The sequence below is a fragment of the Rhizobium anhuiense bv. trifolii genome (assembly GCF_024346605.1).
GTDB classification, from domain to species: domain Bacteria; phylum Pseudomonadota; class Alphaproteobacteria; order Rhizobiales; family Rhizobiaceae; genus Rhizobium; species Rhizobium anhuiense.
In genome coordinates this window covers 55576-170918 of sequence record NZ_CP098801.1, presented here as the reverse complement: position 1 = coordinate 170918, position 115343 = coordinate 55576, and the positions used below count along the sequence as shown (strand labels likewise).

Below are 115343 nucleotides of genomic sequence, written 5' to 3'. Positions count from 1 at the left end.
ACGGTCGTCTTCACACCTTTTTCTTCGAAGCCATACCTCTTAAAGATTTTTATCAGGCCAGGATGCGTATCGAATACCGTGACGTACACTTCCTCTGCCCCGTCCCGCACTGCATGGTCGAGTATCCGCTTTATTATGCGCTCGCCCAACTTTGTTCCCTTTGCCTCGACTTTGAGAGTTCCAACCTTAAGGCGCCGCTTCGCCGGTAGATTGGGTGTCACGTCAACGATCGGACCATTTTCCATTTTTAGGTACACAAAGCCTCGGAGGCTTCCGTCATTGTCGTCTACAACGTAAACTGGCTCGTTCGCCTTTTTCGCGAACCAGTCGGAGAACTCAGCGTACTGGGCCTTTAGGCTGTCGAAAAAGTCGTCATTGAGATCGACATCCTTGAATTTTGTTGGTCGTAGCGTCTGTCCCATGGTCCGTTCCCGACTCACTTGCGGTTGCACCAAGAGCGTCTGCAATTTTGCGCGTAATGCAATGTCCTCAGGGCGTGCCCAACAGCTTTGTTTTTCAGAAAACTGTGCCGGTGTGTCGGTCTTGAATGCGACTTCGTAAAGTTGGACACCGCCTCGTCTCACCTCACCTCACCTCGCACCACCACCTTGAACTCCGTCAGCGCTTCGGCTGCTGACGGTCGGCGGCGCTCTCCTAAAACAAGCCTAATGGATCACCTCGCGTCGTTCCCCCGCTGGGCGACTGGAGGACTTGTTTTACAGTATCCCCCATGCCCGAAACCTCCCCCTCCCCGTCATCTCGCGCAGGCCGAGTTCCAAAACGATTCGCCGCGCCGCCTGCGGCGTCACCTCGAGCGCCTTGGCGACCATCCCGGCCGAAACGAGCGGTTTTGCCATCACCAGCTCGACGAGCTCCGGCAAGTTTTGACGACGTCCGCCGACCTTCCAGTTTTCGCTCGAGAAGGGTTCGCGCCAGTGCCAGTCGGTCATGCTCTTTCAAGCCCATCTCGGCGGCACACTCTCGAGGTTATCCGATCCATTTCGCCGAAGGACCGGGGGAAACGCCGACGGATGGTGCTGAGCTCACGTTCTTTGTCTGGCGAGAGTTTTGCGAGCGCGCGGAGCCGCCGTCGATCCAGAGACCCTCGGTGAGCGAGTTCATTGAACTCCTGCGGAAGCTCATGCGGCGGTCTGGAAGGCAAAAAATATGACAATAACCGGCGAAAACAAGCCAAGAATTGCGATGTTGGGCTGGGGCTCTCTGATCTGGGATGTTCGACCCGAATTCGACAACCAGCACGGCCCATGGCATGACGATGGCCCGGTACTGCCGCTCGAATTCTCACGCGTTTCGGGTGCCACACGCGGTCGTGCCCTTACTCTCGTCATAGATACTGCCAACGGGTCGGACTGCACTGTCAAATACGCACTTAGCAAACGCCGCGATCCTGAAGATGCTATCGCTGATCTGAGGGGGCGAGAAGGTACCATCCTGAAACGGATCGGATTCTGGTTCGCAGATGGACGGCGTAAATACGAGTTCGGCGTTCCGGGAGCGGTCGCTACCTGGGCGCAAGACCGAAAGTTTGATGCGGTGATATGGACCGCCCTCGAATCCAACTTCAAGGAAGATACCGGCGAAAGTTTCTCGATCGATGCTGCCATCACACATCTAAAATCTCTGCCGGCTGAAGGAAAAGCAATGGCGGCCGAATATGTTTGGCGGGCGCCATCACTTGTGAAGACACCATTGCGCCGGAAGCTTCAGAGTGAGCCTTGGTTTACAGAAGAAAAGAACGGCTCGGGGCAGTGACATGGCGACGTTGGTAGAAATCGTCCCCTATGATCTCAACTGGCCAAGGCATTTCTCAACGATTTCATCCGAACTCCGCCAGCTTTTGGGAAACAAGGTTGTCGCCATTGATCATATTGGAAGTACATCAGTGCCTGGTCTGTCGGCAAAGCCTCTCATCGACATCGATATCACCTTGAATGGCCTTGCCGATATTCCCGCTGCGAGCGCGGCTCTGATCGAGGCGGGATACGATCCTCGCGGCAACCGCTATGGCGACGATGTCTGGGCCTTCCTGCACAGCGGCAGCACACGAAAGCAGCGTGTCTATCTTTGCCCGCCTGACAATGAAACGCACCGTCGTCGCCTTGCGTTTCGGGACTACCTGCGAAACCATAAGGATGTCGCCGATGCCTATGCTCATCTTAAAGAGCGGCTCGCCAAGCAGTTTCCTTATGATGGAGATCGGTATACGGCGGAAAAGAGTAGCTTCATCAGCAACGTGGTCGAGCGTGCTCGTTCAGTCGCTAATGGTGCCATCGACTCGGAACAGGTTGGCGAAGGCTGATGATGGCACACGATATCGATATAGAGTTGTTTCGTCAGCTTGAACAGGAGTTGCACAGGCCAGATGTTCGCTCATCCCGAGAAGCCGTCTCCGCGCGGCTTGCTGACGATTTTCTGGAGTTTGGTACTTCCGGAGGGTCTACGACAAGCATCTAACTATCGATTCACTGGCGAAGGAAGGTCTTTCAGATCGTGTCACGTTGCCGGAGGTCCGTGATTTTACCGCAAGGATGATCGCAATAGATGCGGTATTGGTCCTGTATCGCAGCGTGAGGCAGGCAGATGGGGGCCTTCCCGAGCGAACAACGCTGCGAAGTTCTATCTGGAGGCTGATCGATGGCAGATGGAGAATGGCGTTTCATCAGGGAACGATCGTGCCAACCGCTGTGTTGTGCTCGGCTCCCGCTATTCCCGGACGCAACGTTCTCCTTCGAACCGCCACCTCTGATGACATCGAAGCGTCCTCAGCATCTCTGGATTGATGTGATGGAAGAGAGCGGTGAACTTCTCCTTCTTCCTTTGCCTTGCAGCATTCCGTATGCGGTCCAGCGCATGGGACACACTTTCCCGGTCCTGCGCCCGGCGCGTGCTTTGCTGGTCCGCATTCCCCTTGGTTCCTGCCCTTGGCTCCCCTTGCTCCGCCACCGATACTCCGGCGTTGTTCGCAAGCTTCGTTGCTACTATGGCAGGATCTGACTCCTCAAGATCGTTCTTCACCGGATTCAGCTCCTCGCCTTCCCGATGCGGACCAGCAGTGGCATCCCACTCTGGCCAATCCCGAGGTCTCCCGGTTCCCGCGCAAGGAGCGTCCATGCATGCCAGGGTCTCAGACCACGCCGGGTTGAATCGACACTCGCGCTGTCGCACCGATTCATATTGCCTTCCGCACACAAGACGAACGTCGGCACCCGAGAAGCGTCAATTTCGCGGTTCAATGGCTGGCCTACATGCTCCCCTGTCAACGCTTCACGCACCTCACGGCTGCCCGCGCATGACTCGGGGTCAATGTGGATCGCTACTCCTTCATTGCAATGGACTTTCACCATCTACTCCTTGCCGGTTTCTACCGGCGCACCTTGTTCTGACCCCAGCTAAGGAAGCTGAAACCACCGAAGCGGCTGCAGAAGCACGAGAGATCCCACCAACCCCCTTGGTGCTCAGCGCAACAAGGTGCTGCTCGGCACCGAAGCCGAGACGGGCGTCCTCATTCAGCAGCTTTCGGATGACCGGTGCGGCGCCCTTTGCAAGGACTTTTGGCGCTACTGCCAGCAGCCGCGACGCCAATCGATCATCTTGGCGGCGGAGCGCACGTTGCCTCGTCCCCGTCAGCCAGCAAGGCCAACGCACGCGGCACGCGAAGGAGTTACACCTCCCGGCCTTTTGACAGGGGCGTCGTGTAGGCTAGGGATTGTGAAACACGTTGAAGGGCGTGTTCACCGCGTCATTTGCACCATACAATTCGGCCAGCTTCTCGAAGGTTATCGTAATTTTTCTTCCGCCGTTCGGGTCGATCAGCTTCACGTTGGTTCGCTTGGGAGTCTCGTCCCCTGAAATGCCGTAGATCGTGACAAGATGGGCCATATAATTGTCTGGAGCGTCGGCATCCACTCCAACACCGAGAGGGCCGTGTGCCTTCAAAAGTGCTTCCCAGGCTCTGGCAGGCCGCGATTGCCCGGCAACACTGATCAGTCTGGACCGCTGCAAAAATAGCGGGATGTCTCGGGCTAATAGGGGATCACCGCTAGTAAGATAGTCCTTGAACGGAGATCCGAGGTGGTTGGCGGTCTCTCGTAGGCTCATTGGTCTCAGGAGCGACCAGGACAGGAGCGTCGCTGTTGTGGCAAGCCAACATAGCGCGCCATCATTCTGATCGACGGGGTTGATCGTCCCAGCAACTTCATAGTTCACGCTCATGGACTTCCTCTTCCAATCCTGGTTTCCTCTGGCCGGATCACACGACCAAGGACTGCGACAGATACATCGACCCGCTCGCACCGATCTTCTGCAAGCGGTAGGATGCTTGGTTGCTCGGCGCAAACAGCCGCCAGACATAGCTTGACCGGTAGCGAGCCATCCCATCCAAGAGATCATGGGGATCGATCAGCTCGACCAGATCAGGCCGGCTCATCGATGAAAACAGTGGAACCCGGTCGGCTGCGTCAAGCCCCTGAAGCACTGCCAGGGACGCCGGGTTCTTCGCGAAAGGCTCTTCCTCGGTGATCTCTATCGCTATCGGGGCTGCTCCAGCGAGCATGACCAGCAGCGCCCCGCGCGGCTTCGGCTTCGGTCGTGCCGTCGTCGGACCCGCGGCGGCGAGCCTGCGGCAGTCGATAAGCCAACATTTGTCGCCAAACGGTGAAGGCGGTGCGAGCGGGATTGGCGTCGGCAATGGAATTCCTTCTTCGTCGAAGCTCTTCAGTGCCAGGCCAGGCGTCCAGTCGGCCGGAACGTCCTGCCCGGCAACGATGACCACGGTTCCGTCGGGTCGAACCTTGTCGCGGTCGACGACGACCGTCATGCCGTCTTGGCGTTTCACCGCAAAACGTCTTTCGATCAGATCGTTATATTCTGGGTCCTCGAAGCGAAAATGGCGCGGTTGCTCGATGCGCGAAGCCGAGCGTGCCGAGACCGGCAGATCGAGCACCGCGAGCCGCCCGATCTGTCGCTTGTCTTCGCTGCCGGCATTCGGTTTGACCAGGAAGCCGATTTCGAAGCGCGCGCGGGTCGACAGGACGAGGCCTCCCAACAGCCCGCCGAGCGTTTCTCCTGGGGCGTCGACGTCCGTGATCGAAAAACAGCTGATGGGCTTCATATCATGGCCGGGAAGGAGATTGCCGTGGAAGTGGCGACCATTGATGTCGACACTCACCCAGATCGCCTCGATTTTCCGGGCAGCATTGGCGGGCAGTGCGAACTCGAGGTGACCGTCCCAGCTACGATCGATCGCGCCGCGTTCAGGGTTGGTCAGCGTTACGAGGACGGCGTCGCGCGCGAGCGGCTTTCGATCGAGGCCGGGACGACCGGCGATGCGCGGGGGCGGTTCCGCGCAGGGGCCAAAGAGCAGGAAGTTGGGTTGCAGCCCGATTGCGGCGGCCACATCGGTCATGAACTCGTCGCTGCGCAAGCGATCGTTGACGCCGATCAGTGGAGGGCGCGGCGTGAACGCGTGGACCGGCACTTCGGGTGCTTGAGCCCCCGCGCTCTTGTCTTCGGGGCTTCGGGCCGAGGCGACGTTTCGCCCGCTCAATCCGAGACGCGCGACCTGCGCGATCCCGGGCCGTGGCGCGATCTCGCGCGTGACGCTATATTCCGGAATGACGAATTGCGTCAGCAGGGGCGGTGCTGCAACCCGTTCGGCGGCATCGGCTGCGACAGGGTAGAGCGCGCCCGATCCCGCCATTTCGGGGACGTCAACGGAACTCTGAGCGGCCAGCCGGCCGGCCGATGCGCTGGCGGCGTTGCGAAAACTCGTATCGGTGCGGTCCTGCAGCCAATACTCGGCATTCTCGCCATAGGCGCTCGCCCCGACATCCCCCGCACGATCGAGGCGCCACGCTCGCTCCATGGAACGGACCGAGAGCAGATCCTCGTTCACGCCGTCCTTGCGATGGGTGAAGGTCAGTGCTGCGGCGTGGACCGGGCGGAAACCGCCGACCAGATTGGCCGCACCGCTCGGCACGGCAATTCGTCGAGGATCGGCCACAACCGGCGCGTCGGCGCGCGCGGTGAAGACCGAGGGCTGCGGGCGCGAGCGAACGCCGAGCTTGTGGCTCCCACCTTCGTTCTCCGTTGCGCCCATGTCGCGATCGACCACCAGGCTGCGCGGCAATGCATCGGCCCGAAGGATCTCCAGCAGCGCACTGTTTGCCCACGGCGCACGGTCGGCAAGGATTGCAAGCGCCCATTGGCGCAGGGCGAAATCTCCGGTCGAAGCCGGCACGATATCGGATGCGAAGCGACCGACATTGACGAATTTTCTGCGGTTGCTGTCTGGCGCCAGCAGCCGATAGCCGGACTGGTCGGCAGCCTGCGGCGGGCTGCGCGGCGCCGACATGAGCGCCCCCGCCTGTGCTTTTGCAAAAATTGCCAGGACATCGGAATAGTGCGGTGCCCGCTCGAGTGCGCCGGCGAGTGCAGGCGAAAGCCCATAGGCTTCGCCTGGTGTCCAGTCCTGCGCGAGTGCGGGCAGACCGAGATCGCGCAGGATCGGCGACCCGTTGGTCGGTAAAAAGTCGCTCACCCATCCGCTGCCTGCCGCAAGGGCCTCGCTCAGGCGCGCGAGCGCCCGTGTCCGTTGACCGGCGGTGAGCGGTGCCAGTTCGGCGCCCGTCAGATTGCCGGCGCGCACCTGGATCAACCAGTTCGTCGAGGGAGCTGTGCTGGAGACAGCGACAGTGTCGCAATGAACGCTGAGCCCCGCCGCGCTCTGCGCGAGGACGACATATTGCGGAAGGACAATCACTCTGCCCGCTTCGCCCTCGTCCAGGCGGTGAACGGCGTGCGTTGCCACCGTCACGGAAGGATCGGCAAGCCTTTTCAGGATTTCTCCGCGCCATGTCAGTTCAATGCCATGCCCCTCAACGACCGTGGCACTTCCCGACAGGCACAGGCCTGCCGAGGTTCCGGTCAGGACGAGCCGCCTCGGCCTGCCGTTCACAGGGGTTTGAAATTGGATCTCGAATTCGAGGTTGAACCCGAGCGCGGGCACGCCAAGGTTCCCGTCGAGCGCTGCGACCAGATGACCGCCATAGGCGATCACCTCTGCGCCATCAAAAAGACCGCCGCTTACCGACAAGGCCTCAGGGGTGACATCGTGCCAGGTCAGGAGCAGACTGTCCGCTGTAAGGCGCAGGACAGGCGAGGGCGAGATGGTGAGGCCCGGCAGGGTGAAGGTCGCCTGCTTTGCCTCCACGGTTCCCGTGATCGCGTCGACGTCAAATTCGCCCGTCAGCACCGCCTCGCCGACCTCGAAATTGAACGCGTAGGTCAAGATGACCTGTGGGCCTGCCGGGTCCGAGAGGCGTACCTTGATTGCGGCAAGCGCCAGGGGTGCGTCTGATTGCCCCGCGTCCAGCGCAAAGTCCAGGGGCAGCACGCCCGCAAGGTGGGCTGGCGTTGTTGGAAGCGGCGTGGACTGCCTGAGCGCGAACTCGAAGTTGCGGCCAAGCAGTTCGACATGGAGTACCGCCCTATCCGGAGGAAGGATCTTGAGCACGACCGGGGCCGCGCCGGTGACGCCCGGATCGGTCAACCGAAGGACGAGGTCGGGTCCGACGTCGAGAACAGGCATGGTGTTGGTTGCGAGCGCCAGCGAGGCGGCGGCGTCATCGGCGCGCTGCGGGACGCCGCCTGACCCGCTCCTGATCTCCAGAAAACCCTTGATCTTCAGTCCGGCAACCGCTGCACCGCCGCTCGCCTCGATGAGTGACAGCGGCACGAAGTCAAGGCATCCGCCAAGTCCGATGGAATTGTCCGGTCTGCCGCTCTGCGATACGGCCCAGCGATAGCCCTGCAGGTGATTGTGCTCGAAATCGTTGCGCGCCAGCGTCGCAACGTCGTCCTCCATTGGCGTCGGCACATCGGCAAACCAGAAATCGATCGGCAGGATGCCGGCCGGGGTCGATGCCCTCAGCGGGGAGACGCAGGAGACGAGCGTCGCACGGCCGAACAGACGGCTGAGGGTCATGCCGTCGCGCCGGACGCCGGAGGTCGTGAGCCCGCGCTGGTCGGTGAAGCTCCGATTGCCGCCCTCCAGCGCCCGTCTGGCGGTTCCATGTTGGAGTGTTACGCCGTCGATGACACCCGTCACGCCCTCGAGGTCCCCTGCGGCGGGAAGGCCTGGCATGTCGGCGATCACCGTGCCAGCGGCATCCCTGATCTCGACCGCCCCGATATTGTCCCCCACGCGCTCCAGCCTGAGTTTCAGATCGACGCGCTTGGCGTTTTGCGGCAGGAGGTTTGCCAGCAGTCGCCGCGGCCCGCTGCGGGTGATGAGTGCGCGCGGTTGGGCGGCTGCGAGTGCGGCCTGTCGGTTGCGGAAAGCCCAGAGGCGTTTCCAGCTATGAAGTTCGCCGGCTGTCCCGCCCCAGGCCTGCGGGCCGTTGGTATCGAGCGGCTCGAAACGGTCTTGCGGTGGAATGGCGGCGGGCGTGCCGGCTGCAGGGTCGGCCTTTTCCGGCGCCACGGCCGCCTGCGCGTAGAATTCGTCGCGTAGCGCGATATCCTGGCGCATCTCAACGAGGAACGGGAGCGTCTGGTTGCCGATCGGCCACAGCCAGTGGGGCGGCTGGACGGTGCCCGGTTCGGGTAGACGATCGGGTATCACCGCCTCACCGGCGTCGCGATGGCCGGGAAAAAACGTCACGCTTGGCATGGTGAGCGCTGCCATGCCGATCTCACCGGCATAGTGGGGGTCGATCTCGGGGGCTGCATAGACCCCTTCCCCGTCGCCGACCTGTTCATCAAGCCGCAGGAGCGGCGCAAGCCGGGTCGGATCCAGCGCATTTTCAAAGACGTAGGTCAGGTTGCGGTTGCCGCGAAGGCGGCGGAAGGGCGCCAGCTGGCGCAGACCCGAGGGCTGCGACAACGCGGTACCCGCCTCTGCAAGCGCATGCGCCTGGACGGTCGGGATCTTGTCGTGCCATGGCCAGATCCAGGGCCGGATCGCCGCAACCTCGTCTTCACTCGGCAAAAGGGCCGCGGGCGTGCGACAGGGCAGAGTGACGTTGAACAGGACACGGCCCGAAGAAATCCCCGTCACCGGAGAAAGGCGCAGATCCTCGATCTCGATGACGGCGCCGACCTGGTCGCGCAGGCGCTGCTGCGTGGCCTGCTCGAGGCCTTGCAGCAATCCGGGCGACACCGCGCGTAGCGACGTCGAGCGCATGGCGCGCTCGTCGTGATCGGGGAGAAGACGTTCGCGTGTCTGGCGGAAGGGTATGACCTGCAGGGCGCCTTCGATCACCATCTCGTGCTCGCCGATCAGAATGTCGGCCTTGTCGAGCACGAAGCCACCGCCGTCGTTCACCAGCTTGATGTAAACTGCAAGATCGCGGCATTCGGTGACGGCGACCGACCAAGGCCGCTGGTCGTCGCGAAAGCCCTCCCGGTCCGGTCGGTTTCCCAGCAGAATGGCCCCCGCCGGATCGTCGGGTCTGGTAACCCCGGCCCCGGTCGTTGGGGCTTCAGGTGCATGTTCAAGCAATGCGCTCAGCGCCTCGGCCGTCGCGTCTGAAAAGGGCCAGTGGAGGAGGCCGTTATCGAGCTGGGTGAAGGTCCAGAGCGGTCGCAGAACGTCAAGCCCCTCCTCGCCGCCCTCGGGCATGCCTGACTCGCGGCGCAGTTTCTGCGCGGTTTCGATGAGCGGGACGGTCAGCTTCACCGCCTGCGGATTGTTCGCGCAAGGCTTGGACCGGTCGGCGCGATTGCCTGCTACGACAATCCCTTCATCGTCCGGCTGGCTGCGCAGATAGCCGTAGCGGAGCGACGGGCAATCCTGCGCATGGCTGTTTGGGACCGCAACCGATCTGAAGCGAAGCTCCCTGGCATCCCCGTCGACCTCGAGACGATCGGGTTGGACGCTCAGCCCGTCAGGGCAGAGCCGCAGACGAGCGATACCCCCGTCGATGTGCAGCGGCCAATCTGCCCCGCGTCGAAAATAATCGGGTTGACCTGCCTGATTGACGCCCGGCCAGAAGAGAGCCTCGGGACCGGCGGTGCCGACGTCTTCGGCAGATAGCCATTTCGTACCTTTAAAGGCGGTATTCGAAAACGCCGATCGCAACGTCCCGAAGGCGCCTTGCCAACGGGCGATATGGCCGTTCAACCCGGCATTGCCGGGCAGCGTCTCGTCGAGGCAGAGGCTGAGCCCTCGTCCGACCTCGCTGACGGCGGCGGCCGGAACCGCCATGGCCCGCGTGCCGATCTTGAACCAACCGTCGAGCCTGGTCGGCTGGCCGGGAACCGCGATGCGGCCGAACAGGCAGATGCCGTCGGGATAGAGGAAAATCGAGCGCTGCGGCGTGCCCTCGGTCGCCCTGATGCCGCACTCACGCCGCAGAGCCGTCAACAGTCTCTGGCGCCCGATCCGGGCTGCCTGCGAATTCTCCTGCGGGACCTCGATACGACCCTGCAGCAGCTCGTAGAGCGGCCGGCCCGGACCATTGGAAAGGAAACGGGCAACAAGCGGCGTGCTCATGGCGCCAGCGGGCGTGCCGTTGTCGACAGGGTTATAGGTATAGAAGTGGTCATCTGGCTGGCCCTCTGTATGAGGCCTGAAACGCTCCTGATCGTAATTGAGCGCAAGGACGTTGCGTCGGTGCCATTGATGGTTCGTGCTCGTGCGGTTTGGGGTCGCAAACCGGACAACCCTGAAGACGATATCGGCCCCGCCATAGGGACTGGTTGGCAGGGGGGCGGGCACGACGCAGAAGGCCCAGCCGTCGCCGAAGAGGCGGATCGCTCCTGTCGGCAAGGACCAGCTGCTTGTATATCTTTGCGGATACAGCGCCGTCAGCCAGGGTAGTTCAGCCATGCTTTTCCCCCCAAAGTTCACGCATCCTGTTCTCGCGCTGCACCCAGGCGGTTATTTCGGGCTCGTCGAGCGGTTCGAGAGCGGCACCCGCCAGACGCTCGGCGATCACGGTCAGCGCCTCCAGTTCGCCAACATTGCGGATCCGCTCCGGATCGCCGTCGTCACCGGTAAGCGCGAGAAAGGCGGTCAGCACAGGCCGCCAGTCCGCCGCGCCGGTCCTTGCCGCGACGATGAGCGCGTCGCCCGTTGCGGGAGGAGGAGCGTCAGGCCCACAAGGCGTCCAGATCGCATCCGCAGCGTCACTAAGGCTCCAGATGGCGAGACTGTTCTTCATCGCGTCCCATAGCGCTGCGTCGATGTCCGGGCTATGGCGGCGAAGCACTGCTGCCGAGGCGGTTTCGATCGCTTCGGCAAGGTCGGGCGGCGCCGCGTCCTGCGAGGCCAGGCCGTAAGCCACGGCCGCTGCCAGCCGTTCGGGATCGAGCAGCAGACGGATCCCGAAGGCCAGATCCTCCTTGCCGGCGATAACCCCGGGATCGAGCGCGCCTCCGACCTCGGTCAGGGGGCGCACCATGGCGAGCGCGATCGGGAAGGGATTTGCCAGGCGTGCCGTCGCATCGCCCGGCGTCGCAAGCCGCAGTGCGATCGGCGCTGCGCGTGCAAGCGGCCCCTCGCCCGGCAGACAGCCCGGTTTCCAGGCATCGGCCGGGCACGGTTCGCGCGGTGCTATCGGGCGCCCCTCAGCGGCCGGCGCGCGGACTTCTTCCGCATCTAGGCCAGCCCTGAACGTGACCTGCAGGCCGTCCCACCAGTCGCCCGGATGACTATGGCCCAGTTCGTAGACCTCAACGTCCGGGCCGGTCTGGATAAGCACAAACGGCTCGGGTCCGCCCTGAGCGCCGCGGTTGGTCCGGACCGCGGCAAAGGTCTCCTCCATGCCGATCCGCTTGAGGGAGAATTGAAGCATCGCCCCGCCGTCAGGCAGCATGGCGACCGTGCCGGCGACAGTCTCCCGACGTCGCTCGTCGCCTTTGAGGCTTTCGAAGTAGCGTGGAAAGCGGATCGAGATGCGGTGATCTCTTGGGGTCAGGAACGGCAAACCGGGATCGTCGGGCGCAAGCGCCTCCTTCCAGAGCCGGTAGATCGCCTGCAGAGGGGCAGACCAGGTGCCGCCATGCGCGCGAAGGGCCATCAGTCCGGGGTCGGTCTCAGCTTTCGTAGCAGACGACTCTTTGCGGCTCATGGGTACACGGACGATCGCCGACTTGCAGGCGATCGCACGCGCACGCACGTCGAGCTGCGTGTCGTAGAGAAACGCTTCGGCCGGTGTCAGGAAGGCGAGCGCACCAAAGCGAGCCGTGGGCACGGTCCCGAGAAACTCCGCGTCCTTCGCAAAGGCCGGGCTCCAGGCTTCGTCGATCTCGTCGACAGGCGGCGTGGAAAGGCGCGGCCTGGGGCTGAGCTCGAGTTTCGTCGCCCAGGATGCGTCATAGAAGCTGCGCTGATAGCGCCGCTCTGTACCGACATATTGCAGCTGCCGAAAAGAGGGCAGGTTGGAGGCACTCAGAGCAGCTTCCGCGTGACGGGCGAAGACGACCTCGTGGAAGAACGGACCATCGCCCTGCTGCTGGACCAGTCGTTCTGCAATGAGCTGCGGCGGCTCGAGACGCCGGACGCGATCGCCGACATAGCCGCCGACGCTTTCGAATGTCCAGTCGTCGCTCGCCCCAGTCGTATCGCCGGTCATTGCGGTCAGCAGCCGATCGTAGCGCTGTTCGACGGCGACGCGCACCAGCCGGCTCATTGCCCACTGCTGAGTGATCTCGCGGGTGAAACGGTACTCGCCGCCCGCGTCGGCGCAAAGTGTCTCGACCATGACGGCGAGCGGCGCGATGGTCGTCGTGTTGTCGGCGTCGAATATCGGACCGTCGCCTCGCTCGCCAAGGGGTGAGGCTGCAACAAAACGGCGCGCCCAATTGGCATAGCGATCGTTCGCCTTGACCTTCTCCGCCTCCGGCAGAGCCTCGCTTGTCGTGTCACCCCATTTGTGCCACGGCCAGTCGACGGCCTTGATACGGGCCTCCAGAGGTGCAGGCACGGTCTGGCTCGGCTCACCTGCTGCGATCGGGCGAAGACTGACCTGCAGTCGGTCAAGCGCGATCTCCGTCAGGCTGCGCTTTCCGGATTTGGCGAGCAACGCATCGGCCGCCCTGATCGGCAGATCGAGCGCGAGATGGTTGCGGATAAGCGTCCAGGCCGGATGAGACGGCCCGTTGCGCAGCGACAGGAAGATCGTCTTGACCAGATCGAGGAGGCTCGCCTGGTCGACAGCCTTGCCGGTCGTGGCATGACGTGCGGAAAGCTCGACGCCAAGGCCGAGCTGCCAGAGCGCGGCCCAGCCCTGGGGATCGTCGACCTCGGTGTTGCCGTCCATCCAGTCGGCAATCGAAGCGCCGCCGCTCAACGGCTTTCCTGTGGCCGCAGTCAGCGCCCAGCCCTTTTCTGAGGCCGCCACGTCCAGTTCCCCGAGGAACCAGTCGAGCGCGGCGTGCAGACGCCGCCCGGCGATTTGCGCCCCGTTGGCGAGCGGGAGCTGAGGGGGCGATGGAGGCGGACGGACCGGAAAGGCCGAGCGCTCGAGTTCGGGGGGCCAGACCAGTGCCGGTGGTAGCGGTGGCTTGAGGATCTCAGATGGGGGATCGTCCTTGGCAGGCCCGCTCCTGAGCGTGCGGGCGAGCGCCGGCGGCCAGGCCTGCCAGTTCTTGGTATCGATCAGGCTTGCCGGCGACTGTCCGCCGAGTTCAGGATCGGTCGCATCGAACCGGGTGATTTCGGTCCAGACGGGTTGGAAGTCCGGCGAGGTGCGCGCGACGTCGGCGTTGAGCAAGGTCTCATCGGGCGCCTCGAGGATGCGAAACCCCGCCAGCCGAGCGAGCGGCGCCGTCGCATCCGAAAAACCCGACCAGCTTACCGTCACCGCCCGGCGGGCGTCGCCGGCGTTGACGTAGTCGACGACTGGCTCCTCGCTACCGGGCACCGGCAGCGGCACGTGCAGGGAGCCCATGACCGCCGTCGGCCGCCGGAGACCGGCCGCGACCGGGGATAGCTCGGGCGGCACCAAGGGCCATTCGAGATGCCCGAGGACGATCCGATCTTCGCCGCTCTTCTGCGTGTCCTGGGTGCCGGCAGCCCGTTGTGATCGCGGCGAACTCTTGCCGAGGCGAGCATAGAGCCGCACGGCACTCACCGAGGAATAGGTCGCATCCGGATCGTCGTCGCGTGGCCTGGCGGCACGAGTACGGATGAACAGTTGCCAGCCAATTTCGGATTTTCGATTTTGAAACGCGTTGCGCACCGACGCCAGGTCGTGATTGTCGTCGACCGGTTTGCCGCCATGATCGAACCATCTTGCGCCTTCTGCCGGCAAAGACAGCGCAAACAGCTCCCGGCCATCCGGCCCGTGCTTACCCCCCTCATCCAAGCTCCTCTGAGCCGTTTCACGGCTCACCCGCATGATGAGATCGCCCGGCCGGCAGGTGCGGTCCGTCAGCATCCGGCCCTCGCCCTCACCCACCGCGGCCGTTGCCTTGGGGTAGTGACCGATCGGGATCTCCGGCAACTTTCGAACAATGATCTCCCAATCCCGCGGATTGGCGATTCCGGGCTTGCTCGGTACCGGCGGCTGCGACCACTTCATCTGGCCGACGAGATGACCGTCCTCGAAGCAGAGCATGATTTCAGCGTCTTCGGGAGGAAGCGGCGTGAGGCTCGGGCGCAACTGCGCGGTCACCCTCAAGGCCTCGCCTTTGTCTCCCGCCTGACTGACGGGCGTGATGAGCACGAGAAGCTGACGGATTGCGCCGGCATCGCTGAGTTGAGGCGGAAACAGGTCCGCCGTCGGCACGGTCAGGCTATAGGGCGGCGGCAGGGAACGGTTGGCGGTCAGGCGCGATACCGGCAGCACGTCGCATGTGAAAAGAGGTTTCTCGACGATACTGCCGAGGTCGAAAATCTCGACATGGTAATGCTGAAGATAGTCGCGCACGGCGATGCCTATGCCGGGCGCGACGTCCCATTCAGTGAAAGGCTTCTCCCAGACGATGTCCCAGGCAAGCGCAAGCAGATCGTCGTCGAAATGGGCGACCGGATCAAAGGCAGGCTTGACGCCATTGTTGAAACGGATGCGGTCGGGCTCGACAAGCGGATGGAGCGGACAACGGTGGATCGTATGCTCGAATGCAAAGCCCTCCGTATAGGCGAAGCTGATTTCGGGCCGCGCGATCGAAGGGTCGCGTTTCGTCGCCCAGTCCGGCAGCCCCCCTTCGGCGACCACCACCATGCCGAAATGGGCAAGGGATGCCTCGTCGACGGGCGCGCGTGACGTCCCGCTGCTCGCAAGATCGCCGGCGAGCCGTCTGACGCCATCCTGCAGCCACTGCATCAGGAACGCCTGGTTGCCAAGCGCCTGCGCCCGCGGGCTCAAGTCGTCGGTCGGTCGGTCGTCGTTCAGCGCCTTGTCATAGGGGTGAGCGACATTGAAGTCCGGGTCGGCGTGGCGAGGCCCAAGGGCGACGCGATCGTCGACGAGGGGCGCGCCGACTTCAGGCAGTTCGACGCTGCGAAGACGCGGAAGACCTGCTCCGATATTGAAGGGGAATCCCGGAGGGGCGTTCTCCGCGGTGTAGCTTCCCGCCAAAAGGGTGCGAAGGCTGAGCGTCACCCCGTCAGGAGCATCGTTCGCGACGAACCTCCTGTCGGCGTCAACGACGATTGTCGCCGTCTCGTTCTGGACAGCAACAAGACGTCCCTGTCGATCGAAGACCCTGAGTGTCGCACCCTGCCCCGCAAGGCCGGTGATCGTCGCATAGTCGGCCAGGCCCGGTGCCGGTACCGGATAGAATACGCCGTCCTGCGGCGTCGGCATGATCCAGATCACCCAGCGCGGCACGCCGCCGGCAGAGCCTGCCTCGATCACCGAGAAGGCGAAAGGCTCACCATTTGACGCGACGCCGGGCGCATTGGTCCCGATCGCGGCCGAAAGAGCGGCAGGCGCGGATGCCAGGATGGGGGCCGAAATCTCGCCAGGGATCGGCGGAACTTTGCCGGGTTCCAGGATCGAGGACAGGAACGGCGCCATGAGCCCGCGGGCGTTGCCGACGGCGCCCTCGTTCAGCCCGACGGCGATGCGCGCGCTCAGCGTTCGTCCGAAAATCGAAATACCGACCTGTGCGTGGCCCTTGAAGCCGAGATCGGTCGAGCCCGTCAAACCCAATTCGAGGGTCAACAGCAGCTGGATCGTCAATGGAAATTCGAGCTCGATGTCGATCGAAAAGAACTTGGCGTCGATATGGAGCCATGCCTGGATCTTGAGCACGACATTGATGCTGATGCCGACCTGGCCGTAGATGCCAGCCGGTAAAGGCAGCAACATATGCTGGCCGACGAGGAGGCGCGTGGCGAACTTGACGTCGGCCTCGGCGACAAGGCGCAGGCCGAGGCTTCCACCGCCGGCACCGCCGCGCAGGCCGAGCTTGCCGCGGGCCGAGAAATAGAGGCCGTGGACGATCATGCGCTTTTCGATGGCAAAGAGGATGCCGCCGCGGCACTCGACCGTCAAAAGGCCGAGGTCCAGCGAGAAAACCAGCCGGTCGACCCAGCCGATCTCGCCACGCACCCGGTTGGGCTCGATCAGCGCGACGAATTCGAACGGCATCGGGTCGAGAATGAGCTTGAAAAGCGCGGCCAGCTTGTCGCCCTTCTTGCCATAATAGACGTTCTTGCCTTTGGTCGCATAGGCCAGCAGGCGCTGTTGGCGCGGCGAATAGAGAATGAAGCCCTTGACCAGGGGGCGCTGATGCATGTTCTCGACATCGTTGAAGTAGTCGTCGACGCTGATCGGAAGCCAGGCCCTCATGGCGGTGACCATCGTCAGATCGGACCGCATGGCGCCGAGCAGCTGCACGACGATTGTTCTCAGTCCGGCCTCGCTTTTCGCATCATAGGCGGCGCCCTGACCCTGCGTGGTGCCGAGCGTCAGCGCGGCCTCCAGCGCCACGACCCATTGCGCGGGCTCTCCCGGTTCCTCGACTTTGTCGAACCAGCTCTCCTGGCGCGCAAGCGTTATATGCGCGTCGATGTTGGCGTTCATCCGCTCGATCGTCTTGGTGAGCGGCTGGTCCTCGTCGATACCCTGCATGATGACGGGGAACATGCGCACGCCCAGCCCTCCGCCGATCTGGCGCAGATAGATCGGCAAAGGCGGGATCTGGTAGCTGATCTTCGACGCCTCGATCGCAATGAACCAAGCGCGGACCCAGACGTCGTCGGCGCGTCGCAGTTCCATGAAGCCGACCGCCGCTCCGAGTTCGGGCAGGCCCGGGATCGTGATGACGCCATCGCCCTTGAAGCCCTTGCGGGTCGTCTCGTCGATTGAGACGACCGAACCGCCGAGGCGAAAGCCGTCGGCGGCCTGGACCTCGACGCGCAGGTCCTTGAACTCGATCTGCGGTATCACCGCCCCGTCAGCGGGCATGCCGATATAGAGTTTATGGAAGTCGATCTCCGCCGAGATCACGTCGCCGGTATCTGCAAACAGGCACTGCCCGCCGATGATCAGCGCCGGACGCATCCGTTTTTCGTCGCGGATGCCTGAGAAATCGTATTTCGGATGGAAACCCAGCGAGCGGATTTCCATGCGGAAGACGTTGAAAGCGTCGAACACGACGGGCTCGCGCAACTCGACCGACAGTTCGACATGCTCGATGAGTTCGTCGCTCAGCGGCGCGCGGTTGAATTCGATGGTCGCGGCCTCGAGGTTTTCCAGCATCTTTCCATCGAACTCGCCCCATTCGGGTTGAAACTGCGCCTTGCCCGAGACCTCAAAAAAGAACAGCTTTTCCTGCTTGGCTGTTTTCCGGTAGCGCAGCTCGAGCTGCGAGATCTCGAAGCGAAAGCGAACGCCGCCCGTGACGATCGGCTTGTCCTTGTCGGCGAGTTCGCAGACAAGCTCGTCAAGGACGATTTTCGAGCCTTCCTGCTTGAGGCCGATGGCGAGCCGGATCGGCGCCGACGACAACAGCTCGGGCAATTTGCCCGTGGCCCCGATCGAGAGGTGGCGCATGCGATTGCCCTCGATCTCGAGCGAGGCATCGTTGAGCAGGAACGGCTCGTTGAGCGCGCCGACCTTGATCTGAGTCGCCAGAAGCCTGGCGGAAAGATCAAGGCCGCCCGACCCGATACCGAACTTGCCGACCTCGAAGGCAAGAATTCCGATCTCCTCGCTGACGACGAAGGCGCGATAGGTTTCGCCAGGCAGCGTGCCCTTGTTGAGTTCGACGAGAAACCGGCCGCCGTCGAGTGTCAGCTGCAGAAACGGAAGCTCCGTGGGAACGGGCAGCGTCTCGTTGCCCTTTATCGGAATTGTTCGAACGAGGTAGATCTTGGTGCCCAAAAGCTCGAAAGGCTCACTGATGTCGGCGCGCAGCTCCTTTTCGAGCTTGAATGCCGCAAGATGATCGGGCGGCGGGGCCGCTATCTTGCGCTTGATCGGAAATTCGGCCTTGTCGCGCAGCCGTACGGACATGTCGGCGAGGTCGAGCCGCAGGACGGTCGTGCCCTCGACCTTGTTGCCGAGCACGTCAAACTTCAACGTCGCGTGAAGATCGAAGGCGTTGACGTCTGCCGGTCGGCAGATCCGATCGATGGCGATCTTGACCGGTCCGATCGTGCCGCCCTTGTCGCTGAACAGGTCATTGGCCGCCTGTACCGCCATGTCGAACCGCCAACCCCGCTCCGCGTCAAGGCCGGGGCTGGAAAAGCGCGCGGGCGACAAAGGCAGCGGAACCGGCTGCGGCTTGGCGGGCTCGACCGGGCATCCGGAGCAGTCACCGACGCCAGCACCGGCATTGTCGGGATAAAGGGGCGCAAAAGCGGCGCTGTCGCCTTCGAATGCCTGGAGGACGCGGGGCATCTCGCCATCCGTCCAGCTGAGCATGGCGAGCGCCTGCCACCGGCTCCCGTCGCTGGCAAGATGGGCCGCAGCGAAGGGCTTTCCGCCGGTACGCGGCATGGCGGGCAGCGAATCCTGCTCGGTCTCGGACGATCCTTTCGTCAGGAAACGCATGGCGTTGAAGCTCGCGCTTGCAACGGTTCGGGCGGTTTCATCATAGCCGTGAAGCAGGGAAGCGGTCCATTTGCCGGCGCGCTCATAAAACAGAAGCGAGCGCAGCTGGGGTTTGGCGAGCGCGACCGAGACGCCAGGCAGCGTCAAAGAGAAGTCAGGATCGGCGATCGGTGCCGCCGGTGCTCCGCCGGACGCGGCAGGCGGGATCAAAAGGACGATCTCCTCCCCGTTCACCACGGCGCAGACCTCGCTGCCGGCAGGAGGCGGCGCGGGTTCAGTTCCCGTGACCGGCGCCGGGCCTTCCGGACGCCATTCGAGGCGCAGCTGCCGGTCCGCGTCGAAGCGGGCGAACTGCAGCGCGACGAGCGTCATTGCGCCAGGCGCCGGTTCGGCCGCCTGCTTGTCGATCCAGGGAATGGATTTCAGGATTGCTTGAAGCAGACGATCATTGTCCTGCTTCCACAAAATGGTGAGCAGCCCGCTGCGGTCGAAACTGCCATCGACGAACGCGATCCTCGGATCTTCAGCCGGCAGCACGTCGTCGGATGACCATACCTCGGTCAGGCCATGGCCTGAAAGCGGCAAGCGATAGGGATCGAAAGCCGTACCGGCGACATTCGCAAACAGGTGGCCTGAGTTCGCCTCGCAAGTATGGACACTGGTTCCACGCAGATGCAGCCTGATCGCCTTGGCCTGCCAGAGCGGTTTCTTCGCCCAACGGCTGGTAAGGGAGAGCCCGCCGATCTCGACGATGAATTCGGGGCAGAGGTGGGTCAGCCCGTCCGCACCCGTCTCCGCAAACAGGCCGAAGCGAAACCGCCAGCAGGCGCAGTCGACACCGAGCGCGCCGAAGGGCAGCGACAGCGTGTCCGGATCGGTGCTGACGCCGTTGGCGGGATAGTGGTCTTCGATCAGCTGGACGACGAGGACGTAACGGTTGCCGTCGAAGCTGAGGCTTGCCTGGAAGCTTGCATATGTGAGGACGGTTTGACCTTTCCAGCGCAGCTGCAGGGTCCGAGCAGTCGCAGTCAATCGGTGGCCGGCAGCGGTATTTTGAAGGGTCAGACCGGCGGTCTCGAAGCCGACGCCGAGTGGCATGGTTGGAATGAGGGGAAGTGCTACATTCCAGGCCGGTAGGGCAACGGAAAGATCGATGCCGGCGAGCCAGCCGAACCAGGCGCCGATCTGCGGAAGCGTGATGGCGAGGTTCGGAAAACCGGACGGCAGCCAGCCGGTGGTGACGACGATGCCGTCGAGGTCGAGCCGAAAATTTAGATCGTCAATGCCGATATTCGGCAGGGTCGGCGGACAAACGCAGGCAAAGCCTGTCGTGAGCGGCAGTCTGAGTTGAGCCCCGCCGACTGCGCTGACGTTTGACCATTGCGTGCCGTCCGCAGCAACTGCAGTGACTACCCAATCGAGATAGAGTGCAAAGAACGGGTGCTCCGGCGTATAACTGCTCGGCCGATCGGCGCTGCGCACAGCGATGCGAATGCCACTGAGTTCCACCCCCGCCGCGAACTTGAGGCCAATCAGGCCATGATGCTCGAACCGCTCGCGGGTTTCTGCGACACTGAGGTCGAGATTGAATTGAACGAGGCCAGCGTCCAGATCATCATCATGGACAGCATCGACAAGTGTAAAGTCTACGCTGTCGGCAGAGCCTGAGCTGATCTTCAGCTGTCGGTAAGTGTTGCCGGTACGACCAACCAGTTCACATGACACTTCGCCATTCGACATGCCTGGTATCGATAAACGGAAGATCTCGGGATCGATCTTTCCCATAGTGCATCGTCCCCCACGTGCAACACATCAGGAAGATTGTATTCTATTCAATAGTGAAATTGCTAATTAGACCGGCCGTTTCCTTACAGCCAGGAATGCGCTGCGGCGGAAGGAATCACGCGAGGAAACTTTCCGAGAATTCTAGAAATTGGATTGGACTGGATAGATTACCGTTGAGCCGACTTGATACTACTCAAACCGACCAAAACATACTTCCACGGAACCTGAACACAGTCAATGGTTGCATCAGCAAGTGTGATATTTTTCCTTTTAACGGAGCCCGAGTAAAACTAGGGCTGTGCCGCGCTTATCCTATTTTTCATTGAACGCGATTTTTTCCCTCCTCCCCAACATGACCGGACACTGATCTTAGGCTGTTGATAGCGACCTTCAGCCGGGAGGATCCTGCGGAATCTGTATCGAGACTCCAGCGGCGCTTAATGCAGTCAGGAAGGGTCGGGAACTGGTCCCTCCCGCCTTTTTTGGCGGCCGAAAAGGACGAAACGCTGTGCGCAATCACACCAATCGCGAGATCAACGCCTTCCCCAATCAAACCACCTGCCGTTAGTCTTCAGCTGATTTGGAGTTCCGCGTGATCCGTGTGTCTTCCCGTCAATGGTGCATGGCATCGGTCAGGTCAACGGATTTGGCCGTCGATCCACCCCAAGAGGCGCTGAGGTCACGGCATCTGGCTGGCGCCCCGCGCCTGTCGGGAAGCCTAAACAATACCCCATGCCCGAAACCTCCCCCTTCCCGTCATCTCGCGCAGGCCGAGTTCCTCGACAATCCGTAGCGCCGCTCGAGGCGTCACGGCAAGTTCTTTCGCGATCATGCCTGCCGACACCAGCGGCCGCGAGATCGCCAGTTCTATCAGCTCTGGCAGCTTTGACGAGGCGCGCTTCCCGACCAGCCGGCGTTCCATCGCATGCCGGGCAAGGGTCAACCGATCGTGTTCCTTCAGGCCAAGCTCGGCGACGGCGATGATGCCGGCGAGCAGCGCCAGCAAACGCGTTTCGCGATCGCGATGCCGGCGGCGATCGACGGGAATGGTTTTGAGGCCGACATTGATTGCCGCCAGATGCACTGCGGTGGTCATGCCGGCCTGACGCAGAATGGAAGCGGCAAACAGCCGGCCAAGCCAGGGCGCATGCTGCAGAACTTGCAAATCATTCCAGGCATCAAGAGCAACGATCGCCTGCAGCACCGCCGGCATATCGTTCGTCTGGCGCACCACACCGCGCCATTCCTCCAGCCGCTCGTCCTCGTCCCAGTCGAGATCATAGACCAGCGGATCCTTTTCGCGGCCGCCAACGCGGCTGGGTGCCTTGGCCCGCTCGATCGCAGCATTGGAGCGGGCGAGCAGTGCATCGATGGCGGCAAACTCAGCGTCGAGTGTGCTGGCGCCATCACCGCCGTCCTCCCCCTCCCCTCCTTCGGCTTCATCGACACCCGGCTCGGCACCGTTCGCCGTGGCGCCATCGGTGTCTTGCACCGCAGCCGACACGCCGACAGCGAAGCCGTGCCCACAGAGACTGCGGAGGCCATCGGAGCTGAGGGCCCAGCCCGATGGCTGCGATGCGATCCGCCGCCGGGTGCGCAAAACATCGCGGGCGATGGTCAGTTCGTGGGTCGGCGTGCGAATATCCTTCGTAACGTCATGCAGGACGAGGTCTTCTAGGTGGACGAACTCACCGTCGATCCACAACGAGGCGCAGGCGTCGGTGAAGTGGGAACGTTCGACAAAACCCTCGCCGACCGGCGAACGGGCAATTCGCTCGTCGAGACGGGTCAAGGCGGAGCCGGCATCCGAAATCGGCCGCAGCAGGTTTAAGACGGGCAATCTGGCGAGATCATAAGACATTGAAAACATGGTAAATGATTCTCTAAACAGACACCAGTGGATACTTTGTGTCCGTCACTACATGGTTTCGTGGGTTGGCGCTATAACCATCGATAAGTATCAAGTATCGATAGTGATGGATTTGGCGGCGCAGAACCGCTAAAGTCGGGGCAAGTCACAGCGCCAGAGACCGCCATGCTAGAGCCAAAAGCCCTCCCCTCCCCTGTCGATCCGGTGCATCGCCGCGCCGAGGAACTTGATGCACTCGACGCCATCCTGCCGTTTGCCCGTCGTGATCAGCTAGCCGCATTGCTGACGGACGATGATGTCGCCACCTTAAAACATCTGGCGCAACAGGGCATGGGCGGCAACACGCTCAGGGCGCTCGCTTCCGATCTCGGCTATCTTGAGGCTTGGTGCGCGCTTGCCATCGGCTCTCCCCTGCCCTGGCCGGCGCCGGAGAGCCTGCTGTTGAAATTCGTCGCTCATCATCTCTGGGACCCTGTTGAACGTGCCGAGGATCCGAACCATGGCATGCCGGTCGAGGTCGAGACAGGATTGCGCGCCGAAGGGTTTTTACGGGTCAACGGCCCGCATGCGCCCGACACGGTGCGCCGGCGCCTGACCTCGTGGTCGATCCTGACACGCTGGCGCGGACTAACCGGAGCGTTTTCGGCGCCATCATTGAAGACCGCGCTCCGGCTTGCTGTGCGCGCCGCGCCGCGGCAAAGCCGCCGCAAGAGCAAAAAAGCGGTTACCGGCGATGTCCTGGCAAAGCTCATGGTCACCTGCGCCGGCGATCGTCTGGTCGATGTTCGCGATCGCGCCCTGCTGCTGACCGCCTTCGCTTCCGGCGGCCGCCGACGCTCCGAAATTGCAAGCCTTCGCATCGAGGATCTGATTGACGAGGGGCCGGTGCATGCCGACCCGCAGAATTCCGCCTCCCCTCTCCTGCCCTGCCTGACACTCAACCTCGGCCGCACCAAGACGCCGAATGTAGAAGATAAGGCCCATGCCGTCCTGATCGGCCGTCCGGTCGGGGCTTTGAAGCGATGGATCCAGGAGGCAAAAATTGAGGCAGGGCCAGTCTTCCGTCGTATCGACCAGTGGGGCAACGTCGATCGCCGCGCCTTGACGCCGCAGTCCGTCAATTTCATCCTCAAGGCCCGCTGCAGGAAGGCTGGTCTCGATCCAGAGATATTTTCAGCCCACGGGCTGCGATCTGGTTATCTCACCGAAGCGGCCAACCGCGGCATCCCGCTTCAGGAAGCCATGCAGCAGTCATTTCATAAATCGGTGGCGCAGGCTGCAAGCTACTACAACAATGCAGAACGGAAGAACGGGCGGGCCGCAAGGCTGGTCATTTGACGGATTGACCCTCAAATCGCACCGTTGGCGCAAAAGTTCTACGAGGCAATTCAGGTCGCCGTCATGGAAAGCTGGAAATGTACTTGGTCTGCATCAACGCCAGCCACTGTCATAACGATAGCCTGTGCCGTCAAAATCGCGATAGCCGGAGTTGTCCTCATGACGCGGACCAACTCTGTAACGGTAGCCCGAGTCACCATAGTCGCGATAACCGACATTACCTTCATAGCGCGGGCCGCGGCTGTAGCGATAATCTGCGCCTTCATCATACCGCGGACGGTCCCTGTCCTCGATGAGAGCACCGGCAACCAGTCCGCCGATGAGCCCCGCCGCCAGCCCACCAACGATGGCAGCACTCCTGTCGCCGTGCCGGTGCTCGCGATAATCATGTGCGCTCGCGGAGCCATAGGAAGTGAAGATGCTGCCGGTCGCGACCAATGTAGCAAGTGTCGAGAGAATGATCTTTTTCATCGGCTACTCCATCAGAGCCTGTGTTGGGAGGTAAGGCTCTTTCTGGTTACTTGATGACATTGGCGCGCTGAACAGGCTGTGAATGTTGCGTTTCGCTGCCGTTCATCGACCGTTGGAGTTAAGGCCCCACGCCATCGGCCGCGGTAGAAATCAATCCAGTCATCGACCTTGGGTTAAAGATGGCGTTCCGAACAACCGACGCGGCGAGCCTTTAGGCACACGGCAATGTGAACGCCGCGCGACGCGCCAGCGGACACAGCCGAGCTACCAACATATCGTCCTTGCAATTACGGAATTATACTCCATAAATGCAAGGATGATTGAACGTCGAATATCTACAAAACTGACTGAGTTGATCGATTCGAGCCCCGCCGTTGCGCTCATTGGCCCGCGTCAGGTCGGCAAGACTACGCTGGCTCTCGCCATAGCCGAACAACGCCCATCAATCTATCTCGACCTGGAATCGGATGCCGACCGCGCCAAACTCACCGAGCCGGAGCTATATCTCAGCCAGCATAGCGACAAGCTCGTTATCCTGGATGAGGTTCACCGGCTACCAAATCTTTTTCAGAATTTGCGTGGGCTTATCGATCGGGGCCGGCGAAATGGGAGGAAGGCTGGCCATTTCCTGCTGCTCGGGTCCGCATCCATCGATCTATTGAAACAGTCGGGTGAGACTCTGGCCGGTCGCATCGCCTACCTTGAAATGGGTCCGATCGACGGCCTGGAAGTACCAGTTGATGATCTGAATAAGCTATGGGTGCGAGGCGGCTTCCCTGATAGTTTCCTTGCGGTAAATGATCGTGCAAGCCAGCGCTGGCGGCAGGACTTCATACGAACCTATCTGGAACGAGATATTCCCGTGCTTGGTCCTCGTATTCCTGCCGAGACATTGCGGCGCTTCTGCATAATGCTCGCACATCATCAATCCGGACTTCTGAATGCCGCAGAATTTGCGCGTTCGCTCGGCGTCGATGGCAAGACGGTCGCCTCCTATCTCGATCTCCTGGTTGATCTACTCCTCGTACGACGCCTTGAGCCTTGGCATGCGAATGTTGGCAAGCGCCTTGTCAAATCACCGCGGGTCTATGTTCGCGATAGCGGCATCACCCACACCCTTTTGGGACTGACCACTCAGGAGGACCTGCTTGGACACCCAGTCGCCGGGGCAAGCTGGGAAGGTCTCGTGATCGAGACGTTGATTGCAGCAGCCCCCCCCGGAACTCAGAGCAATTTTTACCGAACATTGGCTGGTGCGGAGATTGACCTCCTTCTGACGCCCCCGGGTGAACGACCTTGGGCTATCGAAATCAAGCGGAGCCTGACGCCGAAACTCGAGAAAGGCTTCTATCTTGCATGCGAAGATCTCGACCCAGCACGACGCATCGTCGTTTACCCTGGGCAGGAAACTTTCCGCCTAAAGCACGATGTGGAAGCAATGCCCCTAGCCTCGATAGGCAAAGCTCTGGTTGACCTTACCTAGCGGGCGTATCGCCTATAGAAGCCCGCTCCAGCATCTCTCTGGGAGGAAGCGCCTCCTCTCTTTGATCATAAAACATACTCGCAAAGGGTCATTTCTTCGCGCATTCCTTATTTGTACAAAGCACCTGAAAAGCAGCCGCAAATACCCATGGCAAGACGACCAGCTTCAAATCAGCCGCCATTACCGAAACGGCTCGTCGGCTACGCCCGCGTCTCGACGGACGATCAGGTCCATGACGCGCAGATGGATGAGTTGCGCGCCGCCCACCTTCTGCGTTCTATCGACCGCTTCGTCGACCTGTCCGGCCTTGCGGTCCCACTTGCGGCCTTTCTATAGCGAGATCGGGCGGCCCTCGATTGATCCAGAACTGATGATCCGCATGCTGATCGTAGGCTACTGCTTCGGCATCCGTTCCGAGCGTCGGCTGTGTGAGGAGGTGCATCTGAACCTCGCCTATCGGTGGTTCTGCCGGCTCGGCCTGGAAGGCGATGTGCCGGATCATTCGACTTTCTCCAAGAACCGGCATGGCCGCTTCCGGGATAGTGATCTGCTGGGCGAGCTATTCGAGACGACAGTAAGGCGTTGCATCGACGAGGGTCTTGTCGGCGGCGAAGGCTTCGCCGTCGATGCGAGCCTGATCAAGGCGGATGCGAACAAGCAACGCTCGGCGGAAGGGTCGGAAACGGTCGACTGGAGTGCGATGGCCGAGACCCGTCGCTCGGTCCAGGAATATCTCGACACGCTCGATGACGCGGCGTGGGGTGCGGCCAGTGAGGTGAAGCCGAAGTTCGAAACGAGGTCTGATCCGGCGGCGCAGTGGACCGGAGCGCAGAAGGGCCATGCCTTCTTCGCTTACGCCACCAACTATCTGATCGATATGAACAATGCCATCATTGTTGACGTCGAAGCGAGCCGGGCGATCCGACAGGCCGAAGTCGGCGCGGCACGCACCATGATCGAACGCACCCAGGATCGCTTCGACCTTTATCCAGAACGGCTGGCCGCCGATAGCGCCTATGGTTCTGCCGAGATGCTGGGCTGGCTGGTGCACGAGCGGGGATAGAGCCGCATATCCCGGTCTTCGACAAGTCCGAGCGGCGCGACGGCACTTTCGAAAAAGCCGACTTTGTCTACGACCAGAAACGCGATCTCTATACCTGCCCTGGCGGCAAGGAGTTACGCTCGCAACAGATCACCCACAAAAATGAGCGTCCGCTTGTCGACGAGGATGGCATGGTATGCTACCGAGTCAGCGAGCACGACTGCGATCCCTGCGCCCTGAAACCCAAATGCTGCCCGAACACCCCGGCGCGCAAAATACCACGCTCCATCCATGAGGGCGCTCGCGACATGGCTCGCGATATCGCCAAAACGGAAGCCTATGTCACTTCGAGGCGGGAGAGGAAAAAGGTCGAGATGCTCTTTGCTCACCTCAAACGCATCCTCAGATTGGATCGCTTGCGACTACGAGGGCCGAATGGAGCTAGAGATGAGTTCCACCTCGCAGCCGCAGCCCAAAACCTCCGGAAACTCGCAAAGCTAATCCCGACGCCGATGCCGAAACCAGCACAAAGGGAGCTACACCTTGGCGCGCCAGCCGCAATCCAGATGCTGCCGCACGATCTCGACGCGACTTTATCAAAGGTATCTGCCCAAAGCGGCCGTTGCTCAAACGGGGGCAGCAACCTTACGGCTCGGTAGGAGATACCAAAAGACAGAAGTCAAAACGACTGCACCGCCCAGAAGCACTGGTAGCGTGATCTCCTCGCTGTAGAAAATCCAGACCCATATTGGGCCAAGGATGACATCAAGCATGGATAATAGTCCGGCTTCACCTGAACCAACCCGGCGAGAGCCAAGCAACAAAAGCACATAACCAATGCCGGTCGTGAAAATCCCATAGAAAGCGCATGCGAGGAGTTGTGTCGATGTCGGTATCGAATACTGCATGAGCGGAAGGGCGATGCAAAAGCAGGCCAACGCGGCCAAGACCGTCATCATCGTCGAATCCATGCTTGGAAACCGTTTGGCAATGACAATCTGCGTGGCGCATCCAGCCGTCATGATAAAAGCAGCCAGGATGCCAAGAAGGTCGTTTGCCGACATAGCTGCTCCGACCGAAATAACTACTCCCAGGAAAGCTAGACAGCCAGCGATCACGAAGCGGTATGTCACGGGGTCGTGCAGCCATAAGAAAGCGATCCCGGTCGCTACAAACGGAAGCGTGGCGTACACCGTCATGACATTCGCGACGGTCGTCCACTGTAAAGACGCAATATAGGTGATCGCCGCTACTGTAGAAACGACACATGCAACCACACCAGGCATGCCGAAAGTCCCTTTAACACCTTTCTTCGTCCATCTTCGGCGGATCAATACAAATGCGCCAAGCGTGACGAATGAGAAGGCCGACCGCCAAGCGACCATTGACCAGACATCCATGTCGGCGATGCGCACAAAAAGCCCGGCCGTGCTCCACAAAACAGCAGAAGAAATCACGAGATGGATGCCGACAAGCCTACTGCGTGCTATGCTCATATGAGGTAACTCCGTGGAGAGAGATGTGCATAAACAACCTAGTAGACGATTGGTCTAGTTATGGATGGTCAATCTGCGACGCGTGAACGCCTCATTTCCGAAGGTATGCGGCAATTGCTGGCGCATGGCTATGACGGTGTGGGGATCGGCCCGATCCTGAAGGCCGTCGATGTCCCGAAAGGGTCCTTCTATTATTTCTTTCAGAGCAAGGATGACTTCGTCGTAGCGGTCGTCGAAGCGTATGAGGAGAAGTACCGGCAGGTGCGGGAGAAATTCTTCACTGACATGTCGCTCCGTCCGCTGGCCCGCCTCGATGCCTATTTCGCAGCTCTTGAACAAGAGTATAAGGCGGCCGCCCCATATGCAGGGTGCATTTACGGTATGATTGCCCAAAGCGCTGCAGGCCGGAGCGCAGTCGTTCTCGATGCGCTCGCCGCTTCATTCGAACGCTGGGAGAAAAGTATTCAAGGGGTGCTGGCCGCTGCGCAGCAGGATGGCGATATCGACAGTGACGAGAACATCAATGATCTAACAGCGAGTATCGTGGACGCTTACGAGGGGGCGCTCATTCGAGCTAAAGCCAAGGATGGTGTGTTGGCATTCACCCGCTTCCGTGAAATCGGGCTGAAACGTTTGATTTCGCCCACGAAGCTAAATGTCCGCTAGTCGCATTCAGCCAATCCGGAAGATTCCAATGATCCTGGCAGGTAATAAAGTGGTATCATTTCAACGAAATTGATTCCGCGTAATCAAGCTGATCGACATCCCCATTCAGAGGCGAAAGGGCATCTGCCTTTTCGGTGGCCAACGCGCCGGTGACGCAGCGTGTGCTCCCCGTTCCTGGAGTGCAGGACCTTCTTGGGAAGCCACATTCACGGTCGTCTTCGATTAACGCGGTTCCTCGAGAGAACGTGATCTCCGAGGCGATTAGTTCCCACAGATTCCCTCTCAAAACTGCGAGTAGACGATATTGGATCTTTCGCCTATCGATTGCTTATGAAATCGTCGCTCGATCATATGCCGCTTCGCAAGCAACGAGAACTCGGCCGGGTCCTTGAAATCCTCCACGAGGAATTCGAGGACGCGCTGAAAGAAGGCACGGCCGATTTCAAGAAGCGCGGCAGGATCTTGAAGATCATCCTATTCGGCTCCTATGCCAAGGGCGGCTGGGTCGATGAACCCTTCACCATGAAAGGGTATCGCTCCGATTTCGATCTCTTGATCATCGTCAACAACCGCAAGCTCTGCGAGTTTACCGAGTACTGGCACAAGGCAGCCGACCGGCTGATCCACGAAGCCTCGATCGAAACGCCGGTGAGCTTCATCGTCCATTCCAGGCGCGAGGTGAATACCTACCTCAAGGAAGGGCAGTATTTCTTCTCAGACATTCGCAAGGAGGGCATCGTTCTCTACGAACTGGACGATGAAGCGCTGGCGGAGCCCAAGCCGCTTTCGATGGAAGATCGGCTCCGCCTCGCAAAGGAGCATTTTGACCAAAGGTTTGCCGAAGCCACGACCATTCTCGAGACAGCTAGATTTCAACTCGGAAAGTCAGAGAGGGTCGCGGACGCCTGGACAAATTGGTCGGCATTCAGCCTGCATCAATCACTCGAACAGGCCTACTCCTGCGTCTTGCTCACTCTGACCAATTACGGCCCACCATCGCACAACATCAAGTTCCTGCGCTCGCTCGCCGAGGAGCAAGACCGTCGCCTAGCCGAAGCCTTTCCGCGTGACCAGCATAGGGAGCGCGCCTGGTTTAACACACTAAATGAGGCGTATGTTAAGGCGCGCTATTCGAAACATTATGAGATCAGTGAGGAGGCTCTCACCTGGCTCGGCGAGCGGACGACCGTGCTGCTCGAATTGGTGAAGGTCATTTGCTCCGAACATCTCGAAAAGCTGAAACGGGACAGCCGCTAAGGATCCGGGCTGCATGGCTCACGCTACTCAATCGGTGCCGCCGCTGGCTTTAAGGCACCGGATTGTGATGGGGTAATGCCAGGCTCGTTCGACAAACTTTAATGCTTCAATCGGCCGCCCGAGGGTACCCGCCCGAAGAACTCGCAAAGCTCGGCCAGCGGGCCGGCTTTGCGAGGTATTCAAGTCAGTTGCCTTACGGATAGGACAGCACCGAACTAAAGCCGGATACCGCCTATTGTGAAACCACCGTCGACAGTGATTTCCTGTCCGGTGACGAAACTGGCGTCCTCGGAAAGCAACCACGCCACGGTGCCCGCGACGTCTTCTGATCTGCCGTTACGGCGAAGAGGCGTGTGACTGGCGAGGCGAGCCGCGAAGACAGGGTCGATGACGTCATCGGCCATCGGCGTCAGGATGATGCCAGGGTTTATGGCGTTGACGCGGATGTTCCGTGGGCCTTGTTCCACCGCAAGGGTGCGCATCATCGCCTGCAGGGCACCCTTCGTGCCGGCATAGGCTCCGGCGCCGGGCATCACGCCACCAGCCGTCCAGGAGGCGTTGATGAGGATCGCACCATCGGCCAGAAACGGCAGGCATTGCTTGATGGTGAAAAAGGTGCCGCGCAGATTGGTGGCGATAAGCGCGTCGAATTCGTCCGCTTCGGTGACAGCCAATGGCTTGAACTCCCCAAGCACGCCGGCGTTGGCGAAGAGGGCATCCAGTTTGCCGAAGCGAGTTATCGTCGTCTGGACGGCCGCGGCAACCGCATCGTTGTCGGCGATATCGCAGGCAATCGCAATGACTGTGCCGCCAGCGGCCTCGATCTCCGACTGCAATTGGCCGATAGGCTCGGGCCGGCGTCCAATGAGAGCGACCTGGCCACCCTCTTCGACCAATCGAAGCGCGGCAGCCCGCCCCATGCCCGTTCCCGCCCCGGTAATGAGGACCGTTTTGCCCGTGAATCTGTTCTGCGCCATGTCGTGCTCCTTGTTTGCAGCGTCACGGGGAGTTGTATTTCGCCCATACAAATGGATAATCGCGAAAATAATATCATCATTTAAAAGCAGAGCTATCGAATGGGCCTATTCCGATCCATGCAGGTATTCGTGACAACGGTGCAAGAGGGCTCGATGAGTGCCGCCTCCGGCAAGCTCGGGATGTCACCGGCAATGGTTGGGCAGCATGTGGCAGCACTTGAGGAGCGCCTCGGAACGCGTCTTCTGAACAGGACGACCCGCCGTCAGAGCCTGACGGATTTCGGCGCCAGCTATGTCGAACAGTGCCGAGATATTCTGGAGCGCGTGGCGATTGCCGATCAGGATGCCGAGGCTTTGCAAGCAGAGCCTCGTGGCAAGCTGAAGATGACGGCTCCGACGACGTTCGGCGCAGAGATGCTGATGCCGAGACTGCAGCGCTACCGCGCGCTTGCCCCGGATGTCACGCTGGATATCACCTTGACGGATCGCAATGTCGATATTGTCGACGAAGGATTCGATATTGCCTTCCGTATCGGCGAGTTGCCCGATAGCCGCTTGATCGCGCGCCGTCTTGCCCCTTACCAGATGATGATCTGCGCTGCACCAGACTACCTTGCTCGAAGGGGCATACCAGGTCATCCAAGTGACCTGGCCAACCATGATGCCATCGGCTTTGCCCCGGCAGCGCGGTCACCATGGAAGCTGGCGAACGGCGACGTTAAGGTCGAAGTCATTCCGCGGATGTCGATCACCGTCAATAGCGGTCAGGCCGTCCGCATGGCCGCGCGCGCGGGCCTGGGAGTGATCATGCAGCCATCCATTCTGCTGCGTTCAGATGTCGAGGCAGGCCTGCTGGTTCAACTCTTTCCAGACTGGCATCTCCGCGAGCGACCGATGTCGCTTATCTATCATCGCGATCGCCGCATGACGCCGCGCCTGCGCAGCGTCATCTCGTTTGCCATTTCAGAATTCGGCGCGACATCCGAATGGCGGGAAGATCCCCATTCCTAATGACCCGTCGTGGCGGGCTGGTCAGCCGACGGCTATCGGACTGGCGCTGCTTTCTCGGACGAACCGATCGACCACCGTTTTCGGCACTGACCAAGCGGCTGTTGTGATAAGCGGAATTCCTCTCGCTCGGCGGGGCGCCTTTACGTCCGAACAAGAGCCATCGATTGCCCAACGCGACGATCGCCATACAGCGGGAACAGCAGCACCACTTGGAACGTTTAGAGAACGAATTCAGGAGGCCGCTATGAGTGACAATCCGAAAACGAAGACATCATCCAACACAGAGAAAGACCCCGACGATTGGGTCAGCGGCGACGAGCCGATGACCGGCGCGCAACGGTCCTATCTGAAGACCTTGTCGGAACAGGCGCACCGGCCTGAAGCCTATGCCGAGGATCTGACCAAGGCCGAAGCGTCCAAGCGGATCGACGAACTCAAGCAGTCGCTCGATTTGGAATGAGCGGCCGCCTTGTCGTAGCCGATTGATTGAGGCCGAACGCCGAGGGCAGACTTTTGCGCCCCACTGTATTCCGATTGCGCAACGGCAAAAGGGCTGCTGCAACGCGAACCAGTCCGCGTGATTTTTGGTGCACAAAGGATTTACGCCGTTGGCCAGCGTGGTGGTCGCTGCGAGCACGCTCGCCGATCTTGGTTCCGGCGGCGGCCCGATAGTAGATCTCAGTTACCCGAAAGCGGCCACCGCCGCATTCGCATTGGCGATGACGTGATCGCGATCTTCAACATCTCACGAACCTCGCATCCCCAGGCCCGGCCGCGTATTCCTTCACCAGCACTGTCAAAGAAGACAAGCCTGGCATTTCATTGCGCGCACTGGGATGGTGTAGGTGACCCCATCGCGACCGGACTTTGCCTGCTGCGGTCGAACATGCCCGCGAACTGGTTATACTCGAAACCTCGACAAGCCCCATAATCGCATCATCTCAGCTGGAGCCGAGATATCAGCCGGGATCACATAGGGGTCTGCAGATCGTAGTGTTGTGACGCTCTTGCGTTTCTTGATCGGAAGCCCGTGGCCCATGTTGCTGACCGAATAGAGGGCCACTTTCCTCTCGCCGGTCACTTTCCACGACTGCAAGCTGCCCCATGGTTTTTTCTCCAAGCGGCCGCTGCTTTCTACAATGCCCTGAACTTCGAGCCACTGAGCAACACAAGCGAGCGCATTGGCGGGCTTGACCACCCGGTCTTCCATGCCCTGCCAGATGGTTATCGGAGGCCATGCCCTGACTTCTGGCGAAATCTCGGCGATCGGCCGTCCCCATCCGCCCGGTGGCGGCGTCGCACCTGACTTCATCGCGCGCAGGGCCGACATCGCGTCGCGGACAGATCCGAACGGCATGCCGGCGATGATTGCGGCGCCGGCAAACAGTGAGGGATAGATCGCGACAAGTGCGCCCGTCATCGCCCCGCCGGCGGACAGCCCCGCGATGAAGATCCTCGACCGGTCGATGCGATGTCGCTCGCATAGGTGCTCGATCATCTGCTTGATCGAACGGACCTCGCCGCGGTCTCGCGCGACGGCACTTGGTCGAAACCAGTTGAAGCAATCTTGCGAATTGTTTGCTCTCTTCTGCTGTGGATAGAGAAGAACGAAACCGCGCTCTTTCGCGAGCTTGGAAAAGCCCGCCGCGGCATCCAGGCTTTCAGGAGTCTGATGGCATCCGTGAAGCAAGACGACAAGCGCAGGGTTCTTCGGCAGCCGCGACGTCGGAACGAAGGATTTCATCACCAGGCGGCCCGGGTTGCTTCCAAACGCGGTTGTCTCGACCAAAATCGGTTTCGCGGGACGGGGCGTTGAACGTTTCGTTTTGCGTCGGGTCTTTGCGACAGCTTTCTCGATCCGTTTGCTGATTTTCTTTTGGGCTCTGAGGACCCTCAATAGCGATCTGCCGAAACTGAGCTTCATGGGTCGATGTTCTCAACCCGACAAAGGAGCGCTCGCAGACCTGGCCGGGCTGCCTCGCGCATGGCATCCTTCAGTGGGAACCAATGTGTTTTACGGATGCTTTTCTCCGGAAACTCGTCCGCGATGCGCGACACCTGGAGAAGATGGACGGACACATGGTAGTGGTTGGGACCCGTGTCCTTTCGATACGAAAAGGAACCGAACCCGGTCGTGTCGACGAGGCCCACCACTCCGGCTTCCTCGAAGGCCTCTCTGAGCGCCGCAGCGCTGGTGATTTCACCATACTCGACGCGCCCTTTCGGAATGCCCCAGCGACCGTTCCGTCGGCTGCCTACAAAAAGAATTTCAAGTCCACCGCCTTCGGTCCGACGATAGCAAAGAGCACCAGCCTGCGCGACATCGCGACCAGACAGGGTGTTCGTAAGTTCCGTCTGGTCGTTTTCGTTGAGCATTGTCCGCCTCCGGTTTCGAAGCCCGCGCACGCTAGCGGGGCTGCCTTCAAGAGTCCAGTTTGCTTGATGACCTCTGGTGGCACTCTCGAGTTGCGCCTTTTTGGGCTTTTCTGCCAGCGGCATGCACGCGACTTAAATCAATGTTCACGCATGTATTCCATGGTGATTGTGCTTGGCCGGCAGTTTCCCCAACCGGATAATTTCGAAACCAGGCCCGGCACGATGCACGAGGCACGCATGACACCCAAGTCGTCTTCAATGAGCAGCTCGGAGCGGCGCATGCCGTTCACGGTGGTGAAATTTGCCGAGGCGACGAAATTATCCCTGATCTCGATCGACAGCCACGGAGATATCGAGTTCGTCAATCCCTCCGCCTGCGCGCTGTTCGGCTACACCAAAGGCGAGATGATCGGAAAGCCCATCACTATCATCATCCCGGAGCGGATGCGGGGCGCCCACATGGCAGGGCTGCAAAAAGTGTCGGCGGGGCAAAAGCCAAATCTCGGTGGCAGGCCGGTCGAGGTGTCGGCGGTCAGGAAGGACGGCACGGAGTTTCCGATCGAAATCACCCTGTCGACCTGGCGTGGCAAACGCGGCTTCTGTGCCGGCGCCGTCATCACCGATATTTCAGAGCGACGGGAGAAGGAAGGGCGACTGTTGCGCCTGGCAAGCCAGGATACCCTGACGGGACTGCTTAATCGTCATCGCTTTTCCGCGCTGCTTGCCGATACGCTTGCTGCGGGAAACGCTGCCGCCATCATGCTCTTGGACCTGGATGGCTTCAAGGAAGTCAACGACACGCACGGACATTTGGTCGGCGATTGCCTTTTGCAGGCCGTCGGTGTCAGGCTCCCATACACGCTGCGTCCTGACGCTCATATTGCACGTGTCGGCGGCGACGAATTTGCGGTGCTGTTGCAGGATGTAAGCGACCCGCGTGCGGTTTATGCCCAAGCCGATGCTATCCTCCAGGCATTTGCAAAGCCGTTTGAACTCGGCGGACATGTCCTGGAACTCGGCACCAGCATCGGCTTTGCTCTTTCACCGGCCCACGGGGTGGAAGCCGAAGAGCTGATTGCCAGTGCCGACTACGCCCTGTATCGAGCGAAAGCCGCAGGCGGACACTCGATCCGGATGTATGACGCCACCATGCGGAGCGAGACGTCGGCGCGGCGCGAACTGCGCGATGAGCTTCTTGCCGGGATGCGTCAAGGTGAGCTGGAGCTCTTCTATCAGCCCCAGGTCAGACTCTCCGACGGTAAAATCATCGGGCTTGAAGCATTGATCCGTTGGCATCATCCCACCCGGGGCCTGCTGACGCCCGGAGCCTTTCTTCCTGCTCTCGATCAGAGCGCATTGGCTCTGGATATTGGCTGGTGGACGCTTGACGAAGCAGCAAAGCGCGCCAGCGAACTGCAGGCGTCAGGCTACAAAATCAAGATCGGCGTCAACCTCTTCCCGGGGCAACTCCGCGGCCCCAATCTCATCCACAAAGTGGCCAACGCACTTCAAAGGCACTCCCTTGCACCCGAGGGACTGGAGCTCGAAGTCACCGAAACGATCGCACTTGCCGATGACGATCGTTCTCTGGAGGCGATGACGGCCCTGCGGGAGCTTGGCGTTGGCATCGCCTTCGACGACTTCGGAACGGGATATGCTTCGCTCAGTTCCTTGCAGCGCTATCCACTGACGACGCTGAAGATCGATCGCGGTTTCATCCAGCAGATTCGCAGCAGGCCGAACGATGCTGCGATCACACGCGCACTGATCGGGCTCAGCCGAGACATGGGACTGGACACCGTCGCAGAAGGCATTGAAACCCGCGAACAGGAGGAGGCTCTCTTGGCCTTGGGTTGCCCATATGGCCAAGGCTACCTCTTCGGTCGGCCTATGCCGTTCAGCGCGGCCGTCGGTGTCATCGAGCAGAATGCAGCATCCACCCCGCCCAAAGCTGACTGCATTTGATGCTGTCCCGCGATGCATCCGACGCTTCGCCTTGACAGCTATGGCGTGCCGGGAAACCCCGGCGTCAGCAGTTTTGACCATCGCCGCGAGCGATTTTAGTTGCCGCGGCGGCGCGATAGTAGATTTCAGTCACCCGAAACCGACCCTCGAGGCGTTTGCACTGGACGATGACGTCGATCGCGATCTTCAGCATCGCGCGTATGTCGTTTCGCTCCAGGTCTCTCCCACCTTCGGATTCCTTCACCAGCAGAGTCAGCTGTTCGAATGCAAGGTCGGCGGAGTCGGCATGCACCGTTGTGATCGAACCCGGATGGCCTGAGTTCACATTGCGAATGTAGTAGAACGCGGTGCCGTCGCGCAGCTCCTGCAGAAGAATGCGATCCGGCCGCATGCGCAGGCAGGATTCGAGCAGATCCTTCGCCCCGACTTTTGCCAGCCCTTGGCCGCCCTTGGAGTAGAAGAGACGGACGTGGTTCGGCTGCGGGATGACGAGCTCCGGCGTGTCTTCAATCGAGATGATGCGTTCGCTCGACGGGATATGGCGAACCAAGGCTTTCGAGAGCGTCGTCTTGCCGGATCCTGTCGCCCCGGAGATGATGATGTTCTTGCGTGCGTAGACGGCCTCTCGCAGAAATGCCTGGTAGGACCCCGTTCTATAGAATTCCAGAAGCCTCCGGTCGGCCGAGGAGATGTCCGCCTCTTGCCTCGCAACCTCGGCGAACAAGCCGCCCTGGTCAAGATCGTTGAGGCTGAGCGACACGGAAGACGGTTTTCTGATCGTGATGCTGACGGTTCCCTTCGTCGTAGCGGGCGGGATGACGATCTGGATCCGCTCGTCGCCGGGCAGCGTTGCCGAGAGGATGGGCCGGGTTTCGTCGATCGACTGGTTGGAAAAGCTTGCGACAGCGCGCGCCAGACGCATCAGCTTGTCGAACGACAGCTCCGGCAGATCATGGGCCTGCCACCCGGCCGTGCCCTCGGTGACCACCTGGGTCGGCCAGTTGACGATGATCTCATAGAGGGATTTGTCGCGCAGGAAGGGCGACAGGGGTGCCAACAGCTCTCGCACGACGCCTGAATCGGCTCCCTCTGTCATGGCGGGCTATTTCGTGACCAGGGTCGAGGCTGGCGCGAAGTCCCCGAGAACCGCCCGATCGTAGACTCGGTTGCGCGGTTCCGTCACGCGGAGGCGATAGACGCTCGAGAAATCGAGATCACGCGCAACGAAGATCGAGACGAGCTCCCCTTGATGCTTCAATAGCGTCGGCGCAATGTTGATCGACTGCTCGACGGCGATGGTCGCGGCCTGCTTGCCGGCGCTCGTCGTGTTGTCTGCATCGACATCGCTGTCCTGCAGCTGGCTGTTGACGTAGGAGGTGGCGTCGCCGACGATCGACAACAGGATCGCGCTGCCGAAACGCTCCCACCAATGGGTATCGACGTAACCGTCGACTCCGGCACGCCCAAGGGCGTCGGTTGCCGGCGACGCCAGGGTGATGATCACCCCCTTGGGCGTCTTTGCCCGGTTCCAGAGCACAAACACGCGCTTCTGGCCGCGGCGAAGGCCGCCGCGATATTCGCCGACCACCTGCGTGCCCTTCTCCATCAGCACGACCCGGCCGTTATCCGACAGGACGTCGCGGCTGATGACACAGCTCGTGAACCCGGGTTGGTCCGACGACAGTGCCGTCTCCAGAACGCATGGAATGGAGGTTCCCATGGCGACGATGAAGTCGCGATTCCCAAGCGTGCCGGCGCGCGAGCCCTGCAGCTGGGTCGGCGTCAACAGCCGATTGAAGCGCTGGTCCTCGTTTTCGGCCTGGGCACCAGGACCGCCCGAGTTGCTCCCGAGCGGAACGTAATTTGACGCGGTATCGGCGCTGGCGTCCTGGTCTCGAGAATGAGACGGAGAGGATTGCTTCCCACCATAGGCGATGACCGGCGCGCGTCGGGCAGCGTCGAGAAGCTTCTCGTCCTCGCCCGCCTGTTCGGGCATCCCGGGTGTTGGCAGCAGCGTTTCCGGCGGCGTGGCGACCGGTTGGACCGGTTCCTTCGCCGGCTCGAAATCCGACGTCTGCCGGATGACGACGCGTTCGGGCTGGATGCCATCTACGGGCTTATCCTGGCCGCGCATCGACCAGAGGGCAAAGCCAACGAAGGCGACGATGGCGAGCGCCACCGCACCGCGTCTCACCGTCGGATTGCTGTCGAGACCGCGGCCCGTCGTCGTTTCGGCGCGCTCACCGGGAATGTGGGTGCTGTCTTCCTCGGCCATGGCGTCCTCCTATTGTCCTGCCACAGCCTGCGTCTTCACGACGCGCTCGACAGAGGGTGAGGTCGTATTCGTATCGGGATCGATGCCGATACGGTCATAGGCCTCGTTGAAGACGCAGAGGACGTCGCCTCCCCTGCGCAGGATGAACTTGCGGCTGATCGCGTGCACCAGCACCAGGTTGTTCTCGACGGACTTCGGCACGAGGCTCTCGCTGCCGTCGGAATTTTCCATGTAGATCGCCGGCATTTCCTGGTTGCCGGCAAAGGAAAAGGTCGTGACCTTGCCATTGTCGTAGACGGCCTGCGGTTCAAGTGCCGAGGTCCCTTGAGCCGAATAGCGCCAGTTGCGTGGCCCATAGGCCTCGTGGAGAGCCAGAACCTTGTCAGCTTCTCCGGCCTGAGCTGCTTGCGCGCGGGCAGCGGTCTCCAGCTTCCGGCGTTCGGCCTCGTCGGCGGGATAGCGATACTTCACATAGAAGTAGGTGTTCTGCCCGGCCTCGACGCTGCCATCGCGCACCGTCAGCTCCATCTGGTAGCTGCGGGTCGAGCCATCCCGCCTGGTCGTGACGACCGAGATGTTCGTCACCGGCTGGTTTTCGCGGGGTTTTAAAAACAGGATGTTGCCGGCCGGCGCCACTTCCCACGCGACGCTGTTGCCGAGTGCCACATGGGCGATCTCCTCATCGGCGGCGAACTCTATCTGCACCGAAGACCGCAACGTGCCGACGATCTTGGTGATGTTATAGGGCTGGTAGTCGATGAAACGGACGCGGCTATCCTGCGATGCGCCTCGCGGGATATCGAGCGCCAGCGCGGTCGTGGTGAGTCCTGCGGTCACCGTCAGGGCGATGAGGAAACTCTGCTTCAATTGATGGCCTCCGGATCGGCGCGATATTCGCTGACGGCAAAACCAAGCGGATTGGTCAGCCGGTCGGTCGAGGACATCGGCGCGTTGACATAAGAAAAGGTGAGCGTCGCCACCCAGTGGGTGGTCCGGACGTCGTCACCACGCGTGACGGTCCTGGTATAGCGCACCGATACGACATTGGCGTTGATCAGCGAGATCGAGACGATGTCGACGCGTGCCGTCGCGCCGCGGCCATAGATATTCTGCGGAGAGTCCGGATTGCCGCCTCGGTAGATCGCCGCAAAACGCGTCTGCTCCGGCTGGGTCGAGAGCAGAGCGACGGTGCGAAAATTCTCCTCGGCCTCGCTCCAGACATAGGCTTCCCGCGCACGCACATATTTGGCGGCGAAATACTTGGTCACCGCCTCGTCGTAGCTGCCGGCAGTCGACGTCAGCGCCGAGACGACGTCGACGATGCCGGTCGAATTGTCGACCCGAACGACGAAAGGCTCGACGGTCTTCAAAGGCGTCAGCCCGGCAACGGCGACGATCGAGGTGGCGGCAAGCACGCTTGCGGCAATCGCGATAGACCAGGCGATGCGCGCCGACCGCTCCACCTGGACCAGCCGATCCTGATCGAAGCGGCGTGCCCTTTCGAAATAGCTCTTCAGACTGTCGGTACTCACGATCTCACCCCTCCTCGCATGGCCGATAGGAACCCGCGGCATCGAAATGCGCGAAGTCGGCTGGCCCCTCCGTCAGCGGCTCTTTTCCATAGGAAGACACCTGGCCGGCCGCCGTCGCCGGGACTGCGTCATTGCCGCTTTGCTTAGCGGGCTTGTTGTCCTCCCACTGCCACATGGCGCGGTTAAGCGGCCGGCGCGAATAGCCATCGCATTTGGGCAAAGGATGGGACCTCGATGCGCAGCCGGTGAACTCCAAGGCAAGGAGGAGCGAGACGATAATGCGGATCATTGAAATGCAAACCTCTGAAACATTTGTCGTGGAGAAGTCGTCTTGCGGCCCCTCAAGATCTGAGACGGCGGCCGGCGGAACGGGCGCCGCGACCAACAGCTCTGGCACCATGCGAGGCGGCCCAGGCGAGCGTGCCCTCATGGGCGTCTCGGGCAGCACCATAGCCGTAGGTCAGCGACGCCCCGCCCGCTGCAAGCGCTGAGGCAATGCCGGGCAGTTGGTAGAAGACGTAAAGGGCAGCAAGGCAGATGGCGCAAAGGGCGACCGGGCGCATCATGACATCGGTATAGCTTTCGACCGCCGTGAAGGTCGTGTCGATACAGCTGATCAGCAGTGAACCGATCGCGACGACCAGGACCTGGAGAATGACGAAATTGGCGAGCTGACCGATCCAGGATTCGGTAAAACGACGGGTGGACTGGAACATCGCCAGCGCCACGAAGATCGGCCCGATGGCCAGCACGATGGCGAGCGCCAGCCGGGCATAGAGCGAGACGATATAGCCGATCGCCGCCACGGTGAAGCTCGCGCCGATCGCCATCATCCCGCCGATGCCGTTGACGATGTCGGCAGGCCAGGTGGCACGCGCCCAGATGTCCTTGGCGCATTTCTGGCCCTTGTCGAGCAGGCTGTCGAAGGTGGAGGCACTCGGTGCGCTACCCGAGTTCAGCGCCTGGGAAATCTCGCGCGGCAGCGTCTCGAAGAAAATCTGGGTGACATAGGTCTGATATTCGCTGGCGTTGCGCACCAGCATGACGATGATCGCAAGTTTCATCGCCCGGAAGGCGAATTCGACAATGGGCTCCTGGACTGAGCCCCGAAGGACGAGGTAACCATAGAGCACGACGTAGAGCGTCAGCGCCGCGGTGAGTGGGCCGCTGATCCAGCTGGCGATGTTCGACGTGCCCGACGAGATGAAACTCTCGAGCGGCGACTTGAACTGACCATCGACGAAGCTGAAGACCTGGTACATGGCTCAGCCTCCAAGCGCCCTGTTCATGCGTTCAAGCCGGAGCTTCCAGTCCGCCGCCTCGGCGTTTTGGCAATTCGGCGTCTGACGCAAGGCGCCAGGGTTGTTGCGGCATTTGCCTGTGATCTTCGCGAGCAGGGCCTGATCAGCCATCAGTTCGTCGACGGTATAGATCCTGTCGACCTCGCCGAAGCAGCCGGAAAGCGCAAGCGCGGCGATACCAGGAACGAGATTTTTCATTTGAGCGCCTCTGCCATGGCATCCAGGCGCTTGCGCCAATCCTCGGCCTTGCGCTGGTCGTCGACCTGAACCTGTGCCTGCTGGACCATCTGCAGAGCCTGCATGCGCAGCACGTCGGTTTGCAGAAAGGCGGTTTCGGCCTGCAGGCGTGCCTGAAGGTCGGCGATATCCTTGGCGTCGGCTGCACCCGAGATCTGCTGGCGTAGCTGATCGATGCCGTCGATGCGCTTGGTGGCGGCATCGTAGATCTGCTGGCCGAGGCTCATCTGCCCGGCATTCTGGTTCTGAGCGCGGGCCAATTCTTGCGCATAGAAATCATTGGCATCGGTGCGATAGGTCGAATTTTCTTCGAGGAATTTTGAGGCGGAGGTGGCGAAGACACCGCTGCCCGAGCCTTTGAGCAAGCCTTCGATGGCATTGAAATCCTGCGGCAATGCCTTGCGGATCGAAGGGTCGTTCAGCAGACCGGCGACATCGGCCATGTTGGTAAGCTTGTTCAGCGATGCGTAAAGCTGCTGCGCCTGCTGGAGCTGCTGATTGAGCGTGTCGAGCTGGGATTTCAGCTGAGTGATGCTCTCGATCTGCTTGGCGATCGCCGTCTCGTCGATGACCGGAATGCCCTGCGCAAATGCCGTTCCAGCCGGCAACAGTGCAACCATCATCGCCAGAGCAAACTCTATTCTGATCCTTTCCATCAATCCGTCCTCCTTCTTTGCCGAAACACGGGTAGCCAGTCTTCCAGCCGGTCGCCGATCTCCGCCCGGATCGTCTCGGCGAGTTCGACGTTGGCGGTGCGGCCGGACAAGATGGCGAGCTCGTCGTCAAAGCCCCTGAGGTTCAATTCGGCGACGACGCTGTTATGGCCCTGCTTGACGATGAAGCGCCGGCTTTCGACCGAAAGCTCGCGCGAGAGCAGTTCGAATTCGCGCTCCGTCAGTTTGAACCCGTCGACGTAATCGCCATGGTCGCCGCGCGGATTGGGAAGGAAGATCTGCGTCGGGCACTGCTCGATGATCGTATGGGCAATCGGCGAGACGATCGCGTCGCGCGGGCTTTGGGTCGCAAACAGCATCAGGCCGTTCTGTTTGCGGATCGTCTTCAGCTTGTTCTGCGCGAGGTCGCGAAAGCCTTCGTCCTGCAGCGCCTTCCAGAACTCGTCGATGACGATGATGATGCGCCGCCCGTCGATCAGTTGCTCGATGCGGAAGAACAGGTAGGCCATCAACGGGGTGCGGATTTCCTCATTGTCGAGGAAATCAGTCATGTCGTAACCGATGAACTTGGCCCCGATGCCGATGTCGTCGGTCTCGTTGTCGAACACCCAGCCGAGCGGCCCACCCCTTTCCCACCGCCTGAGCCGCGCCGCGATGCCTTCGGGGTCGGTATTGTTGAGGAAGGTGCGCAAGGCGCCGATCGAGCGTCCTTCGACCGGCAGGTCCGCCAGCCCGTCGATCGCCGAGGCGATGTCGCGCAGCTCCAGGACCGTCAGTTGACGCTTTGCCGACCCGACCAGCTGGCCGACCCAGCGGGCGAGGAACACCTTGTTTTCCGGGGTGAGTTCAAATGCCTTCAACGGCGCGCAGCCGGTGGCGACACCGTTTCGAAGCGGCAGGTAGGTGCCACCCGCGGCCCGGACGAACAGGTCGGCTCCGCGATCCTTGTCGAAGAAGACCATGTGCGGATCATGCTTTTCGAGCTGGGACAGCATGAAGTTCAAGAGCACCGTCTTGCCCGTGCCGGACGGGCCGCAGACGAAGGTGTTGCCGAGATCGCTATGGTGGAAATTGAAATAGAAGGGCGAACCGGAGGCGGTCTTCAGCATGGCGACGGCCGGTCCCCATTCATTGCCGTCTTTCCTGCCGGCGGGATAGGAATGGAAAGGGGAAAGTGCTGCAAAATTTCGCGAGGTGATGGCGCCCGATCTTGCCCGGTAGCGGAAATTGCCCGGCCCCTGCCCCCACCAGGCCGCCTCAAGGCCAAGATCCTCGCGGGCGACGACCGCACCCCCATTGGTGAGATAGGCGCGTGCCTTGGCCATATTGTCGGTGAGTTCCTTCACCGAGGGCGCAAAGACCGACAGGGCCAGATGATGTTCTCCAAGCACGAAGCGGTTCGATTCCAGATCGTCCATGGCATCGCCGAGCTCTTCGATCTGCGACGCCGCCTTGTCGCCGGCGCTGACCATCTGGTTCTGCTTGCGCCCCATGATCGTGCGCGCATCGGCTTTCGCGACGAAGGCGAAAGATTGCGTCAGGATAAGCTCGAAGGGCGCCGTCAGGATGCCGTCGAGCATGCCGCTGCGGGTGGTCGCCGGATATTCCTTGAACCCGAATATGCCGGCGTAACGGCTTGCGGCCTCATAACGGATCTCGACGGTCTCCCGCCCGAAGATCACCCGATGCGAATAGATCGCCGAGGATATGCGGCCTTCCGTCAGCGGGACCCGCTCCCGCCGGCCGCCGACGATCTGATGCAGAACCTCGCTCGGCTCGGAAAAGACGATGTCGTCCTGTTCGTAGAGGCAAAGCACACGAGGCTCGAAGCGTTTCAGCCCGGCAGTCACGTCGGAGACCTTGTCCCTCAGATGCTTCAGGGCATCCTCATCAAGCTCGACACGGTCGCGGCGCGCCTTGCGCAGGCGGGAGAGAAGATGGGCGGCTTTTTCTGCGGGATCCCGGCCCGGATGCCAGACAAGCGAGAGGTAAAGATCATTGCGAAACAGATCCTCTTCGATCATGCGGTCGCGATATCGAGCGTTCAGACCTTGCGAGAAGGGGTTGGCGAAGGCTCCGTCCGGGTAGGCGTTGTCGCGGCCGCGGATGACATGACTCCAGAGCGCCAGATGGTCGTCGGCGATATTGCGGTAAAGCGTATTGAGATCGCGGTGCAGGCTGTTGAGGTCCATGACATCGGCAGTTTCGAAGGATATGCCTTCAAGCGCGACCATCACCATCAACGCCCTGGATTCGAGCGCGATCGTCGTCTCGTCGACATGACGGACGTATGGAATGAAAGTTTCGGGCCCGAGTTCGCGCGAGCGAAGCGTTGCGGTGCTAGGCAAAGCTCAAATCCTTTTCGTCATAGCGCCGGATGAGCCTCAGGGGCGACAAGCTGGCGCCGCCCCAATAGGCGGCGTTGCGCGACCGGCCGCGGGTCTCGATCCAGGAGATCAGGATGCGGAACATGTTGTGGTCATGCTTGACGAGCGTGCGGAATATGAAATGGAAGACGACGCCGACAAGTGCGTAGGCGATCGATCCCGCGGTGATATAGAGGATGGTCGTCAGCATGACGTTGACGCCCATCGCCTCCATCGTCACGCCGGCAATCATCGCCGGGCGCGTGCAGGCAAGAAACAAGATATCTTCCTCGATAGCGGCGGCTGTTTGCATGATGATCAGCTTCCGACGATCGTATTGACGAGTTCCGTCGCACCAAAGATTCCGCCGATGCCGATAATCCAGAAACCGGCGCGGCGAAGATCCATGTAGCCGAACATCCAGGCGATGCAGATGATGATGACGGCGATGACCGCAAGCAGCCTGGCAATATTGCCGGTCAGCATGTCGACGATGTTCTGCAGGACGGTTTCGACGCCGGCCGCCTGCGCGAAGGCCGGCTCTACCAGGCAGGCGCTGATGACGGCGGCCATCAGGAGAGGGGCTGCGACAGGGCGAAAGTCTGCTCTTGAGATCATTTTCGTTGCTCCGATCGTTCGTCTTGAAACACGAGAACCTGGGATGACCGCCGGACGTTGAAGACGTCCCACGATGCGGCTCCGCCGGATTGGGAAAGCAATTGTGTAGCCGGCGATATCTCCCGCCTGGCTGACGGGTCCGCGACAGGGGTTTCTTGCCGCGGCTCGGCGATAGTGAGAGACGCAAGGTCGGAAGGCAGGCGGCTCATTTCCTGGCGGACCTCAGCGTCATATTTGATCATTTCGCCAACAGACGGATCGTCACGCCCGTAGTAGGACTGAAGCATCACCTTTTCGGCTTGCGTCGCATCGGCCCCGGAGCGCAAGGCAAGGCGGTAGTAGCCATCGAGCAGAGTGGCCGTCGCCTTGAGGTTCAAGCAGGGATCGAACGCATCCGAAATCGAAAGCTTCAGTCTGCCCAGCTCCGCCGCCCCAATGCCGCCCAGACCGATCCGGATGTCCTGCCGATCGGCAACAAGGGAGGTCGCGCGCTCGATCGCCTCCGCCTTCGACGCGGGTTGGCGCTCAGGCGGCGGACCGCTGTTGATAGCAATGGCGAGTGGATTGAAGCCGCTCTCCAGACTGACGACGGCGGCAAGCGTCCTGACGTCCACCACGGGTGCGCAGTTCTGGGCGAGATCAACGAATGCCACAGCCATAGTTCAGTACCAGACCCGTTGCGTGCCCACCCCATCGATGGTGACGTCGACATAGTGGGGCTGCGATCTCACCATCGGGCGAGCGGTCGGATAACCCATGCATTGGCGCCGACCATCGACCAGCTGCCATCGCGGCGCCAAAACCGAATTGTTGCTGGAACTGCTGCTCTCCCCGAGATCGGGGCAGAACGCGTCGCTCACCGGCTGAAGGGCGATCGACACGCAGGTTATTTCCTGCCCGCGCGGACCATAATCGCTTTGCAGCCGGTATCCGCTTTCGCAGTAATACGGCTCATAGCCCGGGCGGGAACTGTGGAAGGTGGCGCCGCTGCAAGTGGGGAACGAATGCCCCTCGGCAAGCTCGCGCCAGAGCTTTTCGATCGGCGGGCGGCATTCTGCAAACTGCGTCGGGCCTCCGGGGTTGGAAAGGCACAGAATAACCTCGCAACCCCACTCATTTGCTTGCGCCCTGCCTGGTGAATTAAGATAGGGTGGCAATATGCAGCAGGCCGCGACAACCGTGTTGAACAGAAGGTTTTTCATGAGCACGACCCTTCAAAGACGTCCCATTGCGGAAGAGGTAGCGTGGTGCTAGTGCGATTTATACTGATTTATATAACACAGTAAAAAGACATGACAAGAGCAATTGCAACCCAGTGGCGTAATCTGGCTTTCTCAGGCCTTATCCTGCATGAGATCCTCGATCACCCCCAGGAAGACGAGACGCCTCAGGCAAGGCTGAAGCAGGTCGGCATGATGACGGTCCTCTACAGCATGAACCAAGCGCACCAGAAGCTAACTCTTTCCAGTATCATGGAAATCACGGCCCTAACGCGCAGCGGCGTCAAGGAGACGGTGGACCTTCTGGTGAGGCGAGGAATGTTGACCGAGACGATCGTCAAGAACTCTATGGGTCGTGGAACGGCGCGTCAGTTCGAGATCTCGGAAGCGCTTCTGGAGAAGCTAAGTTCGTTCGGAAACGAATGAGCAGCGGATTTAAGTGACGTTTTTCACATCGTCCAGCATTCGGCTGCCATACCCTCCGGCGGATGATCTGGTAAACTGAGCTCATGATGACACCCGATCAATACAGTTTTCGCAGAGCGACACTGAACGACCTCGATTTGCTCATGGAATGGCAATCAAAGCCTCATCTGCGTGAATGGTGGAACTCGGATGAGCCATACGATGAAGAGCTGATCCTCGGGTAGCACGCTGGATTGTTTCATCCTTCGGACTTCCCTTCGCGTTCATGCAGGACTACACAGTCCATGGGTGGGAAGATCACCATTTTGCCAAACTTCCCGAGGGTTTCGCGGGGAATTGACCAATACATTGGCGACCCCGATACGATCGGTGTTGGGCACGGATCAGCATTTATCGGCGCCAGAATGCAGGCTCTCTTTGATGAGAAGGCGCCGTGATCGCAACCGATCCTCATCCTGGCAACGAACGAGCGATTGCCGTCTACAAAAAACTGGGTTTCGAACCGTTCGGACCGCCTCAGGAAACTCGGTGGGGCCTGATCTTGCCAATGATGGCGAGGCGCTAAGGGTGGCAATCCACGGCAGCTTTATCCTCGGAGCAGAGCTTCTTTACATCGGCCCGATCCGACCCGGCACAGCTTAACAATCCCGAACAGGACGTCTTTGAGCGCGGCTGTCTCCCTGCCAGCAGGCGCCTAGGCTCCTGTTGTATTAAGACTAGAAGTTAGAGTTGAAGTGTCCGTGTTTGTGCAAAGTTGGAATGTCACTCCGCCCGGGTTTCGATGAGGTGGGGGTGCCATCTCGATCGAAACTGCATCAAGCCCTTTATGCGAGCCGTCGCATAGCCGTCAGCTGTTTGCCAACGCCTCTCCCCAACGACCTTCTCGAACCGACGCGTGACATCGACCTGCAAATCAGGCCCTGGGACGGGATCGAGCGGCGGCTCACCGCACAATTCCGGTACCGATCAGTTTGACAACTACAGGTTCGCGCAAGCCAATCTGATTACACTCCTCTTTGCTGGGCAGTGAATTTTCAGAGCGTTGGTTCTTTTCAGAGCCCGGCCAAACAGGCGGTGCAGGCTTCGAAACGCTGAACTTTATTGTATTGGCTAACGCAAGAGTTTTTACATATGACGTCGATTGTTTCCTCCCTTACCAGCAGTCAGATCAGGTCTCTTGCAACGTCCACGGTTGCAGCCTGGACGACGGAAGATGTGGCCTCGCTTACCACCAAGCAGATCAGCGCCCTTTCGTCGTCTCAAATCGCTGCTTTGGACACGGAAGATGTCGATGTTCTCAGCTCGCAGCAATTAAGTGCCATTTCACAAAGTGCCATTGTCGGTTTGACCGTGGATCAACTGGCTGTCTTGAACAGCACTGACATCGAAAGCCTGAGCTCGCTTCAAATTGCGGCAATCACGACCGCGCAGATTGGCGCATTGACGACAGATCAGGCACAGGCCCTGACCTCATCTCAGGTGGGTGCTCTCAGTTCGTTGCAGCTCGCCGCTTTAAGCGCCGCGGATGTGGCGACTTTCTCGACCACCGATCTCGCGGCGATCACCAGCAAAGCCATATCGGGCCTGTCCACGGCCGCTATCGCAACCCTCTCGACGGATCAGATCTCTGCCTTGAGCGCGAGCGCGATCGCGGGGCTCACCACCAGCCAGATCGCGGCGCTGAGCACATCGCAGGTCGCCGCCTTGACGACGGCCCAGGTCAGCGCCCTCAAGGCATCGCAAATCGCGGCCATGGGCACGAAAGACATTGTAGTGCTTTCCACCGCCCAGCTTGTTGCTCTCAGCACAGGTGCGGTTGCGAGCTTGACGACCAACCAGATCGCCGCCCTGAGCACGGCACAGGCCGAGGCACTGTCGGCCACGCAGGTAAAGGCGCTGAGCTCTACCCAGATTGCGGCCCTGGGGACAGACGACTTGGCCACCTTCTCGACCGCCGATATGGCGGCGATCACCAGTCAAGCCATATTGGGCTTGAGCACGGGCGTTGTCGCCGCCCTTTCCACCGAACAGGTGGCTGCCCTGAGCACGATCGCGATCGCTGGTCTGACGACCAGCCAGATCGTCGCCTTGAGCACGGCGCAGATTGCCGCCATGACGACGAGCCAGGTCAGCGCGCTCAAGGCATCGCAAATCGCGGTCCTGGACACGAACGACATCACGGTCCTTTCCACCGCGCAGGTTGCCACCATGAGCAAAGCCGCGATCGCTGAGCTGTCGACCAGCCAGATCGTCGCCCTCAGCACCGCGCAGATTGCCGCCTTGACGACGACCCAGGTCGGCGCCCTCAAGGCGTTGCAAATCGCGGTGATGGACACCAACGACATCACGGTGCTTTCCACCGCGCAGGTTGCCGCCCTCGGCACATCAGGCATTGCGGGTCTGACGTCCGGCCAGATCGCCGCCCTGAGCACGGCACAGGCCGAGGCATTGACGACGATCCAGGTCGCAGCCTTGAGCTCGACCCAGATCGCGGCCCTGGGAACGGACGACATAGCCACTTTCTCGACCGCCGATATGGCGGCGATCACCAGTCAAGCCATGCCGGGCCTGAGCACGGCCGTGATCGCCTCCCTCTCGACGGACCAGATCGAGGCACTGAGCAAGGCCGGCATTGCGGGCTTGACGAGCGAGCAGATCGCCGCCTTGAGCACGGCGCAGGCTGGAGCATTGACGGCGAGCCAGGCCGCGGTTTTGAGCTCCAGGCAGATTGCGGCTTTAGGTACGGCTATCGTCGCATCCCTGTCCACCGCGCAGGTTGCCGCCCTCAGCACATCAGGCATCACCGGGCTGACCTCCGACCAGATCGTCGCCTTGAGTACGACACAGACCGAGGTCCTGTCTGCCGCACAGGTGAAGGCGCTGAGCTCAACCCAGATCGCGGCGCTCGGAACGGACGACATAGCCACCTTCTCGACCGCCGATATCGCGGCAATTACCGGCAAGGCGGTCACCGGCTTGAGCACGGGCCTTATCGCGGCGCTTTCCACCGCGCAGGTCGCGGCCCTTAGCACGAGCGCGATCGCGGGTCTGGCGACCAGTCAGGTCGGGGCCCTCTCGACGGAACAGCTTGTTGCTCTGAACACGAGCGCTGTCGTTGCCCTGACGACCGGTCAGATCGCCGCCTTGAGCCCATCGCAGGTCGCCGCCTTGACGACGACCCAGCTTGGCGCCCTCAAGGCATCGCAAATCGCGGTCCTGGACACGGCCGACATCGCGGCGCTGTCCACCACGCAGCTTGCCGCCCTCAGCACATCAGGCATCACGGGTCTCACCTCCGATCAGATCGTCGCCCTGAGCACGGCGCAGGCCGAGGCACTGACCACCTCACAGGTGAAGGCACTCAGCGCCGCCCAGATCGCGGCGCTCGGAACGGACGACTTGGCCACCTTCTCGACTGCAGATATGGCGGCGATCACCAGTAAAGCGGTAACCGGCTTGAGCACGGCCGGCATTGCCGCGCTTTCGACGGATCGGATCGCTGCTCTGGGCACGAGCGCCGTCGTTGCCCTGACGACCAGTCAGATCGCAGCGCTCGGCACATCGCAGATTGCCGCCTTGACGACGGAACAAGTTGGCGCCCTCAAGGCGTCGCAAATCGCGGTCGTGAACACCAAAGACATCACGGTGCTTTCTACCGCGCAGGTTGCCGCCCTCAGCACATCCGGTGTCACGGGACTGACCTCCGACCAGATCGCCGCCTTGAGCACGGCGCAGGCCGAGGCACTGTCCGCCTCACAGGTGAAAGTGCTGAGCTCCGCCCAGATTGCGGCGCTCGGAACGGACGACTTGGCCACATTCTCGACCGCCGATATGGCGGCGATCACCAGCAAGGCCATGGCCGGCTTGAGCCCAGACGGCATTGCCGCACTCTCGACCGATCAGATCGCCGCCTTGAGCACGAGCGCCGTCGTTGCCCTGACGACCAGCCAGATCGCCGCCTTGAGCACCAGCCAGGCTGGCGCGCTGACGACGACCCAGGTCGCGGTCCTCAGCTCAACCCAGCTCGGCGCTCTTGGGACGGATGACATAGCCACCTTCTCGACCGCCGATATCGCGACGATCAGCAGTAAAGCCATATCGGGCTTGAGCGCAGAACAGATCGCAGAGCTTTCCACCGCACAGGTTGCGGCCCTCAGCGCGAGCGCGGTTACTGGCCTGACGACCAGCCAGATCGCAGCCCTGAACACCAGCCAGGTTGCCGCCTTGAGCACCGCTCGCGTTGCGGTGCTGAGTTCAACGCAAGTCGCGGCCCTGGGGGCGAATGTCGTCGCATCCCTTTCCACTGCGCAGGTTGCGGCCCTCAGCGCCGCCGGTACGGCGGGTTTGACCACCGAACAGATCTCCGCCCTGAGCACGACGCAGGCGGAAGCATTGACGACGACCCAGGCTGCAGCGCTGAGTTCAACACAGTATTCCGCCTTGGGGACGGATGATATCGCGACCTTCTCGACCGCCGATATTGCGGCGATCGGCAGCAAAGCCATATCGGGCTTGAGCACGGCCGTCACGGCAGCCCTCTCGACGGATCAGATCGCTGCCCTGAGCGCAGCAGGGGTTGCAGGTCTTTCGAGCAGCCAGATCGCGTCCCTGAAGCCGGCGCAAATTGCCGCCTTGACGACCGCGCGGGTTGCGGTGCTGAGTTCGGCGCAAGTGGCGGCTCTCGACAAGGACGCCGTTGCTTCCCTTTCCACTGCGCAGATCTCTGCCCTGAGCGCGGCCGGCATTGCGGGTCTGACCACCGAACAGATCGACACCCTGAGCACGGCCCAGGCAGCGGCATTGACGACGACGCAGGTCGCCATGTTGAGCTCGACCCAGCTTGCGGCCCTGGATGCGAACGATATCGCCGCATTCTCGACCGCCGATATTGCGGCGCTCGGCAGCAAAGCCATATCGGGCTTGAGCACGGCCGTCATAGCAGCCCTCTCGGCGGATCAGATCGCCGCACTGAGCACGGCCAGCGTCACAGGCCTGACCACCAAACAGATCGACGCGCTGAGCACCGGTCAAATTGATTCCCTGCTCACCAAGCAGGTTGCGGCGCTGAGTTCAACGCAAGTCGCCACCCTCGGTACGGATGTCGTCGCTTCCCTTTCCACCGCACAGATTGCCGCCCTGAGCACATCCGGCATTGCGGGTCTGACCACCGATCAGGTCGAGGCCTTAAGCACGGCGCAGGCAGAAGCATTGACGACGGCTCAGGTCGCCGCGCTGAGCTCGACCCAGGTGGGTGCTCTGGAACCCAATGACGTCGCCACTTTTTCGACCGCCGATATCGCGGCCATCACCAGTAAAGGCATGTCGGGCTTGAGCACGGCTGTCATAGCGGCGCTTTCGACGGATCAGATCGCCGTCTTGAGTGCATCCGCGATCGCCGGGCTGACCACCAGCCAGATCGCCGCCCTCGGCACGTCGCAGATTGCCGCCTTGACCACCGCGCGGGTTGGGGTGCTCAGCTCAGCGCAGGTGGCTGTTTTGAGCACCGATGTCATCGCCGCCCTTTCCACTGCGCAGGTCGCCGCTCTGAGCGCATCCGGCATTGCGGGTCTGACCACCGAGCAGATCGCCGCCCTTTCCACTGTACAGGCGGAGGCCCTGACGACGACGCAGGTCGCCATGCTGAGCTCAAATCAGATAGCCGCCCTGCAGACGGATGATCTGGCCGCTTTCTCGACCAAGGACATCGCGGCGATCGGCTCGAGCGCCGTATCAGGCTTGTCCACGACCGCTATGGCTGCCCTCTCGGCGGATCAAATCGCGGCCCTGAGCACGTCAGGCATTGCGGGTCTGACCACCGAACAGATCAATGCGCTGAATTCCGGTCAGATCGACGCCTTGCTCACCAGGCAGATTGCAGCGCTGAGTTCGACGCAAGTCGCCACCTTGAGTACGGATCTTCTCGCCGCCCTCTCCACTGAGCAGATCGCAGCCCTGAGCACATCAGGCATCGCAGGCCTTTCCACCACACAGATTGCGGCGCTGAGCACCGCCCAGGCCGAGGCCTTGACGACCACGCAGGTCGGCGCTCTCAATTCCAAGCAAATCGCTGCTTTGAGTCCGGACGACATAGCCACGTTCTCCACCAAGGATATCGCGGCCATCAGTTCGGGTATCATATCGGGATTGTCCACCGCCGTTATCGCGGCCCTCTCGACGGATCAGGTCGCGGCCCTGAGCACGTCAGGCATTGCGGGCCTTTCCACCAAACAGATCGTCGCTTTGAGCACAGCACAGCTTGACGCTTTGACCACCGCTCAGATCGGCGCCCTCAGTTCGACACAGCTTGCTGTGCTGGATGCCGACGACATAGCCACGTTCTCGACCAAGGATATCGCCGCCTTCAGTGCGAGCGCCATAGCGGGATTGCCCACCGCTGTCATAGCCGTCCTCTCGACAGATCAGATCGCGGCCCTGAGCACATCCGGCATCGCACAGCTTTCCACCAAACAGATCGCCGCCCTGAGCACCGCACAGGCCGAGGCATTGACGACGATCCAGGTCGGGGCGCTGAGTGCGACGCAGCTTGCGGCCCTGGATACGGACGATATAGCGACTTTCTCAACCAAGGATATGGCGGCGATCGGTTCGAGTGCGATCACCGGATTGTCCACGACGGTTATCGCCGCGCTGTCCAGTGCTCAGATCGCTGCCCTGAGCACGGCCGGGATTGCCGGCCTTTCCACCAAACAGATCGCGGCCTTGGACGCCGGGCAAATCGACGACTTGCTGACCAAGCAGGTTGCTGTGCTCAACTCGACGCAGATCGCCGCCCTGAGCACCGCTGCGGTCGCTTCCCTTTCCAGCACGCAAGTTGCCGCGCTCAGCACGTCCGGTATTGCGGGTCTGACCACCACGCAGATCGCTGCGCTCAACACAGGTCAGGTTGGGGCCCTGACGACGACACAGGTCGGGGCTCTCAGCTCCAAGCAGCTTGTCGCCCTGAGCACGGATGATATCGCGGCCCTGTCAACCGCCCAGATTGCGGCGCTGAGCACGACCGGCATCGCCGGCCTGACGACCACGCAGATTGCCGCATTGAGCACGGACCAGGCCGAGGCTCTGACGACGCCCCAGGTTGCGGTGCTGAGCTCGACCCAGATTGCGGCGCTCGGAACGGACGATCTCGAGACCTTCTCGACTGCCGATATCGCGGCGATCAGTTCGAGTGCCATTTCGGGATTGAGCGCGGACACGATCGCAGCCTTTTCGACGGACCAGATCGCGGCTCTGGGTACGGCTGGCATTGCCGGCCTTTCCACCGCGCAGATCGAGGCCTTGAGCACCGATCAGCTGGAGGCCCTGACCACAGCTCAGGTCGGCGCGCTTGGTTCCAAGCAAGCTGCTGTCTTGGCGACCGCTGATATCGCGGGACTGACGACCGCGCAGATCGCGGCACTCAGCACGGCCGGCATCGCAGGTCTGAGCGCCGCGCAGATTGCCGCATTGAGTACCGATCAGGCCAGTGCCCTGACGACACTGCAAGTCGCAGTCTTGAGCTCGACCCAGATCGCGGCGCTCGGAACGGACGATCTCGAGACCTTCTCGACCGCCGATATCGCAGCGATCAGTTCGAGCGCAATATCGGGATTGACCGCAGACACGATAGCAGCCTTTTCGACGGGCCAGATCGCGGCCCTGGGCACGGCTGGCATTGCGGGCCTTTCCACCGCGCAGATCGTTGCCTTGAGCACTGGCCAGCTTGAGGCCCTGACGACCGCTCAGGTCGGCGCGCTTGGTTCCAAGCAGGTTGCTGCCTTGAGTACCGATGATATCGCGGGACTGTCGACCGCGCAGATTGCGGCTCTGAGTGCCGCCGGCATCACAGGTCTTAGCAGCGCGCAGATTGCAGCACTCAGCACAGGTCAGGTTGAGGCCTTGACGACGACCCAGGTCGGGGCTCTCAGCTCCAAGCAGACCGCGGCGCTCGGAACGGACGATCTCGAGGCGTTCTCGACCGCCGATATCGCAGCGATCGGTTCGAGCGCACTATCGGGATTGTCGACAGCCGTTATCGCGGCTCTGTCGACTGCCCAGATCGCGGCCCTGAGCACGGCTGGCATCGCGGGCCTGGCGACCACGCAGATTGCCGCATTGAGCACCGATCAGGCCAAGGCTCTGACGACGGCCCAGGTTGCCGTGCTGAGCTCAGCCCAGATTGCGGCGCTCGGAACGGACGATCTCGAGACCTTCTCGACTGCCGATATCGCGGCGATCAGCTCGACTGCCATATCCGGTTTGAGCACGGCCACCATCGCAGCCTTATCGACGGGTCAGATCGCGGCCCTGGGCACGGCTGGCATTGCGGGCCTTTCCACCGCACAGATCGAGGCCTTGAGCACCGATCAGCTGGAGGCCCTGACCACCGCTCAGGTCGGCGCGCTTGGTTCCACACAGGTTGCCGTCTTGACGACCGATGATCTCGCGGCCTTGTCGACCGCGCAGATCGCGGCTCTAAGCGCCGCCAGCGTCGCCGGTCTGAGCAGCGCGCAGGTCGGTGCTTTGAGCATCGAGCAGGTTGAGGTGCTTTCCACCACACAGATTGCCGGGTTGAGTTCGGCCGGCATCGCGGGCCTCGCCACCGACGACCTGGCAACCTTCTCAACAGCCGATATCGCAGCGATCAGCTCGGCTGCCATACAGGGATTGTCTACCGACTTTATCGCCACTCTCTCCACGGCTCAAATTGCCGGCCTGGGCACGGCAAGCATTGCCGGTCTGAGCAGCGTTCAGGTCGCAGCCCTCAGTATCGAACAGGTTGAAGCGCTTTCCACCACCCAGATTGCAGCATTGAGCTCGGCTGGCGTCGCAGGCCTGACCACCGAGGATCTGGAAAGCTTCTCGACAAAAGAACTGGTGGCGATCAGCTCGAGCGCCATATCGGGATTGTCCACAGCCGTTGTCGCCACGCTTTCCAGCGAGCAGGTCGCCGCTTTGACAAAAAGCCAGGTCGCCTCGCTGGGTTACAAGCAGGTGGCGGCCATGAGCGCCGATCAAATCGCGGCCTTGTCGACGGCGCAGATCAGTGCCCTGAATGCAGTGCAGCTCGCCGCACTGGACACGGACGACCTCGCCCTCTTCTCCACCGACGACATCATCGCCTTGGGTTCAAGTGCGATTTCGGGACTGACCACCAGAGCCATCGCCGCCTTGACGACAGAACAGGCGGAGGCTTTGACCTCAAGCCAGGTCACCGGCCTGACTTCGGCCCAAGTCGCGGCACTGACCACCGAGGAGCTGGCAACCTTCTCGACCGCCGATATCGCATCGTTCAGCTCGACCGGTGTGGCTGGATTGTCCACGGACGATATTGTGAGCCTGTCGAGCGAGCAACTGAATGCTCTCATGGAAACCCAGATCGGGAATCTGAGTTCGGACCAGATAGCGGCAGTCATTTCGGTTTATCTGAATGCCTGATCGCACGGCGGGAGCGCGAGCGAGCAGCGCAAGGATTTCGGCCATCGCAAGGGTCGCAGTCCCACGCTGATTTCAACAGGCGTCTGCCCGACATGTTTAGAGCAAGCTATCGCCGTTAGCTATCGTTAGCCTTTCGCAAATGGTAGCAATGCCGGCCGTCAATTCGTGGGATGTCCATGGTCACCAATGATGCATCAGCGCCAATTCCCGTTCCGTCACTGGCTGGGATCCTGGAGCTCGCGCGCACTCAGCGCCTTTCATTCACGGACTTGTTTCAGTTCGCCGAAAGTCGCAGCGCCGTCGGGCAGAGACTCGAGGCGGCAGAGGTCTATAAAGTCTGGATCGCCTTCAACGAGACTCATCCTTTCCTGCATCTCGTCTATTTCAATTATTCGGTCACCCTGCGGCAGTTGGGCGACGTGGCAGGCTCGATCCACGCATTGCGCGCCTGCTTGAAACTTAATCCGCGCTTTGGACCGGCGCACATCAATCTTGGACGGGCGTTGGAAGACAGCGGCGTTGCCACGCAGGCCATTCTGCAATGGCAGAGTTTCGTGGAGATGACTGCGGAGAGCACAGCCGACGGGCTGCTGCATCGCCTGCTGGCGCTTCAGCACATCGGGCGCGTCATGGAAAACGCGGGCCTCCTGGAAGACGCGGAAACGGCATTGTGGCAGGCGATGGAACTGCGGCCCGACAAGACGGAAGCCGGGCAACATTGGAGCGCGCTCCGCCAGCGCCAGTGCAAGTGGCCGACGCTGGTGCCGTCGGACCATGTCTCCATGCGTCACCTGCTCGATTCCATGTCGCCGCTGGCGCTCGCCTGCTTTTCCGATGATCCATTATTCCAGCTCGCCAAAGCCTACCGCTACAACAAGGCCTTCGTCGGACGTCCGGATACCAGCGGCTTCTCACGCAAGGTGCCGAAGCAGAAGACGGGAACCGGCCAGCGCCTTCGCGTCGGCTATGTCTCCTCGGATCTGCGCGACCACGCGGTCGGTTTTGCGCTTAGAGAGGTGCTGGAGCTGCATGACAAGAAGAGCCTCGAAATCTACGCCTATTATTGCGGCGAGCCGGTTGCAGGGGATGCGACCCAGGCACGCATGAAAGCTGCCGTTGATTGTTGGCGCGATATTGCCGCGCTGAGCGATGCCGACGCTGCAAGGCAGATCGCCGACGACGACATCGACATTCTTGTCGATGTCAACGGCTACACCAAGCATGCACGAACGAAAATCTTTGCCTACCGGCCAGCGCCTGTGGTGGTCAACTTTTGCGGTTATCCCGGCACCATGGCCAGCCCGTTCCATCACTACATCATCGCCGACGAACACATCATCCCGCCCGAGAACGAGATCTATTATTCGGAAAAGGTGCTCAGGATTGCCTGCAACCAGCCGATCGATCGCAAGAGGGTGATCGCCGAAAGGCCGTCGCGAGCAGAAGCCGGACTGCCGGAAGACGCCTTCGTTTTTGCCTGCTTCAACGGCATGCAGAAAATCACGCAGGAAACCTTTGCCGACTGGATGAAAATTCTTCTTGCGACGACCGGCAGCGTGCTCTGGCTGCTCGCTGGAAACGACGATGTGGATCAACGCCTGCGCCAGGCAGCGGAGAAAGCCGGTGTCGCGCCGGAACGGCTCATTTTCGCGCCCAAGGCGCCGAATGCGAAGCATCTCGCCCGCATCGCGCTCGCCGACCTGTTCCTCGACACATTTCCCTATGGAGCACATTCCACCGCAGCCGACGCGCTCCCATGGGACTGCCTATCCTGACATTCCCCGGCAAGAGCTTTGCCGCGCGTTTCTGCCATAGCATCGTTGCCGCCGCCGGCGTCCCGGAACTGATCTGCTCGGGGCCGCAGAGCTACATCGAAAGAGCCATTGGCTTTGCAAACGACCCCAAGAGCCTGAGAACGATCAGGGAATCCTTGCAGGCAAAACGGGAGAGCTGCACGTTGCGCGACATTCCAGCTCTTGCCGCCCGCCTCGAGGCGCTTTTCTGGCAAATGCAAGCAGAATCCGAAGGCGGTGAAACACCTGTGCCGGACTTGCGCAACCTCGACATTTATTACGACATCGGGATGGAACTCGTTCAGGACAATATCGCGTTTTCGGACGATCGGGCTTACAGGCAGGCTTACCGCAACAAGCTGGCCGAATGGCACGATTATGCGCCTTTCCCCTACGACAGCCGCCTGGCGACGGAAGGGTTCACCGCCTCGACAATAAGCGCCACCGGGAAGAGCTGATCGGCAATGCCGCGGATTGAAAAAATTGCCGTCGTCGGCGCGGGCCTTTCAGGTGCAGTCATCGGGCGTGAACTGGCCAAGGCAGGTCACGAGGTCGACGTCTTCGAAACGCGAAACCATATTGCCGGCAATTGCCACACGGAGCGCGACGCGGCGACCGGCGTCATGGTTCATGTCTACGGGCCGCACATTTTTCACACCGATGACAAGGACGTCTGGGACTATGTGAATGTCTTTCAGAATTTCCTGCCCTATAAGAACCGGGTCAAGACGACCAGTTCCGGGCAGGTCTATTCCCTGCCCATCAACCTTCACACGATCAATCAGTTTTTTGGCAAGGTGTTCAGGCCTGACGAGGCGCGCGCTTTCATCGACAGCTGCTCGGACAAAAGCATAAGCGATCCGAAGACCTTCGAGGATCAGGCGCTGCGCTTCGTCGGCAAGGACCTGTATGATGCCTTCTTCAAGGGATATACGCAGAAGCAATGGGGATGTTCGCCGGCCGAGCTTCCGGCGTCCATCCTGAAACGGCTTCCAGTCCGTTTCAACTACGACGACAATTATTTCTTCCACAAATACCAGGGCATGCCGGAGCACGGCTATACCGAGATGATCGGGCGAATTCTCGATCACACAAATATAACAGTCCATCTGGAAACGCGCTTCGATAGCGGTCTGCGCAAGAGCTTTGACCACATATTCTATTCCGGTCCGCTCGACGGCTATTTCGAATACGAATATGGCCGTCTGGGATATCGCACGCTGGATTTCGAGCGCTTTACCTATGAGGGCGACTACCAGGGCTGCGCGGTCATGAATTATGGGGATGTCGCCGTGCCCCATACGCGGGTGACGGAACACAAGCATTTTTCCCCATGGGAAGATCATGCCGGCTCGGTCTGTTATCGCGAATTTTCCAGGGCCTGCGGTCCGGACGACATCCCCTACTATCCGATCCGCCTGATAAAGGAAAAGCAGCAGCTTGGCCAATATGTCAGGCGCGCCTTACAGGAGGCTTCCGTCACCTTCGTCGGCCGGCTCGGGACCTACCGCTATCTCGACATGGACGTCACTATTCGCGAAGCCTTGGACACCGCACGGCTATATCTCTCCACGAGCGCCGGTGAGACGCCCATGCCTGCATTCTTGCATCCGCCGCTCCAGATGCCTTGATTGGCGCCGGAACGAGGACGCGAACCCGCCTTTTGACACCCGGCCGAGTCCGGCGTTGAAGTCATTTCAAAAATTTGCAGCATGCTTTTTTGGCAGTGCTCGTCCCAGTCGTTCGAATCCCGCTGCGCCGGGCGAGCGAGGGTGGCGATACGCGTTAGCGAAGTCTTTTCCGGACACGGAGGCCCTGTCGGCTCAGCCCCGGGAGCGGTCAAAAAAGCCGCCGTTCTAGAATTATTTTCTCCGATCATAGGAGTTATTTGGAATCGATCGGAATAGTCATCTCCGGTTACCGCTTATATAGTCTATTAAATTGATAGACTATAAACATGCCCCCCGCCGAATATGCGTCGCAAGAGGACCCATTTTACGGATGATCGCAATGGCCAAACAGGTGATCGAATATGCCGGCGTTCCGGTCGGCATCGTCGTTCCAGACAAGGACCTGCTGAAGTTCATCGCCGTGAAGTTTCATGTGCATGACCTCGACGGCCAGCACTTCGCCGCGCCATCGGATGTGCAGCGGGCAATCCACAAATTGATGTCGGCATCACAAGCCGGCATTCATCGCGCCGCCTGATCGGAGAAACACCATGGGCAGGCTACGCCAATTCTTCCGGCTCTCTGCGTTGCGCGACGAGCTCGAAACGAGGTTGCTTGCTTGAGAGTATCGCTCCCTGCTTCTCGACGACCATTTCGAAGACGGCACGGATAGGGAACTCCAATCGACATACGCGGAGCTCACCATCGAAATCTCTTCGCGCCAGTATCGGCACCGCCATTGAAAGCGCACCCGCTGTTCACGCCATCCTGAACAGCGCCGTCAGCGCTCAAGAAGTGACTGTCAACACCATCATCGACCTGTCGACCGCTTCCATTATCGATCGGCTGGCGTTGCGACCCAATCCCGAGCCGGGTTTTACCGGACCTCAAATTCCGGATCCGGCGGGACCTGCAAGGCCAGCGCAAGATGATTTGTCTGCGCCGCAAGCCCGATGATCGTTAGAAGTTCGCCATGCTGTGCATCCGTCATGCCGCGCGAACGGGCCGCTGCGGTATGGGATTGAATACAGTACTGGCAAGCATTCGCCGTCGACACCGCTATGTAGATCATTTCACGTGTCAATGGATCGATCGCACCTTCCACGGTCATGACCGATTTCAGCGTTTCCCATACCCGCTTGAGGTTTGCGGGATCGTTCGCAAGCGCACGCCAGAAGTTGTTGATGAAGTCGGTCTTGCGCGTCGCCCTGATGTCGTCGAACACGGCTTGAACGGCCGGAATGGCCGCAGCCTCTTGGTCAGACAGGAGCTTGACTGTTGCCATCGAAAGTTCCTTTCCGGCGGCCTCCATGGACGGCCGTAAACGTGATCTTTTCTTCGGTTGCGTCGGCAGGCGAGAATTCACCGACAAGAGGAAATATCTAACGCAGCCGTTTCGGGGAAGCGGGCAAAATTAGAATTATTTATCTATAGAATTTATAGATTATCCTGTTCCCTAGCCCTGTCGAGTTTAGCGATGAGATTTTCGATCGCCCGGTGGATGCCCATCGGGTGCATGTGACTTGCCGTCTTCTTCCAAGACCAGCCAGGAGCTTTCCATGAGCAATCCAGTTCTCGTCAATCAGATCATTCCCGAGTCCGATGTCGTGCCGCTGACCGGCCGTGTCGGCGCCGAAATCAGGGGTATCCGCCTTGGCGGAGAACTTTCCGACGCGACGGTGGCAGCCATCAACCAGCTTCTCCTGAAACACAAGGTCATCTTCTTCCGCGACCAGCAACATCTTGACGATACCGAACAGGAAGCCTTCGCACGCCGCCTGGGCGACCTTGTACCGCATCCAACCCAGGGTCCGGTGGCCGGCACGGCTTCCATCCTCAATCTCGATTCCAGCCGCGGCGGCGGCAGGGCGGACCAGTGGCACACCGATGTCACCTTCGTGGATGCCTATCCTAAATTCTCGGTCCTTCGCGGCGTCGTCATTCCGGCAGCTGGAGGCGATACGATCTGGTCCAACACGCATGCCGCATATGAAAGTCTGCCGGCGCCGCTCAAATTGCTGGCGGACAATTTATGGGCCATTCACAGCAATGCCTATGACTACGCAGCCGTGCGCCCTCGCGCCACCGCTGAAGAGAAGAAGCATTTCGAGGAAGTCTTCACCTCGACCATCTACGAGACCGAGCATCCAGTCGTGCGTGTCCATCCCGAAACCGGCGAAAGATCGCTGCTGCTCGGCAATTTCGTTCAGCGTCTAGTCGGCCTGTCGAAGAGCGACTCCGCGAAACTTTACGAGGTGTTCCAGTCCTACGTGACCGCCCCGGAAAATACCGTGCGCTGGCGCTGGAGAGCCGGAGATGTCGCAATTTGGGATAACCGCGCGACCCAGCACTATGCGGTCAACGACTACGGCGACCAGCACCGGGTCGTGCGCCGCGCCACCGTCGATGGCGACGTCCCTGCCAGTGTCGACGGTCGCCGCAGCGTCACCCACGTTAAGGCTGCCCGGCCGAAAGCAAATGCCGCATGAGCGCGGCCGGACAGTGGAAGGACATGAAACTCGCAAGCGCTTGCCGTGCTGATCGCCTCGGCTGGCGCAGGCTCCGGAATCCACTTGAAGTCGGTTGCTGCAAAATTCCTTAAATCGGCATCGATTGAAGGATAACATCATGCAGTATGTCAAAGTCGACAGCGCCCTCTGCGTATGTGGAAATACGCGCGGCGCTGTCGTGAGATTCCAAAAGCGCACTATCGATGACATCGAGGCAGAAGGGAGATTAGCAATGAGGCGGTTTGCGACACGCGTTGCCATGATTTTCGGGATGACATTTTTCTCGGCCGTTGCGGCCGCTCGGGCCGACGAGCCGGGGCTCTGGAAGGTTTACAACGACGCCTTCAAGGGCGCGAAATATGTGGATCTGACCCATACCATCACTCCGAAAATCCCCGTTTGGGCGGGCTTCGGCAATTCAAGCTTTGCACCGGCAAAGGCGGGTGCGAATTTGGAAGGCTTCGCCAAGCAGGGCGATGTCTACACCTACGACAAGCATGGTTTCGAAGCGACGAGCTACCTGCTGACGACAGATCAGCTCGGCACGCAGCTCGATCCGCCGGCCCATTGGGCACCGGAATATGCCGCAATCGACGAGTTGCCGGCGACCTTCGCGGTCCGCCCGCTCGTCGTCATTTCTATCGAGGACAAGGTGAAGGCCGATCCCGGCTATCACCTGCAGGTCTCCGACATCAAGGATTTCGAGGCGAAACACGGAACGATTCCCGAAGGATCGGTTGTCTTCGTCCGCTCGGGCTGGTCCAAGACATGGCCGGACCCGGCGCTCTCGACCACCACGCCTTTTCCGGGCGTCAGCCTGGATGCGCTGAAATTCCTCCATCTCGAGCGCAAGATCCTGTTTCACGGCCACGAGCCGCTCGATACCGACACCACGCCCAACCTCGAGGGCGAACACTGGCTGATGCATAACGGCTTTGCGCAGGCCGAAGGCGTTGCCAATCTCGATCAGGTCCCGGAAACCGGTGCATTGGTCGCGATCGGTTATCCGAAATTCGGGGGTGGGCTTGGCGGCTATGCCCGCTATATCGCCATCTGCCCTCCGGATTGGCCGCATGGCGTGACCATCGGCTCGGTGCCGGAAGCGCCGCTCGCAAAATTTGACAAACCGCTTCACTACGATGAAGCGGCAGGCATGCGCATTCGATAAATCGGGCGGCGACATCAAGTCCGCTCGGAGAGGTCATTGCCTTTTGGCACACGCCGATCATCCACATAAGGAGGATGTTCGCGTTTGGCGACCGCCGATGGCACGACATCGAGCTCGATGACAATGATCGAGCTCGTTTGGTCGTGGGATCGATGAGCGGTTGTAAGGGCGTCACGGCAAAGGCGCGGTCGGCAAGCAGGCACGGTCCGGATGGCGAGGCCCAGTTTTCGAAGCGAATCCCTGATACACCGAGGAAAAATCAGAAGAGGAACACATCCATGACCGCTCAACCCGTTGCCACCCGCATCGTTCTTGCATCGCGCCCATCCGGAAAGCCGGTGGCGGCGAATTTCCGGCTCGAGCGGGAGACGGTTCGCGATCTCGCCGAGGGCGAGGTTCTTCTTGAGACGCTTTATCTTTCCCTGGACCCCTACATGCGCGGCCGCATGGACGATGCCAAATCCTATGCCAAGCCGGTCGACATCGGCGGCGTGATGGAAGGGGGCACGGTCGCGCGGATCGCACGCAGCCGCAACGCGGCGTTCAAGGCGGGGGACATCGTGCTTTCGCATTCCGGCTGGCAGAGCCATGCGATTTCAGATGGTGCGGACTTGCGGAAGCTCGATCCGCAAACCGCACCGATCACGACGGCACTCGGCATTCTCGGAATGCCCGGCTTCACGGCCTATGCCGGACTTCGCAATATCGGCAAGCCCAAAGAAGGCGAAACGCTTGTGGTCGCCGCGGCGAGCGGCGCGGTTGGCTCGGCAGTCGGGCAGATGGCAAAGATTTCCGGGGCACGTGTCGTTGGAATTGCAGGCGGGCCTGAGAAATGTGACTACATACGCCAGGCGCTCGGCTTCGATGTCGCCATAGACCATCATGCAAGCGATTTTCCGGCACAACTTGCAGCCGCTTGTCCGAAGGGTATCGATGTCTATTTCGAGAATGTCGGTGGCCACGTCTGGAGCGCGGTGTTTCCATTGCTGAACGACTTCGCACGCATACCGGTCTGCGGGCTGATCGCGCATTATAACGAAGGATCCTCTGCCTTGAGCGGACATGATCAGCTTCCTGCGGTGATGCGCGCCATCCTGCGCAAAAGCCTCGCCATCCGCGGTTTCATCCAGCGCGAATTCGCCGATCAGCGTCCTGACTTCTATCAGCAGGCTGGAGCGTGGATCACCGAGGGACGGCTCAAATACAAGGAGGACATCGTTGACGGACTTGAAAACGCTCCAGAGGCTTTTCTTGGCCTTCTGGAAGGGAGGAATTTCGGAAAACTGATCGTGCGCGTCGCGCCCTGAAACATCGCCTTGACGTTTCCTATTTCGCGGCGCGGTTCTTTTTGCTCGTTGTCGCAACAGAACAAAAAAGCCAATCCCTAAGAAGCGGATGCCGGAGCACGTATATTCTATGAAAAAGATAGAGACACTTTAATTTAGCCTCATCCTATTCCGGAGGCTATGATGAAGATTACAAGACGCGCTTTCACGGCGGTGGTGGCAGGCGCCATCGCGACACCTTTGACGCATGTTCGACTGGCTGGCGCAGCTGACAAGGTCGTGCGTATCGGCTACCAGAAATATGGAACTCTGGTGCTTCTCAAAGGCAAAGGGACGCTGGAGAAGAAGCTTGAATCGGTCGGCTACACGGTTGAATGGACCGAGTTTCCAGGCGGCCCTCAACTGCTCGAGGCGCTGAACGCCGGTGCCGTCGATTTCGGATCGACCGGCGAAACGCCGCCGATCTTCGCCCAGGCCGCCAACGCTCCGCTCGTCTACATCGCGCACGAGCCCCCTGCCCCGCGCGGCGAAGCCATACTTGTCCCGAAGGACAGCCCCATCAAATCGGTCGCGGAGCTGAAGGGCAAGAAGGTCGCCTTCAACAAGGGCTCGAACGTGCATTACCTGCTCGTCAAGGCGCTCGAAGAAGCCGGCTTGACCTACGAGGACGTGGAAGCATCCTTCCTCGCCCCGGCCGACGGCCGCGCCGCCTTCGAAAAGGGCGCGGTCGATGCTTGGGTCATCTGGGATCCCTTCCAGGCAGCGGCGGAAGTGGCGGTCGAAGCGCGAGAACTCAGAAACGGCGAGGGCATCGTTCCCAATCACCAGTTCTATCTCGGCACCAAGGCGCTGGTCGACGGCCACGCCGAGGCGATCGATGTCTTGATCGAGGCCATTTCCGAGATCGACGAATGGACGAAGTCCGATACCGCGGCTGCCGCTGCAGAGCTGTCACCGTCGGTCGGCATCCCCGAACCTGTGCTCGTCAAGGCGCTCGAGCGTCAGTCCTACGGGGTCAAGAGCCTGGATGACACCGTCGTCGCGCAGCAGCAGAACATCGCCGACACGTTTTTCAAACTGAAGCTCATTCCCAAGCAAGTGAAGATTGCGGACGTCATCCGCAAGAGCAAGGCGTGATCCCCACCTGAGATCCTGGTCCCAGCGGGAAGGTCTGGCCAACCTTCTCGTTAGGAGCCGCGGTGCGAGCCTGCCGAGTGTAGCAAACCTCCGGCACGTGAGACGTTATGCGTCATCATCCCTAGAGCCCGAAGGAACGGAACGACTGATGCGGTTAGTTGGCGAGGCCCCCGCGCACTACGCCTTTTGGACGGATATCGCCGTGCTCCATCCGTCGCTACAATCCTCGCGCGAAATGACGGGGATGGGGGATGCGTCAGGGTTATCGCAATCCACAAAAGAGACCTGTGCTTCTCAAGTTTCCGGGTTTGGTCATCGGCGCGCTCGCGTTTGGTGCGGCCGGCGGCTGGACCGCGAGCGACTTGCTGGCCTCATGGAGCGCTTCTGGCGGCTCCGGACAATCGTGCAGGATCAAGGGCAACATCTCCATCAACACGGGCGAGCGTATCTTCCACCTGCCGGGGCAGCGACGCTACGCAGAGACGAAGATCAGCCCCCAGTTCGGGGAAAGATGGTTCTGCTCAGAATTCGAAGCGTGGGCCGCCGGCTGGCGGAAATCGAAATCGTGATGCTTCGGCGTGGGGCCGGAGAAGCTTTGGCGCGGGCATGCCGCAGAGACCGGGCCGCATCGACTTAACACGTTCTCTGGGAAACGATGGTGCTACGGATCGGGGACTAACCCAGCCCCGATCCGTCAATCCAAGTTGACGTGAGAATCCTCGATAAGCCTTTAACCGCGCTCGCACCGGCGCCCGTCGTGGGACACCGCGAAGTCGCAGCAGTATCGGCTGCTACTCTCCCGTTTGGGGGTTCCTTGCAATTCGTTCGCCGGTTTGGGGGTTTCTTGCCCCTTCGCCCTGCACTTTCCCCGAGCCTGTCGGACCACTCTCCTTGGAGCCAGGCGCTTCGGCCCCGTTTTGCGGCCCGCCCAACCAATCATCGGTCTCGCCGGTACGCTGCTCATTCCATTTAAGCTGGCCCCGAAGATCTTGAGATACTGGCTGGGGAGGCTTTGCCGTGCCAGACGAGTTGGAAGGAGCGGCTTGGCTGGGGTCTTCGGGCGCAGCCGCGTATTCTGGGGGGTCTTGGATTGTCTTCTTGGCGGGAGGCGTCTTAGAGTTATCGGTCATCACGATCTCCACTGTTGCGCCTTGTTGGATTGGGTAAGGCGGACCAACGAAAATTATCAGACCAACGAATTGAAAACTACCGTAGGATTTAATGGTATATTTTACTGTCTCAGGTTGTAAACTTAGATCGACCGGCGAGAGCGGCGGAAAAGATTTCCCTCGAAGACCTCACAGAGGACATAGCGCCGCGGATTGCTGACCAGCCTGAATGCTCGCCCGCAGACGCTTTTACGTGCTATGATGGGCCGCACGGCTCACGCTCGACGTCGGCAATATGGCAGAGCCGAAAGCTACTTTGCCCCGGCGTAGAGATTTTGCGCCCAGCACGGGTTCGAGCCCCGGAGCGCTGGGTGTGTTGCCTTTTTTGCTGATCCGAGGCGAGGAGGTTGTTCATGTCCACGAGTAGTGTTGACCGCCCGCTGCAACCCGGCGACCGGGCACCGAATGTTGTATTCGACGCGATCTCGCGCGAAGGCAAGATCGCGCTCGATGATTTTCGAGGCCGCAGCCCGTTACTGATCGGTTTGTTTCGAGGCCTACACTGTCCGTTCTGCCGGCGTCATCTCGCGGCGATGGCGCAACTCAACCCGGCCCTGAAGGAGAAAGGCATCGAATGTCTCGCAGTGGTCAAGACGCCAGTCGAGCGGGCGCGGCTCTACTTCCGCTACCATCCGCTACCCGACCTTCTTAGCGCATCCGACCCGGTGGGGGCTTCACATCGCGCCTTCGGTTTACCCATCCTCGAGTTCACGGAGAATGAAACCGAATGGCCGCACAAGCTCGGAATGGACGCGGTCATGACAATGCGGATCGATCTGCCGGGGGAGTTGCCCGTGCCGATGAACCCGGCTGCGGCGGGCGACTTTCTTGAGAAAAAGGACTGGTATGAAATTACGGCGGCCGACCGGCAGATTATGATCGCCGGTCACATGCCGCTTATCGGCGAGTTCCTGCTCGATCGGGAAGGCACTGTGCGCTGGAGTTTCACAGAAGCCGAAGAGGAAGGCCAAAATCTATGCCGGGCGCCGAGTCCCGAAGAATTGATGTCCGCAGCTTCCCAAGTCGCACATCTATAAGCTGCTGAAAATCTCGACGACCACCGTCCTCAGACGGTCGGCAGCCTTTACCAATACTCGGCGGACTCGCAGGGCTTCCCGTTGTTGACGATGATCAGCAGGTCGAAATCCGCCCGATAGCCCTTCGTTGTGAAGGGTTCATCCACCCAGCCACCTTTGGCCTAGAAGCCAAACAGGATGATCTTCAGGATCCGGCCACTTCCAACACCGCGCCTAATTTAACTGTTGGCGAAATGATGTAGGGCCAAGCCGAGGTCGGATACGCGCCTAAGCTCCTCGGTCGCGTGCATTGCCTGTGGCTGATCGGGTCCGTATGACTGCCGCCGGCTAACGGCTCGCGGCCGTAGTCGATGGCGCTTCCCATAAGGCGGGGAACCTCGTCGCAGCTGCGAGCTGAGCGGCGTCGATCCGGCCGCGCGAGGCCAGCATCGTGATGTCGCTCTCCTTGATGTTGATGATCGCTGGGACCGTGCGCGGTTCGTCGCATCTGACGGATGTCGAACCAGCGACCCCTGACCCCAGGAATTGGAGCCGTGATCGACGGTTTTGCCGCCGATCGCGACGCCTTCCAGCATTGTCAATGTCCGGACCTGGACTTGGGCCTCAGATATGCAGGGCACTTCCCAAAGCTTTCAGCGCCGCCTCCATCACCGCTTCGCTGCGGGTCGGATGTGCATGGATGGTGCCTGCGATGTCTTCCAGACGCGCACCCATCTCGATGGCCAGCGCAAAAGCCGCCGAGAGCTCGGAGACCCCGGCGCCCACCGCCTGCAGGCCGAGCACGAGATTGGTGTCGGCGCGGGCCACCACGCGCACGAAGCCCTCTTCGGATAGCATCGTCATCGCCCGACCGTTGGCGCTGAACGGAAACTGGCCGGTGCGGATTTCATAGCCTTGCGCCTTCGCCTCTGCCGGCGACAGGCCGGCGCTGACGATCTCCGGGTCGGTGAAGCAGATGGCGGGAATGCATCTTTTGTCCCAGGCCCGCTTCTTGCCCGCAATGATCTCAGCCACCATCTCGCCTTGCGCCATGGCCCGGTGGGCAAGCATCGGCTCGCCGGTCACGTCACCGATCGCATAGATGCCGCGCATCGACGTGCGGCAACGATCGTCGATCCTCAGATAAGGGCCGGCACGATCGAGATCGAGCTCTTCGAGACCCGACCCAGCCGTTCTCGGGCGGCGGCCGACGGTGACGAGGATGCGGTCCGCCGGCAGGCTTTGCTGACGGCCATCCGGTGTTTCGACGATCAATGCGTCGCCATCGTCGGCAAGGCCGATCGCCTTGGCGCCGGTCAACACCCGGATACCGCCTTCGGCCAACTTGCGCATGACGGGCCGCACCAGCTCGGCATCATATTGGGGCAGCACCTGCGGCGTCGCCTCGACGACCGTCACATCAGATCCCATCTTGGAAAAGGCCGTCCCGAGCTCCAGCCCGATATAACCGCCGCCGACCACGACGAGTTTGTTCGGCAGCTCGGTCAGCGACAGCGCCTCTGTCGAGGACATGACGCGGCCGCCGAAAGGCAGATCGGCAAGCTCCACCGGATCGGAACCGGTGGCGATCACCACGGTCTCGGCCCGGATGATCTGCTGGCCGGTTTCCGTCTCCACCTCCACCGTCTTGCCGTCGCGGAAGCGGGCCCGACCGTGGACGATCTTGACCCGCGCCTTTTGCAGCAGTCCCGAAACACCGCCTGTGAGCCGGCCGACGATCCCGTCCTTCCAGGCAATCGTTCTGCCGAGATCGATCGAGGCGCCTTCGACGCGGATGCCCATCGGGTTCCTGCCAGCCAGCATCTTTTGCGTCGCGTCGAATTCCTCAGCCGCATGGATCAGCGCTTTGGAGGGAATGCAGCCGACCGTCAGGCAGGTGCCACCCGGTTTACCGGCCTCGACGATGACGGTATCGATGCCGAGCTGTCCGGCGCGGATGGCGCAGACATAGCCGCCCGGACCGGCGCCGATGACGAGGAGCTTGCAGAGGATCTCTTTCATGGATCTCAGCCTTCGATGAAAATGAGCGCCGGCGTTTCAATCAGCGTGCGGATGCGCTGCACGAAGTTTGCCGCATCCCAGCCGTCGATGATGCGATGGTCGAAACTGGAGGAGAGGTTCATCATCTTGCGCGGCACGAATTGCGCGCCGTCCCAGACCGGTCGCGTGGCGATCTTGTTGACGCCGATGATCGCCACCTCGGGATGATTGATGATGGGTGTCGAGACGATGCCGCCGAGCGCGCCGAGCGAGCTGATGGTGATGGTGGAGCCGGAAAGCTCATCGCGCGTCGCCGTCCCGGATCGTGCTGCTTCCGCCAGCCGGTTCATCTCGGCGGCGCAATCCCAGATGCCGCGGGCTTCCGCATGCCGGACCACCGGCACGGTCAGGCCGGCCGGCGTCTGTGTGGCGATGCCGATATGGACGGCACCGTGGCGGGTGATGATGCCGGCATCGTCGTCGAAGGTGGCGTTGACGTCAGGCTGCTCGGAAATCGCCTTGACCAGTGCGCGCATCAGGAAGGGCAGAACAGTCAGCTTCGGGTGGCCTGGCCTGCGGTCGCCGTTCATGGTGGCGCGAAGCTCCTCGAGCGCGGTCATATCCACTTCCTCCACATAGGTGATGTGGGGGATGCGCGAGGCGGAAAGCACCATCTTCTCGGCGATGCGGCGGCGCAGGCCGGTCAGCTTGATCTCCTCGGTCGCCGTCTTCCTGGCAAAACCGTTCTTCACTGCTGCGGGAGCGGCTCCTGGGGTCAGGAATTGCTCGATATCCTCGCGCAGGATACGCCCGGCCGGTCCTGTCCCCTGCACCTGCCTGAGATCGACACCGCTTTCCCTGGCAAAAAGCCGCACCGAGGGAGCGGCAAGCGGCTTTTCCGTCGATGCAGCCGCCGGCACTGGCGCTGGCGCTGGCGCTGCCGGGGTAGGTTTTGCAATGTCGGCCCTGGGGGCTTCGGCAATCGGCGCCTGCCCAATCACCACAGGCTGCGTCTCGCCGACATCTCCCGCCGTCTCGATCCGCACCAGCGGGGCCTTGACCGCGATGCGGTCTCCGACCTCGCCGGCAAGCCAGATGACGGTGCCATGGACGGGCGACGGAATTTCCACGGTGGCCTTGTCGGTCATGACGGCGGCAATCACCATGTCCTCGCGGACGGGATCGCCTGTCTTCACGTGCCATTCCACAATCTCGGCCTCGGCGACCCCTTCCCCGACATCGGGCATCTTGATGATGAATTCGCCCACGGCTCAGGCCTCCATGACTTCGGCAAGCGCCCGCCCGACACGGCCGGGACCGGGGAAATAGTCCCACTCCTGCGCATGCGGATAGGGCGTGTCCCAGCCGGCGACACGCACGACCGGCGCCTCGAGATGATAGAAGCAATGTTCCTGCACCAGTGCTGCGACCTCGGCGCCGAAGCCCGACGTCAGGGTTGCCTCATGCACGACGACGCAGCGCCCCGTCTTGGCGACCGATTTGACGATCGCATCGAGATCGAGCGGCAGCAGGCTCCTCAAATCGATCACCTCGGCATCGATGCCGGCATCTTCGGCTGCGGCAAGCGCCACATGCACCATGGTGCCGTAGGCAATCACGGTCACCGCCGATCCGACGCGCCGCACCTCGGCCTTGCCGATCGGAATAGTGTAATGGCCATCGGGCACCTCGCCGAGGTCATGCTTCGACCAGGGCGTCACCGGCTTCTCGTGATGGCCGTCGAAGGGGCCGTTATAGAGCCGCTTCGGCTCCAGGAACATGACGGGATCGGGATCCTCGATCGCTGCGATCAGCAGGCCTTTGGCATCGTAGGGATTGGAAGGCACGATCACCTTCAGCCCGCAGACGTGGGTAAAAAGCGCCTCCGGGCTCTGGCTGTGCGTCTGGCCGCCGAAGATACCGCCGCCGGTCGGCATGCGCACGACGATCGGGCAGGTGAAATCGCCGTTGGACCGGTAGCGGATGCGCGCCGCCTCCTGCGTCAGCTGGTCATAGGCCGGATACATGTAATCGGCGAACTGGATTTCGACACAGGGCTTCAGCCCGTAGGCGGCCATGCCGATCGCCGTGCCGACGATTCCGGATTCGCTGATCGGCGTATCGAAGCAGCGTGTTCTGCCGTATTTTGCCTGCAGGCCCTGCGTCGAGCGAAAGACGCCGCCGAAATAGCCGACGTCCTCGCCGAAAACGACGACATTGTCGTCGTTCGCCATCGAGACGTCCATGGCGCTGCGCACCGCCTCGATCATCGTCATCCTGGCCATGTCAGTACCCCGCCTGCTGCCGCTGACGGCGGATATGCGGCGGCATCTCGGCATAGACGCCCTCGAAAATGTCGCGCACCGAGGGCCTGCCGCCGGCATGCAGGGTGCCGTGCGCCTCTGCCTGGCGCTGCGCCTCGATCACCTCATCCATGATTTCGGCTTCCGCCTGCACATGCCGCTCCTCCGACCAGACACTCTTGACGATCAGATGTTTCTTCAGCCGCAGCACGGGATCTCCGAGCGGCCAGGCCTCCGATTCCGTCTTCGGCCGGTAGGCGCTCGGATCGTCGGAGGTCGAGTGGGCGCCGACGCGGTAGGTCACATATTCGATCAGCGTCGGGCCGAGATTGCGCCGCGCGCGCTCGGCCGCCCAGCGGGCGACCGCATGGACGGCGAGATAATCGTTTCCATCGACACGCAGCGCCGGAATGCCGAAGCCAAGGCCGCGGGCGGCGAAGGTGCCGGAGCCGCCGCGGGCGATGCCCTGGAAGGTGGATATCGCCCACTGATTGTTGACGATGTTGAGGATGACCGGCGCCTTGTAGGTCGAGGCGAAGACCAGCGCCGAGTGGAAATCCGATTCCGCCGTCGATCCGTCGCCGATCCAGGCCGCGGCAATGCGGCTGTCGTTCTTGATCGCCGAGGCCATCGCCCAGCCGACGGCCTGCACATATTGGGTAGCGAGATTGCCCGAGATGGTGAAGAAGCCGTGCTCCTTGGAGGAATACATGATCGGCAGTTGCCGGCCGCGCAGGGGATCGCTCTCGTTCGAGTAGATCTGGTTCATCATCTCGACCATCGGATAGTCGTCGGCGATCAAGAGGCCCGCCTGGCGATAGGTCGGGAAATTCATGTCTCCCTTCTCGAGCGCCTTGCGGAAGGCGCAGCTGACGGCTTCTTCGCCGAGATGCTGCATATAGAAGGAGGTCTTGCCCTGCCGCTGCGCCATCAGCATGCGGGCGTCGAAGGCCCGCAGTTTCATCATGTTGCGAAGCCCGGTCAGCAGCTCCTCATCGGAGAGCGACCCGGCCCAGGGGCCGACCGCCTCGCCGTCGCGGTTCAAAACACGGATGATGGAATAGGCAAGATCGCGGATGTCTTCCGACGCGACATCCACCTCCGGCCGCGGCACCGCGCCGGCCTTGGCAATCCTGACATTGGAAAAATCAGGCTGGCCGCCAGGTCGGACGGCGGGTTCGGGGACGTGCAGGCTCAAACGAGCAGAATCCACCATGTCGTTTCTTTCCTCCCTTGCCGGCCTTGCCCCTCTCCTCCGAGAGCCGGGCCGGATGTCGTTCTATAGATTGCGGGCGATCACCATGCGCTGCACGTCGCTCGTTCCTTCGTAGATCTGGCAGATGCGCACATCGCGGTAGATGCGCTCGACCGGATAGTCGGCCATGTAGCCATAACCTCCATGGATCTGGATCGCATCGGAGCAGACACGCTCGGCCATCTCGGAGGCAAAGAGCTTCGCCATCGAGGCTTCCGACAGACAGGGCAGCCCCGCCTCCCGGAGCGAGGCGGCATGAAAGACGAGCTGCCGCGCCGCCTCGATCCGCACCGCCATATCGGCAAGGCGGAAGGCCACGGCCTGGTGCTCAAAGATCGGTTTGCCGAAGGCCGTGCGCTCGCGGGCGTAGTCGCGCGCCGCCTCGAAGGCCGCCCGCGCCATGCCGACGGCCTGCGCCGCAATGCCGATCCGCCCGCCCTCGAGATTGGCGAGCGCGATGCGATAACCTTCACCTTCCGCACCGAGCCTCAGCCCGGCCGGGATGCGCATGTTGTTGAAGGCGATCTGGCAGGTATCGGTGGAATGCAGCCCAAGCTTCTCTTCGACGCGGATCACCTCGTAGCCTGGCGTCTCCGTCGGCACGATGAAGGCGGTAATGCCTTTCTTGCCGGCGTCGGGATCGGTGACGGCAAAGACGATGATGACATCGCCGTTCTTTCCCGAGGTGATGAATTGCTTGGAGCCGTCGAGCACATAGTGGTCACTGTCACGCCGCGCCCGGGTCTTCAGGTTCGAGGCATCCGAACCCGCCTGCGGCTCGGTCAGCGCAAAGCCGCCAATCCATTCGCCGTTGGCCAGTTTCGGCAGGAAACGCTGCCGCTGCTCCTCGGTGCCGAATTTCAGGATCGGCACACAGCCAACGGAACTATGCACGCTCATGATCGTCGAACAGGCTCCGTCGCCGGCGGCGATCTCCTCAAGTGCTGCGGCATAGGCGACCACGCCGGTATCCGAGCCGCCATAGGCTTCCGGCACCAGCATGCCGAGCAGCCCGAGTTCACCCATCTCCTTCAGTTCCTCGCGCGGAAAGAGATGCTCCCGGTCGCGTTTGGCTGCCCCCGGCGCCAGCCGGTCGCGGGCAAAGTCGCGGGCGAGATCTGAAATCTGCTGCTGGAGGTCGGAAAGGATCATCTGTTCTCTCCTCCTATTGCCGCTCGATGGCGACGGCGGTCGCCTCGCCGCCGCCGATGCAGAGCGCCGCCATGCCGCGCTTCAGATCGTAGCGCTCCAGCGCCGCAAGCAGCGTCACCAGGATCCGGGCCCCCGAAGCGCCGATCGGATGGCCGAGCGCGCAGGCGCCGCCATGCACATTGACCTTCTCATGCGGCAGGTTGAGATCGCGCATCGCCGCCATGGCGACGACGGCAAAGGCCTCGTTGATTTCGAAAAGATCGACCTCCGACAACGATAAGCCGGTGCGATCGGACAGTTTCTGCAGCGCCCCGATCGGTGCGGTAGCGAAAAGATTGGGCGCCTGCGAATGGGTGGCATGGCCAAGGATGGTGGCAAGCGGCTTGAGGCCGCGATGCTCCGCCTCGGAACGGCGCATCAGCACGAGGGCTGCCGCGCCATCGGAAATCGAGCTGGAATTGGCGGCAGTCACCGTGCCGCCGTCTCGGAAGGCCGGTTTCAGCGTCGGGATCTTGTCGAGCTTCGCCTTGCCGGGCTGTTCGTCGCGGCTCGCCACCTGCTCAGTCCTGCCGGATTTCACCGTAACCGGCACGATCTCGCGGTCGAAACAGCCTTCGGCAATCGCCTTCTGCGCCCGCGTCAGCGAGGCGATGGCGTAGCTGTCCTGCGCCTCGCGCGTGAACTGATAGGCCTCGGCGCAATCCTCCGCGAAGCTGCCCATCAAGCGCCCCTTGTCATAAGCATCCTCCAGCCCGTCGAGGAACATATGATCCACGACACGCCCATGGCCGAGCCTGTAGCCGCCACGGGCCTTGTCAAGGAGATAGGGCGCATTCGTCATGCTTTCCATGCCGCCTGCAACCGCCACCGAGGCGCTGCCTGCGGCGATCAGGTCATGCGCCATCATCACGGCCTTCATGCCCGAGCCGCACATCTTGTTGACGGTGCTGGCCGCCGTCGCGAAAGGCAGGCCGGCATGGATCGCCGCCTGGCGCGCCGGCGCCTGGCCCTGCCCGGCCGGCAGGACACAACCGAAGATAACCTCCTCGATCGCCTCGGCCGCGATGCGGCTGCGCTCAAGCGCTGCGCGGATCGCCGTCGCTCCAAGCTCCGGCGCTGTCGCCTCTTTCAGCTCTCCCTGAAAGCTGCCGATCGGGGTGCGCGCTGCACCGACGATGACGATGGGATCCTGCAAAACCATCTTTCCTCCTTGGGGCGACGCGTTCACCGCGCGCCCATCCGCAATGCGCCGTCGAGGCGGATGACCTCGCCGTTCAGCATGTTGTTTTCCAAGATATGGCGCACCAGCCCGGCAAATTCCGCCGGCCGGCCGAGCCGCGGTGGAAAGGGCACGCTCTTGCCGAGTGCGGCCTGAACCTCAGCCGGCATATCAGCCATCATCGGCGTCTCGAAAATGCCGGGCGCGATCGCGACGACGCGAATGCCGTGACGCGCAAGCTCGCGGGCGATCGGCAAGGTCATCGCCGCCACCCCACCCTTGGAGGCGGCATAGGCTGCCTGGCCGATCTGACCGTCGAAGGCGGCGACCGAGGCCGTATTGACGATGACGCCGCGTTCGCCTTCGGCATCCGGATCGGTCTTCTGGATCGCTGCGGCGGCAAGCCGGATCATGTTGAACGTGCCGATGAGATTGATTCCGACCGTGCGGGCAAAACTTTCCAGCCGATGCGGCCCGTCGCGGCCGATCACCTTTTCGGCCGGTGCGACGCCGGCGCAATTCACCAAGCCGCGCAAGCCGCCGAAGGCGTCGACGGCAGCGGCAACCACCGCTGCTCCCTGCTTCTCATCGGCCACGTCGGCCTTGACGAACTGTGCAGCGCTTGCGAATTCCCGGGCGACATGTTCGCCCGCTTCGACATTGAGATCGGCGATCGTCACGCGCCCGCCTGCCTCGACAAGCGCGCGCACCGTGGCAGCACCGAGGCCGGAGCCACCGCCGGTGACGATGAAGCTTGCTCCATGGACCAACATGAATCTGTTCCTCCCTGCCGGCGGCGACCGCCTCCAAGCGCAACCGACGGGTACGATTCTATTCGCTCCACCTATTGCAAGCGATGACAGAAATGCTCCATTATTTCGGCCAGTTTTGCCATAGAGAGTGCGATGGCCGAAATCGAGCGACGGATGATTGCGCCGGCCTTTGTCGAGGAGGCGCTCGACAGCCTGCGGCGACTAGATAAGCCGACGCAGCCTATTCTTGCGCGCGTGGGACTGCCCCGGGTCGACCAGCCGGTCTCGGCAGAAACCTACGGCGCGCTGTGGCTGGCCATCGCCGCCGAGCTCGACGACGAATTCTTCGGCATGGGCGGGCGGCCGATGCGTAGCGGCAGCTTCACGCTGCTCTGCCACTCTGTGCTGCATGCGCCGACGCTGGGTCATGCGCTTCGCCGGGCGCTACGCTTCCTCGATATCGTGCTCGACGATCCCAGGGGACAGCTCGTCATTCGCGACGGTCTAGCGGAGGTCGAGCTTCGGGATGCCGGCGGCCCGCGTTCGGCCTTCGCCTATCGCACCTATTGGATCATCCTGCACGGCATCATCTGCTGGCTGGTCGGCCGGCGCATTCCGATCCGGCGCGTCGACTTCCGCTGCGCCGAGCCCAAACAGGGCGCCGACTACCGGCTTTTCTTCGGTGCGCCGGTGCGCTTCTCGCAAGCCATCAGTCGGCTGGGCTTTGACAACACCCTGCTCGACCTGCCGATTTCACGCAGCGAACAGGCGCTCAAGCAGTTCCTGCGCGGCGCGCCCGCCAATATTCTGGTGCGCTACCGCTATGATGCCGGTATCGCCGCCGCCGTCCGCCGCCGCTTGAGTCAGGCAACGCCTGCCATGTGGCGGAGTTTTGCCGAGCTTGCCGCCGATATGCGCATGCCGCCCTCCACGCTCCGCCACCGCCTGCACGACGAGGGACAAAGCTATGCCGCCATCAAGGACGACATCCGCCGGGATCTCGCCGTCGACCTGCTGCTGAACACGCCGAAGACCATCGGCGAGATCGCCGTCCAGCTCGGCTATTCCGAGCCGAGCGCCTTCTTCCGGGCCTTCAGGAAATGGATAGGCAAGAGCCCTGAGGCCTTTCGGCGGGACGGAACGGAAAATCGAGAGGATGTCAGTCGAATCGATTGACTCGTTCTGACCGGCCCCGCGCGTTCGCGAACATGACGGCAATCTTCATCACGAAGGACTTGCTGAAGCGACCAAGAACCTCCTGATGAGGCTCGATGTACCAGGAACGCTCGACGATATCGTAATTGTATTCGTCGACGACGATCCAACTTTGTTTGAGATCACCGAGACCAGCACGCCGACGTTCGATATCGGGAATTTCCAGCGCAGCCCTTCCCGACGGCGGCGGTTGCGTGGTGATTGCCAGAAGGGCGAGATGCGTATTTCCATCGCTCGCACTGCGGATCGCAATGATGACACAGACCGGGCGCTGTTTGCGCCCCTCCGTCTCACCACGCTGCTGCTGCCATGCCCAGAGATAGGGATAGGTTATCACCTCGCCAGGGCGAAACTCATGGTTCATCGTCGTAACTTTCCCCGCGCGCCAGTCGCTCAATCGCCTCGCCGAACAATTCGGCATGCTCATCCGGCATCTCCGAAATGTGATGCGCGCGACGCGGGTCCTCGCCGCTGCGCATCCGCTGATAGTGTTCATAGCTCATCAGCACGAAACGGGGCTTGTTGTGGCGGGTAAGAATAACCGGCTCGCGGCTCGCGACATCGGTGACATCACCAATCTGTTTATTGAGATCACCTGTCGTGAACTGTCGCATGACTATACTCTCCGGTTTAATTTCCATATATTCCATATTTTCCATCTTTTCAAGAAAATGGCGTTCACGCGCCCTCGACGAGAATTCTCAAGGCTCTCCACCCGTATCATTCAAGGGCACTTTGACCCCGCCGCAACCCGCGCTACATATTTCAGCGGGAGGAGTGCCATGTTTGATTTTTCGCTCGGCGAAACCGCGGACGCGATCCGTGAAACGACGGCGCGGTTTGCTGCCGCTCATATTGCTCCGCTGGCTGCGGAAATCGACGAAAGCAACACGTTTCCACGCCAGCTCTGGCCTGAGATGGGCGCCCTCGGCCTGCATGGGATTACCGTCGAGGAAGAATTCGGCGGCGCCGGTCTCGGTTATCTCGATCATGTCGTCGCCATGGAGGAGATTTCACGGGCCTCGGCTTCCGTGGGCTTGAGTTACGGTGCCCATTCCAATCTCTGCGTCAACCAGATCCGCCGCTGGGCCTCGCCGGAACAGAAACGCCGTCATCTGCCGAAACTGATCTCCGGCGAACATGTGGGTTCTCTTGCCATGTCCGAGGTGGGCTCCGGTTCCGATGTCGTCTCCATGCGCTTGCGTGCCGAGAAAAAGGGGGACCGCTATGTTCTGAACGGCGCCAAATTCTGGATCACCAACGCGCCGCATGCCGATGTGCTGGTCGTCTATGCCAAGACCGATCCCGCAGCCGGCCCGAAAGGCATTTCCGCCTTCATCGTCGAAAAGGGCCTGCCGGGCTTCAGCGTCTCCAAGAAACTCTCCAAGCTCGGCATGCGCGGCAGCGATACCGCCGAACTGGTCTTTCAGGATTGCGAGGTGCCGGCCGAGGCGCTGATGGGCCGGGAGGGAGAAGGCGTGAAGATCCTGATGTCCGGCCTCGACTACGAGCGCGCCGTGCTCGCCGCCGGGCCGCTTGGCATCATGCAGGCCTGCCTCGACGTCGTGCTGCCCTATGTCAGCGATCGCAAACAGTTCGGTAAGCCGATCGGTGACTTCCAGCTGATGCAGGGCAAGATCGCCGACATGTATGTCGCGCTGAATTCGGCGCGCGCCTATGTCTATACCGTTGCCCGGGCCTGCGATGCCGGCCGCGCGACGCGCACGGATGCGGCCGCCGCGATCCTCTTTGCCAGCGAGAATGCCGTGAAGGTCTCGCTGGAAGCGATCCAGGCACTCGGCGGCGCCGGCTATACCAAGGAATGGCCGGTCGAACGCTTTTTGCGCGACGCCAAGCTCTACGATATCGGCGCCGGTACCAACGAGATCCGCCGCTACCTGATCGGCCGGGAGCTCATCGCATCATGACGGTGATTTCGACTGCGATCGACCGCGATAGCGAGACCTTCAAGGCCAATACAGCCAAGAACAAGGGCCTTAGCGACGAACTCCACGACCGCTCGGCGAAAGCGCGCCAGGGTGGATCGCAGGCAGCGCGCGAGCGCCATACCGGCAAGGGCAAGCTCCTGCCGCGCGACCGGATCCAGCTGCTCATCGATGCCGGCAGCCCGTTCCTGGAGATCGGCACGCTGGCGGCCAACGGCATGTATGATGATGAGGCGCCCGGCGCCGGCATCATAACAGGCATCGGCCGTGTTTGCGGCCGCGAGGTGATGATCGTCGCCAATGACGCGACGGTGAAGGGCGGCGCCTATTACCCCCTGACGGTGAAGAAACATCTGCGGGCGCAGGAGATTGCTCTGCAGAACCGGCTGCCATGCCTCTATCTGGTCGATAGCGGTGGCGCCAATCTCCCGCATCAGGCCGACGTCTTTCCCGACCGCGACCATTTCGGCGCGATCTTCTACAACCAGGCCCAGATGTCGGCCGAGGGAATCCCACAGATCGCCTGCGTGTTGGGAAGCTGCACCGCCGGCGGCGCCTATGTGCCCGCCATGTCCGACGAGACGGTCATCGTGCGCAATCAGGGCACGATCTTCCTCGCCGGTCCGCCGCTGGTGAAGGCCGCGACCGGCGAGATCATCTCGGCCGAAGAGCTCGGCGGCGCCGAGACCCATGGCCGCCGCTCCGGCGTCGTCGATCATGTCGCCGAGAACGATGAACATGCGCTGCTGCTCGTGCGCGATATCGCAGCCACCCTCAACAGTGTGAAATCAGTCGATATCGACCTCCAGCCGCCGCGACCGCCGAAACTCGATCCCGAAGATCTCTGCGGACTCATCCCGGATGATGTGCGTTCACCCTACGACGTGCGCGAGGTCATCGGACGGATCGTCGATGGCTCGGAACTGCATGAGTTCAAGCCGCTCTACGGCACCACGCTGGTCTGCGGTTTCGCCCGCATCTGGGGCATGCCGGTCGCCGTCATCGCCAATAACGGCGTGCTGTTTTCCGAAAGTGCGCTGAAGGGCGCCCATTTCATCGAGCTCGCCTGCCAGCGGCGCATACCCTTGCTTTTCCTGCAGAATATTTCTGGCTTCATGGTCGGCGGCCGCTATGAGGCTGGCGGCATCGCCAAGGACGGGGCCAAGCTGGTGACGGCCGTTGCAACCGCCACCGTGCCGAAGGTCACCGTCATCATCGGCGGCAGTTTCGGTGCCGGCAATTACGGCATGTGCGGCCGCGCCTATCGCCCGCGCTTCCTCTTCACCTGGCCGAACAGCCGCATCAGCGTGATGGGCGGCGAACAGGCGGCCTCTGTGCTTGCCACCATTCGCCGAGATTCCATGGAGGCGCGCGGTGAGAATTGGCCCATGGAAGAGGAGGAAGCCTTCAAGGCGCCGATCCGCGCCGGCTACGAGGCCGAGGGCAATCCCTATTATGCCACCGCCCGCCTTTGGGACGACGGCATCATCGATCCACGCCAGACGCGGGACGTGCTGGGCCTTGCCTTTTCCGCCTGCCTGAATGCGCCGATCCCGAAAGGGCCGCGCTTCGGCCTGTTCAGGATGTGAGGCGTCGATGATGGAAAGCCTGCTCATTGCCAACCGGGGCGAAATCGCCCGCCGCGTCATCCTCACGGCCAGGATGCTCGGCATCCGCACCATTGCCGTCTATTCCGAAGCCGATGCCGGCCTGCCCTTTGTCAGGGAGGCGGACGAGGCGATCGCCATCGGCCCCTCGCCGGCCCGCGAAAGCTATCTCTCGCCGCAGCGCATCCTGGAGGCTGCCCGCAAGAGCGGCGCCGCTGCGATCCATCCGGGCTACGGCTTCCTGTCGGAAAATGCCGATTTTGCCGAGGCGGTGGAGAAGGCCGGCATCGTCTGGGTCGGCGCGCCGGCCGCTGCCATCCGGGCGATGGGGCTCAAGGATGCCGCCAAGGAATTGATGCAGGCAGCCGGCGTGCCCGTGACCCCCGGTTATCTCGGATCGGACCAGGGCGAAGAGAGGCTGGCGGCGGAAGCCGAGGCCATCGGTTATCCCGTACTCATCAAGGCGGTTGCCGGCGGCGGCGGCAAGGGCATGCGCCGCGTCGACCGCGCGCAGGATTTCGCCGAACGTCTCGCCTCCTGCCGCCGTGAGGCGGCCGCCGCTTTCGGCGACGACCGCGTTCTGATCGAACGCTATATCGCCAATCCGCGCCATATCGAGGTGCAGGTTTTCGCCGACAAGCTCGGCAATTGCGTGCATCTCTTCGAACGCGATTGTTCGCTGCAACGCCGTCATCAGAAGGTGATCGAGGAGGCCCCTGCCCCCGGCCTCGATGCCGCCACCCGGGCGGTGATCTGCGAGGCGGCGGTCAAGGCCGCAAGAGCGGTCAACTATGTCGGCGCCGGCACCATCGAATTCATCGCCGATGCCTCCCAGGGCCTGCATCCTGACCGTATCTGGTTCATGGAGATGAATACGAGGCTGCAGGTAGAACACCCCGTCACCGAGGCGATTACTGGCGAGGATCTGGTGCTCTGGCAGTTGAAGGTCGCGAGCGGCGAGCCCTTGCCGAAAAGCCAGGACGAGATCGCCATGAATGGCTGGGCCTTCGAAGCCCGGCTCTATGCCGAAAATCCGGCCGCCGGTTATCTGCCTTCGACCGGCCGGCTCGACCATCTGCGCCTGCCGCAGTCCGTCCGCGTCGACAGCGGCGTCGAACAGGGCGATGAGATTACCGCCTTCTACGATCCGATGATCGCCAAGATCATCGCGCATGGACCGGACCGCGAGGCAGCCCTTTCGAAACTTGCAGCCGCCTGCGCCGGCATCGAGGTCTGGCCGGTCAGATCCAATGCCGGCCTGCTTGCCCGCATCGCCACCGATCCGGATTTTCGCGCCGCTCGGATCGATACCGGCTTCCTCGACCGCCATGGCGATAGCCTTGTGGCGAGGGAGCCGAGCGAAATCGCGATCGACACCGCAGCCGCCGTGCTTTCAAGAAATACCGATGATGATCCCTGGGCCGCGCTTGCCGGATTCCGCATCGCCGGCGCGGATGACAATCGAGTGCGCATCCGTATCGGCGATCACCTCTTCTGGGGGCAATCACGTCGGAAGCCTGAGGCAAATATCGTCACGATTGGTGAAACGACCGTGCTTTTCGACGCCGGCAATACCTGGCCGATCAGCCTGCCCGTCGCCAGCGAAATCGAGGCGAGCCAGGGTGCGGGCGATGGCGCGATCCTTTCGCCGATGCCCGGCCTCGTGATTTCGGTGGATGTCGCCGAAGGCGATCATGTCGCCAAGGGGGACCGTCTGCTGACGGTCGAAGCGATGAAAATGGAGCATTCGCTGCGCGCGCCTTTCGACGGCATCATCGGAAAACTGCAGGTTTCCACCGGCGCCAGGGTCTCGGAGAACCAGCTGGTCGTCACCGTCACGAAGGAGCAGGATTGATGGCCGGCCGCTATTTCGACGAATGGACGCTCGGCGACCGCATCGCCCACGAGATCCGCCGCACGGTCACCGAGACCGACAACCTGCTGTTTACGACGCTTTCCCACAATCCGCAGCCGCTGCATCTCGATGCCGATTATGCGGCCGGCACCGAATTCGGCCGGATCGTCGTCAACGGCACCTTCACCTTTGCGCTCACCGTCGGCCTCTCGGTCGGCGACACAACGCTCGGCACGCTCGTCGCCAATCTCGGTTACGACAAGGTGACGATGCCGAAGCCGGTCTTCATCGGCGACACGCTGCGGGTGGAAACGGAGGTGACCGAACTGCGCCGCTCGAACTCCCGCCCCGACGCCGGCATCGTCACCTTCCGGCACATCACCCTGAACCAGCGCGGCGAGATCGTCTGCCAGTGCCTGCGCACCGCCATGCTGAAGGTAAAGCCGTCATGAGACTTCGCTCGCTGCTCTTCGTGCCCGGCGATCGGCCGGAGCGTTTCGAGAAAGCACTCGCCTCGGGCGCCGATGCCGTCATTCTCGATCTCGAAGATTCGGTTGCACCCGCCAACAAGCCACGCGCCCGCCAAGCCGTCCACGAATTCGTCCTGCGCCAGACCGGCGAAACCAATCTCCTGATCCGCATCAATCCCCTCGCCTCCCCGGAGTTCGAAAACGACCTTGCCGCTCTGAGTGGCCTCCATCCTTTCGCGATCATGCTGCCGAAGGCCGAGGGGGCGGCTTCGGTGCTGAAGCTCGCAGGCTCACTTGCACCTGAAATCCCCATCTTGCCGATCGCAACCGAAACGCCGTCCGCGATCTTCGAGATCGGCAGCTACCGGGACGTCGCGGCCAGCCTCTGCGGCCTGACCTGGGGTGCCGAGGATCTGCCCGCCGCGATCGGGGCTGCGACCGCGCGACGGACGGATGGCCGTTACACGCCGCCTTACGAGCTTGCCCGCTCGCTGACGCTCTTCGCAGCCCATGCCGCCGCGGTTCCGGCCATCGACACCGTCTATCCCGATTTCCACGATCATAGCGGTCTCAGGGCCTATGTCGGCCGCGCCCGGCGCGACGGCTTTTCCGGCATGATGGCCATCCATCCGAGCCAGGTCGAAACGATCAACCACGCCTTTACGCCGGATGCATCCGAGATCGCCTGGGCGGAGAAAGTCGCCGCCGCCTTTGCCGCCAGGCCCGACGCAGGTGTCATTCAACTTGACGGGCGCATGCTGGATCTGCCGCATCTCAAGCTCGCGCTCCGCATCCTGGAGATATCAGGACGATAGTCAGGGAACGCGTTTGACCGCCTTCTGCCGATCAGCCCGATTTCGCCGCCTGCTCGGAGGCGACAGGCACTTCTGGCGAGAGATAACCGGCGCCGACGGCGACATAGAGATCCACATAGTCTTTGGCAACCTGCTGCACGGTAGCGGCAAGGCTTGCCTCAGCATCGGAAACCGACCGCTGGGCGTCGAGGACATCGAGCAACGACGAGGCGCCGTCCTTGTAGCTTGCGGTCGACAGTGCCAGGGATTCCTCCGCCGTCTGCACCTGCCTGCGCAACGGCGCCAGTGTCTGCGTGTCGCGGCGAACTGCCGACAGCGCGTTTTCCACCTCTTCGACCCCGTTCAGCACCGCCGCTTTCCAGGCGAGATACTGCGCCCTCGCATCGGATTTCTCGATATCGACATTTGCGCGCAATTTGCCGCCGTCGAAGATCGGCAAGTTGAGCGTCGGTCCGAAGGACCAGCTGGTGAGGCTCGAGCCGCTGGCGCCCGATGATTTGACCCAGCTCGGCGAAATCGAACCGGAGAGCGAGATCGACGGATAAAGCTGGGCTTCGGCAGCACCGATATCGGCGACGGCCGCCGCCAGCTCGCGTTCGGCCTTTCTTATATCAGGACGGTTGCGGATGAGATCGGCCGGAATGCCGGCGCGAATATCGCCGCGGAAAACCGGCTGACCGGCGCTTTTCTGCAGCTCGTCCATCAGCGAGGCCGCCGGCATCCCGAGCAGCGTGGCAATGTGATGGGCCGATTCGGTGAAGCTCTGTTCGAGGCCGGGAATGTCGGACTTTGTCGACTGCACCAGGCCCTCGGCCTGAACGACGTCGAGGCGGGAGGCCGCACCTGCCTTGAGCTGCAACTGCGTGAGTTCGTAAGTTTGCTGGCGGGATTTCAAGCTCGCCTGTGCAAGCGCGATGCGCTCCTGGTAATAGCGGGCGTCGATATAACTCTCGACAAGGTCTTTCAAGAAGGTGAGCTTTGCATTGTCGGCCGTCGCATAGGCGGCTCCCAGCGAGGCGATGGCACTCTCCTTGGAGCGACGGTACTGGCCGAAGATGTCGAGCAGCCAGGAAAGGCTGGCCTCACCGCCTGTGGTATTCGTGGTGCCGACCGTCGTGCGCAGCCGCCCCTTTTCACCGGATACCGTGTGCGAAGCGTCGACACTGAGGCTCGGCAGACCGCCGGCGCCGGCAACCGTGACATTGGCGGCAGCCGAATTGATGCTCTCGAGCGCCTGCAGCACATCGAGGTTTTCGCTGAGGCCATGGGCCACCAAGCCGTCGAGCCGCTTGTCGCGATAGGCCTTCCACCACTCAGCCGTCACGACATTGCCGTTGCTTTTGGTGGTGCCCTCTTCGAATTTGGCAGGAAGCGGCATCTCAGGGGGAACGTGATCCGGACCGCTGACGCAGCCTGCGAGCAGCAGCGTGAAGGCGGATGCGGCGTAGCGGAGGGATGATAGTCTGGTGCGGAGCGACGGACTCACTGGCAAGCTTTCTGAACCGGGATCGGAGATCCAGGCTTAGCGAGGCCAGCGTTAATGGCGGTAAAGAAACTGTAAAGTTAGGTAAAATCCCGGGATGCTTGATCATCAACCGAACCATAGGGCGTCGGCCGTCTCGGAAGTTCCAGCGTGATCGCCAGGCCTCCGGCGTCAGGCAACGACGCATGCGCACGCCCGCCATGGCGCTCGATGGCCTGCCGGGTGATGGCAAGACCCAGGCCGTATCCGCCTCTTGGAACCGCCTCTTTCCCGCGTGAGAACGGCTGGAAGATGCGTTCGAGTTCGTCGCGCCTCACACCTGGCCCCCGATCGGTGACGCAGATTTTGAGGCGCTCGGCCGCCGCCTCGCAAGACACGGATATGTGCGAATGTTCGGCCGTGTATTTGACGGCGTTGCGCACGACGTTTTCGAGTGCCCGGTAGAGCAGCTCGCCTTCGACCTCGGCGCGGAAGCTGCCGTCGACGCTTGTCGTGATCGACACATCTCGTGCCTGGGCTTCGAATGCGGCGTCGCCAAGGATTTCATTCAGCAGTTCGATGACATCCAGGGGCTGGGTCTTCAGCGGCAGGCCGGAGCCGGCGGTGAGCCTGGCAAGGGTCAGAACTTCGCCGACCAGCGCGTCGAGCCGTTCAACCTCCCGGTCCATTCGGTCCAGCATGGCGCCGAGTTTGGCCGGGCTCTGCCGAAGAACGCCGACGGCAGCCTGCAGGCGGGACAGGGGCGAACGCAATTCATGGGAGACATCATGGAACAGCCGCTGCTGCGCATCCTGAAGCTCCTGAAGCCGCGCGGCGGTGGAATCGAAGTCATGCGCCAGCGCAGTGACTTCATCCTTTCGGCCGGCCATCTGGTCGCCGATACGGAAGTCGAAGCGGCCATGGGCGAGCGCGCTCAGGCCGTCGCGCAGATGCACGACGGGTCGAATGAGATAGCGGGCGAGTGCTGCGGCAGCGACCGTACTCGAAACGAAAATCGAAAGCCAAGGCACCAGCAGCGCCAGGTTATCCACCACGTTGAGAAGGAAGTTCGCTTCCGGCGCCACGGAGATCCGGTAGCAAATTCCGTCCTTCAGAATGGACTTCGTCTCTGCCCTACCCCCGTCTCCGCACGCAGGCGACTCCATGGTTTTCGAAAGAGTCAGGCCCAGCGGCACCGTATCTTCACTTGAGCGGATGAAGCGCTCTGCGGCGTCCTCCCCATCCCTTGCGAGGACGTTCGCAGTCAGCTTCAGAATGATCGCTCGCTCCTGGTATTCCCGATCGCGGCCAGGCGGCGGGATCTGAAAGAGGTTGACGATCACGATTATAACAGTGAGCGTCGTTGCAAGCGTCAACCAGATCGTCGCGAAGAATTTCCAGAAAAGCCTAGGCATGGTCAGTCCACGAGAAGTTGATAGCCCTGGCCGCGAACGGACTGGATCCAGGATTGCCCGTCCTCCCTCAGTCCGAGCTTCTGGCGCACGCTGCTGATATGGACGTCGATACGGCGATCGAACGGGGTCAGCGGCTTGCCGAAGGCCCGTTTCGAAATGTCCTGCTTCGACACGAGCTGGCCGGCGCTGCGGGCAAGCACTTCGAGCAGGCTGAACTCGGTGCCGGTCAGCTCCAGGCTTTCTCCGCGCCATTCGGCGATCCTGCTGCCCGGATGGAGCACGAGCTGCCCCGCCCTGATCGTGTCGGTCGACGCGCCGGCTGCCGGCTGCCCCGCCCGGCGCAGGATGGCGCGCAGCCTCGCCGCCAGTTCGCCCGGCGAGCATGGCTTCGGCACATAGTCGTCGGCACCGAGATTGAGGCCCGATATCCTGTCCACGTCATCGCCCCTTGCGGTCAGCATCAGCACCGGAACCTGGCTGAGCTTCCTGATCCTCTGCAGAACCTCGATCCCGTTCATCCGAGGCATCATGATGTCGAGCACGATGATATCGACCGTATTGCCGGCAGCAGCGGCAATGGCAGCGCGACCGTCCGTATCCGTTACGACGTCATATCCCTCTTCAACGAGATATTCCTGCAGAAGCGTCGTCAGCTCGGCATCGTCGTCGATGAGGAGAACCTTGTTCATTCACTTCGTCCGTCATTAATTCGATGAAGCCATACAGCACAAACACCGTCGCGTGAGCGAGTTTTACCTATCTTAACACTAACTTGACCGCACTTAACGTTCGCCCCGTTACTTATCCTGCCATGACATGGACGCGCGGCGAGGCCGGTTGCGCGCATGAGTGGCAATCATCCGCCAAGTTGGCGCGGATCGGGAAAGGGCAGCGATGCCTTTGACCACAAGGAGTGCATCATTGAGAAAACCATCTGGAATATTCGCCACCGCTCTTATTGCGGTAGCGCTTCTGCTGCCGCTGCGCAGTGCCGTGGCGGATCAAGCCGCCGCCGCCGCCCTGACCGTCTCGCTGGCGGCGCCGGCTGAGCGGGACTGGCCGGAAACCGTTCCGGCAAGCGGCTGGCTAAAACCCTGGCAGGAAGCCATCATCGCCTCCGAGACGAGCGGACTTCGCATCACCGAAATCCTGGCCGATGTCGGCTCCGTGGTTAAGAAGGGGCAGACCCTCGTCCTGATGTCGCAGGACAGTGTGCAGGCCGATCTTCGCAAGCAGGAGGCGGCCGTCATGACCGCGAAGGCAAACCTCACAAAGGCAAAGGCCAATGCCGATCGCGCTCGCCAGCTTCAACCCTCCGGCGCCCTCTCGGACGAGAAGATCGTCGAATATCTTGCCGACGAACAGACCGCGGCGGCAAGTCTCCAATCCGAAGAGGCAGCGCTCGACAGCCAGAAGATCAAGCTCGACCAGACAACCGTCACGGCCGTCGATGACGGTCTGATAACCTCGCGCTCGGCCGAGCTCGGCGCCGTCGTTTCCTCCGGCAGCGAATTGTTTCGCATGGTCCGCCAGCAGCGGGTCGAATGGCAGGCCGAGGTTTCCGCCCGCTACCTCTCGCGCATTTCGGAAGGATTGCGCGTCGACATCGACGGGCCGGACGGACGCCGCATTCAGGGCAAGGTGAGGCTCGTCGGACCTTCGATCGACACCAATACGAGCCGGGCGATCGTCTATGTCACCCTTCCCCAGGACGTTCAGCCGCGCACCGGTCTTTATGTCACCGGCACCGTCGAACTCAGGACCACGCCAGCGCTGACGGTTCCCGAGACCGCGATCGTTTTCCGTGACGGGATCAACTACGTCTTTGCGGTCGGCGAGGACAAGCGGGTAAAACGGGTGCGGGTCGAGACCGGGCGCCGCAATGACGGCGAAGTCGAGATCATCTCGGGCATTGATAAATCGGCGAGAGTGGTGACGTCGGGCGGAGCGTTTCTGTCGGACAACGATCTCGTGAAAGTCGCGGGAGAAGGCTGATGAACTTTTCCGCATTTTCAATCCGCAATCCCGTACCGGCGATCCTGCTCTTTGCGATGCTTGCCGTCGGCGGCCTGCTGGCCTTCAAGCATCTGGCGGTGCAGAACTTCCCTGATATGGATCTTCCGACCATCAAAGTGACTGCGACGCTCGACGGCGCCGCACCTTCGCAGCTGGAAACCGAGGTCGCCCGCACGATCGAGGACAATCTTGCCTCGCTGAGCTATCTCGACCACATCACGACAACGATTACCGACGGCTCGGTGTCGATCAGCGTCTCCTTCAAACTGGAGAAGGACAGCGAGACCGCCTTGAACGAAGTCCGCAATGCCGTGGACAGCGCAAAGTCCGATCTGCCGGCGCAGATGCAGACGCCAAGCGTCAGCAAAGTCACCGTGCAGAATTCGGCGCTGGTCACCTATGCTGTCCGGTCTTCCGTCCTCAACGAAACCGAGCTCTCCTGGTTCATCGACAACGATCTGACCAAGGCGCTGCTCTCGGTGCCGGGCGTTGGACAGGTCAATCGTATCGGTGGTGTCGATCGCGAGGTTCACGTCGACCTCGATCCGACGACGATGGCCGCATTCGGCGTCACGGCGACCACTGTGTCGGCGCAGTTGAAATCGGTTCAGGCCGATACCTCAGGTGGCCTCGGAGAGATTGGCGGCACCCGTCAGACCTTGCGCACGCTCGGCGCCGTTGCCTCGGTCGACGCGCTGAAGGAACTGCGAATTCCCCTGGCCAACGGGCAGCAGGTTCGCCTCGACGACGTCGCATCCGTCACCGACAGCTTCGCGGAGCGATCTTCGATGGCCTATCTCGACGGCAAACCGGTGGTGGCGGTCGAGATCAAGCGCTCGAACGGCTTTTCGGACAGTGGTGTCGCCGCGGACGTCGACAAGGCAATGAAGGAGTTTGCGGCCAAGCATTCCAACGTGCAGATCGAGGAGGCCTACAGCACGATCGGGCCGATCCTCGACAATTACGACGGTTCGATGCACATGCTGTACGAAGGCGCGATCCTGGCGATCGTCGTCGTCTGGCTCTTCCTTCGGGACTGGCGTGCGACGATCCTGTCGGCCGTGGCGCTGCCATTGTCCGTCATACCGACCTTCCTCGTCATGTACCTGGCCGGATTCAGCCTTAATATCGTCACCCTGCTTGCGCTGTCGCTCGTCGTCGGCATCCTCGTCGACGACGCCATCGTCGAAGTCGAGAACATCGCCCGCCATTTGCAGATGGGCAAGCGGCCGATCGACGCCGCTCTGGAGGCGGCCGACGAGATCGGGCTCGCCGTCATCGCCACCACCTTCACCCTGGTCGCCGTCTTCCTGCCGACGGCCTTCATGAGCGGCATACCGGGGCTCATCTTCCGCCAGTTCGGTATCACCGCCGCCGTTGCCGTCCTCGTTTCGCTCGTTGTCGCACGCCTGCTGACGCCGATGATGGCCGCCTATTTCATGAAGGCCCATCCGAAAGAGGAAAAGGACGGCCGCATCATGCGCGCCTATATGGCAGTCGTGAAAGCCGCCATGAACCACAGGAAGACCACGGTGGCCGTGACCGCCGTCGTCGTCGGGCTTTCGCTGGCCACGATCCCGCTCCTGAAATCCGGCTTCCTGCCCGCTTCCGACGACGCGCGGGCCCAGATCACGCTCACCATGCAGCCGGGCGCCACCATCGAGCAGACAGACGCCACGACAAGGCAGGCCGCCGATATCGTCGGCAAGCTCCAGGACGTGACGCATGTCTTTTCCGCGGTCGGTTCCGCATCCTCGGGCGGCGGCCCAGATTCCAGCACCTCGAGCAGCGTCGGATCCGCGACCATCGTCGCCGTGCTCCCACCCATCGGCGAGCGCGACCGCAAACAGTCGGAAATCGAAAACGACATCCGGCAGGCTCTCTCGGTCCTTCCCGGTGTGCGGATCGCCGTTGGCGGCGGCGGCAACGGCACGAAGCTCGAGATCACCCTTGCCAGTGACGACGCCAACGCGCTCGACAGCGCCGGCACGGCGCTTGAAGAACAGCTGCGCACGCTTCAGGGCATCGGCGCGGTGACATTGACCGCGGCCAGGCAGGCGCCGGAGATCCAGATCACGCCCGATTTCGCCCGCGCAGCAGCGCTCGGGGTGACGTCGAGCGCCATCGCCGAGGCCGTGCGCGTGGCGACGGATGGAGAATATTCCGCCGATTTGCCAAAGCTCAACCTGCCGCAGCGCCAGGTTCCCATCGTCGTCCGCTTCAGCCCCGAGACGCGCACCAAACTCGACGACATCAAGAACATGCGGGTGTCTGGGACGAACGGCAATGTCGATCTCGGGTCGATTGCCGATATCCGGATCGGCGGCAGCCCGTCGGAAATTGACCGCATCGATCGTATGCGCAATGTCACTCTTTCAGTCGAGCTCAACGGCCGCATCCTGGGCGACGTCAACCGCGAGGCGCAGGCGCTGCCGGCGCTTCAGCATCTGCCATCGGGCGTCACCCTTGTCGAACAGGGAGAACTCCAGCGCAGTTCGGAGCTGTTCCAGAGCTTTGGTCTGGCGATGGCAATCGGGGTTTTCTGCATCTACGCGATCCTCGTTCTGCTCTTCCACGACTTCCTGCAGCCCCTCACGCTTCTGATGGCTCTGCCGCTCTCGCTCGGCGGCGCGCTGGTGCCGCTGGTGGTGACCGGAACCAGCTTCTCGATGGCGGCCGTCATCGGGCTGCTCATGCTCATGGGCGTGGTGACGAAGAATTCGATCCTTCTGATCGAATACGCGATCATGTCGCGCCGCCAGGGCATGCCCCGGTTCGATGCTCTTGTGGATGCATGCCACAAACGCGCGCGACCGATCATCATGACCACCATTGCCATGGCATCCGGTATGCTGCCGGTGGCCCTCAGCCTGACAGGCGGCGATTCCAGCTTCCGGCAGCCGATGGCGATCGTGGTGATCGGCGGGGTGATGATGTCGACGCTGCTCAGCCTCGTCGTCATCCCTGTCATCTTCACCTTCGTCGACGACTTGAACGAGGCGCTCAGGCGCCTCGTTCACCGGACCGGCCCGGAAACCGCCGAGGCCGAACCGCATCCATCCAACGATCACACGACGATCACCTTCAAGCCTGAGCTTTCGAAGCGGGGGCAAGGTCAGAGATGACTGCTCTCGCCGGGTTATTGGCCAGAAGGTCCCGCGCCCGATAAGGGCGACGCCTGGCGATCGTCAACCTCTTCGGTCGAGTTCCTCTCCCCCGGAACGAGACCGCGGGACGTAATGCCCCCGCAGGCGGCATCGTGCCGCCTGCGCGTCCTGCACCGTGTGGAAAGTCCAGGCATGCATCGCGTTGGTGGCAACTGCCCTCGTTTGAATCTTTACCAAACTTTACACTTCCTTAACCGCGCTTAACATCCGAACAGCTATTAGAGTTCGACCTCAGCTCAATCCGGAGTGTCGTGTGTCCAAGGCACATCGAAATATTCTGCGTTGCCGCTTCGCGGAGCGGAAAGTCATACTTGCCGAGGCTTCGCGATGCATTCTCAAGTTTAAATCAAGTTATGAGTATTGTTATACTTTCTTGAGCGCACTCTTTATTATGGTAATTCAGTTTTATATTTCAAATCATTACGGCACAACGCCTCATTTCTTGAGACTTAGGAGCAAATCAGACCCTATGGAAAACGCTCGAAAAGAGCGTGATGCTCTGTCGGAAGACATTTCAATTGGTGGAACGGGGTGATTGATGACATGCTCCGGATTAGATCGAGTTCAATACCCTCTTGCACGCCAGCACTCCCTGGCTATGGCGATCGCGGTGACCGGTGGGCTGTTGATGTCGATGCTGCTCAGCCTCATCGTCATCCCTGTCATTTTCACACACGTCGACGACCTGAACGAGCCGGAAACCGCCGACACAGAAGCGCATTCATCCAACGATCACACGACGATCACCTTCAAGCCCGAACTTTCCAAGGGAGGGCAAGGCCAGCGATGGCTGCTTTGGCGCGCACTGCGGCAGAGAAGATGGGCGGCGTTGCAATGGCAAGAGGGTCGCAACCCGATACGGGCGATTCCTGCCGATCTCAGTGACAACCTCTTCGGTCGAGTTCCTCTCCCCGGAACAAGGCCGCGGGACGTATTCCCCCCGCAGGCGGCGTCAGCCGCCTGCGCGTCCTGCCGTCGTTGACCCGGCTTTCGGGATCGACGGACGGGTCGCGGGCGAATTGAAAACCACCCCCATCCCTGAAAATCGCCAGGTCTAACGACCATGCTTGGCACGCCAGGCGGCAAAATCCTCGATATTGCCCGGCTGTGTTGCCGGATAGAGGCCGATGATCGATTGACCGGCCAGCACCCGTTCTGTGACGAAATCCTCGTAAGCCGTCATTTCCACCGCCTCATCGGCAATCTCGTCGGCCAATTCGGCCGGAATGACGATCACAGCTTCATCGTCGCCCACCATGATATCGCCGGGCCACACCGCCACATCGCCGCAGCCGATCGGCACATTGATGTCGAGCGCTTGATGCAGCGTCAGATTGGTCGGCGCCGACGGGCGGTTGTGATAGGCGGGGATCCCCAGCCCGGCAATTTCCGGGCTGTCGCGAAACCCGCCATCGGTGACGACGCCTGCCACGCCCCGCACCATCAGCCGCGTCACCAGAATAGAGCCGGCGGATGCGGCGCGCGGATTTTTGCGGCTGTCCATCACCAGCACGGCCCCGGCCGGGCAGCTTTCGACGCAGGCGCGCTGCGGATGCTCCGGATTGCGGAAAACCTCGAGCGTGTTCAGGTCTTCGCGCGCCGGAATGTACCGCAGCGTATAGGCCGGGCCGACCATGTTCCGGCCTTTGCCGGCGACCGGCTGCACATCCTGAATGGTCTGGTTGCGCAGGCCGCGCTTGAACAGCGCGGTGCTGATGGTGGCAACGCTGACCTTCATGAGTTTGTCGCGCGTGCTGTCCGAAAGTGTCGTCATGCCTGCATGTCCTCCTGGAAAATGTCTGGCTAGAAAATATCCGGTTCCCCTGCCGCCGGGCCAAATTCCGGCAGCAGATAGTCGAAATCGCAGCCCTTGTCGGCCTGGCTGACATGCGACGCGTACATCCAGCCGTAGCCACGACCGAAACGGTCGGCGGGCTTCACCCAGGCGGCACGGCGCCGCGCCAGTTCGACCTCGTCGACCAGCATGTCCAGCCGGCGGTTGGGAATGTCGATCCTGACGATGTCCCCATTCTGCAAAAGGGCGAGCGGGCCGCCAACATGGGCTTCGGGCGCCACATGCAGCACGCAGGCGCCGTAGCTGGTGCCGCTCATGCGCGCATCCGAGAGCCGCAGCATGTCGCGATGCCCTTGTTTCAGCAGTGCTTTGGGCATCGGCAGCATGCCCCATTCCGGCATGCCGGGACCGCCGAGCGGCCCGGCATTGCGCAGCACCATCACGTGATCGGGCGTCACATCAAGCGTCTCGTCCTCGACTGCGGCCTTCATGTCGGGATAGCTGTCGAAAACCAGGGCGGGACCTTGATGGACATGGAAGCGCGGGTCGCAGGCCACCGGCTTGATCACCGCGCCATCGGGCGCCAGATTGCCCTTGAGCACGGCCAGCGATCCCTCCGGGTAGATCGGGTTGGAAAGCGGCCGGATCACATCGTCATTATAGACCTTCGCGTCGGCCAGCGCCGCGCCCAGGGGTTCGCCCGAAACCGTCATGGCGCTGAGATCCAGCCGCTCCCTGATCTGCGACATCAGCGCCACGAGGCCGCCGGCATAGTAGAAGTCTTCCATCAGATAGGTCTTTCCGGAAGGGCGGATATTGGCCACGACAGGCGTGGTGCGGCCGAGCGCGTCCAGATCATCCAGCGTCAGCGCGACCCCTGCCCTGCGCGCCATCGCCAGCAGATGGATGACCGCGTTGGTCGAACAGCCTGTCGCCATGGCGACCGTCGCCGCATTGCGCACCGCCGCCGGCGTCACGATCCGGTCCGGCGTCAGATCCTCCCAGACCATGTCGACGATCCGCCGTCCTGACTGGGCCGACATTCGGATATGATTGGCATCGGGCGCGGGAATGGATGATACCCCCGTCAGCGTCAGACCCATCGCATCGGCAATCGCGGTCATGGTCGAGGCCGTGCCCATCGTCATGCAATGGCCGTAGGAACGGGCAATGCCGGCCTCGATGCCGGCCCATTGTTTATCGGATATCGTTCCGGCGCGCCGTTCGTCCCAATATTTCCAGGCATCCGATCCCGATCCAAGCTGCTGGCCGGCATAATTGCCGCGCAGCATCGGCCCCGCCGGCAGGTAGATCATCGGCACCCCGGCGCTGAGCGCCCCCATGATGAGGCCCGGCGTGGTCTTGTCGCATCCGCCCATCAACACCACGCCGTCGACCGGGTGGGCCCGGATCTGCTCTTCGGTCTCCATCGCCAGAAGGTTGCGATAGAGCATGGTCGTGGGCTTCATGAAATTCTCTGACAGCGCCAGCGCCGGCATTTCCACCGGAAAGCCGCCGGCCTGGAGCACGCCGCGCTTCACGTCTTCGACGCGATGCTTGAAATGGGCGTGGCAGGGATTGAGATCCGACCAGGTCGACAGGATGCCGATCAGCGGCTTGCCGGCCCAATCGCCGGCGTCGTAGCCCATCTGCATCAGGCGCGAGCGATGGCCGAAGCCGCGCAGGTCTTCGGATGCGAACCAGCGCGCCGATCGCAGGTCTTCCCGTGTCTTCGTCACTTTCAAAGACATGCCGACATGCCTCCATCCACGTAAACTATGTGACCGTTGACATAGCTTGAAGCGTCCGAAGCGAGAAAGATACAGGCGCCCGTCAATTCCTCAAGCCTGCCCCAGCGGCCGGCCGGCGTGCGCCGTTCGATCCAGCTCGAAAACTCCGCATCGGCGACGAGCGCGGCATTGAGCGGGGTATCGAAATAGCCGGGGGCTATGGCATTGACCGCCAGTCCATAACGCGCCCACTCGGTCGCCATGCCTTTGGTGAGATTGCCAAGCGCACCCTTGCTTGCGGTATAGGGCGCAATTCCCGGCCGGGCGAGCGCCGTCTGGATCGAAGCGATGTTGATGATCTTGCCGCGCCCGCGCTTGATCATGTGGCGGGAGACGGCTTGCCCGACATTGAAGGCGCTGGAGACGTTCGTGCGCATCAGCAGCTCGAACATCTCGGGGTCGAACTCCTCCAGGGGCGCGCGATGCTGCATGCCGGCATTGTTGACCAGAATATCGATCGGCCCGCTGGCTTGCTCGAATGCGTCGATGGCGGCTCGCACGGCCTTGGCGTCGGTCGCATCGAACAAAAGTGTCCGCGGCGGCGTGCCGGCACCGCCCAGGCCCTCGGCTGCAGCGGCGAGCTTTCCAGCATCACGGCCATTGAGGACGATTTCGGCGCCTGCCGCAGCAAGGCCCTGAGCCAGGCTGAAGCCGATGCCCTGGCTCGATCCGGTGATAAGCGCCCTTTTGCCGGACAGATCGAACAGTTCAATACCCTTTGGCACGGCAGCACTCCTCATGACAGCGGCGTCATCGCTTCGAAATCGGGCAAGGCGCCGCTCGCATAGCCGACGGCCCCGAGCGAAGCGATGGCGATCCGGCCGTCGCGGATCGACAGCAGCGGTCCATCGGGACCCTGCTCGTAGAGATCGGGATGAGCCGCGGCAAAGCGCGCCTTCTCTGCCTGCGGCGCGCCCTGCATGCCGGCGACATAGTGATGACCGTTGCGCTCGACATGGGAGAGGCCAAGCAAGGACACCAGCGCCAGATCCTGCTGCACGGCAAGCCCGGCCTGGCAGGTCAGATCCTCGCCCGAGAGGAACAGTCCCGGCACCGCTCCGGTTCTGATGCGGATCGCTTTCATGAGCGAGCGATAAATGCCCTTGCAGGTTTTCGAGGAGACGCCGGTGTAACCGAGCCCGCGGGCGGGGGCGAAGGCCTCGTCGCCGTCGTCGCTCTCATCGATCAGGAAGGGCAATTGCGCCGCGAGAGCCCCGAGCGGCGTTTCCATGGTGATCGCGCGTGAGAACGGCTGTTCGACAAAGGCGATGGCCGCGCGCAGCCTGGCGAGCTGTGGCATGGCCTCGATCCGCTCCAGCAAGGCGGCAAGCTGTTCGGCAGAGCCGAACTGTTCGTTGCCGTCGACCGTCACCCGATAGTCGGGCACCCTCTCCAGCACGGCGGCGATCCGCAGCAGGCGGTCGATATCGGCCTCGATAGCGCCCGAAAGCTTGATCTTGAACCAGTGATTGCCATAGCGCCTGATCACCGCCTCGAGGCTTTCCGGCAGGCCGTCGTGCACAGGATGGACGATATCGCCCTCTGTGATCGGGTCGAGAAGCCCGATCGTATGCCGCGCCGAGATCGCGCCGGCAGGGCGAAGATCGGCCAGCACCGCCGAGGCGGCGTCCGCGTCGATATCGCCGGGCAGCATCGGGCCGCCGATGCCGACGAGATTGCCTCGCACCGCCTCGAAGAAGGAAAGTCCCGCAAGGCGGCAATAGGCATCGAGCGCGGCGCGGGCGATCAGCGACGGGCCGAAACCGGCGGCCAGCGGATTTCCAGGCAGGCGCCGCACCGTTTCCATCTCGTTCAGGCGGGCTGCGGCAAACAATGTCGTCGGCTGAGACGGTTCGAGCGAGGCAGCGGCAGCCGCACGGATCGAGGTGCGCAACTGATCGACATTTTGCGCCGGCGTCAGCGCCGGATCCTTGTCGAACCATTTCGGCACCATCAATTCGGCGGCGCCGCCGATGGCGGTTCGCCCCTTTTCGTCCTCGACGCGGACCCCGAGGAAGGCTTGCGGCGCCTTTTCAAGGGTGGCCGCGCCAAAGCGGAACGGCAGACGCAGGCTGATATCGCGCTCGAAGGCGTCGATCTCGATGATCTTGATGCGTGGGGCAGTCACGGAACCTCCAATACTTCTGTCCACCGTCACGCCATCCGGTCGAGCATGGCGCGGGTCACTTCATGCCGGAGCGGTTCGCGGCGAAGCAGCCGGCCGATCTCGTCCACCATGGTCTGTCCCTGCGCGAAATGCGCCTCTTCAGTATGGCCGGCAGCATGCGGTGAAATGGTGACATTGGCCAGGGCCGGATCGCGGAACGGGCTATCCGGAGGCAGCGGCTCGTCGTCAAAGACGTCGAGCGCCGCCTCGATACGGCCGGAGCGGATCGCGGCGAGCAGCGCTGCCTCGTCGACCAGCTGCGAGCGCGCCGTATTGATGAAGAGTGTGCCGAGGCGCAGCAGCGCCAGTTCGTGGGCACCGATCATCCGGCGCGTTTCGGGCAGGACAGGCGCATGCAGGGAAATCACGTCGCTTTGCACGAGCATATCGTTCAGCCCGGCGCTGACAACGCCGAGGGCTGCGGCCTCGCTCTCATCCAGGAACGGATCGACGACCAACACGCGGCAACCGAAGGGAACGAGCAGGCGCATCACCGCCCGCCCGACATAGCCGGCGCCGACGATGCCGACCGTTCTGGCGCCCAGCAATCTCTGCGGCACGGCGGCGCGAACGTCGAGCCATTCACCACCATTGCGCAAGTGATGATGCAGCCGATGAATGCCGCGCATGGCGAGCAGCGCTTCGGCGACGACGAATTCGGCAACCGAGGCGGCAATTTTCGAGGCGGCATGGGTCACGCGAAGGCCATCGTCGAACAGACGCGCCGGGACCAGTGTGCGGACACTGCCTGCCGAATGAGCGACAAGGGCGAGCTGCGGATGGCGGGCGCGCACGGCGGGGTCGAAGGGCGGTGTGCCCCATCCGGTGAGGCATGCGGTGGCGCCTTGCAGCAGGTAGTCGACATCGCCGGCGTCGATTGTGGCGCCGGCCGGCCAGCGCACCGCGCCAAGGGCGTTCAATTGGGTTATCGCCGCATCGTCCAGCATCATCCGGCGGGTCTTTTCGGTCAGCAATACGGCAATGACGGGAGCCTGTTCGTTCATGGTTCTACTCTTTCGCTGCGGCGACCAGGCGCCTGAGATGGGCGAGATCGGCGCGGACCTTGTCGAGCGCCTGTTGCCGGGGAACCCGGTATTGCGAATGCACCGACAACACACCGGTAAATCCTGTCGTCACCATATGCCGAACGATGTCGCTCCACGGCACCATGCCTTCGTCGAGCCCGTACCAGTCCGAATGCCATGCGCGCTGGCCGTGGGCTCCGTAAGTGCCGGGGAACCAACCGCTGTTCTTGACGCCCATGCAGCAGAACCACGGATCAAGAATGTCGAGGGTCAGACGCCAGTCTTCGCTTCCCTCGCGAATGATCTGATTGGCCGGATCGACATAAGCGCCGATCCTGACGGGATCTCGCCCGGCCAGCAATTGCACCGCCAGCGCGCCCGAGCTGTGCAGGGTCCCGCCGTGGAGCTGGATGGTCAGCGTGACGGCGAAGCGTTCGGCCAGGCGCTCGAAGCCGTCGAGATCACGCCGCGCCTCATCGAGCTGAACCTGCCAGCGCCGCAACGGGTCGTAACGCCAGAAGCCAAGCCTGATCTGGCCGATGCCGGCCTCGCCGCAACAGCCGAGAAGCCGGGATGCGGCATCGTCGGGCCGTGTGGAATCGATGGTCGCCATCGGAGCACGCACCCCGGCTGCGGCAAAGAGTTTTACGGCCTTGACGATCTCGTCCGGCCTGTCTGGGGAAACGGCATGGCCATCTCGAATGAGAAGATCGGCACAATCGAATCCCAGGCCGGCAGTGATCTCGGCCGCCCTCTCGAGCGGCAGGCCCTCCAGGGTCTTGGTGAAATAGGCGATATCCATGGATCAGATCCCAGAGAGAAAGGCGCTGTTCATGAGCGGGCGATACAAAGCTCGCTGCGGCGGCCGAATGCATCGCGGGCGCAGACCGCATACCGCACGCCCTCCGGCGGCGACATATGCAGGAATGCGGTCGAGATCAGCGGCGCGGGACTGACCTTTTCAAACGTCCCGCCATCGGCGCTGGCCAGGACATCGTAGAAGATGGCAGGGCCGGCATCGCCGGCAGCCCAGAACAGCATGCGCTCCTCCCGGCCGCCGAGACCGAGGTAGCGTTCGACGACAAGGCCGGTCGGTGCAGCCGGGGCCGCGCTGGTGTCGGGAACGACAAGCACCTGCGTCAGTGACGGCAGCGGCACATCGAGATCGACACTGATCCGGCCGTCGTCGCAGGCGACGACGCTGACTGGATGCAGCAAGGCGGGCTCCTGTGCCCGGCGCAGCTCGGCAAACTGCGCTTCATCAGGTGCCGGCGGCGCGCCGACCGGCTCGAAGGGGCCGCGCGGGTTGCTTTCGTCGCGCTGGGCTTCCCAGACCTCCATCGGATTGGTGAATTCCTCGTCGATGCGCAGCAGGCAAAGCGCATGGCGGCCAGGAACCAGGCCGCTCACCTCGAGGCGGACGGCGGTCCGGCCCGAACGGTTGATGGCATCGACACTGTGGATGAGGCTGATGGAAACACCGCCGCCCGGCAGCCGTGTCGGCAGGATCGCCAGGCCATCCTGGTCGGGAGCAAGCGGCGGTTCGGCCGTCACCTTGCAGACGGTATCGCCAAGCGTTGCGAGCAGTTCCATCGATGTCAGGCCGGGCTTCTTGATGATGTCGAAGGGCGGCGCCCGATCGACATCCGTCACCACAGTGCTGAGATCGGTCTTGTGCTCCCATTGCGCCTTGGTGAAATTGCGCGGGCCGAAATAGGCAAAGATGGTGCGCTGGCTCCAGCCGCCGATAAAGGCATGGTCATTGCTGAGGAAGGTGAAATTCGCCGCTTTCGGGGCGATGATGCGGCGGTCGTGCTGTTCGATGATGCGGGCGATGATCCCGGCGTAATAGGCTTTGCCGTGCCAGCTATGATGATCGCTCCAGCCGAGCTGCGGATCGCATTCGTCGTTGATCACGGGCAGGCCCGCGAGACGCGGGTGATTCTCCTTGAGATAATCGACGACGAGAAGCGTGCGGTCGACGATGCCGTTGGTTTTCGGGGTCAGATCTTCCTTGCTGCCATTGACGCCCTTTTCGTGGATCGAGATGTAGTCGAGGCGCGGCGGGCCGTTGCCGGTCAGGCAGCTCGTGCCGCTGTCGCAATGCGCCATCAGGGCGCGAAAGATCGGCGAGAGCGTGCGGGCGGTGCCAGGCCCGCCCATCGGCAGGCTGGGATCGACGGCATCGAGGCCGGCGACGCAGGCGTCGTAGTAATTGGTGTAACCCTTGATCCCATAGGTCCACCAGCCGGAGTCGGCCTCGTTCGTCGTTTCGAAATACCATGTTCGCAATTCGTCCATGCCGTAACGTGCGCCATAGCGATCTGCCGTCACCGTCACGAGATCGCGCCAGCGCTTGACCTGATCCATATCCTCATAGTCGGTGAACACACCCGACGGGTTGCCCATCAGCTCGAAGAACGGCTTCAGGCGGTGTTCGATCATCACGTCGAGCGCGCGGTCGAGCAGGGACCAGTCGTAGCCGGCCCCGCCCTTTGCGCTCAGCAGATTGTAGAGATAATGCACACGCAGGAACTTGATGCCCTCATTCGGCAGGCCGCCGATATAGGCGAGCATCTGGCGCATCTCGGGCTCGAGCAGCAGCTCGGCCGGCGAAAAGCCGGTGCCGCGCCAGAACCGGTTGAACGGGCGCACCGCTTCACCGGCATCAATATTTATTCGCGTACGTTCACGCATGGGTCGTCTCTCCTTGGGCGGAAATTTGGCGGCGCGCCGCAAAGCCGGCACACGGGGCCAGGAGCCGGATTATTTGAACTTGTCGCGCATCGCATCGATGCCGGGGATGGTTTTGGTCAGATGCTGATGGGCGGGGTCGAAGCGCTGGATCAGACCTCGGCGATGCTTGCCGACCAGGATGGTGAAGATATAGCCGCGATGCCCCGGAGAGGTGACCGTCGGGTGGTAACCCCGGTCGACCAGGACAGTGTCGCCGTTGCGGGTCATCAGGATCTTGACCGGGCCGTCCTCGTCATAGGTGATCTGACTGCCGAAGCCGGTCTCCGGCTGGAAGCGGTAGTGATAGAGTTCTTCGTGCCGGGTCTCGACATCGCCGTCCTCGGTATCGTGCTTGTGAGGGGGATAGCCGGACCAGCAGCCTTCGCCGGCATAGAGTTCGCTCACCAGCAGGTTGCCGCAGCGTCCGTTCTGTCGTTGGCCGAGCAGATGGACGATCCGCCGCTGGCTGTGCGTGTCAGACGAACCGACATTGACCGCATCGACCTCATCCGGCGTCACCCGAAACGGGGCGTAGCGGGTGTCGCAGAGACCGCCGGCGATGGCGACCTCTGCCGGCGCGCCACGAGCCGATATCCGGACATTGACGCCGACGGGCGCGTAAACCGAGTCCGCATCGCCTCCCCAGATATCGGCTCGCCGGCCCACGGCTTCGAACATGATGCCATCCACCTCGATATCCACCTGACCCGATAGCACGACGTAGAGGCTTTCGTGCGCGGGCAGCCGCCGGATGTCCTGCTTGTTGGAGGCAAGCGTGACGAGATCGAAGTAGATGAGATCGAGCGTCGCGGAGGAGGTATCCACGATGGGACGCTGCTCGGAGCGTGGAATGAATTCAGGCATCAATTGAACTCCGGAACGGTACGGTCGGCGAAAGGATTAAGCGACAGGGATTCGGCGTGGTGACAGGCCACGGCGTGCCCATCGGCGGTGACGGTGCGCAAGCCCGGCACCTCCTGCTTGCAAAGGCCGGTGGCGTAGCGGCAGCGCGGATGAAATGCGCAGCCGGGCGGCGGATGAGCGGGGTCGGCAACCTCGCCCGCCAGCCGGATGCGTTGACCGTGGCGGCGCATCCTCGGATCGGCGATCGGCACCGCCGAGAGCAGCGCTTCGGTGTAGGGGTGGAGCGGGCGCGAGAAAATCTGTTCCGTCGGCGCCTTTTCGACGACCCGGCCGACATACATGACGGCAATATTGTCCGAGATGTGCCGGACGACCGAGAGGTCGTGGGCGACGAAGAGATAGGTCAGTCCGAACTGCTCCTGCAGATCCTGCAGCAGGTTGATGGTTTGCGCCTGGACGCTGACATCGAGCGCCGAGACGGCCTCATCGGCAATCACCAGGCGCGGATTGGACGCCAGCGCCCGGGCGATGCCGATGCGCTGGCGTTCACCGCCGGAGAAAGCATGGGGATAGCGGTGCATATATTCCGGCCGCAGGCCGACGCTCTGCATCAACTCGGCGACCCGATGTTCGAGTTCACGCCCCTTGGCGATGCCGTTGACAGCAAGCACCTCGCCGATGATGTCGATGACGGGCAGGCGCGGATTGAGCGAGGATTGCGGATCCTGAAACACGATGCGCAGGTCGCGATGGATTTCGTCGAGGGCGGAACCGGACAGCGTGGCGAGATCGACCGTGCCACCGCTGCGGCTACGATAGCGGATTTCGCCGCTCGTCGGCTGATAGATGCGCAGGACCGTGCGGGCAAGCGTCGACTTGCCGCAGCCGGACTCGCCGACAATCCCCAGTGTTTCGCCATCCTCGACGCGAAGCGAAACGCCGTCGACCGCCTTGACGTGGCCGACCACACGCCGGAATGCGCCCTTGCGAATGGGGAAATGCATCCTGAGATCATTCAGTTCGAGCAGAGGGCTTCGTTGGATCATGGGATCGGCCATCATCGTCCTCCTTCGTAAAGCAGACAGCTGGCGACATGCCGGTCGCCGATGGCGACGGGCTGCGGATCCCTTTGGTCGCAAAGGCCGGCCCTCGCCTCTTTGCATCGAGGATGAAAGCTGCAGCCCTGGGGTCGGTTGAAACGCGAGGGCACCATGCCGTCGATGATCGCCAGCCGTTCGCTGGGTTGTCCATGCATGCGCGGCACCGATTGCAGCAGCGCCTTGGTGTAGGGGTGGGCCGGAGCGTGGAAGATCGTGTCGACATCGCCTGCCTCCACGACCCGGCCGACATACATGACGACGACTTCATCGGCGATTTCGGCCACCACGCCGAGATCATGGGTCACGAACAGCACCGAGAGCCCGAATTCGGCCTGCAGCGAGGCAAGCAGATCGAGGATATTGGCCTGGGTGGTCACATCGAGCGCCGTCGTCGGCTCGTCGGCGATCAAGAGCTTGGGGCGGCAGGCGAGCGCGAGCGCGATGCAGACGCGCTGGCGCATGCCGCCGGAAAACTGGAAGGCATAGCTTTCCATACGCTCGGCCGGCCTGGGAATGCCGACCAGAGCCAATGTCTCGATGGCATGCTCGCGCGCCTCCTTCTTTCCCATCTTCAGATGCAGGCGGATCACTTCCACCATCTGGTTGCCGATCGTATGAACGGGGGAAAGGGCCGCCATCGGCTCCTGGCTGATCAGGCCGATCTGGGCACCGCGGATCGCCCGCATATCGCGGCCGCGCGGATCGAACGCCGCCAGGTCGACGGAGGGTGCTGCGGGATCCGGCCGGTAGCGGATTGCTCCCGAGACGATCCGCCCTCCGCGCGGAACCTGGTTGAGAATCGAGCGGCCGGTAATGCTCTTGCCCGAACCGGATTCGCCGACGACGCAGACCGTCTTGCCGCGCGGAATGGAAAAGGAGACGCCGTCGACCGCCCTGATCGTGCCCGCACCGCTGAAGAAATGGGTCCTGAGATCGTCGACCTCGATCAGCGGGTCGCGAGCACCGTGCCGGTCGCCAGTGGCGGCGAAATTGGGATCAGTATTCATAGGGATCTGCAGCATCGCGTAATCCATCACCGAGGAAATTGAGGGCGAGCACGGTGACGATCACCGCAAGACCGGGAAGAAACAGCCAGGGCGCGCTCGTGACCGCGAGAATGTTCTGCGCCTCCTGAAGGAGCACGCCCCAGCTCACGACAGGCGGGCGCAATCCGATGCCGAGGAAGGAGAGCGCAGTTTCCGCGAGGATCATCGTCGGGATGGCGAGCGTCACCGAGGCGATGATGTGGCTCATGAAGGACGGCACCATATGCCGCCAGATGATGCGCATCTGCGAACAGCCATCGAGACGTGCGGCAATCACGAAATCCTCCGTCTTCAGCGACAGGAAGCGCCCGCGCACCACCCGTGCCAGATCGGTCCAGCCGATCAGCGACAGGATGACCGTGATCCAGAGATAGACCAGGATCGGATCGGCACTGATCGGAACGGCAGCCGCAAGGCCCATCCACAGCGGGATGGTCGGGATGGAATTGATGAGTTCGATGGAGCGCTGGATCACATCGTCGACCCAGCCGCCGTAGAGCCCCGAGATGCCGCCCAGGATGATGCCGAGGATGAGACTGATTGCGACCCCGATCAGTCCGACGGACATCGAAACGCGGGTGCCGTGGACCGTCCGGCTGAAGACATCGCGACCCAGCCGGTCGGCGCCGAACAGGTAGAAGGGTTTGCCCATCTCGGTCGGGCCGATCAAGTGCCGGTCCAGATTAAACAGGCCCCAGAGCCGATAGGGTTCGCCTTTCACGAAGAAGCCGATGGGAATGACGACGGCCGGATCGGCCACGTAATTGCGGCTGAGCGCGATCGGATCGACCTTCATCGAATAACCGTTGACATAGAGGGGATGAAACTGCCCCGCCGCGTCGTGGCCGGCGAATCTGATCTGCTGCGGCGGCGCATAGGTGTAGCGGGAATCATAGGTCTGCGATGAAACCGGAGCGAGAACCTCGGCAAACAGGGCGACCATGTAGATCAAGAAGATGACGACGCCAGCGGCCAGCGCCAGCCGATGGCGACAGAAGCGCCGCCAAATGAGCTTCCACTGCCCGGCGACCGCGTCGGAATTCTGGATCAGTTCAGGTGATAGCGCGATGGCTTGATCGGTCATATCTCTCGTCCTTCAGCCGTTGCGAATGCGTGGATCGAGCCAGGCAAGCAGCAGGTCCGAGATCAGCGTGCCGATCAGCGTCAGCATGCTCATCAGCAGGATGAAGGTGCCGGCCAGATACATGTCCTGGGCAAACAGGGCGTTGAGCAGCAGCGGCCCGGTGATCGGCAGGCTGAGAACGATGGAGACCACCACCGAGCCGGAGACGAGGTGCGGCAGCACCCAGCCGACGGTCGAGACGAACGGGTTGAGCGCCACCCGCACCGGATATTTCAACAGCAGCCGGATTTCACTCAGGCCGCGGGCCCGGGCCATGTCGACATAAGGCTTGTTGAGCTCGTCGAGCAGGTTGGCGCGCATGATGCGGATCAGCGCTGCGGTGGCGCCAGTGCCGAGAACGACGACCGGGATCCACATATGCGAAATGAGATCGCCGAGCTTGGCCCAGCTCCAGACGGCGTTGATATAGGCGGGCGAAAACAGCCCGCCGGTACTTTGGCCGAAATATTGCGCCGAAACATACATCAGCACCAGCGCCAGCAGGAAGTTCGGGATGGCAAGACCGAGAAAGCCGAAGAAGGTGGCGACGTAATCGCCCGCCGAATATTGCCGCACGGCCGAATAGATGCCGATTGGAAAGGCGACCGCCCAGACAAACAGCAGCGTGGTGACCGATACCACCAACGTCAGGCCCATGCGGGCCCAGATCAGCTCGCTGACCGGCTTGTTCCAATCGAGGGACTGGCCGAAATCGCCGCGCAGCAGGATGCCGCTGATCCATTTCCAGTATTGGACCGCCCAGGGCTGATCGAGGCCATAGCGTTCGCGCAGGCCGGCGATGACGCCGGGATCGATCGTTTCGTTTTGGGAGGCCAGACGCGCGGTCATCGCGGTCAGGAAGTCGCCGGGCGGCAACTGGATGATGATGAAGGTCACGACTGAGATCGCGAACATCATCGGGATCATATAAAGCAGACGTCTGATGATGAAGCCGGCCATGGTCAAGCTCCTTCAATCGGCGATCGCCGCCGGATGATTGGGACTGGGCTGGTATTGCTGGGATGGCGCCCGGAGACGCCATCGCTGTCGGTCGCGTGCCGTTACTGCTGGTAGTAGAAGGTCTCCGGCTTTGCCGGTCCTGGCGTCATGTAGAATGACGTGCTGGGGATGACCTTCGGGACATTGCGCATATTGGTCTTGACGATGCCGACGCGGTCCGGCTCCAGGTTGGTGCCGATGACGTAGAATTCGTCACGGGTGATCGCCAGCAGTTCCTTCATCGCCGCCAGCTGCTTTTCGAGCGTCGGCGCCTCCTGTACCTGCCGGTAGAGATCCATCTGCTTCTTGGCAGCGGGGCTCGGCTCCTCAGCGTTCGGATCCTTGGGGTTCTGGTAGTAGAGGCCCCAGGCCGTCGCGAAGCTCGATTCATATTCGTGCGGGAAATACCATTTGGGATCGAGCAGGCCGAGGAAATCGTAGCCCCCGCCGCCAACCCATCCCAAGCCGTCGTTTTCATTGTTCTGCAGGCGGGAGAAAATCAGCGAACGTTCGGCCGGGCGCGGCTGCATGTCAATGCCGACGGCCCGCCAGTAGCGCTGGATCATCTCGAGCGCGTCCACCTGGATCGGGCTTCCGGTCAAAGCGTCGATCGCAAAGGTAATCCGCTTGCCGTCCTGGCCGAGGCGATAGCCTTCGGCGTCATGTTTGGTCAGGCCCGCCTTGTCGAGATATTGATTGGCGAGATCGACATTATATTCCAGATACTGCGTCGCCATCTTTTCGTCGTAGAGCGCGGTGCCTTCACGCGGCGCTGCCTGATAGGGTTTAGCCTGTCCGGCATAGATCAGCTGGTTGAGCTCTTCGCGGTTGATGGCATAGCTGAGGCCGATGCGGAAATCCTTGTTGGAGAAGACGGCGCGCAAGGCCGGATTCTTGTGCGTCTGGTTGAGGGTGATCAGCAGGGCGTTCGACCACGCCGGCCGGGCGATAAACAGGCCGTAGCCGCCCTTCTCCTGGTTCTGCACGATCACGGTTCGGGCGTCGGTCGTCTCGATGAAGCGATTCTGCATGTCGATTTCGCCGCTGATCGCCTTCAGGATGATTGCCTGGGTATCCTGCATCACATCGATGGTGATCCGATCGAAGTAAGGCAGCTGGTTTCCTGCCGTATCCACCTTGGCATAATATGGATTGCGTTCGGCAACGACCTGCGTGGTCCCGTTATAGGGCGCGGTCAGCACCCAGGCATCGAGTGTCGGGCGGCCGAGATCGCGCCAGCGGCCGGGAAAGCCGATCTTGTTGTTGAAGAGCTGGACCCAGTCGGTTGCGCCGGCTGCTTTCACCAGGGCGTCGATACCGTCGGGATTGAAATCCTTGTGGAATTGCTTGAGGTAGTGCGCCGGTGCGGCTGCCAGAATATCGGAGCCGCGCACAGTGGCCATGTTCATCAGGAACAGGCCGTTCGGTGCGGCAAACTTGAAGACGACCTTGTCGGCGGCGAGCTTTTCGACCTTGACGGTCTCCCCGCCTGCGGTCAGCCAGTCGGGCGCTGCAGGCGTGATCTTGGTGTTGCGCAGCACGTTCTCGTTCCACCACACCAGATCGTCGGCGGTGAAGGGCTCGCCGTCCGACCAGCGCGTGCCTTCGCGCAAGGTGAAGGTATATTCGGTGGCATTGGCATTGACCTCGACGCTTTTGGCGATATCGGGGATCACCTCGGTCCATTCCGGGTTCCAGCGGACCAGTCTCGTATAGCCGATCGAACGCTCGATCTCGCTGTCGCCACCGCCAAAGGTGGCCGTGCGCCAGGTGCCGCCATAGGTACCGACCGATTCAAGCGGCGTGAGCACCAGCGGCTCCTTGGGCAGCCGTTTTTCCACAGGCGGCAGCTTGCCGGCATCGACCAGCGCCTTCAGTTCCGGCGATTCTTCAAAGCCGAATGCGGCGCCGGCCCAGCCGGCGCCAATGAGGATCGCCGCGGCAACGGTCGAGACAACCTGCTGTCCTAAGATTCTGACGTGTTGCATTCTTTCCTCCCAATATTCCGCTCTAGGTTATCGTTAACGTATTCTCCTCTTTCTCGAACGTTATCGTTACCGTACAATCTTGTCAAAGAGATTCTCCCTGCTTTGCATTGAGCCGGAGTTGCTTGGCTTTCCGGGAAATTATGCTAGTTATCGTTATCGTAAGTTTCTAACCCCTCCGAGAGACAGTCCCGTTGAGCCGCCCTAAAGAGCCAGAATCCAAAATAACCATCGCCGATGTTGCCCGCGCCGCAGGAGTGTCGCCGATGACGGTGTCGCGCGTGCTCAATGACCAGGGCGGAGCCAGTGCGGAGACCAGTCAACGGATTATTCTGGCGGCGAGCGAACTCAACTACCGGCCCAATCCCTTTGCGCGCGGATTGCGGTCCGATCGATCGAAGGCCATCGGCCTTCTCGTTCCCGACATCACCAATCCGTTTTTTCCCGAAGTCATCCGGGGAGCCGAGGATGCCGCGAGCGCTGCCGGCTACAACCTGCTTCTGTCCAATGTCGTCGAGAACAGCAAGCGGGAGGAAGAGCTCATCGAAACGCTGCTCAGGCATCGGGTCGACGGGATCATCGTCTGCAGCCCGCGACTGCCCGATGCCGCCTTGCATAAGGCGCTTGCGCCCCACCGGGCCGTGGTACTCATCAACCGCGAGGCGCCCAACGAGGTCGCCGGGACGATCGTCACCGACTACGAGACAGGAGCATCGCGCGCCATCGACCATCTGGTCGAGCGCGGACGCCGCAAGATCGCGATCATCGCCGGGCCGCGCAGTTCGTTTGGCGGCAAGAGCCGTCTTGTCGGAATTCGCAAGACGCTGGCGGCCCACGGGCTGAAGGCGCAAGGCATCGTCTATTGCGACCCCACCGCCGCCGGCGGCCAGACGGCGGCCGCGCAATTGCTGGCGGAAGCGCCCGGCATCGATGCGCTTGTCTGCTACAACGATCTTAATGCGATCGGCGCCATGAAGGCCTGCCGGGCCGCCGGCATTTCGATCCCCGGGCAGATTGCCCTGATCGGTTTCGACGACATTCCGACGGCCGAACTGCTGTCTCCGGCGCTCACCACCTTGCGGGTGCAGAAGCGGGAAATGGGGGAGGAAGCTGTGCGTCTGCTGCTCAGCCGCATCGCCACCAGAAACCGCCAGCACGGCATCGTCATCGTGCCGGAGCTCATCATCCGTGAAACGACCTGAACGCCCCGGAGCATGATGCCGAAACGTGTGAGCGGTCTTCGGACGACATCATGCTCCAATCTTAAAGTTTGGAACGGGAGGAATATCCGATGGATATCGACAATCTGCAGTCACTGGCCCTGCCTGAGGAGAAGAAGGCCTGGTTCGTTCACGACCGGTTCGGCATGTTCGTGCATTGGGGGCTGTACGCGCTGCCGGCACGCCATGAATGGGTCAAGAGCCGCGAAGAACTGAACGACGCCGACTACCAGAAATATTTCGATCACTTCGATCCCGATCTCTACGACCCACGCGAATGGGCGAGGCGCGCAAAAGCCGCCGGCATGAAATATGTGGCGCTGACCACCAAGCACCATGAAGGCTTCTGCCTCTGGGATACCCAGGCCACCGACTTCAAGGTGACCAACACGCCTTATGGGAAAGATCTGTTGCGCCCCTTCGTCGACGCCTTCCGCGCCGAGGGCCTGAGGATCGGCTTCTACTATTCGCTGATCGACTGGCATCATCCCGACTTTACGGTCGATCCGCGCCACCCGCAGCGCAATCATCCGGATGCGCTGAAAATCAACGAAGGCCGGGATATCAGCCGCTATGCCGCCTTCATGCGCGAGCAGGTGCGCGAGTTGCTGACCGAGTTCGGCCAGATCGACATCATGTGGTTCGATTTCAGCTATCCGCAGTGGAAGCTCGGCGAACTGGTTGGAAAGGGCCATCAGGATTGGGAAAGCGAGAAACTCGTGCGCCTGGTGCGCGAACTCGCCCCTGATATCATCATCAACAACCGGCTCGATCTCGCCGGCCTGCAGCCCGATATCGTCACGCCGGAGCAATATATGCCGCGGGCCCGGCCGCTACGCGACGGCAAGCGCGTCGTCTGGGAAGCGTGCCACACGCTCAGCGGCTCCTGGGGTTATCACCGCGACGAGGACACCTGGAAAAGCACGGAGCAACTGGTGCAGATGCTGGTCGGCACCGTGGCCATGGGCGGCAATCTGCTGATGAATGTCGGGCCGACGGCGCGCGGCACGCTCGACCACCGCGCGATAGCTGCCCTTGCCGCTTATGAGGAATGGATGGCGCTGCACGAGCGCAGCATTGTCGGCTGCAGCCAGTCCGACTTCACCGCGCCGGCCGATTGCCGCCTGACCCAGAATGGCGATCGTCTCTATATCCACCTCTTCAACTGGCCCTATCGCCATCTGCATTTCGATGCGCTGGCGGGCAAGATCGAATATGCGCAATTCCTGCATGATGGCAGCGAGGTCACCTGGCTGCGCCCGTCCGCCAATACGTTATGGGCAAACACCCAGTTCCCCGTCGGCGAGGATCAACTGACATTCGTCCTGCCGGTGCGCCGGCCTCAGATCGTGGTCCCGGTCATCGAAGTCAAGCTCAAGGCAGGGAGTGCCCCAGGCGTCCAGGATTAGAAGGTGGTGACCAGCTTGCCTGAGCGGACATATACCCGCTCAGGAGAATGGCTCGGCCGGTCCCGCCGCCGGATGCCGACAACGGGCTCAGGGATTGGCTGCGGTAGTCTCCACGAAGAACTGGTTGAGCTGCTTCATTTCAAGCGCATGAGCGCGCTTTCTAAGAGCGACGGCCTGTTTGAGCGTCTCAAGCTCATCCGTTATGTCAATGAGATGAGCCTCGGCGACGAGCATCTCGGCTTCGATCCTTCCCTGCTCTCTCAATTGCCAGGCATCTCGGATGCGGAATTGAACGATGATCGTGCCGAAAAGCGCCGCGAGCGCCGAGCTCATCATAGGAAGCCATTGGGGAACGGCCGTGCCATAGGCCGAAAACAACGAAGAGAGGCCGCTCAGAACGATGATCCCCATTGTGAGAAAATTCCAGAGATACTGGTTGACCCTGGAGGATCGCGCATACCAGTTTCGATGCGTCCGCAGGTCACGCAAAGCCTGCCTTTTGATCTCCACCGTATCCGATGGAAGCATCCTTTCCGCTCTCTCTCGAGCAAACTCCCGTCTTGCTGCCAAAATCACGTTGATGACAACGATGGTTATCCCGAAGGTAATCATGAACCAGGAGATGTAGCTCAAGGGAATTTGGTCGAGGATGACGTTCGGAGGAAATTCCGGCTCAAAAACCTCAATTAAAGCGCCAAGCGATATCAAGAATACAGATAAAACAACAACCGCTATAGAAAGCATCCCTAATATATTTCTATATCGTGATGGCAATGGCATTTGCTGCTGCAAAGCAGGGTCATCGTCCCTCTTCCTGAACAAATCCATCACCCTATCCTCGGGGTTGGAGGTTTGACCACAGTCAAACTTGCAACACACGAAAAATCAAGTAACGTTTACTAATGATACTTGATTAGGCGATCGCCGGCGGCTCTATCGCTTGCTTCAGGATATGCTGATTGCCACCGGCCGGTCGAGATCGCGAGCGATATAATCCTGGATCTGGCGGACGATCTGCCCGGCGTGAGCGATCGCCAGCTGATCGGCCCGTTCGGCGTCGCCGGCCTCGATCGCGGCGATCATCTCCTCATGTTCGTCGACATATTGGCGCGGCAGGCGGTCGTCGAAGGTCGAATAATACAAGCGAAGAATGCGCCGGCCCTCGTCGAGCAGCCTGGCGAAGAAGGCCGTATAATAGGAATTGCCGGCCAGTTCGGCGATCGCCACGTGAAATTCGCGGTTCGCCTCGATCATCGCATAGGCGTCGCGCGCGGCAACGGCATCGGCGAAGTCCCTCTGATGCGACCGGATCACCTTCATGACTTCGGGGTTACGCCGCTGGGCGGCGCCGCGCGTCGTGACCCGGTACATCAGCGTCAACGCCTCGAAATAGGTGGGCAGGCTGGCGAAATCGATCGTCGCGACGATCGTGTTCCTGTTCGGCAGGGTCGTGACCAGCCCATCGGCGGCGAGCCGCAACAGCGCCTCGCGAATGGGAGTCCTCGACATCCCGAACCGTTCAGACAGCCGCACTTCATCGAGCGGACTGCCGGGCTCCAGCGCCATCGACAGGATTTCCCGGCGCAGCGTGATATAGACGCTCTGCGTGCCGGAACCGCGCACCCGCACATTATCCGCCTCGTTCTGCATCCGCGCCTCCGCTGTCATGAGAGCCTTGTATTGCGTTTCGGCCGATTCCCGCAACGGCAGTCTTCCGCCTGCAAATTTTAGGATCGCGCCGGATTGAATCTTGTCGACAGTTTGTATATAACGCAATCAAATTCAAGGAGGTCGATCGATGACAACAGGATGGAAGGGCGTATTTCCCGCCGTAACGACACAATTCAACGAAGATCTTTCCGTGGATCTGGCTGCGACCCAGCGCGTCCAGGACGCGCTGGTGAACGACGGCGTCAACGGGCTGATCGTCATGGGCACCTGCGGCGAGAACAATTCGCTCGATCCCGAGGAGAAGCGCACGATCCTGAAGGCCGCCGTCGAGGTCGTCAACGGCCGCGTTCCCGTTGTGACAGGCGTCTCCGAATTCGACACGCGCCGTGCCGTCGCCTATGCCCGCGACGCCGAAAAACTCGGCGCCGATGGCCTGATGCTGCTGCCGGCCATGGTCTATGTGCCGAAGCCGGAAGAGCTGATCGCGCATTTCCGCACCGTCGCCGAGGCGACCTCGCTGCCGATCATGCTCTACAACAACCCGCCGGCCTACCGCGTCAATATCGGCGCCGATGTGCTGAAGGTGCTTGCCGAGGTGCCGAATATCAAGGCGGTCAAGGAAAGCGCGCCGGATCCGCGCCGTTTCACCGATCTCATCAATGAATTCGGCGATCGTTTCGACATCTTCGCCGGCCTCGACGACGTTGCGCTCGAAGGCCTGATGCTCGGCGCCAAGGGCTGGGTCTCCGGCCTCACCAGCGCCTTCCCGGAGGAATCCGTGCAGCTGGTGGCTGCCGCCGAACGCGGCGACTGGGAAGAAGCCCGCAAGATCTATCGCTGGTTCATGCCGCTCCTGCATCTCGATGCCGAACATGATCTCGTGCAGTCGATCAAACTCGCCGAGCAGATCATGGGCCGCGGCTCCGAGCGTGTCCGCCTGCCGCGCCTGCCGCTTTCTGGCGCCCGCCGCGCTGAAGTTACTGCGATGGTGGAGAAGGCCGCGGCCACGCGCCCCTCGAAGATCCGCCAGGCCGCCTGAGACAACGGGGCCGGCAAACGCCGACAAGCGGTTGCCGGTCTTTCCATTCTCGCTACTTTTCGGGCGAGAGCCCGTTGTCGCCCGGCCGCGGCAGACCTTCTGGCTTTCGTTCCTATCTCGTGTTCTTGGAGTTTCCGGAACGGATCAGGCTGTTTCGGCTGACGAGCGACGGTATCTGGA

The 115343-nt window shown here is 61.6% G+C and carries 84 protein-coding genes and 8 pseudogenes (2 of these 92 only partly in view); 37 read left to right on the top strand and 55 right to left on the bottom strand.

The window, feature by feature from the left end; all coding sequences use genetic code 11:
* A protein-coding gene (locus tag NE851_RS00765; protein WP_254955639.1) for a GNAT family N-acetyltransferase crosses the window boundary here: on the bottom strand, nucleotides 1-422 show its beginning. Its footprint begins 631 nt before the window's first position; the window shows 422 of its 1053 coding nt (coding positions 1-422); it begins with the start codon at nucleotides 420-422; its stop codon lies beyond the left edge, outside the window.
* 294 nt (nucleotides 423-716) lie between these two features.
* Nucleotides 717-975: pseudogene (locus NE851_RS00760) on the bottom strand (helix-turn-helix domain-containing protein); the annotation flags it as partial.
* 1 nt (nucleotide 976) lies between these two features.
* Here NE851_RS00760 and NE851_RS00755 point away from each other — a divergent pair.
* The 4 genes and pseudogenes from NE851_RS00755 to NE851_RS35230 form a co-directional block, all read left to right on the top strand.
* Nucleotides 977-1171, top strand: a pseudogene (locus tag NE851_RS00755) (HIT family protein); the annotation flags it as partial.
* Nucleotides 1168-1773, top strand: a complete 606-nt coding sequence (locus tag NE851_RS00750) for a hypothetical protein (protein WP_254955637.1) — start codon at nucleotides 1168-1170, stop codon at nucleotides 1771-1773. The pseudogene NE851_RS00755 and the gene NE851_RS00750, both read left to right, overlap by 4 nt.
* Before the next feature lies 1 nt (nucleotide 1774).
* Entirely contained in the window at nucleotides 1775-2320 is a 546-nt protein-coding gene (locus NE851_RS00745; RefSeq protein WP_254955635.1) for a GrpB family protein, read from the top strand.
* Between the two features lie 157 nt (nucleotides 2321-2477).
* Nucleotides 2478-2801: a hypothetical protein gene (locus NE851_RS35230; protein WP_368411029.1), complete on the top strand. Its 324-nt coding sequence runs from the start codon at nucleotides 2478-2480 to the stop codon at nucleotides 2799-2801.
* 541 nt (nucleotides 2802-3342) lie between these two features.
* Here the strand turns inward: NE851_RS35230 and NE851_RS35410 are convergent.
* The 5 genes from NE851_RS35410 to NE851_RS00725 form a co-directional block, all read right to left on the bottom strand.
* Nucleotides 3343-3666, bottom strand: a complete 324-nt coding sequence (locus NE851_RS35410) for a DUF1403 family protein (RefSeq protein WP_438270070.1) — start codon at nucleotides 3664-3666, stop codon at nucleotides 3343-3345.
* A gap of 54 nt (nucleotides 3667-3720) precedes the next feature.
* Nucleotides 3721-4233, bottom strand: coding sequence for a papain-like cysteine protease family protein (locus NE851_RS00740; RefSeq protein ID WP_254955633.1), 513 nt, complete (start codon nucleotides 4231-4233; stop codon nucleotides 3721-3723).
* A 37-nt stretch (nucleotides 4234-4270) separates the two neighbouring features.
* A complete protein-coding gene (locus NE851_RS00735; RefSeq protein ID WP_254955631.1) occupies nucleotides 4271-10852 on the bottom strand; it encodes a hypothetical protein in 6582 nt (2193 codons plus the stop codon).
* The gene (locus tag NE851_RS00730; protein WP_254955629.1) at nucleotides 10845-20759 is read right to left on the bottom strand and encodes a hypothetical protein; all 9915 of its coding nucleotides are present in this window, start codon (nucleotides 20757-20759) and stop codon (nucleotides 10845-10847) included. The genes NE851_RS00735 and NE851_RS00730 overlap by 8 nt, the downstream gene beginning before the upstream one ends.
* Before the next feature lie 718 nt (nucleotides 20760-21477).
* Nucleotides 21478-22629 (bottom strand): RHE_PE00001 family protein, encoded by a 1152-nt coding sequence (locus NE851_RS00725; RefSeq protein WP_254955627.1) that lies wholly within the window; start codon nucleotides 22627-22629, stop codon nucleotides 21478-21480.
* 165 nt (nucleotides 22630-22794) lie between these two features.
* Here NE851_RS00725 and NE851_RS00720 point away from each other — a divergent pair, with 165 nt between their 5' ends.
* Nucleotides 22795-23967, top strand: coding sequence for a site-specific integrase (locus NE851_RS00720; protein WP_168332976.1), 1173 nt, complete (start codon nucleotides 22795-22797; stop codon nucleotides 23965-23967).
* 93 nt (nucleotides 23968-24060) lie between these two features.
* Here the strand turns inward: NE851_RS00720 and NE851_RS00715 are convergent, their stop codons facing one another.
* Complete coding sequence (locus tag NE851_RS00715; protein ID WP_168332975.1) at nucleotides 24061-24438, bottom strand: hypothetical protein; 378 nt, start codon at nucleotides 24436-24438, stop codon at nucleotides 24061-24063.
* A gap of 316 nt (nucleotides 24439-24754) precedes the next feature.
* On the opposite strand from NE851_RS00715, the gene NE851_RS00710 reads away from it, so the two are divergent.
* The 3 genes and pseudogenes from NE851_RS00710 to NE851_RS00700 form a co-directional block, all read left to right on the top strand.
* Nucleotides 24755-25921 carry an ATP-binding protein gene (locus NE851_RS00710; RefSeq protein WP_254955621.1) on the top strand — a complete coding sequence of 389 codons (1167 nt, stop codon included), beginning with the start codon at nucleotides 24755-24757 and terminating at the stop codon, nucleotides 25919-25921.
* 147 nt (nucleotides 25922-26068) lie between these two features.
* Nucleotides 26069-26185: pseudogene (locus NE851_RS00705) on the top strand (recombinase family protein); the annotation flags it as partial.
* Nucleotides 26165-27481 (top strand): annotated as a pseudogene (locus tag NE851_RS00700) (transposase); the annotation flags it as partial. The pseudogenes NE851_RS00705 and NE851_RS00700, both read left to right, overlap by 21 nt.
* A gap of 108 nt (nucleotides 27482-27589) precedes the next feature.
* Here NE851_RS00700 and NE851_RS00695 read toward each other — a convergent pair.
* Nucleotides 27590-28459: a DMT family transporter gene (locus tag NE851_RS00695; RefSeq protein ID WP_254955619.1), complete on the bottom strand. Its 870-nt coding sequence runs from the start codon at nucleotides 28457-28459 to the stop codon at nucleotides 27590-27592.
* Between the two features lie 60 nt (nucleotides 28460-28519).
* Between NE851_RS00695 and NE851_RS00690 the strand changes: the two genes are divergently transcribed.
* Together NE851_RS00690 and NE851_RS00685 are read left to right on the top strand one after the other, a co-directional pair.
* Nucleotides 28520-29125: a TetR/AcrR family transcriptional regulator gene (locus NE851_RS00690; protein WP_254955617.1), complete on the top strand. Its 606-nt coding sequence runs from the start codon at nucleotides 28520-28522 to the stop codon at nucleotides 29123-29125.
* Between the two features lie 330 nt (nucleotides 29126-29455).
* Nucleotides 29456-30382, top strand: coding sequence for a nucleotidyltransferase and HEPN domain-containing protein (locus NE851_RS00685; protein ID WP_168332974.1), 927 nt, complete (start codon nucleotides 29456-29458; stop codon nucleotides 30380-30382).
* Between the two features lie 215 nt (nucleotides 30383-30597).
* On the opposite strand, the gene NE851_RS00680 is transcribed toward NE851_RS00685, so the two are convergent.
* Complete coding sequence (locus NE851_RS00680) at nucleotides 30598-31359, bottom strand: SDR family NAD(P)-dependent oxidoreductase (protein WP_168332973.1); 762 nt, start codon at nucleotides 31357-31359, stop codon at nucleotides 30598-30600.
* A gap of 99 nt (nucleotides 31360-31458) precedes the next feature.
* Here NE851_RS00680 and NE851_RS00675 point away from each other — a divergent pair, with 99 nt between their 5' ends.
* Both NE851_RS00675 and NE851_RS00670 read left to right on the top strand, forming a co-directional pair.
* On the top strand, nucleotides 31459-32370 hold the full coding sequence (locus NE851_RS00675) for a LysR family transcriptional regulator (RefSeq protein ID WP_168332972.1): 912 nt from the start codon (nucleotides 31459-31461) through the stop codon (nucleotides 32368-32370).
* A gap of 244 nt (nucleotides 32371-32614) precedes the next feature.
* Nucleotides 32615-32830 carry a DUF3072 domain-containing protein gene (locus NE851_RS00670; RefSeq protein ID WP_097595436.1) on the top strand — a complete coding sequence of 72 codons (216 nt, stop codon included), beginning with the start codon at nucleotides 32615-32617 and terminating at the stop codon, nucleotides 32828-32830.
* A 441-nt stretch (nucleotides 32831-33271) separates the two neighbouring features.
* Here the strand turns inward: NE851_RS00670 and NE851_RS00665 are convergent, their stop codons facing one another.
* Both NE851_RS00665 and NE851_RS00660 read right to left on the bottom strand, forming a co-directional pair.
* Nucleotides 33272-34294: an extracellular catalytic domain type 1 short-chain-length polyhydroxyalkanoate depolymerase gene (locus NE851_RS00665; protein ID WP_168332971.1), complete on the bottom strand. Its 1023-nt coding sequence runs from the start codon at nucleotides 34292-34294 to the stop codon at nucleotides 33272-33274.
* Nucleotides 34291-34746, bottom strand: coding sequence for an NUDIX hydrolase (locus NE851_RS00660; protein WP_168332970.1), 456 nt, complete (start codon nucleotides 34744-34746; stop codon nucleotides 34291-34293). Before NE851_RS00660 ends, NE851_RS00665 begins: the two co-directional genes overlap by 4 nt.
* Before the next feature lie 66 nt (nucleotides 34747-34812).
* Between NE851_RS00660 and NE851_RS00655 the strand changes: the two genes are divergently transcribed.
* Nucleotides 34813-36711: a putative bifunctional diguanylate cyclase/phosphodiesterase gene (locus NE851_RS00655; protein ID WP_254956332.1), complete on the top strand. Its 1899-nt coding sequence runs from the start codon at nucleotides 34813-34815 to the stop codon at nucleotides 36709-36711.
* A gap of 64 nt (nucleotides 36712-36775) precedes the next feature.
* Here NE851_RS00655 and virB11 read toward each other — a convergent pair whose 3' ends face one another.
* From virB11 to NE851_RS00590, 13 genes are read right to left on the bottom strand one after another with little or no spacing between them, the layout of a single operon-like run.
* Complete coding sequence (gene virB11 / locus NE851_RS00650) at nucleotides 36776-37807, bottom strand: P-type DNA transfer ATPase VirB11 (protein WP_184389374.1); 1032 nt, start codon at nucleotides 37805-37807, stop codon at nucleotides 36776-36778.
* Between the two features lie 6 nt (nucleotides 37808-37813).
* Nucleotides 37814-38986: a type IV secretion system protein VirB10 gene (virB10, locus tag NE851_RS00645; protein WP_097630250.1), complete on the bottom strand. Its 1173-nt coding sequence runs from the start codon at nucleotides 38984-38986 to the stop codon at nucleotides 37814-37816.
* A 9-nt stretch (nucleotides 38987-38995) separates the two neighbouring features.
* Nucleotides 38996-39853, bottom strand: coding sequence for a P-type conjugative transfer protein VirB9 (gene virB9 / locus NE851_RS00640; RefSeq protein WP_097595443.1), 858 nt, complete (start codon nucleotides 39851-39853; stop codon nucleotides 38996-38998).
* On the bottom strand, nucleotides 39850-40521 hold the full coding sequence (locus tag NE851_RS00635; RefSeq protein ID WP_254956330.1) for a VirB8 family type IV secretion system protein: 672 nt from the start codon (nucleotides 40519-40521) through the stop codon (nucleotides 39850-39852). Before NE851_RS00635 ends, virB9 begins: the two co-directional genes overlap by 4 nt.
* Before the next feature lies 1 nt (nucleotide 40522).
* The gene (locus NE851_RS00630; RefSeq protein WP_097595445.1) at nucleotides 40523-40807 is read right to left on the bottom strand and encodes a hypothetical protein; all 285 of its coding nucleotides are present in this window, start codon (nucleotides 40805-40807) and stop codon (nucleotides 40523-40525) included.
* Between the two features lie 52 nt (nucleotides 40808-40859).
* Nucleotides 40860-41780, bottom strand: coding sequence for a TrbL/VirB6 family protein (locus NE851_RS00625; protein ID WP_097622516.1), 921 nt, complete (start codon nucleotides 41778-41780; stop codon nucleotides 40860-40862).
* A gap of 3 nt (nucleotides 41781-41783) precedes the next feature.
* Nucleotides 41784-42017 carry an EexN family lipoprotein gene (locus NE851_RS00620; protein WP_254955610.1) on the bottom strand — a complete coding sequence of 78 codons (234 nt, stop codon included), beginning with the start codon at nucleotides 42015-42017 and terminating at the stop codon, nucleotides 41784-41786.
* Nucleotides 42014-42712 (bottom strand): P-type DNA transfer protein VirB5, encoded by a 699-nt coding sequence (gene virB5, locus NE851_RS00615; RefSeq protein WP_168332965.1) that lies wholly within the window; start codon nucleotides 42710-42712, stop codon nucleotides 42014-42016. Before virB5 ends, NE851_RS00620 begins: the two co-directional genes overlap by 4 nt.
* A complete protein-coding gene (locus NE851_RS00610; RefSeq protein ID WP_168332964.1) occupies nucleotides 42712-45078 on the bottom strand; it encodes a VirB4 family type IV secretion/conjugal transfer ATPase in 2367 nt (788 codons plus the stop codon). Before NE851_RS00610 ends, virB5 begins: the two co-directional genes overlap by 1 nt.
* The gene (locus tag NE851_RS00605; RefSeq protein ID WP_097542452.1) at nucleotides 45071-45409 is read right to left on the bottom strand and encodes a VirB3 family type IV secretion system protein; all 339 of its coding nucleotides are present in this window, start codon (nucleotides 45407-45409) and stop codon (nucleotides 45071-45073) included. Before NE851_RS00605 ends, NE851_RS00610 begins: the two co-directional genes overlap by 8 nt.
* Before the next feature lie 5 nt (nucleotides 45410-45414).
* On the bottom strand, nucleotides 45415-45714 hold the full coding sequence (locus NE851_RS00600) for a TrbC/VirB2 family protein (protein ID WP_097542453.1): 300 nt from the start codon (nucleotides 45712-45714) through the stop codon (nucleotides 45415-45417).
* Nucleotides 45711-46373, bottom strand: a complete 663-nt coding sequence (locus NE851_RS00595; RefSeq protein WP_097542454.1) for a lytic transglycosylase domain-containing protein — start codon at nucleotides 46371-46373, stop codon at nucleotides 45711-45713. Before NE851_RS00595 ends, NE851_RS00600 begins: the two co-directional genes overlap by 4 nt.
* 3 nt (nucleotides 46374-46376) lie before the next feature.
* Complete coding sequence (locus NE851_RS00590) at nucleotides 46377-46916, bottom strand: hypothetical protein (protein ID WP_097542455.1); 540 nt, start codon at nucleotides 46914-46916, stop codon at nucleotides 46377-46379.
* A gap of 90 nt (nucleotides 46917-47006) precedes the next feature.
* Here NE851_RS00590 and NE851_RS00585 point away from each other — a divergent pair, with 90 nt between their 5' ends.
* The 6 genes and pseudogenes from NE851_RS00585 (at nucleotide 47007) to NE851_RS00560 (ending at nucleotide 60796) form a co-directional block, all read left to right on the top strand.
* Nucleotides 47007-47360, top strand: a complete 354-nt coding sequence (locus tag NE851_RS00585; protein WP_097542456.1) for a MarR family transcriptional regulator — start codon at nucleotides 47007-47009, stop codon at nucleotides 47358-47360.
* 83 nt (nucleotides 47361-47443) lie between these two features.
* Nucleotides 47444-47925: pseudogene (locus NE851_RS00580) on the top strand (GNAT family N-acetyltransferase).
* 566 nt (nucleotides 47926-48491) lie between these two features.
* Entirely contained in the window at nucleotides 48492-56795 is an 8304-nt protein-coding gene (locus NE851_RS00575) for a hypothetical protein (RefSeq protein WP_438270069.1), read from the top strand.
* Between the two features lie 176 nt (nucleotides 56796-56971).
* A pseudogene (locus NE851_RS00570) lies at nucleotides 56972-59046 on the top strand (O-linked N-acetylglucosamine transferase, SPINDLY family protein).
* Nucleotides 59047-59052: 6 nt separating this feature from the next.
* A complete protein-coding gene (locus tag NE851_RS00565) occupies nucleotides 59053-60219 on the top strand; it encodes a UDP-galactopyranose/dTDP-fucopyranose mutase family protein (RefSeq protein WP_097595458.1) in 1167 nt (388 codons plus the stop codon).
* A gap of 379 nt (nucleotides 60220-60598) precedes the next feature.
* Nucleotides 60599-60796, top strand: a complete 198-nt coding sequence (locus NE851_RS00560) for a hypothetical protein (RefSeq protein ID WP_097542459.1) — start codon at nucleotides 60599-60601, stop codon at nucleotides 60794-60796.
* 339 nt (nucleotides 60797-61135) lie between these two features.
* Here NE851_RS00560 and NE851_RS00555 read toward each other — a convergent pair whose 3' ends face one another.
* Nucleotides 61136-61543: a carboxymuconolactone decarboxylase family protein gene (locus tag NE851_RS00555; protein ID WP_097542660.1), complete on the bottom strand. Its 408-nt coding sequence runs from the start codon at nucleotides 61541-61543 to the stop codon at nucleotides 61136-61138.
* A gap of 274 nt (nucleotides 61544-61817) precedes the next feature.
* Between NE851_RS00555 and NE851_RS00550 the strand changes: the two genes are divergently transcribed.
* From NE851_RS00550 to NE851_RS00525, 6 genes are all read left to right on the top strand, one after another.
* Entirely contained in the window at nucleotides 61818-62747 is a 930-nt protein-coding gene (locus NE851_RS00550; RefSeq protein WP_097595459.1) for a TauD/TfdA dioxygenase family protein, read from the top strand.
* Between the two features lie 292 nt (nucleotides 62748-63039).
* A complete protein-coding gene (locus NE851_RS00545) occupies nucleotides 63040-63936 on the top strand; it encodes a cyclase family protein (protein ID WP_164735890.1) in 897 nt (298 codons plus the stop codon).
* A gap of 278 nt (nucleotides 63937-64214) precedes the next feature.
* A complete protein-coding gene (curA, locus tag NE851_RS00540) occupies nucleotides 64215-65243 on the top strand; it encodes an NADPH-dependent curcumin/dihydrocurcumin reductase (protein ID WP_254955595.1) in 1029 nt (342 codons plus the stop codon).
* A gap of 162 nt (nucleotides 65244-65405) precedes the next feature.
* Nucleotides 65406-66359 carry a sulfonate ABC transporter substrate-binding protein gene (locus tag NE851_RS00535; protein WP_063475905.1) on the top strand — a complete coding sequence of 318 codons (954 nt, stop codon included), beginning with the start codon at nucleotides 65406-65408 and terminating at the stop codon, nucleotides 66357-66359.
* Nucleotides 66360-66610: 251 nt separating this feature from the next.
* On the top strand, nucleotides 66611-66928 hold the full coding sequence (locus NE851_RS00530; protein WP_097630243.1) for a sunset domain-containing protein: 318 nt from the start codon (nucleotides 66611-66613) through the stop codon (nucleotides 66926-66928).
* Between the two features lie 953 nt (nucleotides 66929-67881).
* Nucleotides 67882-68565 carry a redoxin family protein gene (locus tag NE851_RS00525; RefSeq protein ID WP_097542467.1) on the top strand — a complete coding sequence of 228 codons (684 nt, stop codon included), beginning with the start codon at nucleotides 67882-67884 and terminating at the stop codon, nucleotides 68563-68565.
* A gap of 30 nt (nucleotides 68566-68595) precedes the next feature.
* Here the strand turns inward: NE851_RS00525 and NE851_RS00520 are convergent.
* The 8 genes and pseudogenes from NE851_RS00520 to NE851_RS00485 all read right to left on the bottom strand — a co-directional run.
* Nucleotides 68596-68762, bottom strand: a pseudogene (locus tag NE851_RS00520) (nucleotidyltransferase); the annotation flags it as partial.
* Between the two features lie 406 nt (nucleotides 68763-69168).
* The gene (gene lpdA, locus NE851_RS00515; protein ID WP_097542469.1) at nucleotides 69169-70566 is read right to left on the bottom strand and encodes a dihydrolipoyl dehydrogenase; all 1398 of its coding nucleotides are present in this window, start codon (nucleotides 70564-70566) and stop codon (nucleotides 69169-69171) included.
* 5 nt (nucleotides 70567-70571) lie between these two features.
* A complete protein-coding gene (locus tag NE851_RS00510) occupies nucleotides 70572-71813 on the bottom strand; it encodes a dihydrolipoamide acetyltransferase family protein (protein ID WP_097630240.1) in 1242 nt (413 codons plus the stop codon).
* Between the two features lie 3 nt (nucleotides 71814-71816).
* On the bottom strand, nucleotides 71817-72830 hold the full coding sequence (locus NE851_RS00505; RefSeq protein WP_254955591.1) for an alpha-ketoacid dehydrogenase subunit beta: 1014 nt from the start codon (nucleotides 72828-72830) through the stop codon (nucleotides 71817-71819).
* A gap of 1 nt (nucleotide 72831) precedes the next feature.
* On the bottom strand, nucleotides 72832-74064 hold the full coding sequence (locus tag NE851_RS00500; RefSeq protein ID WP_097542472.1) for a 3-methyl-2-oxobutanoate dehydrogenase (2-methylpropanoyl-transferring) subunit alpha: 1233 nt from the start codon (nucleotides 74062-74064) through the stop codon (nucleotides 72832-72834).
* A gap of 63 nt (nucleotides 74065-74127) precedes the next feature.
* Nucleotides 74128-75255: an acyl-CoA dehydrogenase family protein gene (locus NE851_RS00495; protein ID WP_097542473.1), complete on the bottom strand. Its 1128-nt coding sequence runs from the start codon at nucleotides 75253-75255 to the stop codon at nucleotides 74128-74130.
* Between the two features lie 13 nt (nucleotides 75256-75268).
* A complete protein-coding gene (locus tag NE851_RS00490; protein WP_097542474.1) occupies nucleotides 75269-76456 on the bottom strand; it encodes an acetyl-CoA C-acyltransferase in 1188 nt (395 codons plus the stop codon).
* 23 nt (nucleotides 76457-76479) lie between these two features.
* On the bottom strand, nucleotides 76480-77247 hold the full coding sequence (locus tag NE851_RS00485; RefSeq protein ID WP_254955587.1) for a 3-hydroxyacyl-CoA dehydrogenase: 768 nt from the start codon (nucleotides 77245-77247) through the stop codon (nucleotides 76480-76482).
* Nucleotides 77248-77379: 132 nt separating this feature from the next.
* Here NE851_RS00485 and NE851_RS00480 point away from each other — a divergent pair, with 132 nt between their 5' ends.
* Nucleotides 77380-78402, top strand: coding sequence for an AraC family transcriptional regulator (locus NE851_RS00480; RefSeq protein ID WP_254955585.1), 1023 nt, complete (start codon nucleotides 77380-77382; stop codon nucleotides 78400-78402).
* Here NE851_RS00480 and NE851_RS00475 read toward each other — a convergent pair.
* Both NE851_RS00475 and NE851_RS00470 read right to left on the bottom strand, forming a co-directional pair.
* Nucleotides 78386-78805, bottom strand: coding sequence for a hypothetical protein (locus tag NE851_RS00475; protein ID WP_097542476.1), 420 nt, complete (start codon nucleotides 78803-78805; stop codon nucleotides 78386-78388). The two genes, NE851_RS00480 and NE851_RS00475, sit on opposite strands and share 17 nt — an antisense overlap.
* Nucleotides 78795-79055, bottom strand: a complete 261-nt coding sequence (locus tag NE851_RS00470; RefSeq protein ID WP_097542661.1) for a type II toxin-antitoxin system Phd/YefM family antitoxin — start codon at nucleotides 79053-79055, stop codon at nucleotides 78795-78797. The genes NE851_RS00475 and NE851_RS00470 overlap by 11 nt, the downstream gene beginning before the upstream one ends.
* Nucleotides 79056-79223: 168 nt before the next feature.
* Between NE851_RS00470 and NE851_RS00465 the strand changes: the two genes are divergently transcribed.
* The 5 genes from NE851_RS00465 to NE851_RS00445 are packed head-to-tail and all read left to right on the top strand — an operon-like array spanning nucleotide 79224 to nucleotide 85134.
* Nucleotides 79224-80369, top strand: coding sequence for an isovaleryl-CoA dehydrogenase (locus NE851_RS00465; protein WP_097542477.1), 1146 nt, complete (start codon nucleotides 79224-79226; stop codon nucleotides 80367-80369).
* Nucleotides 80366-81976 carry a carboxyl transferase domain-containing protein gene (locus NE851_RS00460; RefSeq protein ID WP_097630238.1) on the top strand — a complete coding sequence of 537 codons (1611 nt, stop codon included), beginning with the start codon at nucleotides 80366-80368 and terminating at the stop codon, nucleotides 81974-81976. The genes NE851_RS00465 and NE851_RS00460 overlap by 4 nt, the downstream gene beginning before the upstream one ends.
* Nucleotides 81977-81983: 7 nt before the next feature.
* Complete coding sequence (locus tag NE851_RS00455) at nucleotides 81984-83849, top strand: acetyl/propionyl/methylcrotonyl-CoA carboxylase subunit alpha (RefSeq protein ID WP_097630237.1); 1866 nt, start codon at nucleotides 81984-81986, stop codon at nucleotides 83847-83849.
* Nucleotides 83849-84301 (top strand): MaoC family dehydratase, encoded by a 453-nt coding sequence (locus NE851_RS00450; protein WP_097542480.1) that lies wholly within the window; start codon nucleotides 83849-83851, stop codon nucleotides 84299-84301. The genes NE851_RS00455 and NE851_RS00450 overlap by 1 nt, the downstream gene beginning before the upstream one ends.
* Nucleotides 84298-85134: an HpcH/HpaI aldolase/citrate lyase family protein gene (locus NE851_RS00445; protein WP_097630235.1), complete on the top strand. Its 837-nt coding sequence runs from the start codon at nucleotides 84298-84300 to the stop codon at nucleotides 85132-85134. The genes NE851_RS00450 and NE851_RS00445 overlap by 4 nt, the downstream gene beginning before the upstream one ends.
* Before the next feature lie 31 nt (nucleotides 85135-85165).
* Here NE851_RS00445 and NE851_RS00440 read toward each other — a convergent pair whose 3' ends face one another.
* The 3 genes from NE851_RS00440 to NE851_RS00430 all read right to left on the bottom strand — a co-directional run bounded on the left by NE851_RS00440 (nucleotide 85166) and on the right by NE851_RS00430 (nucleotide 88700).
* Nucleotides 85166-86620: an efflux transporter outer membrane subunit gene (locus NE851_RS00440; RefSeq protein ID WP_097630234.1), complete on the bottom strand. Its 1455-nt coding sequence runs from the start codon at nucleotides 86618-86620 to the stop codon at nucleotides 85166-85168.
* A gap of 77 nt (nucleotides 86621-86697) precedes the next feature.
* Nucleotides 86698-88011, bottom strand: a complete 1314-nt coding sequence (locus NE851_RS00435; RefSeq protein WP_254955581.1) for a HAMP domain-containing sensor histidine kinase — start codon at nucleotides 88009-88011, stop codon at nucleotides 86698-86700.
* 2 nt (nucleotides 88012-88013) lie between these two features.
* The gene (locus NE851_RS00430; RefSeq protein WP_047614748.1) at nucleotides 88014-88700 is read right to left on the bottom strand and encodes a response regulator; all 687 of its coding nucleotides are present in this window, start codon (nucleotides 88698-88700) and stop codon (nucleotides 88014-88016) included.
* Nucleotides 88701-88905: 205 nt separating this feature from the next.
* Between NE851_RS00430 and NE851_RS00425 the strand changes: the two genes are divergently transcribed.
* The 3 genes and pseudogenes from NE851_RS00425 to NE851_RS35405 all read left to right on the top strand — a co-directional run.
* On the top strand, nucleotides 88906-90006 hold the full coding sequence (locus NE851_RS00425; protein ID WP_254955578.1) for an efflux RND transporter periplasmic adaptor subunit: 1101 nt from the start codon (nucleotides 88906-88908) through the stop codon (nucleotides 90004-90006).
* Nucleotides 90006-93152 carry an efflux RND transporter permease subunit gene (locus NE851_RS00420; protein WP_254955576.1) on the top strand — a complete coding sequence of 1049 codons (3147 nt, stop codon included), beginning with the start codon at nucleotides 90006-90008 and terminating at the stop codon, nucleotides 93150-93152. The genes NE851_RS00425 and NE851_RS00420 overlap by 1 nt, the downstream gene beginning before the upstream one ends.
* A 640-nt stretch (nucleotides 93153-93792) precedes the next feature.
* A pseudogene (locus NE851_RS35405) lies at nucleotides 93793-93981 on the top strand (hypothetical protein); the annotation flags it as partial.
* A gap of 267 nt (nucleotides 93982-94248) precedes the next feature.
* On the opposite strand, the gene NE851_RS00410 reads toward NE851_RS35405, so the two are convergent.
* From NE851_RS00410 to NE851_RS00350, 13 genes are all read right to left on the bottom strand, one after another.
* A complete protein-coding gene (locus tag NE851_RS00410; RefSeq protein WP_097630232.1) occupies nucleotides 94249-94968 on the bottom strand; it encodes a ribonuclease activity regulator RraA in 720 nt (239 codons plus the stop codon).
* A 29-nt stretch (nucleotides 94969-94997) separates the two neighbouring features.
* The gene (gene araD, locus NE851_RS00405; RefSeq protein ID WP_183845086.1) at nucleotides 94998-96740 is read right to left on the bottom strand and encodes an L-arabinonate dehydratase; all 1743 of its coding nucleotides are present in this window, start codon (nucleotides 96738-96740) and stop codon (nucleotides 94998-95000) included.
* Entirely contained in the window at nucleotides 96731-97519 is a 789-nt protein-coding gene (locus NE851_RS00400) for an SDR family oxidoreductase (RefSeq protein WP_063475884.1), read from the bottom strand. Before NE851_RS00400 ends, araD begins: the two co-directional genes overlap by 10 nt.
* Nucleotides 97516-98937, bottom strand: a complete 1422-nt coding sequence (locus tag NE851_RS00395) for an enolase-like domain-containing protein (protein ID WP_097622498.1) — start codon at nucleotides 98935-98937, stop codon at nucleotides 97516-97518. Before NE851_RS00395 ends, NE851_RS00400 begins: the two co-directional genes overlap by 4 nt.
* Nucleotides 98934-99950: a hydroxyacid dehydrogenase gene (locus NE851_RS00390; protein WP_183902850.1), complete on the bottom strand. Its 1017-nt coding sequence runs from the start codon at nucleotides 99948-99950 to the stop codon at nucleotides 98934-98936. The genes NE851_RS00395 and NE851_RS00390 overlap by 4 nt, the downstream gene beginning before the upstream one ends.
* A gap of 4 nt (nucleotides 99951-99954) precedes the next feature.
* Entirely contained in the window at nucleotides 99955-100773 is an 819-nt protein-coding gene (locus tag NE851_RS00385) for a sugar phosphate isomerase/epimerase family protein (protein ID WP_183902851.1), read from the bottom strand.
* A gap of 29 nt (nucleotides 100774-100802) precedes the next feature.
* Complete coding sequence (locus tag NE851_RS00380) at nucleotides 100803-102668, bottom strand: GH39 family glycosyl hydrolase (protein ID WP_254955550.1); 1866 nt, start codon at nucleotides 102666-102668, stop codon at nucleotides 100803-100805.
* A gap of 69 nt (nucleotides 102669-102737) precedes the next feature.
* A complete protein-coding gene (locus tag NE851_RS00375; RefSeq protein WP_063475879.1) occupies nucleotides 102738-103571 on the bottom strand; it encodes a 5-deoxy-glucuronate isomerase in 834 nt (277 codons plus the stop codon).
* Nucleotides 103571-104629, bottom strand: a complete 1059-nt coding sequence (locus tag NE851_RS00370) for an ABC transporter ATP-binding protein (RefSeq protein ID WP_179867785.1) — start codon at nucleotides 104627-104629, stop codon at nucleotides 103571-103573. The genes NE851_RS00375 and NE851_RS00370 overlap by 1 nt, the downstream gene beginning before the upstream one ends.
* Nucleotides 104629-105678, bottom strand: a complete 1050-nt coding sequence (locus NE851_RS00365) for an ABC transporter ATP-binding protein (RefSeq protein ID WP_127429925.1) — start codon at nucleotides 105676-105678, stop codon at nucleotides 104629-104631. Before NE851_RS00365 ends, NE851_RS00370 begins: the two co-directional genes overlap by 1 nt.
* Entirely contained in the window at nucleotides 105668-106801 is a 1134-nt protein-coding gene (locus tag NE851_RS00360) for an ABC transporter permease (RefSeq protein ID WP_047614726.1), read from the bottom strand. The genes NE851_RS00365 and NE851_RS00360 overlap by 11 nt, the downstream gene beginning before the upstream one ends.
* Nucleotides 106802-106813: 12 nt before the next feature.
* Nucleotides 106814-107800, bottom strand: a complete 987-nt coding sequence (locus tag NE851_RS00355) for an ABC transporter permease (RefSeq protein WP_097622494.1) — start codon at nucleotides 107798-107800, stop codon at nucleotides 106814-106816.
* 101 nt (nucleotides 107801-107901) lie between these two features.
* Nucleotides 107902-109827, bottom strand: coding sequence for an ABC transporter substrate-binding protein (locus tag NE851_RS00350; RefSeq protein ID WP_254955541.1), 1926 nt, complete (start codon nucleotides 109825-109827; stop codon nucleotides 107902-107904).
* Nucleotides 109828-110018: 191 nt separating this feature from the next.
* On the opposite strand from NE851_RS00350, the gene NE851_RS00345 reads away from it, so the two are divergent.
* Nucleotides 110019-111026 carry a LacI family DNA-binding transcriptional regulator gene (locus NE851_RS00345; RefSeq protein WP_080759860.1) on the top strand — a complete coding sequence of 336 codons (1008 nt, stop codon included), beginning with the start codon at nucleotides 110019-110021 and terminating at the stop codon, nucleotides 111024-111026.
* 89 nt (nucleotides 111027-111115) lie between these two features.
* Complete coding sequence (locus tag NE851_RS00340) at nucleotides 111116-112453, top strand: alpha-L-fucosidase (protein ID WP_097622492.1); 1338 nt, start codon at nucleotides 111116-111118, stop codon at nucleotides 112451-112453.
* An 87-nt stretch (nucleotides 112454-112540) separates the two neighbouring features.
* On the opposite strand, the gene NE851_RS00335 is transcribed toward NE851_RS00340, so the two are convergent.
* Both NE851_RS00335 and NE851_RS00330 read right to left on the bottom strand, forming a co-directional pair.
* Nucleotides 112541-113281 carry a DUF4231 domain-containing protein gene (locus NE851_RS00335; protein WP_063475873.1) on the bottom strand — a complete coding sequence of 247 codons (741 nt, stop codon included), beginning with the start codon at nucleotides 113279-113281 and terminating at the stop codon, nucleotides 112541-112543.
* Between the two features lie 117 nt (nucleotides 113282-113398).
* Nucleotides 113399-114103 carry a GntR family transcriptional regulator gene (locus NE851_RS00330; protein WP_127429923.1) on the bottom strand — a complete coding sequence of 235 codons (705 nt, stop codon included), beginning with the start codon at nucleotides 114101-114103 and terminating at the stop codon, nucleotides 113399-113401.
* A 148-nt stretch (nucleotides 114104-114251) separates the two neighbouring features.
* Between NE851_RS00330 and NE851_RS00325 the strand changes: the two genes are divergently transcribed.
* Nucleotides 114252-115163 carry a dihydrodipicolinate synthase family protein gene (locus tag NE851_RS00325; RefSeq protein ID WP_097595479.1) on the top strand — a complete coding sequence of 304 codons (912 nt, stop codon included), beginning with the start codon at nucleotides 114252-114254 and terminating at the stop codon, nucleotides 115161-115163.
* Nucleotides 115164-115275: 112 nt separating this feature from the next.
* Here the strand turns inward: NE851_RS00325 and NE851_RS00320 are convergent, their stop codons facing one another.
* Nucleotides 115276-115343: the 3' portion of a LacI family DNA-binding transcriptional regulator gene (locus tag NE851_RS00320; protein ID WP_183907666.1), read on the bottom strand. The gene runs 994 nt beyond the window's last position; 68 of the gene's 1062 nt are visible here — the last part of the coding sequence; its start codon lies off the right edge, out of view — the gene reads right to left on this strand; it ends in the stop codon at nucleotides 115276-115278.

What these genes read in the sequence shown, in the direction of transcription:
- NE851_RS00750 (WP_254955637.1), top strand. Translation starts at nt 1,168, where the DNA reads ATGACAATAACCGGCGAAAACAAGCCAAGAATTGCGATGTTGGGCTGG.
- NE851_RS00745 (WP_254955635.1), top strand. Translation starts at nt 1,775, where the DNA reads ATGGCGACGTTGGTAGAAATCGTCCCCTATGATCTCAACTGGCCAAGG.
- NE851_RS00740 (WP_254955633.1), bottom strand. Translation starts at nt 4,233, where the DNA reads ATGAGCGTGAACTATGAAGTTGCTGGGACGATCAACCCCGTCGATCAG.
- NE851_RS00735 (WP_254955631.1), bottom strand. Translation starts at nt 10,852, where the DNA reads ATGGCTGAACTACCCTGGCTGACGGCGCTGTATCCGCAAAGATATACA.
- NE851_RS00730 (WP_254955629.1), bottom strand. Translation starts at nt 20,759, where the DNA reads ATGGGAAAGATCGATCCCGAGATCTTCCGTTTATCGATACCAGGCATG.
- NE851_RS00725 (WP_254955627.1), bottom strand. Translation starts at nt 22,629, where the DNA reads ATGTTTTCAATGTCTTATGATCTCGCCAGATTGCCCGTCTTAAACCTG.
- NE851_RS00720 (WP_168332976.1), top strand. Translation starts at nt 22,795, where the DNA reads ATGCTAGAGCCAAAAGCCCTCCCCTCCCCTGTCGATCCGGTGCATCGC.
- NE851_RS00715 (WP_168332975.1), bottom strand. Translation starts at nt 24,438, where the DNA reads ATGAAAAAGATCATTCTCTCGACACTTGCTACATTGGTCGCGACCGGC.
- NE851_RS00710 (WP_254955621.1), top strand. Translation starts at nt 24,755, where the DNA reads ATGATTGAACGTCGAATATCTACAAAACTGACTGAGTTGATCGATTCG.
- NE851_RS00695 (WP_254955619.1), bottom strand. Translation starts at nt 28,459, where the DNA reads ATGAGCATAGCACGCAGTAGGCTTGTCGGCATCCATCTCGTGATTTCT.
- NE851_RS00690 (WP_254955617.1), top strand. Translation starts at nt 28,520, where the DNA reads ATGGATGGTCAATCTGCGACGCGTGAACGCCTCATTTCCGAAGGTATG.
- NE851_RS00685 (WP_168332974.1), top strand. Translation starts at nt 29,456, where the DNA reads ATGAAATCGTCGCTCGATCATATGCCGCTTCGCAAGCAACGAGAACTC.
- NE851_RS00680 (WP_168332973.1), bottom strand. Translation starts at nt 31,359, where the DNA reads ATGGCGCAGAACAGATTCACGGGCAAAACGGTCCTCATTACCGGGGCG.
- NE851_RS00675 (WP_168332972.1), top strand. Translation starts at nt 31,459, where the DNA reads ATGGGCCTATTCCGATCCATGCAGGTATTCGTGACAACGGTGCAAGAG.
- NE851_RS00670 (WP_097595436.1), top strand. Translation starts at nt 32,615, where the DNA reads ATGAGTGACAATCCGAAAACGAAGACATCATCCAACACAGAGAAAGAC.
- NE851_RS00665 (WP_168332971.1), bottom strand. Translation starts at nt 34,294, where the DNA reads ATGAAGCTCAGTTTCGGCAGATCGCTATTGAGGGTCCTCAGAGCCCAA.
- NE851_RS00660 (WP_168332970.1), bottom strand. Translation starts at nt 34,746, where the DNA reads ATGCTCAACGAAAACGACCAGACGGAACTTACGAACACCCTGTCTGGT.
- NE851_RS00655 (WP_254956332.1), top strand. Translation starts at nt 34,813, where the DNA reads ATGACCTCTGGTGGCACTCTCGAGTTGCGCCTTTTTGGGCTTTTCTGC.
- virB11 (WP_184389374.1), bottom strand. Translation starts at nt 37,807, where the DNA reads ATGACAGAGGGAGCCGATTCAGGCGTCGTGCGAGAGCTGTTGGCACCC.
- virB10 (WP_097630250.1), bottom strand. Translation starts at nt 38,986, where the DNA reads ATGGCCGAGGAAGACAGCACCCACATTCCCGGTGAGCGCGCCGAAACG.
- NE851_RS00630 (WP_097595445.1), bottom strand. Translation starts at nt 40,807, where the DNA reads ATGATCCGCATTATCGTCTCGCTCCTCCTTGCCTTGGAGTTCACCGGC.
- NE851_RS00625 (WP_097622516.1), bottom strand. Translation starts at nt 41,780, where the DNA reads ATGTACCAGGTCTTCAGCTTCGTCGATGGTCAGTTCAAGTCGCCGCTC.
- NE851_RS00620 (WP_254955610.1), bottom strand. Translation starts at nt 42,017, where the DNA reads ATGAAAAATCTCGTTCCTGGTATCGCCGCGCTTGCGCTTTCCGGCTGC.
- virB5 (WP_168332965.1), bottom strand. Translation starts at nt 42,712, where the DNA reads ATGGAAAGGATCAGAATAGAGTTTGCTCTGGCGATGATGGTTGCACTG.
- NE851_RS00605 (WP_097542452.1), bottom strand. Translation starts at nt 45,409, where the DNA reads ATGCAAACAGCCGCCGCTATCGAGGAAGATATCTTGTTTCTTGCCTGC.
- NE851_RS00600 (WP_097542453.1), bottom strand. Translation starts at nt 45,714, where the DNA reads ATGATCTCAAGAGCAGACTTTCGCCCTGTCGCAGCCCCTCTCCTGATG.
- NE851_RS00595 (WP_097542454.1), bottom strand. Translation starts at nt 46,373, where the DNA reads ATGGCTGTGGCATTCGTTGATCTCGCCCAGAACTGCGCACCCGTGGTG.
- NE851_RS00590 (WP_097542455.1), bottom strand. Translation starts at nt 46,916, where the DNA reads ATGAAAAACCTTCTGTTCAACACGGTTGTCGCGGCCTGCTGCATATTG.
- NE851_RS00585 (WP_097542456.1), top strand. Translation starts at nt 47,007, where the DNA reads ATGACAAGAGCAATTGCAACCCAGTGGCGTAATCTGGCTTTCTCAGGC.
- NE851_RS00575 (WP_438270069.1), top strand. Translation starts at nt 48,492, where the DNA reads ATGACGTCGATTGTTTCCTCCCTTACCAGCAGTCAGATCAGGTCTCTT.
- NE851_RS00565 (WP_097595458.1), top strand. Translation starts at nt 59,053, where the DNA reads ATGCCGCGGATTGAAAAAATTGCCGTCGTCGGCGCGGGCCTTTCAGGT.
- NE851_RS00560 (WP_097542459.1), top strand. Translation starts at nt 60,599, where the DNA reads ATGGCCAAACAGGTGATCGAATATGCCGGCGTTCCGGTCGGCATCGTC.
- NE851_RS00555 (WP_097542660.1), bottom strand. Translation starts at nt 61,543, where the DNA reads ATGGCAACAGTCAAGCTCCTGTCTGACCAAGAGGCTGCGGCCATTCCG.
- NE851_RS00550 (WP_097595459.1), top strand. Translation starts at nt 61,818, where the DNA reads ATGAGCAATCCAGTTCTCGTCAATCAGATCATTCCCGAGTCCGATGTC.
- NE851_RS00545 (WP_164735890.1), top strand. Translation starts at nt 63,040, where the DNA reads ATGACATTTTTCTCGGCCGTTGCGGCCGCTCGGGCCGACGAGCCGGGG.
- curA (WP_254955595.1), top strand. Translation starts at nt 64,215, where the DNA reads ATGACCGCTCAACCCGTTGCCACCCGCATCGTTCTTGCATCGCGCCCA.
- NE851_RS00535 (WP_063475905.1), top strand. Translation starts at nt 65,406, where the DNA reads ATGAAGATTACAAGACGCGCTTTCACGGCGGTGGTGGCAGGCGCCATC.
- NE851_RS00530 (WP_097630243.1), top strand. Translation starts at nt 66,611, where the DNA reads ATGCGTCAGGGTTATCGCAATCCACAAAAGAGACCTGTGCTTCTCAAG.
- NE851_RS00525 (WP_097542467.1), top strand. Translation starts at nt 67,882, where the DNA reads ATGTCCACGAGTAGTGTTGACCGCCCGCTGCAACCCGGCGACCGGGCA.
- lpdA (WP_097542469.1), bottom strand. Translation starts at nt 70,566, where the DNA reads ATGAAAGAGATCCTCTGCAAGCTCCTCGTCATCGGCGCCGGTCCGGGC.
- NE851_RS00505 (WP_254955591.1), bottom strand. Translation starts at nt 72,830, where the DNA reads ATGGCCAGGATGACGATGATCGAGGCGGTGCGCAGCGCCATGGACGTC.
- NE851_RS00500 (WP_097542472.1), bottom strand. Translation starts at nt 74,064, where the DNA reads ATGGTGGATTCTGCTCGTTTGAGCCTGCACGTCCCCGAACCCGCCGTC.
- NE851_RS00495 (WP_097542473.1), bottom strand. Translation starts at nt 75,255, where the DNA reads ATGATCCTTTCCGACCTCCAGCAGCAGATTTCAGATCTCGCCCGCGAC.
- NE851_RS00490 (WP_097542474.1), bottom strand. Translation starts at nt 76,456, where the DNA reads ATGGTTTTGCAGGATCCCATCGTCATCGTCGGTGCAGCGCGCACCCCG.
- NE851_RS00485 (WP_254955587.1), bottom strand. Translation starts at nt 77,247, where the DNA reads ATGTTGGTCCATGGAGCAAGCTTCATCGTCACCGGCGGTGGCTCCGGC.
- NE851_RS00480 (WP_254955585.1), top strand. Translation starts at nt 77,380, where the DNA reads ATGGCCGAAATCGAGCGACGGATGATTGCGCCGGCCTTTGTCGAGGAG.
- NE851_RS00475 (WP_097542476.1), bottom strand. Translation starts at nt 78,805, where the DNA reads ATGAACCATGAGTTTCGCCCTGGCGAGGTGATAACCTATCCCTATCTC.
- NE851_RS00470 (WP_097542661.1), bottom strand. Translation starts at nt 79,055, where the DNA reads ATGCGACAGTTCACGACAGGTGATCTCAATAAACAGATTGGTGATGTC.
- NE851_RS00465 (WP_097542477.1), top strand. Translation starts at nt 79,224, where the DNA reads ATGTTTGATTTTTCGCTCGGCGAAACCGCGGACGCGATCCGTGAAACG.
- NE851_RS00460 (WP_097630238.1), top strand. Translation starts at nt 80,366, where the DNA reads ATGACGGTGATTTCGACTGCGATCGACCGCGATAGCGAGACCTTCAAG.
- NE851_RS00455 (WP_097630237.1), top strand. Translation starts at nt 81,984, where the DNA reads ATGATGGAAAGCCTGCTCATTGCCAACCGGGGCGAAATCGCCCGCCGC.
- NE851_RS00450 (WP_097542480.1), top strand. Translation starts at nt 83,849, where the DNA reads ATGGCCGGCCGCTATTTCGACGAATGGACGCTCGGCGACCGCATCGCC.
- NE851_RS00445 (WP_097630235.1), top strand. Translation starts at nt 84,298, where the DNA reads ATGAGACTTCGCTCGCTGCTCTTCGTGCCCGGCGATCGGCCGGAGCGT.
- NE851_RS00435 (WP_254955581.1), bottom strand. Translation starts at nt 88,011, where the DNA reads ATGCCTAGGCTTTTCTGGAAATTCTTCGCGACGATCTGGTTGACGCTT.
- NE851_RS00430 (WP_047614748.1), bottom strand. Translation starts at nt 88,700, where the DNA reads ATGAACAAGGTTCTCCTCATCGACGACGATGCCGAGCTGACGACGCTT.
- NE851_RS00425 (WP_254955578.1), top strand. Translation starts at nt 88,906, where the DNA reads ATGCCTTTGACCACAAGGAGTGCATCATTGAGAAAACCATCTGGAATA.
- NE851_RS00420 (WP_254955576.1), top strand. Translation starts at nt 90,006, where the DNA reads ATGAACTTTTCCGCATTTTCAATCCGCAATCCCGTACCGGCGATCCTG.
- NE851_RS00410 (WP_097630232.1), bottom strand. Translation starts at nt 94,968, where the DNA reads ATGACGACACTTTCGGACAGCACGCGCGACAAACTCATGAAGGTCAGC.
- araD (WP_183845086.1), bottom strand. Translation starts at nt 96,740, where the DNA reads ATGTCTTTGAAAGTGACGAAGACACGGGAAGACCTGCGATCGGCGCGC.
- NE851_RS00400 (WP_063475884.1), bottom strand. Translation starts at nt 97,519, where the DNA reads ATGAGGAGTGCTGCCGTGCCAAAGGGTATTGAACTGTTCGATCTGTCC.
- NE851_RS00390 (WP_183902850.1), bottom strand. Translation starts at nt 99,950, where the DNA reads ATGAACGAACAGGCTCCCGTCATTGCCGTATTGCTGACCGAAAAGACC.
- NE851_RS00385 (WP_183902851.1), bottom strand. Translation starts at nt 100,773, where the DNA reads ATGGATATCGCCTATTTCACCAAGACCCTGGAGGGCCTGCCGCTCGAG.
- NE851_RS00380 (WP_254955550.1), bottom strand. Translation starts at nt 102,668, where the DNA reads ATGCGTGAACGTACGCGAATAAATATTGATGCCGGTGAAGCGGTGCGC.
- NE851_RS00375 (WP_063475879.1), bottom strand. Translation starts at nt 103,571, where the DNA reads ATGCCTGAATTCATTCCACGCTCCGAGCAGCGTCCCATCGTGGATACC.
- NE851_RS00370 (WP_179867785.1), bottom strand. Translation starts at nt 104,629, where the DNA reads ATGGCCGATCCCATGATCCAACGAAGCCCTCTGCTCGAACTGAATGAT.
- NE851_RS00365 (WP_127429925.1), bottom strand. Translation starts at nt 105,678, where the DNA reads ATGAATACTGATCCCAATTTCGCCGCCACTGGCGACCGGCACGGTGCT.
- NE851_RS00360 (WP_047614726.1), bottom strand. Translation starts at nt 106,801, where the DNA reads ATGACCGATCAAGCCATCGCGCTATCACCTGAACTGATCCAGAATTCC.
- NE851_RS00355 (WP_097622494.1), bottom strand. Translation starts at nt 107,800, where the DNA reads ATGGCCGGCTTCATCATCAGACGTCTGCTTTATATGATCCCGATGATG.
- NE851_RS00350 (WP_254955541.1), bottom strand. Translation starts at nt 109,827, where the DNA reads ATGCAACACGTCAGAATCTTAGGACAGCAGGTTGTCTCGACCGTTGCC.
- NE851_RS00340 (WP_097622492.1), top strand. Translation starts at nt 111,116, where the DNA reads ATGGATATCGACAATCTGCAGTCACTGGCCCTGCCTGAGGAGAAGAAG.
- NE851_RS00335 (WP_063475873.1), bottom strand. Translation starts at nt 113,281, where the DNA reads ATGGATTTGTTCAGGAAGAGGGACGATGACCCTGCTTTGCAGCAGCAA.
- NE851_RS00330 (WP_127429923.1), bottom strand. Translation starts at nt 114,103, where the DNA reads ATGCAGAACGAGGCGGATAATGTGCGGGTGCGCGGTTCCGGCACGCAG.
- NE851_RS00325 (WP_097595479.1), top strand. Translation starts at nt 114,252, where the DNA reads ATGACAACAGGATGGAAGGGCGTATTTCCCGCCGTAACGACACAATTC.